Genomic DNA, 115,343 nt, shown 5'->3' on the forward strand with positions numbered 1-115,343 from the left:
AATTAAGTTATTAAGTTGCTCATCAATAGCTTCTTTACCCTTTAATTGCCCTTCAATTCGTCCTTGATTAAATCCTGCGGCATAGCCAGATTGTTGGCCTTCTTTGTGGCCTGAAACTAAGCCTGCTTCATGACCTTTTACGACGCCTTCATCATAACCTTTATCAAAAGCTTGTTGGTAATCTTGCCATGATGGCTCTTCATGATTTTGGGCAAGCTCGTCTGCATGTAATGGGCTAAATTGGTGACGGCGTACACGCTCGCCGCTGAGGCGGAAGCGTCTGTCAGAATGCGGTGACTTATTCATGGCTTTACTCTTTTGATCAGTCAAAAATGGGCTCATTACTCAACAACCTGTTCTTCAAACAGCTGTAATTCTATTTGGCCTTCGTCCATCATTTGCTTAGCCAGTTCCATAATGTCTTTGCGGGCTGCTGTGGCTTGACTCAATGGTACTGTGCCTATGGCTTCAATTTGGGTTTCTATCGCTGAAGACATACGCTTTGGTAATGCTTGCAATAAGGTTTTCTTAAGATCTGATTCAATACCTTTAAGCGCTAGCGCTAAGGTATCGGCAGGCACAAGCGCCATGATTTCTTGCAAGGTTTCCGCTTTTTGACGACCTAAAATAATAAAGTCGAACATGTTGTCTGCCACTTCACCCGCCAGTTTTTTATCGTGGAGCTTAATCATCTCCATCAATTGCTCTCGGTTACCTTCAAAGCGATTGAGAATGTCGGCAACTTGGCGAATACCAGATACTTGAGTATGACTCTTTTCCATTGCTATGAGCATGCATCGTTCTACGAGGTGGCGCAGTTCTTCAACGACACCGCGCTCAAGCTCTCCTAATTGAGCGATACGAACCAGTAATTCGTCTTGGCCTGCTTCTGGTAAACCTGATAATACTTGGGCTGCACTTTCAGGTGGCAATAAACCTAAAAGTACCGCTTGAAGTTGGCTATGTTCATTGGTGATTTCACGGGCAAGTAACTTAGGGTCGACCCACTCAAGACGTTTAACCAAGGTTTTGATTTCGTCACCATAGATGTTGTCTATCAAGCTTTTTGCTACACGATCCCCTAAGGCTAAATCGAGGGTTTTTTGCAGGTATGAGCGTGAGGCGCGGGCAATACCTGATTGCTCTTGGTAGCGCTTAAAAAAGCGTCCTATGACAAAGTCGGCTTCATTTTGAGTAATGCTCGATAGGCGAGCCATTTTATGGCTTAAATGCTGCACATCATTACGGTCTAAATGAGCCATCACTTGCGCTGCGCCTTTCTCGCCCATGCTCAATAGGATCATGGCAGCTTGGTCGAGATTATCTAAGTTAATATCAAGTTCATTCATCATTAGTCTTTTCCTATCTCGCTATGAGTGTTGTTTAGCATCTTTGTCGCTGATCCAGTGGGCAATGACTTCTGCTACACGAGCGGGCTCTTTTTCAGCGAGAACACTGAGGTGCTCCATTTTCACTTTTAGCGGAGAACTGGTTTCTGGTAGTCCAATATTCATTAGGTCATCATCAGCTTGAGGCTGACCGAGTCCCATTAGCTCATCTGCAAGAGACTGTGCATCACTATTGCTACTGTCTAATTTCGCAGGGCTAGGCTCTTGATATTGATAATTATCCTGCTCTTCAACTTCCTTCATCGCACTTAAGTCAACGGTTTTAGTTAAGTGGCGAACTAACGGACGTAAGACAAAGAAAATCAGTCCAATACCGAGTAGTAACCCAATAAAGTAACGCAGGTATGACTCGTAACCTTCTGTTTGCCACCATGGCATAGGCTGGAATTCAGCTACTTTCACTGGCGCAAAATCAAAACTATTGATACTAAATTGATCGCCACGCGCAGCGGTAAAACCAATGGCGTCTTGGACCATGTTGCTCATTGATTCAAGTTGCGCTTCAGTCCAACCGTTTTCGCCTGCCGCTTGATTATTTAACAACACAGAAATTGACAGGCTCTCTAATTGCATTTGTTGGTAGCGGGTATGTTTAACTGAACGTCCCACATCAAAATTACGTTGAGTTTGCTGAGTGACATTGCGGCGTTGATTGGTTTCAGCACCTTCTGCAGCTGGAGGCTGGTTACTGAGCGCACCGGGTATTCCCATGGCCAAGTCACCATTGACTTCATTTGAGCTTTGCTGTTCGTTGCGCATAACAGATTGAGGGTCGAGTGACTCATTCGTTTCTTCGACTTGATTAAAATTAACTTGCGCAGCGACCTGAACTTGGAAATTTTCTTGCCCAAGGATTGGCATTAACATACTTGAAGCACGGTTGATGAGGCTTTGCTCTAGCTCGTGGGTGTACTTGAGCTGGCGATCTCGTGCTTGGGTAATGTCATTATTGAGGGTTAACGCTGAGCTTAAGTGATTACCTTGTTGGTCGACAACTTGTACTTGCTCTGCAGTCATCCCTGTGACACTGCCTGCAACCAGATTGACAATCGATTCAACCTGTTCTGATTGAATGTTGCTACCTGCATAGAGATCAAGCATGACTGATGCCGAAGGCAATTCAGGTTGCTGCCTAATAAATAGGGTTTTTTAGGAATCGCTAAATGCACTCTGGCTGTACGAACGGCACGTAGCGCCATAATGGTACGAGAGAGTTCACCTTCAAGGCTGTAGCGATATTTAGCTTGCTCCATAAATTGGCTAGTACCAATGCCTGAACTATCTAGTGACTCCATTCCCATCGGCATTTGTGCTTTCACACCACGGGCTGCCAAAATCATTCGCGCTTTGCCGAGTCTGTCTTCAGGCACTAAAACTAATCCAGAATTAGTATCAAGACGATAGCTTATTCCTTCAGTTTCAAGAACTTCAATAATTTGCGCCGTTTCGACTTTTTCCTGGCTGCCGTATAAAGGTCGGTAGCCTTGGCTTGCGGTCCATAACATCAGCACGATGACGCAGGCCACGACGATGGCGAAAACCGCAAGCACGGCAACTTGTTTATCGCCTTGATTGAAACTGGTCCATTTCTCTTTTATCGTCGCAAAAGGCGATTTTTTCTCTCCAACCTCGGTAACGGGTTGGCTAGTTTGAGTAAGAGTTGTAGGCATTGTGTCTAATTTCCTTGCACTAAGGCGGTTTAGGCTATTGAAACTTATCGTTAATGAGCTGATTTATATCAATATTGATTAAATCGGCATTTTCATTACGTCATCGAACGCTTGTACCAAACGGTTTCGAATTTGAATCATAGTGGCGAATGACAAACTGGCTTTTTGTGAGGCCACCATGGCACCAACTAAATCATCACTTTCGCCACTATCGACAGCACGCATAAGTGCTGATGAGGTGTTTTGGTCGGTGTTAACTGCAGCAACCTTTTGCTCCATCAATTCAGTGAATGAAGGGTGTTGAGTGCCAAAGTCTCTCGGATTTGGACCGACTTTGATGGCGCCTTTGGCCATTTCTGAATGGACATTCATTTGGTCCATTAATGTTTGAACATTGGTCATTGGTGCACTGACCATGGTTGCATTAGCCATTGGTTTTCCTATCTATTTGCTAGAGGGTAATTACGCTACTTTGCCAAGAGCAAGGTCTATGTCTATCCCTTGTTCGCGCATTTGAGCAAGCTTGTAACGCAATGCACGTGTTGTCATGCCAAGAGATTCTGCGGTGAGGTTTCGTTGACCATTGAAGCGTTTCAGTGTGTCTATGATGTATTGAAACTCTGCTTGTCGTTTAGAGTCTTTCAGGCCACTTTGTTGAGGCGCTAACTGAGCAGTTTGTTCTGCTTCTATGCCTAAGTCAGCGGTCTGAATCGCTTGACCACGGCGCATGATTAATGCGCGCTGAATTGTATTTTCAAGCTCTCTTACATTGCCACTCCAGTCATGGCCGAGCAGTACACTACGGGCCTGATCACTGAAGTAACAGACTTGTTCAGAGTTATTGTTGTGGTACATGTCTAAAAAGTGCTCTGCAATAGGCATGATGTCTTCACGACGTTGTCTTAGTGGGGTAATTTTTAGCGGTAATACATCTAAGCGGTAGAATAGATCTTGCCTAAACTCACCATTCTCAACAGCTTTGCGTAAGTCTTTATTTGTTGATGCAATCACGCGAATATCGAGCGGTATCGCTTTATGGCTGCCAATTCTTTCAACTTCGCGCTCTTGTAAAACTCGCAGTAATTTAGCTTGTAAGACGAGCGGCATTTCGCCGATTTCATCTAACAGTAAAGTGCCACCATTGGCTTGTTCAAACTTACCTGATTGATCGCTGACAGCTCCAGTAAAGGCGCCTTTGACATGGCCAAATAGAATTGACTCTAAAATGCTTTCAGGAATGGCCGCACAGTTGATCGAAATTAATGGGGCTTGTGAACGATTGGAGTGACGATGAATATAACGGGCTAATGGCTCTTTACCTGTACCACTTTCACCAGTCAATAATACCGTAGCATTGGTGATTGCTGCACGTTGAGCAAGCATCAATAATTGACGACTGACAGCGGATGATGCAACGATGTCTGAATCAATTTTATCTAAAGTTTTTAGACGGGTTAACAGTGCAATAAGTTGTTGATTATCAATCGGCTGCAACAGATAATCTTGCACTCCTGACTGCATTGCAATACTAGCCAATTCGGTTTGTTCTGGATCAAGTAAGGCAATCTGATTCTTACTCGGGTACATGGCTAAACGCTGTGCTACTTGTTCAGGTTCACAATCTGATAAATTCACCAGATTCAGCCAAGGCGATGGCTGGTGATTGCTCCATAACTGAAAACCATTGCTTAGCAATAATGCGGCAGCGGTTTCACACAGTTGGCAATCGACCAACTGGATTGAGTATTGCTGACTCATCGACTGGCCTTCTGCGTTTTGAGAGCGGTAAGGTTATTCGTTTTAACTAATCTCACCATAACGCGACGGTTCAGCTCACGTCCTTGGGCACTATTATTACTGGCAATGGGGTTTCTTGTGCCATGATGGCGCACTTGAATCATTGTATTGGGCACGCCAAGCTCAATTAATCTTGCTTGAACTTCATAGGCGCGCTCCTTGCTTAATTGCAAGTTCACGAAGTGATCTCCTGATGCATCAGCATGCCCATCGATAAGGACTTCTGTGACATTGTCATCAGCCGCAATATAGCGAGCAATTGCGATTAAATCCTGCTCGTACTCAGGAGATAGATGTGTCGAGTTGCTATTAAACTGCATATCCACTCTGCGTACATAGGAAAAAGGCTTAGGCAGCAGGTTTTGCTTACATAATCTAAATTCTCTTACGATGGCACGAGTAGAAACGGGTGAAGAATTCACCTTATATTTGATATTTTTACCTGGATCAATATTGACTTGCCACGTCAGCCCTTGCTCTAAGGCCTCTAAAAAAGCTGCGCTGTTTCGGCTCGTTTTAGCGGTATGACCTTGCCAGTTTAGTTCTGATTGTGCAAAAGCGGCGTTGTTCTGCTGCTGCCATGAAGAAGATTCAATTATTATTTCGCTGGCATGATCACGCAGGCTCAGCCAGTCAGCAGTTAAACTAATGAATAACTCGTCACCAGGCGTGGCGGTGAGCATAAAGTCTCCGAACCCATCCACTTGGTGGCTTATTTCACAGTGAAATATATTTCCACTGAACTCCCAAGAAGATTTTTCCATCTTGGTTTGATATTTATTCTCTATTACTCCTGCATACGATTTAAGCGGAAAAATAAATGCGATAATTGTAATCAGTATTATTTTTTTCAATTACTAACATCCTATTTTTATTTGTTATGTCTGTAACGTAATAAAGTTTTGCAGTATTAAACACTAAAAGAAAAATGATTAAAATGAATTTTTATAAAAAGTTTTAAATAGTGCAAGCTTTATTGTTTGTTCATATATATGTCATTGTCTTTCGTTATTTAAATGATGTAGTATCTTGCCGAAATACTGATTCCTCTAAGTTATATAGAAACTAGACACAGTTATCTGGTTTTTAAGTATATGATTTTATTTATTTTAAAAATTAATTTTTGTTATTTTAAAATAAATTTAAAGTTTTTTACGATTATAGTCGCTTTGTAATAATATTTATTTTTTTGTTTTTATATTTGGGGTTTGTTTATTATTTAAGTGTTGTTGTTTATTTGTTTTGATTATCTGTTTCTGTGGTCGTTGTTATATGTACTACTAGCTGATTTATTATATTTGGTTGTCAAAATATATTTGTTTGCCAAAGAAATGTCGCCTGAATTGTTTGTATATTAATAAGGTGGTCGTTTTTAGTTCAGTTGCGTGTGGGTGATAATATAAATTTGATACATATTATTACGGTTATTAATTTATGGATATTTTATAGTTAAGTGAGTTTTAAATTAAAATGAAAACCACAGCTAAAGCAAGTTTGATTAAGAAGCAGCAGCTTCCAAAAGTGAGAACCGTTGCGTTAGTTCAAGAGAAACTTGCACGCAGCCGACTAGTATTGCAGCTAGAGCGTTGCCATAGAACACTGCTCGACAATATAAATGACTTATTAGGGCCGATTATTGGCCAAGGTCATCACGCATTGTCAAAAGTATCGCTTTCAACCGATCTGAATACAGTAACACCTGACTTAAACCACGCGTGGTTTTTGATGAGTTACCGCCGAACTCCACTGGCTTGGTGGCGAATTGATAAATGTACGTTAGATCAGTTAGCTAGCGGTTATTACGGTAGTTTCTCTAGCCCGTTACAGTCACCTTTACGGGCGCCTAGTTTGTCTGAGTTTCGTTTGGTGAAGCGTTTATTGCGTTCTGCGTTGGACGTTTTACCGATAACTGAACTCGATGACGACGGCTTAGATCTTGAATTGGTGGTGAATACCACGCCATTAGAGGTGCCTCTTGCTTGGACTCTGAGCTTTCCAGCAGAGCATGTTGGCCCGCCAATGATGTTATGCATGACAGAATTTGCTTTGGGATTGATGGCTGAACAGCCAAGTGAATATCAAGCTGCTGAAAACCTCAATAGCCAATTAAGTCAGCGTTTAAGACAAATTCCGATAAAAGCCACGTTAGAAATTGGTCATCAATTAATGCCTGTGACGTCATTAGAAGGCTTGAAAGTCGGTGATATTTTACCGATGAGTTTGCATTCTCGCTGCCCAGTGACTATCGGTCGCAGACCCCTATTTTATGCCACTGTTCATAATGATGATGGACAAATGGTCGCCAAACTTACCCAGGAAGCGTTTCACCCAGAGGACTCTACCCATGCCTGAAAATATACTTTTACAAGATGATGAATTCTTACTTGATGATGATCTGTTATTAGAAGATACCCTAGCAGAGCCACAACCTGCTCCAAAGGCTAAAACCTTAAAAGAGATGTCATTTTTTCACCAGTTACCAGTGCAAGTGACATTGGAATTAGCGAGTACAGAAATGTCTTTAGGTGAGCTAACCCAAATGGGAGAAGGCGACGTTGTTGCATTGGATCGCATGGTAGGCGAACCATTGGATATTCGTGTTAATGGTGCTTTGTTAGGTCGTGGTGAAGTGGTTGAAGTGAATGGCCGATATGGTGTGAGATTGCTTGAAGTGGAAGCGATAAGCTTAACTGGAGCAAACGACTAATATGGTTCGTGTCATCCTGCTTCTGTTATGCCTATTAGCACCCAGTGCTTATGCTAATGATGGATTAACCTTATTCACTTTAGCGGACGGCGACCAGTCGCAAACCGTGAACGTCAAATTAGAAATCTTAGCCATGATGACCTTGCTAAGTTTTTTACCTGCGATGTTGATGATGATGACAAGCTTTACTCGAATTATCATTGTGTTAGCAATTTTGAGACAGGCGTTGGGCTTACAACAAAGTCCACCTAATAAAGTGTTAATTGGCATTGCTTTAGTCATGTCTATTTTTATTATGCGCCCCGTTGGTGATGTGATTTATGAAGATGCATTTTTACCCTATGACAAGGGTGAAATTGAATTAACAGAATTGATTGTGAGGGCAGAAGTGCCTTTACGACAATTTATGTTGGCGCAAACTCGTGAAACAGATTTAGAGCAAATGCTAAAAATTGCTAATGAGCCAGTGACATTAACCGCAGACGAAATCCCCTTCTTTGTTTTGATGCCTGCATTTGTATTGAGCGAGCTGAAAACAGCATTTCAAATTGGCTTCCTACTTTATATTCCCTTTCTAGTGATTGATTTAGTGGTTGCGAGCGTCTTGATGTCGATGGGGATGATGATGCTGTCGCCATTGATTATATCTCTACCATTTAAACTCATGGTGTTCGTGTTAGTGGATGGTTGGGCAATGACTGTGGGTACGTTAACAGGCAGCTTTGGCTAGCTAGGGTAGACGATGATACATCTAGCATGGATTTTAATGACCAGTACAAATCAGATGATTGAACAGCTGAAGCGGCCACCTGCGGGAGCAATAAGATGGATGTAAACGAGCTAACGTCATTTTTTGCTGAAGCGATATTTTTAGTGGTGATGATGGTGGGCGTATTGGTCGTGCCAGGCTTGATTGTGGGACTGATTGTCGCTGTGTTCCAAGCGGCGACCCAAGTGAATGAGCAAACATTAAGCTTTTTACCTCGCTTAGTGTTAACGCTGTTGATGGTCTTATTTGCAGGTGAGTGGTTGTTGATGAAAATCAGTGACTTGTTTGAGCGGCTATTTTTCAGTATTCCCCATGTGATTGGTTAGGCGAGTAGATGAACGCATTTAGCATGGCTGAGCCGCTGAATTTTGACTGGGTAGATAGCAACTGATGTTGTCGTTAACATCGGTACAAATCAGTGCTTTTATTGGCTCATTTTGGTGGCCATTTTGTCGGTTTATGGGGGCATTTATTGTGATGCCTTTTTTAAGCAGTAACTATATTCCGGTCAAAATACGACTGCTATTTGCCATGCTGTTGAGTGCTCTAGTGGCGCCAATTTTACCCCCAGTGCCTGCCGTTGACGCTATCTCAATAGGGGCTGCGTTATTGGCCGTTGAGCAATTGCTTGTTGGCTTTATGTTGGCATTATTTTTACTGATCATGATCAGTGTAATGACCAAGATGGGCGCGATGATGTCAATGCAAATGGGCTTGGCAATGGCCATTATGAACGACCCTGCTAACGGCAACTCTAATCCTATTCTTGGTCAATGGTTTTTACTGTATGGCACGTTATTATTTTTAGCGTTAGACGGTCACTTAGTTGCTATTGGCGTTATCGTTGATAGCTTTTATTTGTGGCCAATTGGCATGGGCATATTTGAGTTGCCTTTAATGGGACTGGTTGAGCGAGTTGGCTGGTTATTTGCGGCCGCATTTATGCTGGCTTTACCTGCGATTGTCGCCATGTTGATGGTTAATTTAACTTTTGGTGTGTTGAGTAAATCTGCGCCTTCATTAAACGTGTTTGCCTTAGGTTTTCCTATGTCGATGTTAATGGGGCTGCTGTGCGTATTCTTTTCGTTTAGCGGCCTTGCTAGTCGCTATAGTGACATTTGCCTCGATGCTTTATCTAGCATGCATCAGTTTATCGGGGGCTAGTGATGAGCAATAAAGATACCGGCCAAAGTAAAACTGAACAGGCAACACCACAAAAACTCAAAAAAGCCCGCGAGCAAGGGCAAGTTCCACGCTCCAAAGACTTAGCCGCATCAGCGCTGATCATTGGTTGCGCTGTCATGCTAACGAGCAGCGCCGAGTGGATAGGCAGTGAAATGGCCGAAATTACTCGCTTCAATATGAATCTCACTAAAGAGCAGTTAAATGAGCCCAAAATGCTAGAAATGCATATGGGGGCTGCGATTGTCGGAATTCTACATCTTCTTGGGCCGTTATTTATCTTAGTGGCCGCTATCGGCATGATTGCAGGCGCATTACCTGGTGGGCCGCTATTTAGTATTAAAAATGCCTTCTTCAAATATAGCCGTATTGATCCCATTGCTGGCTTAGGGCGAATGGTGTCAATTAAATCATTGGTGGAGTTGGTTAAATCGGTCTTAAAAATCACTTTGCTAGTCAGCATCATGCTGTATTTTTTGCAGAGTAACTTGCAAGGCATTATGGCAAGTAGTCAGCTGCCAGTAGATGAAGCCGTTAAATACAGCATTGATACGATATCAACTGGGATGTTTTATTTAGGCGTCGGTCTGCTGATTATCACATTTATCGATGTGCCATATCAGTATTGGCATCATCATAACGAGCTAAAAATGTCTCATCAGGAAGTGAAAGATGAGCATAAACAGCAAGACGGTAAGCCAGAAATTAAAGCTAAAATTCGCCAAATGCAGCAAAAAATTAGCCGCTCTCGTGCTGATGTTGCTGTGCCACAAGCCGATGTATTACTGGTTAACCCTACTCATTATTCAGTTGCACTTCGTTATGACGCTGATAAAGCAGATGCGCCTTATGTTATTGCTAAAGGAGTGGACGAACTGGCGCTTTATATGCGTGATGTAGCAAAACGTAATGCGGTTGAAATTATTGAAATCCCAGCACTGGCTCGTGCGATTTATTATTCCACTAAGATTGAACAACAAATTCCAGCGGCATTGTTTGTCGCTATTGCGCATGTGCTGAGTTACGTGTTGCAAATCAAAGCAGCAAGAACAGGCAGCCAAGAGAAGCCTGAACCATTGCCGCATTTTTATATTCCTCCCCATTTACGACATGATTAAAGGAACCATTAAACCATGAATTGGTTTGCACAAGTCTTTACTGGCAATCGAAGCTACATCGGTATTCCGATAATGTTATTAGCCGTTCTGGCGATGGTCATCTTGCCATTGCCACCTTGGCTGTTGGATATTTTATTTACGTTTAACATCGTACTTGCAGTAATGGTGTTGCTAGTCAGTGTATCCATACGTCGGCCTTTAGAGTTTTCGGTATTCCCGACGATATTGCTACTCGCCACTTTAATGCGATTAACTTTGAACGTTGCCTCAACTCGTGTGGTGTTAATCGAAGGCCACAATGGTGGAGACTCGGCAGGTAAAGTCATTCAAGCATTTGGTGAGGTGGTGATTGGCGGTAACTATGTCGTAGGCGCCGTGATCTTCTTAATTCTGATGATTATCAACTTTGTGGTGATTACCAAAGGTGGTGAAAGGATATCAGAGGTTTCAGCACGTTTTACTCTGGATGCGTTGCCTGGTAAGCAAATGGCAATTGATGCTGATTTAAATGCTGGGATTTTAAGTCAAGAACAAGCCCGTGTTCGACGTCAAGAAGTTGCTCGAGAAGCAGATTTCTATGGTTCGATGGATGGTGCGTCTAAATTTGTGCGTGGTGACGCTATTGCTGGCATCTTGATCCTGCTGATTAACATTATTGGTGGTATTGCCATTGGTGTGTTTATGCATGGTATGGGCGCAGCTGATGCATTTAAGACGTTTGCCTTACTGACCATTGGTGACGGTCTTGTTGCTCAAATCCCATCATTACTATTAGCTACCGCAGCGGCGATTATTGTAACCCGTGTTTCGGATGCTGAAGAAATGCCTGAGCAGTTGCAAAAGCAACTGCTTGCAAACCCAAAAACCTTAGCAACAGCAGCATTGGTAATGCTGATTTTAGGTTTAGTGCCAGGTATGCCTGGAATGGTATTTATTTCTTTCGCTGCTTTATTGGCTTTTGCTTCTTGGAAGCAAAGTCAGCATAAACCCGCCATTGTTGAAACCAAGCTTGAAGAGCGACTGGAAAGCAATACTACAGAACCATCGCCACCAAGTTGGGATGCATTACCTTATACCGATTTGATTGAAGTACGTTTGGGGTATCAGCTAGTGCATTTAGTTGAGCGGACTAAAGGCGCTGAGTTACAAAAACGCCTAACAGGGATCCGCCGCACCTTGTCTGAACAAGCGGGCTTTTTACTCGCAGAAGTGCGGGTGAGGGATAACTTATCGTTAGCGCCAAATGCTTATCAAATTAATATGATGGGTAACCCGACAGCGACAGCGGAGTTGCAAGCTGAAAAACTGATGGCGATTCAAAGTGGGCCGGTATTTGGTGATATTGATGGAATCATTACTAAAGAGCCTGCCTATAACATGGACGCGATTTGGATTGACCAAGATGCTAAAGCGAGAGCATTAAACTTAGGTTATTCGGTGGTGGACAATGCCACTGTGATAGCGACACACGTTAGTAAGCTGATCCGTGAAAACTTGCCTGACATGTTGCAACACGATGATGTGTTGGCACTCAGTGATCGCTTGGCAAAGCAATCGCCCAAGTTAGCGGAAGCGTTTAACGGTGCGTTAAGTCCAATTGTGCAGTTAAAAGTGTATCGGTTATTACTGAAAGAGCAGGTGTCATTAAAAGATATCCGCACAATTGCAACCACACTACTTGATTGCAGTGAAAACAGTAAAGATCCAGTGCTGTTAGCTGCAGATGTGCGTTGTGCTTTAAGAAATAACATAGTGCATAGTATTGCTGGCGCTGAACCCAAATTGAATGTACTGACATTAGCGCCAGAGCTTGAGCAAACCTTAATGAACGCCTTAACCCAATCGCAGCAGCAAGGTCAGGTCGCGCTGGATAGCTTCCCTGTTGATCCAACGTTACTGGCTCAGTTGCAACAAGGCATGCCGCAAATCTTAGCTGATGCTAAAGAGCAAGGACATAGTCCACTGTTGTTGGTTGCACCACAGCTTAGGCCGATACTGGCCCGCTATGCTTTAGCATTTGCAAGAGGCTTACATGTATTGTCGTACAATGAAATACCTGAGAGCCGAGAGCTTATGGTGGCAGGTCAGCTTGGTTAATACCTTTGTCTGAAACTTGTGTAATAAAAAGGCCGAAGCGTTTTGCGCTTTGGCCTTTTTTGAATGTTAATCTTGTGACAAACACCAATAAAGCTAATCGCTACGCTGTGATGAATAAAAGCGGTGATGACGATAAAAGTGGTGCAGAGTATTAAAACCTGACTTGGTTACGACCTCTGTCTTTAGCTCGATACAGGGCTTTATCTGCCAGTTTCATGCTTTGCTCAAAGCTGTGTTCAGGTTTGTGCTCGGCACAGCCAATAGAGACGGTAACGTTGACGGTTTTCTTTTTTACAGGGGCTTTATTACGCTGTTTCTTTGAGCTGTTCTTTCTATTTTCATCTCTCAGCACAATGTCATAATCTTCAATACTTTGCCTCACATCATCAAGATGAGAGTAAACTTGTTCTATGTCTTTACGGGGAAATACAATCGTGAACTCTTCGCCGCCATAACGGAAGGTTTTGCCGCCACCAGTGACTTTGGATAACTTTACCGCCACTAATTTCAATACATCATCACCAACATCGTGCCCATAGGTGTCATTAAAGCTTTTGAAGTGATCGATATCGACCATAGCAACCGTGTACTTTCTGCCTAAAGCTAGGCTTAAATTAAACAAGGCTCGACGTGACGGTAGTCCCGTGAGTTCATCCCGATAAGCTAAAAAGTAAGAGTCGAACAGGACTGTGATTAAAAAGCTAATCGCAATACAGCTAAATAGTACAGATAACGGCAGGTTAGTCGGCACCAAAAAGTAGCCCAGCCATAGCAGTAAACAAATACCAAGGCTGGTTTGTGCTAAGTTGCTTTTCCAACTGAGCTTACACAGTAAGATGATTGCCAGTGGATAAATAGGGAGCAGATACAAGGGGGACTGCTCGATTGTTAACCCAATACTTTGCTGAAATTGACTAATCGTTGCCGAGTATTGGCCAGTGAGATACACCCAGCAATAGGCGATTAAACCACAAAGAACAATGCCACCGATACGATAAAAACTGTGCACACTGATGACGCCGCGATCTTTAATAAAACAAAATAGCGTGATCACCAAGGTGCCAAAAAGCGGTAAAAATTGATGAATGACAGGCGATAAAAACAGACGGTTACTTTGCAAAGCGTAAAAGGTGAGTAACATCAAACCTATATAAAACAGTCGACTACGATTAAATTGCAAACAAATTAATGAAGATGCCGCCAATAACCAATAAGGTGCAAAATGTAGGGTATCTTGCCAATCAATCCAATGAGTTTGAAAGTGTTCTAATAAGCCTAATGATAGAAAAGTGATAATAATCGGCAGTATAAAAAAGCGCATGGTATGCATTAGGCTGCTCATTGAATCCACCATAGTAAACTAATAAAAGTAAGCATTAAAAAGTTAGCAATTAATATAAGACGTTACGGGTTAAATGTATGTAGCGAGTAGACTTCCATATTGGTGCAGCTTGCGATGCTGTTGCCATTTATACCTGTTACCATTTTAGGCTTATTACCGTTTAGACATGGTGCGTTTATATAAAAACTGCTACTAACAGAGCGACCTTGAATGCGGCAAACTGAAATATAAATCAAATCGGTTTAAGTTAACATCTTCTTACCCGATAACTGTGGACTAGGCGAAAGGGCGAGCTAGGCTCAATAAAAATGGCGCCGAAGGTAGAGGTCTTCAAGCGCCATTTTATGCTTCATGATATCAATGGTGGCAGTTAGCCTTTTTCCATTGCCTCAATAAACTTATTTGATTCAGCAATTGATTTATTCATTTCTGAAATCAAGCTAGAAATGTCAGACTGTAAGCTATTAAACTCGCCTTTAATTGCGCCAATGGCTTGGGCATTAAGGTTATGCTTTAAGTACAGCATGTTGTCTTTCATCGCGGTTAAAATCGGAGGCATTTTGGCTTCTGCACGGCGCATGCCTTTGACTAATGAATTATACGAACGCTCAGTTTCGTTTAACTTATTAGTGCTATTACGACGAAGGCTTGCTTTACTGATTTCTTGAATTTCAGCTTCCCACTCTTCGAATAAGGCTTCGGCCACATCTTCAACTTTATCAATGCGGCTACCAACTTCATCGGCTGCTGATTGAGCTGATTCATATTCATCTTTAGCTTTGTTATAGGCGTCTTCTAAATCGCCGCCATCGAAAGCGAGTAGTGCTTGCATCTCTTCGAGAGCTGAACTGAATTGTTCTTGTGCTTCTTCTTGAGACTCTTTTGCTTCTTGAACGCGATCCACCATGATGTCACGCTTGTGATAGCCAACTTTTTCCATTGCACCGTAATAGGCGCTTTGGCAGCCACTTAGTAACAAGCTTGCGCTAAGGAAGGCAAGTGATATCCATTTCTTCATCTTATGCTCTCTTAAATGTTGTCGTTAAATTAATCTGCTTTAAACATGGCAGCATCAATGATGCTCCAAAGATGAAACACCGCTCCAATGATGGCGGGAATAATAAGTACCCAGAAGAAATAACACACTGCAGTGATCACGAAGAATAAAATTGCAGCAATGATACGGCCTTGAACGAGTTGCCCTAAGCCTGGGAAGAAAACACTGGCAATGGCGGCGATGACATTGCCAGCTGAACCTTGTTGAGACATTAAAAAACTCCCTTGGAGTGTAACTATCGTGTTATAACATTGTACGAAGTTAACTCGGTAATTGAAAATAAATAATCAGAGAAAATTGTGACAAATAAGATAGATGTAGCGTATTTAAAAAATATTAATCTCAGTATTTGGAAATTTATCGTCCATGTAAAGCGACGTGTGGTTGAAGATCAAATTAACGTTAAAGCAGGTCATTTAACTTATGTCACCTTACTGTCGTTAGTTCCAATGGTTGCTGTGACCATGTCGATGCTGTCTGCTTTTCCTGTATTTCAGGGGATCCGCGGCAAGATTGAAAGTTTTATTTATGACAATTTTTTACCTGCAGCGGGTGACACAGTACAAATCTATATCAATGAATTTGTTGAAAATGCTTCGAAAGGCACGTTTGTCGGTGTCATTGCGTTAGTGGTCGTAGCGTTAATGTTGATTTCTGCCATTGATAAAGCATTAAACAATATTTGGCGTACCACAGAGACCCGCTCTTATGTGGTGTCTTTTTCGATGTATTGGATGGTACTGACCTTAGGTCCAGTGTTAATTGGGGCAAGTTTAGTGGCAACCTCATATGTCGTGTCACTTAAAGTATTTGAAATGGCAGAAATTTCAGGGCTGATGACTTGGCTGGTTGAGCGTTTACCAATGTTGTTTTCTGTAGCATCAATCTTACTTTTATATATGGTTGTTCCTAATAGAAAAGTTCGATTTTTACATGCGCTACTTGGGGCTATCGTTGCGGCAATGCTGTTTGAAGCAGGTAAGAAAGGATTCGCGTTTTATGTGACTCAGTTTCCGAGTTATGAGGCCATTTATGGGGCTCTGGCGACGATTCCTATCTTATTCGTTTGGGTCTATGTGTCTTGGATGATCGTGTTACTTGGCGCTGAAATTACCGCTGCAATGCCAGAATATTTACAAAGAGACATGTTGGCTGACAGCACTTCGGAAAATAGTGAGGTGCAAGCCAGTGATGACAGCAATGGTATCGCTGCAAGTGAGCAAGAAAAGAGTAATCAAGCAGCGTCTACTTTTAACACTCAGGCATCTAATAAAACGTGATTGCTAAGGGTCTAATAAAGCGTATATCAGCAAAATATTAAGTAATTTTGTTGGGCTTCTGTCATTATCATGGGCAAGTGGCCTGACTTTTTCGCTCCCATTTGGGGTAATTATAAATGTCATTCAATAGCAGAAGTCACAATGAAAGCCTACTGCTATGGCAGTAGTGCAGTCTGTATTCTATAAGGAAAGCAAATGAAAAAATTGATTTTAGCGGCATGTGTATTAGGTTTATCGGCTTGTGCAACAACAGATAATAACACTTCAGAAAGTGTTGTATCTGCTGCCCCTGCCAGCATTGACATGACAGGAATGACGGACCAACAAGCTGCTGATGCGCTTTATAACGCATTGATTAAGTCTAGTTATTTAGCGACTAAACTCAGCCCTACCAGTGTGGCTGTGCAATTTGGCGATAATCAATTTGTATTGCAACCAAGTATGAGTGAAAAGGGAATAGACCGCATTTTAACGAACCGTTTATTTGCCGTTCACCCGCAATTACACGGCAGTAAAGAACTGTTGGTTTTGATTGGTTCATTAAACCAAAAGCTTAATTTTGCAAAGTTTGTTGTTCGTGAAAATGGCGGTGTGATTCAGGTTCAAGGTGCTGCGACATTTGTTGATTCTATTCAAGTTGAAGAATTACGTCGCTTTATGTTGTGGACCGATGAAGGTTTAAAGCAAGTGGGAAAATCTTTACCTAAAGGTTCTGAGCACTTGATCAAACCTATTCCTGTGATTAAGCCTGACACGGGCGCATAATCTTGTAGAATATCGGCTTTCTCGGGTCGATTAATAGGAAGTAACTTTGATTGGGTTAATTCAACGGGTGGCACATGCCAGTGTCACCGTTCATCGTGATGATGATAAGCATGTCACAGGTAGCATCAATAAAGGTTTATTAGTGCTACTTGGTGTTGAAAAAGATGATGACTTAGAAAAAATGCGTAAGTTGGCTAAAAAAGTGATGGCTTACCGTGTTTTTGGTGATGAAAATGGCAAGATGAACCTCAACCCGCAACAGGTAGGTGGCGAACTGTTAGTCGTGTCTCAATTCACCTTGGCAGCTGATACTGGCCGCGGGTTACGTCCTAGCTTTTCTTCTGCTGCAACCCCTGAACAAGCTAATGAGTTGTATGAAGCTTTTGTTGCCTATTGCCAAGAGCAAGGCGTGGTGACGCAAACGGGTGAGTTTGGTGCAGATATGAAAGTTGAATTGCTCAATGATGGTCCAGTTACCTTTAATCTTCAGGTATAACGGAAAGGCATCATGAATACTGGCTCATCCAGGATAGCGGTTTTACTTAATGAGTTAACGCAGACGTGGTATCAAACCATTCCTGTGAGTCAGTTTATGCAAGTTACTCCGCTCAGTTTTGACAATCAATGCTTTACTGTTACAGCGCCACTTTCTCCCAATATTAACCTTCATCAAACTATGTTTGCTGGCAGTATTTATACCTTAATGACCCTAACGGGGTGGGGAATGTTGTGGTTACAACAACGCTTGGCTGGAGTAGAAGGTAATATTGTTTTAGCCGATGCAAACATTCGATATTTGGCTCCTGTAACCGAAGCGCCAATAGTGACAGTGATTTGGCCAGAATCACTGACTGATAAATCAGCTTCTTCTGAGACGGGGTTACCCGATATGAGTGTCTTCGAAGCAATTAATAATGGTAAAAAAGCGAAGGTTAAGCTTGAGGTGCAATTACATTGCGCAGGTAAGCTCTGCGCTACGTTTAGTGGCTTATATTTTAGTTACTAATTCTTAGAGAATCGTTAGGTATTATTCAAGGACACAACCACGTCGTATAGGCCTAGCTGAGGGTATCCTTCACTAGATTACTGACTTAAAGATTCGCAGCACAGTAAGTCCTTCATTGCTCCACCATTTACTGCACAATTGAACCCTTTAGACTCGAATATATCGCAACCCTTTTGCGCTCTTATCCCGGCGCCACAATATACGACAAATTGCTGCTCTACATGATGGGCATCAAGCCAAACCGGTAATTCAGTTAACGGCACGTTTATGGCTTGTGGTAAATGGCCACTCGCAAATTCATCAGGGTTTCGTACATCAATTAGCATTGCACCATGCTTAATTAACTCCCAACAGATTGCAGTGGCTTGTGCCCCTGTCAGCTTGGTATTTACCGAAATCGAAGTTGTGCTTGCCGTGACCATTAGAACCTCACTTTGATTTGCATTAGATTTTGTTCAATAAGATTATTCTAATGCATTATAAAGATCAAGGTTGTTAATAACAAGAGCATGAAGTGGTCATGCTCTATAACTAATGTTGATGACAAATTGTTTATGACTTACCGCTTATTGCTTAGGGATTAACGCCCATGCATAACTAATCAATGGGCTTAATAAAACTTCGCTAAATATTTAGTGGCGTATTTGCGTAGTTTTTTCTGTTTTGCATTTTGTGCGACGGCTTCCACATCAGCTTTAAAGTCTTCATTACCTGAGGTCGCTAGCGCGCGTGTTATCCAAGCGTAAGTATCTATGGCTAGCTTATTGTCGTCGATTAAACGCATAGGGCTAAGTTGTGCAGCCAGTTGTTGCAGCATGTAATTATCAAATAATCGCTCATTTGCGATACGTTTTGCCGTCGTTCTCATCAGCTCAAGGTTGTCACTACGTAGTGCTGCGGCATATACATTAGTTCGATGTGATTGCTCGGGGTTGTATTGACTTTTGTCTTGTAAAATCGGGTTCCACTGCTCGAATTTTGATAAGTCAGCTAGTGCACGTTTGGCGTATTTACGGATTTTCTTATGAGTATCACCTTGTGCCAGTTGGTTTAGGTATTCACGAAATTGAGGATCGCCAGAATAGCCAAGCCCCTTTATTAACCAGGCAATATTATCAATGACATGCTTATCTTTGGCCGATGGTAATAAGGTATCTATCTTGGTTTTAATCGATTGGTAGGTACTGGGATCATTCAAACCAACGAAGAAAATAGACTCAATGGCTTGCTCTTGTTTATAGGTATCATCACCTGCAAATATCTGTTGGTATTCTTCCTTTGTATAAGTATCAGCCTGAGCGATTGGACTGAGTAAACTGAAGCTGGCAATTAGGGCTATTGGCAATAAGCACATTGGTTTCATGACATATCCTTATGACTGGAAGTTAATGGTGAACGCATTGATTTATTTAGTAAGGTTCTAATTTCTTCTAATTTTATTTGTCTGCAAAGTTGTACTTAATCGTTTTTTCATTAAGCTGTATTGATTGTTCAGTTTAACATCATTAAGAAGTTTATGTCCTTAAGCGAAGATTCAAGAAAAGCATTAAAAACGATAAACGCTTTGATTCTAGATAAGCGTTTTTCAAAGGCAGATGAGTTGCTTCAACCTTTGGTTGATTTAGCTATCGAAGAAGCGTTATTGATGAAGGCTGACTTGTTGTTAAAGCAATCTCCACAAATAGGTTTAAAGTACCTTTTTGAACTGTGCAAAGGGAAGGTTGCTGGTGCTAATTTTAAAGCCGCTTTTATATTGTATTTTCACCCTGAGGTGGGAGTGGACTTCCGACCATATCTGTTTAGTGCCTTTAAACAAGGCGATCACGCGGCAATTATTGCTGCTGCAAATTTGTATTTACAACAGGGCGTTGTTGCTAAAGCTAGTCAGATTTTAACGAAGAATCGTCATATTTCAGAGGTGAATCAGTTAACTGAGTCACTTGGTTTAATTTCTGACAATGAAGAAGCGTTATTAGACTTTAATGATATCCGTAGGGCTGACCTTTCTAAGTTAACGTATGAATCGGTAGCGCCTGAGATTAACTTATTTTATGTTGATGACTTCTTAACTGACTTTGAGTGTTTGTGGCTAAAAAACTGCGCACTTTGCGAGCTTAAGCGCTCTATGGTTGTTGATGGCGAGAGTGGCTCAAATATTGTGAGTAATGTTAGAACGGGCTCTGTGGCTCAACTAGCGCCTACTGCGAATGATTGGGTGCTACTTAACATTGAGATGAAAATCGCTGCTTACTTCAACATCCCTATCGAAAACGGTGAGTTAAGTAATGTTCTTAAATATGAGGTTGGGGAAGAATATAAGCCACATTATGATTTTTTTCACCCAAACGATAAAGGCAGCGAACAAGCTTTAAAAGATGGCGGTCAACGATTCAAAACCGTTTTAATTTACCTTAATGATGTTGAGCAAGGGGGAGACACGCACTTTCCAAGGTTATCGAAATCGGTGCGATCAAAACAAAAACGGTTGGTTGTGTTTAATAATACCGACAATAGTTATGGGCCTTTACCCTTATCTTTACATCAAGGAATGCCTGTCATAAAAGGTGAGAAATGGCTTTACTCAAAATGGTTAAGAGTAAAGCCGACGTCCTACCTACAATGTTTACAACAATTACATGTACGTTAGGTAAGCGTCTTATCCCTGCCAACGTTTAAAAATAAGCGAAGTATTAATCCCGCCAAAGGCGAAGTTGTTACTCATGACATAGTCAGTGCTGATAGAGCGAATTTCGCCTTGAATGTAATCTAATGGTGCACACTCAGGGTCAACTTCATCAAGGTTTAAGCTGGGTGCAAACCAATTTGCATTCATCATTTCTATACTGACCCAAGCTTCGAGTGCGCCGCATGCACCTAAGGTGTGCCCTGTATAGCTTTTCAATGATGATATCGGGGTGTGTGAACCAAATACTGCGTAAGTTGCTTGTGATTCTGCAATATCGCCTCGATCAGTTGCAGTGCCATGGGCATTGATATAACCCACTTGCTCAGGTGCGATTGCTGCATCCTTTATAGCCAATCGAATCGCCACTTCCATTGTTTCTGCATTGGGTTGAGTGATATGCAACCCGTCTGAATTAGTGCCAAACCCAACGAGCTCCGCGTAAATTTTAGCGCCACGGGCTTCAGCGTGTTCAAGCTGCTCAAGCACTAAGGTGCAAGCGCCTTCTCCAATAACTAAACCGTCGCGCTGACGATCAAATGGTCTTGGTGTCGTTGTTGGTGAGTCATTTTTCGTGCTGGTGGCAAATAAAGTATCAAATACTACAGCTTCTGTTGGGCAAAGTTCTTCACCGCCACCTGCAAGCATCAGTTTTTGCAGTCCAAACTTAATGGCTTCATAGGCGTAGCCAATTGCTTGGCTTCCTGAAGTGCAAGCGCTACTTGTGGTATGCACTCGGCCTTTTAGGCCGAAAAATACGCCGACATTGACTGCGGTAGTATGGGCCATCATACGAATATAACTAGTGGCATTGATGCCGGACATATCGCCATGTTTCAGCATGTCGCCAAAACCAATAATGGGGTCTGTACTGCCAGTTGATGAGCCGTAAGCGATGCCCATATCTCCTGATGACACAATCGGATCGTCGAGTAAGCCTGCATCTTCTAATGCAATTTCACTGGCACGCGTTGCCATGATTGAGACACGTCCCATGGAACGGGTTTTTTTCCGAGAGTAATGCTTGGGTTGCTCGAAATCGGTTATTGGCGCGGCAAGACGAGTATTGAGATTAGGGTATTTATCCCACTCAGTCATCGTGACCACACAGTTGTATTTATCTTGTAGCCGTTTAGCGATAGTTGGCCAGTCTTGGCCCAATGCTGAAATACCGCCAATACCTGTGATAACAACTCTATGGCTCATATCATGCCTCCATTGACCGAAATCACTTGGCGAGTAATGTAGGCTGCATCTTCAGACATTAAGAAATTGGCGAGCCCGGCGATTTCATTCACTTTACCCATACGGCGCATCGGTACGATTTGATTAACCATGTCCTTAGGGAAGTCGCTAACCATGTCGGTTTCAATTAACCCTGGTGCGATACAGTTGACGGTAATTTTGCGTTTGGCAAGCTCCAAAGACAGTGCTTTTGTCGCTCCGATAAGTCCAGCTTTTGATGCGCTGTAATTCACTTGACCTCGATTACCAGCGATGCCAGAAACTGATGCCATAGTGATGATTCTACCGCCTTTACGAGCTTGGATCATTGGCATAATGGTTGGCTGAATGACATTATAAAATCCATCCAAGTTGGTGTGAATAACACTGTCCCATTCATCTTCTGTCATTGCCGGGAAAGCAGTATCTTTGGTGATACCTGCATTTAAAATCACGCCGTAATAAGCGCCATGTTGTTCAATATCAGCTTCAATTTGCAGCTTCGCAGCCTGTCGGTCTGCTACATCAAATTGAATTAAACTGGCTTCGACACCCAAGGCTTGGATTTCTGATTGAGTTTGCTGTGCCGCTGCAGTGTTACTGTGAAAATGGATGGCAATATTAAAGTCTTGCGCTGCAAGTTTGAGCGCGATGGCTTTACCTATACCACGACTTGAACCTGTCACTAGGACTCTATTTGTTGTTGTCATTGTTTCTCCGTAGGGACTGCAGGTTTACATTAATCGTTGTGTTCATAGTACGCTCGTCACTGATATCGAGCCTAAGTCGATAAGGTTTCATTGATATAAGCTTGGGTATCTTGAGGCTGAAATACATTAACATTGGCTGAGGCAATGATTTCATTATCAAGAGTAATTTGACAATCGAACACCGCAAGTCCTGATGCTTCTTGATATAAACGAGTCACATCAACTTGATATGTGTTATTGAGCAGATACGTTGGCTGCATCATGCTCAGTTTACGGGTGCCCAATAAAAAGCCGACTCGAATTTTATCTTCAATAAGGTGCGCTTCCACGCCTGCTAATGCGGCAATACTTTGCGCCATGTATTCGATACCAACATAGTTAGGGACGCCATTCAATTGTTGACTGAAATAAGCGCTTTGCTCAGTGATCTCAACTTCAGTGGTGAGGCTATCAGGTTGATGTTTAATAATGCGTGTCACTAATATCATCGGTGCTTTATGAGGCACAAAGGCTGATATATCTTGCGATAGCAATGTTTCAGGAGCGATTTGCTTGGTCTGTTGCTCAGTCATTTTAATGCTCCGCTTTTGCAAAAATAACACTGGCATTACTGCCGCCAAAGGCAAACGAGTTACTCATGATGAATGTGAGCTCGGCTGATTGTCCTGGAGTAACGAATGGCAATATCGGGTTATTCATGTCTTGTTGCTGATCCCATACGTGCGGCGGTAATTGTTGCTGCTGATTAGCGTCACTGAGCAATAAGTAACAAAAAGCCGCCTCAATGGCGCCAGCAGCGCCCAAACAATGGCCAACTAAGGGTTTTGTCGAGCTACATAAAGGGATGCTTGCCGCTTCGTTGTTATTGCTTGAATTAAAAACTTGCTGCATGGCTAAGGATTCCATCGCATCATTTTTAGGCGTTGCTGTACCATGCAAGTTAACGTAAGAAATTTGTGCAGAAGTGATACTGGCATCGGCAAGTGCTGCCTGCATTGCGCTAATTGCACCTAAGCCTTGAGGGTGGGGCGCTGAAATATGGTGAGCGTCTGATGACTCGCCAATGCCCGCTAAATAGACCTGAGATTTCGAGCGTGATTGCGCATCCTCCTGAGCTTTTTTCAGCACAAATAAGGCGGCACCTTCACCTATATTAATTCCATCACGGTGTTGGCTAAAGGGATTACATAAGCCTTTAGACACTGACTCTAAGGCATTGAAGCCGTTTAACGTTAATTGACATAAACTATCCACACCGCCAACAATAACAACGTCACATAAGTCAGCTAAAAGTAATCTCTTAGCACTAGCGAATACTTTGGCACTCGATGAACATGCCGTAGAAACTGTGTAACAAGGGCCGCTTAATTGATATAGCTGACGCAAAAAGTCGCTCGTGCTGCCAAGCTCTTGTTGGGCATAATGATAGCTAGGTGGAAATTCACCATGTTGTTGATGATAGGCTAGGGCTGCCTCGCCTTTCGAGATGCCTGATGTGCTGGTGCCTAGCACCACTGCCACTCTATCTGCACCGTATTGCTTTTTAGCGTGCTCGATATCGGCTGTTATTGAGGCTGCGGCTGTGTAAAGCAATTGATTATTACGACAATCAAATTGCGTCAATTCAGCAGGAATGTCCAAAAGGTTAGCATTATTAATGGCGCCGACTCGTGTGCTTGCATTAAACAGCAAGTCATCACGCAGCACCATGGCGTCAGTGCTTGCTGATAGCAAGTTTTGCAGCACGTCTTCACTGCTATTGCCTAGTGGCGTACAAAGCCCGATTTGTGTAATTGCTATGGCACAGCTCATAGTTAATGTTTCATCTCAAATTCAGTGATGTTAGAAAAGCCAGATAGCACTTTGCTGGCTCAACATTTTTGCATTATAGCAATGGCGTAATCACTAGGGTGATATTCGCGGCTGGAAAATGTAAGCTCACATTGGATTTCCAAGGGTTATCATCGGAGTAATCAATTGTAATCGCGTGTTTTTCATTCACCATTAACGCACTGCATCGTGGTTGTTGGCAATCAAAGTCAATCATTTCACCTTGATTAAAATAGCCATTGACCTGCTCATGAGGCCAATATATCAGCTGCATAATTGCCATTAAATACTCAGCTTTAAAATCTTCACCCATTAACACGTTCTGTTGGCTTAACACTTCACCGCCGTTATAGGTGACCGTAAATAATGGCTGTCCAATTGGAGCAAGGCCGACTAAGGTCATATCTGAGGTGTCTAATGCAAGTTCTGTGAGTAGTTCGTGATGCTTTTCACCATGGGTAAAGCTAATCTTCTGACTTAACGCTTGCTCGCTATTGGAGCTGCTTTGTAACAAAGGTGCCAAGCAATAATTCACTTCTGGCGTCAGCTTTACGCAAGTTTGTCGCTGTAGCTGGTGGCTACAGCCTGTGGTTAACATGACGAGTAGTATTCCTATGGCTGGCATTAATTGACGCATGATTAACTCGCTATAGTTTGTTCACGGCACAAATCAACAATCATATTGAGTCGGCGCTCAGAATCTTTAACAAAAGGGTTGTTCGTATCCCAAGCGTAACCTGCGAGGATGGAACAAATCATTTGTTTAATGGTTTGATTAGGATCGTCGTAAAAAATCACATCTTGGAAGCGTCCGTCATACCAAGCTTGAACATAAGTTCTAAAGGTATTTACGCCAAGCATTAAGGGCTTGGCATAATCTTGCTCCCAATCAACTTGTTCGCCATCGAGCTGCTTCACTAATGTCGTTGCAGCCATTTGTGCTGACTGCATGGCAATGGTGACACCGGATGAAAATACCGGATCTAAAAACTCACCAGCATTACCTAATAGTGCAAATTGAGGCGTGGCTAACGTTGACACATTGGCTGAATAACCTTTTAACGTCGCACATTCTTGCACGACCTTAGCTTGGCTTAATAACGCTTTTAAACCAGGCTCTTCGTTAATCAGTTGCCATAATTGCTGCTCTAAATCACCTTGGTGATGTTCAATTAAGTGAGGCTCTGCGACCACCCCAATTGAGCAGCGGCCATTACTGAACGGAATAAGCCAATACCAAATATCTTTTTGTGTCGGATGGACGCTGATGAGAATTTTTTCTCTGTCAAAATTTGCATCAGTAATATTATCGTCAATATGAGTGAATATTGCACTGCGTGAAGGCAGGCTAGATGCTTGCTCAAGATCTAATAACCTTGGAAGCACTCGACCAAAACCGCTGGCATCAAGTACATATTGTGCCGTAATTTGATAACTGTTTGCTTGCTCATCAGTCACCGTTAGCACTGGTGAGGCATGTTGGTTTTCGCCTAAGTCGATAGCATTAACACTATGGCCATAGCGAATCTCTACCCCTTGCGATACCGCTGTATCTGCCAATATCTTATCAAACTGGCCTCGTTGTACCTGAAAGGTGGTGCCAGGACCAGGAGTAAATTTTTCAGTAAAATTAAAAGTCGTGTACTGATTATTTCGGCGAAATGCTGCGCCATTTTTAAATTGAAATCCCGCCGCTTCAACCGCTGGCAACATGCCGGCTTGTTCAATAAATTGCATGCAGCAAGGTAATAAACTTTCTCCAATAGAGAATCGAGGGAAGTGCTGCTTTTCTACAACCAATACGCATTTGCCTTGCTGGTGTAATAAGCTAGCCGCTACTGCGCCAGAAGGGCCTGCGCCTATAATCACTACATCGACGTGCAGATGTTGAGGTAAGTTTGCACTGTTTTCATCCATGCTAGTGCCGAATGGGTTACTTTCCATATTGGGTAACTTCTCTTGTTATGAAACTGATAAGTGGTGCGAGTAAAAAGGTAAACCCGATCCCAAACAACAATGTTAAGCCAAAATAATGTATCGCATTGGTTTGACTGAGTGCTAACAATCCAAAAGCGAGCAATGTTGAGCAAGCCGACATAAAGACTGCCATCATCACTCCATTAGCCCCTGCCTTCTTATGCTGTTTTACCGAAGCAAAAAATAAACTGTAATCAATTCCAATACCGAGCACTAAAATTAATGCCAACGCGTGGAACAAACTTAATGGCGAACCGACAATTCCCAAACTGGCTAAGGTCAGTAGAATGGAACTGACTGGAACCAGCACAATCGCTGCCGCCAATTTAAGACCAAATCTTACACTAAAGATAACAATAGCGATGGCGCAAACCAGGGCCAACAATTGCAATGTAATGAACCGAAACTGGCTCATTAATTGAGAAATTTCACCGACTTTATCTACTACAGTAATAGATAATTGGCTGTCATTAACTCGTTGTGTTAACGCTGTTAAATCATTAATCCCGCCGAGTAAGATAATACTGCCATATTGCTGGCTTTGAGAGTGTTCTGATGGTGCTAACCATAATGCCGCTAAATCATCACCTGCAATGTTAAGCACTGCGTTTGGTTCGATGAATTGGCTGCTTGCTTGCTCAAGTTGCTTGAGCAGCGCTGGTTTAATGGATTCATCGATTCCAAGTCCTGCAGTAATGTCATCTAAGTGCTGCAGGTAGAGTGCCTGATATGCTTGATAGTTTTGCTGCTGTTGCAACTTGCTAGGTAAATAGGAGCTTAGGCTAACAAAGCTTTGTATCTCGTTTGCCTCTACTGCTTGGGATAATAGTGATTGAGTCTGTTCAAGCTGAGATAATAAACCTTGTTCGCTATCAGCGCTGGCGAGAATAAACTGATTGTCAGTGCCACCACTCAGTATTTGCCTCAGCTGGTTTTCGGCTTGGACAATGCGATCAGGGCTTTGCTGTAAGTTACGAATATCATCATCGCTACTGAGTTGGGTAAAACCTAAGCCGATAAATAGAGGTATGCCAACCATCATCACAATCGCTGTTTTGGATAGCTTGCGATCAGTGGGGCTGATGATGATTGTATTTAACCAATTTAGGTAACGACTTGCCCATGATAATGCCTTAGTCGCGCTAGGTAAGCGATGATTGGCTAATAAAGGATAGGCAAACACTAGGGTTAAATAAGCACCAAACAGGCCTGCGGCGCAAAAGATTGCGACTTGCTGCATGCCGGGAAAAGGGGTTAAACCAATCGCGATAAATGCGATGCTGCTGGTCACTAATGCCAGTGTTAATGCTGGCAATATTCGTTGAATGACTTGAGTGGCCGATTGGTTTTTTAACGCCATTTTTTCACAGTAAAAATGGAAGCTATAGTCGATTGCCACACCAATTAAGCTAGTACCGAATACCAGCGTCAGTAAGTGCATTTCACCAAATAGGGCGAGTGTGGCCACTGTGGCAAATAAAAAGCCGCTAGAAAGTGTCACAGCGGCTAGTGACAGTGGCATAACACTTCTAAAAGCGAACCATACTAACAGCATCACGCCAATTAGGGAGATGCTGCCAATGGTCGAAATCTCAAATTTGGCAGTATCAGTTGCTGCTTGGGCATGAAATAAGGTGCCAGCCTGGATCGTGTCTATCTGAGGATATTGACGGCTTATCTCCGCTAAGCTGTCGGTTAGCACTCGGCTTTGATCTGCTTGCCCTTGAGGACTAAAAGCGCTTTGTACTCCTTTGGCAATCACAATAGCAACGGGTTGAGATTGGCTAGAACCAAGCAGTATTCCTTGTTCAGTGGAAAGCGAGTTGATTGGCGCGAGTGCTAGTAAATTATCAGGAAAAAGCAGTAGTGGATCTTGCGTTAACAATGCGCTACTGGCAAAACCAAAACTGCTATATAGCTGTTGCTGCGCGGCAGTGAGCAATCCTTGCCATTGAGGAGGCAAGGGCTTGGGTGTGCTCGACGTTAATAAGGGCGAGCCTTGTGCTGTGATGCCAAGTGTCGAACGTTGTTTTTCTGTCAGTAACATAAACCGCTTTGAGAAGTAGTATTTGCTCAAGGCTTGCATGGTATGACTGTCGCCACTACGAACATCAGTAAAGACGCTTGGCTCTTGTTTTAGCTGGTTAATCAGCAGGGTTGCCGCATTAACCGCTTCAGCTTTGTTATCGGCAATCAGGCCGATATAAACTTGATCGGCTAAGCGTTTTTCGACACGGTTTAATGCCGTTTGGGTCAGTGGCGCTTCTGATATTTTAGGCAGCATCGCCAAAATATTACTTTGAATCGTCGCACCGGCTTGCCATAAATTTATCCCATATCCACTGACGACTATGATGAGTAAACACCAAACGATAAATCGTGATAATGCGTGTTGCGGTGAGTTAAACCAGCTGGAAAGGCGTGACATTATTGACCCTCTGTCACTGATGGTGTGGGTTTAAGGTCAAATTGTTGTAAATCCATTTTGCTAAGGGTTGGGCTGACATGCGCAAACTCGATAACGGTTTTATCTCCGCTCAATTGGTCTTTTTCGGCGATGGTTGGCTTTTCAGATAGCATGGTAAGACGATGTATTTGCTGCTGTCCTTCGAGCACCATAGCCCCGATGGCTTTAGCAATTAGCGGGTCTTTGGCCACTAACCCCAGCTGCCAATATGGGTTGTGTTGGTCAATATTGGGAGCCATGTATAGATGAAAATCTTTAGCTAACGCATCAACATCCCCCGTGAGAAGACCTTGCATTAATTGCGGTAGTTGCTCTGCCATGGCTGAACTGGTTTGGTTTGCTGTTGTTTGTTGAATATTGCCAAAGCTGTCTTGTTGAAACAGGGTATTTTGCTTCAATAACAAGGTGCTTTTAAAAGGGGTTTGCTGTTGCCATAGTAAGCCAATGTCTTGGCTAAACATAAACTGACCAGCACTTTTTAGTGGACGTTTTAACACCGCTAAATGGCGAGTTTGTTGAAACAGCCCCTTGGCTTGCGTCCCGAGTTGTAGTTGGCTCGCAAGATGGGTTAACTGCTCGTTGGAGGCGGTCGTATTAAAGAGAGTGACAACTTGCGCTGCGCTGAGTGCTGTTGGCTGTATTTTTTTAGGTACTGTATTAGCGGGTAGGGTTGTCTGAGTGGTGTTGCCGACACTTTGCTCACTTGTTTGAGCTTGCTTAAGCTCAAAGCCATTCGTCTTGTCTGCGCCATTGCCATATGCGTAAGTTTGACCTACTAGCAGGAAAAATACGAGTACACAGTAAAAACGGCCTAGGGACTTCATGACGCACTCACCTTCAGTGATGATAATCGCTCACGTTCCTGAATGAGCTCATCAGTGAGGCTTGATTCGTCCAGTAATGGCAGGATTCTCGCGCGAAATATATCCGGAGTAACGAAGCACAACTCTTCAGTGTTAATCTCAACGGCAGCCTGAATGGTATAGCCTTTGGTGATGCGTTGCTGGGTGTCAGCATCTTTAATTTGATAATTAATCCGTAATCGATTTTCCCATTCAACAATTGCGGCATGGACAATGAGCTTTTGATCAAAGGTGCTACTTTTTACATATTTAAGCTGGGTATCAACAATCGGCCAAGCATAGCCTGAATTCATCATTTGACGATAGTTATAGCCAAGTTCGTCAAGTAACTTACAACGGGCAACCTCGAAATAGCGTAAGTAGTTACCATGCCAAGTGATGCCCATAGAGTCGACATCATGAAAAGGCACTATCATTTCTAATTCAGTGCTAAAAATGGCTTTCATTGTTAACAGACCTCCCACTCACCAAGCTGAATCTTGCTAACAGTTTGACGTAAAACGGCTTCAAGTGGGCGATCTTCGGTTAATAACTCAAAGTCTGCACTGACTTGCTGAACGGTTTTCGCCAAAGAAGGGGTTAATGATTCTTCTGCCAACTCTTGTTGAGCAATTCGCAGGTGAATACCTTGAGTCATCGCGAGCAGTGCAGCAGCTGCGACTTGTTCAGTCAACTGTAATACTCGCATACAGTCTCGAGCTGCAATGGTGCCCATACTGACTTTGTCTTGGTTGTGGCATTCTGTTGAGCGTGAAAAAACACTGGCTGGCATTGTATTTTTAAGTGCCTCTGCAGTCCAAGCGGATACGCCAATTTGTACCGCTTTAAAGCCATGGTTAATGGATTGTCGTGCGCCAGTTGCTGCAGATAAATTAGCAGGTAACCCATTGTTGAATTTAGGATCCATGACTAAGGCCATTTGACGGTCAATTAGATCAGCTAAGTTAGCCACAGTGTTTTTCATTGAATCCATGACAAAGGCGATGTGGCCACCATAGAAATGACCACCGTGAAGAATATGCTCACCTTCACCATCGACAATCGGGTTGTCATTAGCACTGTTTAATTCAGTTTCAATAAACTGACGCATAAAAGGTAATGCATCTTGCAGTACGCCAATAATATGTGGAGCGCAGCGAATCGAGTAGCGATCTTGCAGTCTGTCAGAGTTTCTTGGATGGGTATGGTGATTTAAATCTTCACGAATCCAGGTGGCAATTTGGTTTTGGCCTGGGTGAGGCTTAGCATCAAATAAAATATCATCAAAGTGGTTCGAGTTTCCTTTGAGCGTTAATGATGCCATGGCAGTGATACGACTTGATAATCGTGCCAAGTACTGAGCTCGGTCATACGCTAAACAAGCTAAAGCCGTCATAACCGCAGTGCCATTCATTAAGGCTAAGCCTTCTTTTGGTCGAAGGGTTAATGGCACAATATTTAGCTCAGCGTATACGTCTTTTGTAGCGCGACGTTGACCTTGATATGTCACTTCTCGCTCACCGACTAAAACGGCTGCTAAATAAGATAACGGGGTTAAATCACCACTTGCACCTACCGATCCTTCTTCTGGTATTACAGGGCAAATGTCTAAATTCAGTAGTAGCTCAATACGCTGTAATAACTCGTAAGTGACACCTGATTTACCAACAGCCAAGGAATTGAGACGACAAGCCATAATGGCACGCGACTGCATTGGCGAGAATATATCTCCTAAACCACAGCCGTGAAAACGTGATAAATGCAGCGGTAGCTCGTGGACTAAATCTAATCCGACTGTCACGGTACATGAGTCGCCATAACCGGTTGTTACCCCGTAAACCACACCTTCTTCATGTAAGAGACTATCAATAAAGCGTGCGCCTTTTTGAATGTTCTCTTGGTATTGCTGGCTATCATTTAGCTTTACTGGTGCGCCTTTTGCGACACTGACAACTTGCTCTAAGCTAATAGATTGCTGACCGAAAGTGACCGTTGCCAAAGTTGCAGCTGAAGAAGTGGTTGATTGGCTCATGGTATTACTGTTCCTGCTTGAAATTGGGATTGCTTGAATGTGAGGGCGACGACAGCTCAGTCGAAGGTGTCACTTCTGTGGGGCCTGAATCTCTTTGGGAGTCTTCATCACGGCGCCAAAAATCGTAAAAATTAAACCATTGCAATGGTTGTTGTGTCGCAAAGTGCTCAAGTCGGCGGCTATATTCTGTCGCCGCGTCAGCTAATCGCTCTGTTCGTCCTTTACGAGGCCCTTTTAAACTGTCTGACAAGTGTTCGACATGGACACGATAACGACCATGCTCTTGTAAACAAAACATAGTGTAAACCGGACAATCAAGTAGCCCAGCTAGAATAAAGGGGCCTTGTGGGAATGCGGCTTGTTGATCAATAAAGTCGTTATAAAAAACGCGACCTGCAGTATCAGATGAGGTGCGGTCTGCTGCGATAACGACTAATTCTCCAGCGGCAATTTTATCTTGTAATAGCATCGCCGTGCTTGGTCCCAATTCATTGACTTGAATCAGATTTAAACCACTATTTGGGTTTAATTGTTTTAGCACGTTATTAAAGTTTTCTGCATGACTGGTCAGCACCATCACATTGACTTTGACTTGTTGCTGGTGGATAGAGATCGCACGGCAAAGTTCAAGGTTACCTAAGTGAGACACCAATAATACAGCACCTTGGCCAGATGCCACTTGGTCAGCTAAAACGTGTCTGTCAGGAAAGTCTACCTGTGCCAGTTTAATACGATCGCACCATGCATCGATTCTATCCAGCGCCGCATTTCCAAAAGCAAAAAAGTGCTTCAGGCTGTCTCGCCAAGTAACAGGATCAGATAATTGTTCATGCTGCGGATGTTTACGCTTAACTCGACGTAAAAAGTCCATGGAGGCGTTTCTTGCGGTTACGCCAGTAAGGAAGAAGTAGCAAATCACAGGGTACATGATTGCCCTACAAAGCCAATGACCGCCTAAACGATAGCTGTCAGCAATGAGCTTAATTCCCCAATAACTGCCACGCTCACCCATAGCTGACCAGTGCTTATTAGCGTTTTTTTTTGACAGAATTTGCGGCAAACGTTTTAGCATCCCGAAAAATAAGCCGGTATGCATTGCTGAAATGCGAACATTATCTTTAATACCTTGAAAGTGACTAATGCCATCTTCAGGGTAAATCACCTTGGTAGAAATATGCTTGATTGGTACACCTTGCCAGTGCAGCTTGACCATGATTTCAATATCAAAGTCCATGCGTTCGCCTAACGCTTGCTGTTTAAATAGCTGCTCTGTAGCAGCAAGAGGGTAAACCCTAAAACCGCACATTGAGTCTTGAATATCAAAACTCAGGGTTTCAACCCATACCCAAAAATGGGTGATATAACGGCCATATAAACGCCCTTTAGGAACTGACTCATCATATTCGGGTTTGCCTGAAATCAACGCAAGAGGCTGTTCTGATGCGGCTTCAATCATGGCTGGAATATCATCTAGACAGTGCTGACCGTCGGCATCAATTTGCAAAGCATGGCTATAGCCATCTGCATAAGCTGCCCGCAGACCTGTGGTAACTGCTGCGCCTTTACCTCGATTAAAGGGATGCGTTAGTAAGGTTACCCAATCATACTTATCTGCTAATGATTGCAATAAATAACGCGTTTCATCATTACTACCATCGTTAACTAAATAACAAGGTAAGCCTAAAGGTGCTAAAGCGATTAATGTGTCAGCAATGGCTTGTTGGTGATTATAATTGGGAATAATCAGAGCCAGTTTCATGATTGGCTATCCTTATTGCATGTTGCAGAGGCCAAAGCTAATGCGATGCGGCCTGAAGCAAACCGTTTGTCACCATCACGATAACTAAAGGTTAATTTTGACTTGGCGGCATTATGGCTAATGAATAGCTCAACTTCAGTATCAGGTAACATTAATTGTTGAAACTTAAGCACTTCTAGCGTGGCAACGGTAGGCTCGTAACCAAATGCTTGGCAGCCAAGCTGAATTGCCCAATCAAGTTGGGTGACGCCAGGTAATACGGCTTGTTCTTCAAAGTGGCCTTTAAAATAATCTAACTCGGCAGACACAAAGATCCGCCAACAGCTCTCATCTTCATTGCTGTGTTGCGCTAATATTTCGGGTAACGCTGATTTAATCATCATTGAATACTGCTAATAGATCGGTTTGTACACGCTTACCCTGTGCGTTAAGCGGTAATGTATCAGGATAGCGCCAGCGGCGTGGTAACGTGACTCGTTCGAACTGACTTAATAGATGCTTTTTAAGGTGATTATTGACACTTAGTTTACCGGCATCATCAAGCTGCTCTAATCCTTCTTCAGATAAGCAAATTGCCGCACCTAGCATGATTCTTGGCTCGGTTAGCTGAATCACTGCAGCTTCTTTCACAAACGGATGAGTGCAGAGCAAGCCTTCCATTTGCGCTAGAGATAAACGTTTTTCTTCCACCTTTACGATGCGGTCGAGTCGGTGTAACAAGGTAAAACGGCCATCTTCAGCTAATTCAATCTTGTCATCACACTTCATCCATTCATTACTGGCAGGTAAATAAGGTGACTTGAGCATCAATGCGCCATCTTCATCATTCTCACATATCTCAACGCAGCTGAAAGGAAGCCAAGTTCTGTTTGGCTCCATTTGACGTCGATAGGCAATACCGCCAGTTTCTGTGCTGCCAAAGACCTCTATAGGGAACTGACCATAGCAGGTATGAATGTGCTGAGAGGCATCGTATAACAAAGGGCCACCTGAACTGAAAATCAGACTTGGTGCTAACTGTTGTTGTTCAAACTCTAAAGCTTCTGGCAAGCGTGATAATTGGGCAGGGCTACTTATCAAGCATAAGTTCGGCATTAAGGCGATGTAGTAACTTAAGGTTTCAGGGTATTCAACGAGATCACTTAAAAACGGACGACTTGCAGCTAAAGGCCACAATATTTTGAATAACAAACCATAAATATGTTGATGTGAAACGGTAGAAATAACGCTGCACTGTGGCAGTCGAGATGCAAAGGTTTGTTCTAAAATGCTGACTTCAGCATCCAGTTGCTCAATCGACTTTGCAATGGCTTTAGGTTCGCCGCTACTCCCTGATGTGAATAAAACTAACTCGCCGATTTGGCTGGTTTCAGGCCAAGATTTATTGGCAAGGCCGAGCTCTTTTTTAAGCAAGATAAATTGCTTAACTTCACTAAGAGGCTGATCTGAAATTACCCCATCAAAGGCATGGTTTAGCTCAGTTAGCGTGCCACCTTGGATATTAGCGGGCAAAACCACTTGCTTACCTGCAAGCAAGGCTGCACACATGCCAGCAGCAAATAAATCACTGGTTTCAGCTGCGAGTAACCAACGTTTGATTGGGCTGGCATTAAGTTGTTCAAATAGATGGGCAACATGGGCTGTAAACAGTGAACCCGTCACAATGTCATGATGATTGAAACTAATTAATTGTTGCGTTTTAGGGTCATTATGTAGCCAGTTTATCAGCAAGTTATTCATGTTTTTTCAACCAAAATTTGCGATATAACCATTCTCCACCGAGTAATAAACCCATGAGGATATAGGCAATGAATCCATTATAAAGCGTCCACCATTCAAGCGAGGCAAACTGTGCAGTGTAGAGCGCGAAACTGCCATTGATGATAAATAATCCACACCATAAACGGGTGACATTATTTAAATAACCAATGGCCGAATCAGGTAAATCTGGTTCTTTTAATCTGGCCAAACGTTCAATCATACTTGGGCCTTGTTTTAGTGAGTAACTAAATAGCCCTAGCATCGTGAGGTTTATCACCACTGGGTAGAACAGTAACCAATCATTGCGTTTAGCAATAAAGCTCGCCGCTGTGAGTCCAATGCCCACCAGTAGCGGCAGTGCCATAGACTTAAGTTGTTGCTTACTCAGCGCAAGTCGCGCAATTAATACAGCACAAAGCAGTAATGCTATTGTGCCTGGTGGTAAGAACTGCAAACCTAAATACACCGCTATCGGGTAGCAAATAAGTGCGATGGCGGTGATAATTTGCAGTACTAGCACCATTAATCTTTCATTAAACCTTCAATCGCATTAACGACATCTTCAACTGTACGCACTGTTTTAAATTGCTCTGGTTGAATCTTCTTTCCGGTCATTTGTTGAAGCTTTATCACTAAATCCACAGCATCAATACTGTCTAAATCAAGTGCTTCATAAAGTGAAGCATCTAAGGTGATATCTTCTGCTTCAATTTCAAAATCATCGACTAAAATTTGCGTCAACATGTCTAGGATTTGATCACGATTTTCCATGATGACTCCTAAGAACGCTGTGATTCAATAAAGCTAGCTAAGCTTGCTACGCTGTAAAAGTGTGCTTTAGTTGCTTCAGAGTTAGCTTCTATTTTGATATCGAATTGCTTTTTAATTGCTAAACCTAGCTCAAGCGCATCGATTGAGTCTAATCCTAAGCCTTCACCAAATAGTGGTGCGTCAGTTTCAATATCGTCGATACTGACATCTTCTAAGTCGAGGCAGTCAATAATGAGCTGCTTAATTTCGTTGTGTAAATTCATATTAATATTCTAATTGTGATTGGTGTAATTAATGTTTGCTCATGTTGCGTAATGGCGGTAATGCTGTGAGTTGCTCAGCGTAATACTGCTGCAACTCTCTTGTCAGAACTCTGGCCATTTTAGCTTCATTGTTTTGACTAGCATCATACCTTAGGTACTCAAAAGGTGCGCCCATTTCTACAGACATATTGATTGTTTGCCTTGGTAGTTCGTACCAAGGTTGCTGCTTTGTCAGTCCGGCCACATCAATACGAAGTATGACAGGCATGATATCAGTTTGTGTACGTAATGCGATATTTGCAGCGCCACGTGCAAATGGATTTGTTTTAGCCCCCACAAGGGTACGAGTGCCTTCTGGGAAAATAATTAAGTTTGTATCTGTTGCTAACACTTGCTGACAGTCTTTTAGTAACAAGTCTGCACCACGATTAGGAATATACCCTGCTGATGCTAATACACCGCGTATAAAGGGGTTGCGCCATAATCCTTGCTTAACAATACAACCGGCATTGGGCATTAAACTGATTAACACCACCACATCAACCAAGGTTGGGTGATTAGCCACCACTATCACTCCTTTTGCCTCGCTTAAGCTAGGGAGCGTTTTGGTACTGACTTTAATGACTCCGGTTGCACTGAGCATCCACACAAAACCTTTAAACATAATGTGGACCGCTTTTTGTACTCTGGCAATTCGTTGCTGTTTTGTACCCGGCCACAAACGTAATACAGGTAAAACAGTGAGCGAGCTTAATAGTCCACCTAAACCAAAAACAACATAACATAAGGTGCCACCTATCCAACGAGGTACATATGCTAGCCCCGTTAAGTAAGGGGCGGGTTCAGGGAACTCTACTGAGCTGTTTTTATTCGTCATACTCTGCAACTTATAATATCAGCGACTTTCATGTCGCTGGGTCGTGTGGTCATGACCTAATTGCGGGGTCAATTGCCACTGCCAATGAGCCAATTGACCTGTTAGCGAAGTTTGCGAAGCAATAGCATGAATAAATTGCGCATAACTGATTGGCTGGGACTCGTTTGTATTGCCGTTTGATAGCGTCAATTGACCTAGAACAGTGTGCTGATGCTCAGTACTGTTGGCTGGGGCAAGATATAAGCCCATTGCCAAAGGTAATTCATATTCTTGGGTGTATTGATTGTAAATAGGCGGGACAGGATCGTCACCAAAGACAAGCAGAACCGGTTCAGGGTTTTCAGCTAGCTGCGCAAATGCTTCAATCATGGCTTGGGATAGGCTTTCTTCACCTGCTGCAACAGAAGTTGAAGCTGCAGTATTGCCACTCACTATGCCGTAAATGCCACTGGCTGTGTTGTGTACTGACTGGCTGAAAGCTAATGGAGAAAGCGCTTCTTTATCAACAATATCTTGTAATAAACCCAGTGTGCGAGTGAGTTCGCCATGACGAGAAGCAAACACGCTGCGGCAATGTTTTGCGGGTTGGCAGTCATGGGCTGCAGTCAGCATCATTTTAGTTAAGCGGCTAAAACGGCGACGTTGCATGGCTGGCACGTGAGCTAAAGCGGGAGAGGTTTTATTTTCTGTAGTCGGGGTGACAGCATTATCCCATTGGCGCCAGCTTTCTTTATCTTGAAAGTCTAGAGACCATGCGCCCCATGAAAGAATATCAAATACTAATTGCACTACATTGCCTCTGGTACGACTCAGGTATCCCTTGCTGAGATGGCCACATCGATAGGGTTTGGACGCTATGAATATGGCAGCTTGTTGTTAATTTAATAACGTCAGCAATTGTACCGTAATATTTAGCATCACAAAAACAAAAAATAGCGACATAAGGTCGCTATTTTGTGGGTCCTTGAACTGCAAACCTAATCGAGTAACTTGCTCTTATTCGATTAGGGTTTGGCAGCGATAGGTTGGCTAGTACTAAAAATACCTACAAAAGCTAGTTGTTTAGCTGTTGTTTAAGCTTTCTTACAGCACCTTTGATTTTCTTAGTATTTTCAGGCCCCATGCGCACCATTAATTTTTGAATGTTAGGTAGCGACTCAAGTTTAGGGTCAACAAATAAATAGTTAACACTGATTGATGACAGCTCAATTGGATCTTCGATAATGGGGGCTGCCAAAATCACATCAAATGCTTCTACCATGCGTTCATTGAAGCTCATGTCACTATAACCAAGTTCTTCAAATGCTTCGTCAAATAAAGGCGATAATTCTTCAAAAGTACTGACTAGCTGTTCATCATTCATGCCCGCTATCATGTCTGCATAGAGATCATAACGGTGGTAGCTGTCTGGGTTTAAGTAGATTTTGTCGGTAATTTCACTGACGCTAAAGCTGTCTTTAGGACCTTTTAAAGGGCTGGCTTTGTGAATGACTTCACCTTGTGCCATGTTGTCGACAAATACCACAAACTGGCGAGCAATGTCTTTTTTAAGGATGATGGATTCGATTTTCATTCCATCAGCCATTTCAATGGTTTTTTGCTCTACAAAATCATCACTTTCGGTCAGTGCTGGTAGTGGTTCAACGACCACTTCAGGTTCTGTTGGAATGATTTCGGTCGGCTCTACCACTTCTGGTTCAACAATCACTTCTTCAATTGGCTCTTGCTCGATGGGCTGTTCAGGCACCGGCTCTGGCAATTGTACTGGTGTTGGGGCTATTACCTCAGGTTCAGACGGCTCTGACGTGAAATAGAAATAACCTGCACCAGCCAAAATAACGGCAATGGTTACGCCGATAACACCTGCATTGCTGCCACCTGCGCGGCTCGATTGTGGTGTTGCTCTGTCTTCTTGATTGACTTGCATTTCTATTCCTTAGCTTTAAACATCAAAAGTGGAACTGAACACGAGATAAATATTGTTTAGCCTCAAGCTCATCACTCATTCTGCAATATTATTAACGCTTGTCTAGTGATAATAGACCTAAGTTAACAATAATTTATGCTTGTACGTATTGCTGGCGATCACCTAACCAACGGTGAATGATGCCATCAACATTTTCAGGTACTTGTCGCATGACATGTGCGGCAAGTTTTTGGGTGTTTTCAATTAAATACTGGTCTCTGACCAAATCTGCTATTTTCATTTCTGCCAGCCCAGTTTGACGAGTGCCGAGCACTTCACCTGGGCCGCGGATCTCTAAATCTTTTTGGGCAATAACAAAACCGTCATTACTCGACCTTAATACACCAAGTCGTTTTGTTGCTGTTTGCGACAATGGCGCTTTGTAAAGCAGTAGGCAATGACTCACGACTGAGCCTCGACCGACACGACCACGTAATTGGTGTAATTGCGCTAAGCCCAGCCTTTCGGGGTTTTCAATAATCATCAAACTGGCATTGGGTACATCAACACCAACTTCAATCACAGTGGTTGCCACTAGTAAATGTAGCTCACCCGCTTTAAATTGAGCCATTATTTGCTGTTTTTCTGCGCTTTTCATTCGTCCATGCACCAGACCAATGTTGAGTTCTGGTAATAAACGACTGAGTTCTTCTGCTGTATCTTCAGCAGCTTGGCATTCCAGCACTTCAGATTCTTCAATTAAGGTGCAGACCCAATAAATTTGTCGATTGTCGTTTAAGGCTGCTTGCTTGACCCGCTCAATGACTTCATCACGGCGATTATCACTCACAGCAACTGTACTGACAGGCGTTCTGCCAGGTGGTAGCTCATCAATGATAGAGGTTTCTAAGTCGGCATAAGCTGTCATTGCTAACGTGCGAGGTATCGGAGTGGCTGTCATGATCAATTGATGAGGATGAAAACCTTGGCTAATGCCTTTTTCACGTAGGCCCAACCGTTGATGCACTCCAAAGCGATGCTGCTCATCGATAATTATCAGTGCTAATTTGTCAAAACTGACTTGTTCTTGGAAGATGGCGTGGGTGCCAATGACCATATTGGCGCTACCATCAGCGATATCCGCTAGTGATTGAGCCCTTGCTTTGCCTTTTAGTTTACCTGCAAGCCAGCCGACTTTTAGTCCGAGCGGCTCAAACCACGCAGCAAAATTAATGGCATGTTGTTCAGCCAGCAATTCGGTGGGTGCCATCATCGCCACTTGGTAGCCATTTTCAATGGCTTGTAGCGCTGCCAGTGCAGCAACTAAGGTTTTTCCTGAACCGACATCACCTTGCACTAAACGCATCATTGGTGTTGGTTTCTCAATATCTCGGCTTATGTCTGCGACCACTCGCTGTTGAGCCCCTGTGGGTTTGAAGGGCAGGGCTTTTAAAAACGGGTTTAGTAGTTGGCCTGTTGCCGAAAGTGTGACAGCTTTATCAAGGTTGTTACGTTGACGCAGCTTTAGCATACTTAAATTGTGCGCCAATAACTCTTCTTGCACTAACCGCTGCTGAGCAGGATGCATCCCCACCTCCAAGTCAGCTTGTTCGATGTCATTGGGAGGCCTATGTATTAACTGTAAAGCATGGCTAATACTCATATTATTGGGCTGCAACTCGGCGGGGAGCAACTCGGTTAACCCGCCGTGAGTTAGGTGAGTCAGTGCTTGTTCGGTTAGTTTAATCCAACTGGCTTGTTTAAGACCTTCTGTTGAAGGGTAAATGGGGGTCAGTGAATCACTTAATGCTGGATTCTCGCCTTCTTTGATTATCTTGTATTCGGGATGAATAATCTCAAAGTGTCTTTTACCGCGCTTAATTTCACCATAAGCGCGAATAATCGCGCCGTTTTGCATGCCATTACGTTGGGCGACTGAAAAGTTAAAGAAACGTAGGGTTAGCATTCCTGTGTCGTCTGTAATAGTACAGGTCAGCATGCGTTTACGGCCAGGGACAATTTGGGTAGAAATGATTTCTGCTTCGACAGTGCCATACATGGCAGGATATAAACTCGCAATGGGATAGATTTGGGTGCGATCTTCGTAGCGCATAGGCAGATGAAACAGCACATCTTGTACTGTTTTAATACCCAGCTTATCGAGTTTTTCAGCGACTTTTTTGGCTACGCCTTTTAAGTCGGTAATAGGAACCTGATCCAATGGTTGCAAATCCACAATGCCTTCATATTGTCGAGTGTTGGCGCTATCATGCTAGCAAGGGTTAACAGAGTTATCCAATAAGTTATACAGTTCACTATCGAGTGAGAATGCTTGCTAGAGACAATAGTACTGTAAATATATACAGATATTTATGCCTATCTTAGCAGAGTTTGAATACAAGGCAATAATATTCCCCTTTTTGGCAGCTAAGCAACGCTATAACCAGCCTTTTTGTTTAGCGATACGGGCAGCATCAATACGATTACTGGCATTAAGCTTACTGATCGCTTCAGACAAGTAATTCCTGACTGTCCCTTCGGCAATGAACAGCTTCGCGGCAATATCACTGGTAGATAATCCTTCGCTGGCAAATCGTAACGCTTTTCGTTCCTTATCATTTAGCGGATCAATATCCCCGATGGCACTGATTGCAAGCTCAGGATCGATCACCTTTTTGCCAGCCATGACCTGCTTGATTGCCGATAATAAACTTTCTGTGGGGGCATCTTTTAATAAAAAGCCATCGACGCCACAGGCAAGCGCTCGCTTGATATAACCGGCTCGACCAAAGGTGGTTAAGATAATGACTTTGGTTTGCAGTGCTGCACCTTGCTGTTCTTTAAGCCATTGTGCTAATTCAAGGCCTGTACGCCCTGGCATTTCGATGTCACTGAGCAGTAAATCAAACGAGTGTTGTTTGAGTAACGCAATAGCCTGAGTGCCGTCTTCGGCTTCTGTGACTTCAACTGGGCCAATGGTTTCATCATTGCTAAGAGTGAGCAGTGCTGAAAGCGCTCCTCTCACCATAGCTTGATCCTCTGCCAGTAAAATTTTCATGAATCAGCTGTCCTTATCGGTAGAAAGAGGCAATGAAATCGTGAACTGATAACCATCGGTAATTTGATAGTTAAATGCGCCTTTGAGCAATTGAGCCCGTTCTGCGATGCCTTTTAGTCCGTTTCCTTCCACTATCGCTTGTGTTGATGAATTATCAGATAAACGTACGTTTAGGGTGTTGTTTTGATGGCTAAACTGCCACCAACATTCAGTTGCGGTGCCGTGCTTGAGCATGTTATTGACTAGTTCAGTAAACATTAACCCTAGTTGTGATTCATATAATTCGGGCATCTCGGGCAGTTGGCCGTTGACGTTCACTTCTATGCTTTGTTCTCGAAGGGATGCGGTTAATTGCTGTAAGGTGTCAGCCAAGCCTTTATGTTTATAATCCGATACTGTTTGTCTGATTTGACTAAGGCTGTCTCTGGCTATTTCTGCTAATTGACTCAAATGTTCTTTTGCTAAAGGCAGGTTTCCTGCTTCAACGAGTTTTTCCGCTAACTGCGCTTTAAGGGCGATAGACGATAAGTTGTGACCCATAATATCGTGAAGATCTCGAGCAATTCTTTCTCGTTCTAGGGCTGTCGCTAAACTGGCAATTTCATCATTTGATTGACGTTGCTGACGTCTAATTCGCTCATTGTTATGTTCTACTACACCAAATAATCCCACCACAAACACGATTAACATGCCGTATAGCGGGAAATAAAATGCGGGATACCCTACAAGGTAGTTTAGTGTCCATAACCCAATACTGATGGCGATAAAACTGATAATGCTGGTGCGTAATGAGTAAAAAAAACCAATAAAAAAGCCCGCAAAACTAAAAAATGAAATTCCGCCGCTGGTAAATAAACTGGCGATAACCGCAGTCGAAATCATTAACGATATAGGGTATATGGCTTTTGCTTGGCTACTTTTATAAGCCCAAAAATAACCGTATAAGAATGGAATTAATAGCAATAGACTAATGCTTACACGCATAACATCATCACGCATAAACCAAATAGGTATGAAATAAAAAATGAGGTTTAACAAATAGACCCAAGCCGTTTTTTGCTTGTAGGCTTTTTCTGGGTGGTTGTTTTCGTTAGTGGTCATATCCGTGTGAACCATTCCTTGAGCAGACTGATTGGCAGTATCTTGAGTATTCATAACCTTTCCTTAGCAAGTTAGCATACTGCAACCCATCGGCAATGGGTAGCAGTAGCTAACAGGTCCCGTGGCATTATTGACTAGCATTCACTGTAGAGGTTGGGTTTAGCAGGAAGTTAGCCCAACCATAGTCTGGATTAATAGTTAACGCCTGTTGCCAGTCCTGCTTTGCGGCATCTTGTTGACCGAGCTCTTGTTTGGCAAGACCTCGCCAAGTGTAAGCTTCAGCATGTCCCCAACAGATCTCATCACAAGGGTTTTGATAGCGTGCAATGGCTAATGAGGCCAACTCACTGGCTTTGTCGTAACCTCCACCATATTGCGCAGGCGTGTAAAATGCACTCATAGCTTTAACTAATGCAATTCGAGGGTTGTCGGGACTTAATTGTTCAGCCTGCTGTAATAAAGCGCTTGCTTTAGATGATAATTGTTGGGCTTTAGCGCCGTCATAAGCGATTTGCATGCCATAGATTTGCGCGAGTAATGTCATCGATTCAGCATGATCTTCACGACTGATAACTGCTTCAAGTGTGGCTTGTGCATCAGTAAGCGCACGTTTTGCGACACCACGTTGTCCTAAAATATTGGCAGTAATTGCAATACGGTATTGGGCATAGGCATGTTCATAATCAACACTTTGCTGGCTGATTTGATTGAGCGCTTCAAGGTTCATGGTATTGGCTGCAGCATCAATACTATTGATATCTGCGACACTGGTTTGACTGACTAAAGATAAGGTAGCGGCAATAAATAATGTTTTCATGATTAACTCCGTTTATTCAAGTGTGTGTTGAGTGCAGAGTTAGTATTCAATATTGGCGTGAATGTGTGCAGGCACAAACGTCATCAGTTTATGATGACAAATGTCATTAATAAAAAAGCCAGCATACTGAATTAGCATGCTGGCTTATGGTTTAGTCCTGATGTTATCGTCTTAGGCTTTTTGTTTGACCCTATCGCATAGACTGAACCGTTTTTATACTTACGCTTGGATCACTAAGTAACTGATATAGCCTAAATAGCTGGCGACTAAAACAGCAGCTTCTCGGCGACCAATCCGCAGGCCTGTGTAAGCAAAGGGCAGTAATACTGCTGCTAATGCGATCATGACCACCCAGTCAATTTGGCTTATCTCATTACTGATAATAGGGTGGATAAGGGCCGTTACCCCTAAAATCCCTAAAATGTTAAATAGGTTTGAACCAACGACATTACCAATCGCTATATCACTTTCGCCTTTCAGTGCTGCCACAATAGAGGTGACAAGCTCCGGCATACTGGTGCCTATCGCGACGATGGTGAGGCCAATAACCACCTCACTAATACCTATCGACTTTGCCATGGCAACTGCGCCATCGACAAACAAAATGCCGCCACCGACAAGCATAGAAATACCGACAATAATCATTAGTACTGAAAGGAGGTTGCTTTGATTTGTTGCACTTTCAGAGTCGTCATTTTGTTGTTTGTCTGCTGTGAAATAGCTAAATAGTAAGTAACTGATAAGCAACGTAGTGAGAATGACGCCATCAAAAAAGCTTAAACCACCATCCAGTAATAACCCCCAAAACAATAATGAGGCCGCAATCATAATAGGGATATCTCGGCGCACCATCTGTGATTCGATTTTTATTGGACGGATAAGCGCTGTTATTCCTAAGATTAAACCGATATTGGCAATGTTTGAGCCGATAACGTTGCCCAACGCAATTCCGCTATTACCTGCAATAGCTGACTTAACACTCACTGCAAGCTCAGGGGCGCTGGTGCCAAAGGCCACGATTGTTAAACCGATAATAAGCGGCGTAAGTCCCAACTTGAGCGCTATTTGACTTGCTCCTCGCACGAGCGCTTCTGCACCTAGGGTTAAAATCAAAAAACCGCCGATAATCGACAACATAATTAGCATGATTCACTCTCAAAAATGGCTGAAACCGAAATGGACGGCAAGCATAGTGATTTTTTAGTTTTGCGCAATTTAAATTATCGAGCCGGAGGTTAAATTTTGTTCATATAGCTTAGGTATAGCATAGGGTTATTTTGCAAATACCAGGGACAAAAAAGCACACCAATAAGGTGTGCTTTAATCAGTCTAACCAAACAGCGGGTTAAATTTCATCTTCCCAGCAAATTTTCGCACCACGAATACCATCAACTTTGGCACTAAACTGCTTTTCTAGCACGTGGCGTTTAATTTTAAGCGTTGGTGTCATTGCATCATTTTCAATGGTCCAAGGCTCTGTTACCACAACCATAGCGTCAACATGCTCGTGTGATTCTAAGTTAGGGTTAATGCTGTCTAAGGTCGCCTTGAGTGATGAGCGTACTTCTTCACGAGGTTGCAACGCAGCACCTTCTGATAATTGAACCAATGCCACAGGGTGCGGTAAACCCGAACCAATGACACACAATAATTCAATATGTGAATCTTGAGCTAACTTACGCTCAATTGGGACTGGCGCAACATACTTACCTTTTGAGGTTTTGAAGTTGTCTTTAACGCGACCCGTAATTGAGATAAAGCCTTCATCATCAATTTCACATAAATCGCCAGTATGGAAAAACCCATCTTCATCAAAACAAGCTTTGGTGACTTCTTCTTGTTTGCAATAGCCTTGCATTAAGCCAGGGCTTTTAACCATCAGCTCACCTTCGTCACTACGGCGCACTTGGCAACCTTCGACTGGGCGTCCCACTGTACCAATTTTAGTGGCATCGAATGGGAAGTTAATTATCGAGTAAGCACAGTTTTCAGTCATGCCCCAAGCTTCAGAAATGTTCATGCCGATTTTGTGGTACCACTCAAGCTGGCTTGGTGGAATAGGCGCTGAACCTGAACCCAGCAAACGACAATGTTCCAGCCCTAGGCCTTTTTGGATCTTACGTTTAACTAAGCTACTAATGATGGGGACTTTAAGCAGGAAGTCCAATTTAGCTTCACCGGCTTTTTCAATAATATTGAGCTGGAATAGTGTCCATAAACGTGGCACCGAGAAAAACACCGTAGGACGACAGCGCTGCACATCTGCAACAAACGAGTCTAGGCTTTCAACAAAGGCGACCGAAGAACCTGAGTAGAATGATGATCCTTGAATTGCGACACGCTCAGTAATGTGGGCTAATGGCAGGTAAGATAATAATCTGTCAGTGGTATTGGTTTTTAAATCACGCACGACGGCTTCACAAGTCCAACCGTAGCTACCAAATGTTTGAATTGCGCCTTTAGGTTTACCGGTAGAGCCAGAGGTATAAATCAGCGTCATGACTTGCTCTGCGGTTGGCGTCGGCGCATCAACTAATGGCGTGCCAAGTTCAAGAATTTTGTCCCAGTGATACTGAGAAGGCATGGTGTCATATGGCATTGCAAGACGTAAGATTTCACCACCTACCCCCGCTTCTTGATCTGCCCAGAAATCTAATTTACCTGTAAAAATGGCTTTAGCTTCACTGTGCTCAAGGACATAGCGAATAGTCTCAGCATTTGCTGTTGGGTAAATCGGCACACTGATATAACCGCCATGCATTAATGCTAAATCAGTGATAAACCATTCAGCACAGTTTTTAGAAAGTACTGCGACTTTATCGCCTGGTACTAAGCCTAAATGACGCAGTGCACCGGCAACTTGCTGAACTTTTTGTTGTACTTCACGCCAAGTAAAGTCAACGTACTGACCATTGATAGGTTGGCGTAAATAGACTTCATTACCCTGGGTTTCTACCCAGTGCGACAACATTTCTACTGGCGTTTTCATTAGATTTTCCATTGACGATTCCATGTTCTTTTTTGTTTTAATGTAGGTCGTGTTTATTTCAATGTCTTTAACGTAATAATCTATTGTAATCGCATTGAATATTTAATCAGTTCAGACCAGTTATGTAGGCCTAAAACGTTATATATATGCATAAAGTACGACTAGTACTTACATATGTAACATCTTCAGGTATTACACTAACTGGCTCCCATTGAACGAGTAAATAATGAACACGATGATTATCAGTATGGCGATTTAACGCATTCTTCGCAAACGTTAAGCTGTTAATTTTTAATAAATACAACTAATAAACTAGCATATTCAGCTGAGATGTGAACCGTTATCGAGTAATAGCTCTAATAAAAAGGGCGCCTATTGGCGCCCTGTAGAGGAAAAGTCGGTTTGTGACCTAGATCTCCATTATTCCATCCATTTCAACTAAAGAGCCCTTTGGAAGCTGTTTTACACCAATTGCAGCACGTGCAGGGTAAGGTTGGCTGAGGTATTTAGCCATGATGTCATTTACAGTTGCAAAGTGAGAAAGATCAGTTAAGAAGATATTGAGCTTCACAATATCTGACATGTTGCCGCCAGCGGCTTCACATACTGCAGTTAAGTTTTCGAATACTTGCACAACTTGCGCAGAAAAGTCATCGCTGACCATTTCCATTGTGCTTGGGACTAACGGAATTTGGCCTGATAGGTAAACAGTGCTACCCACTTTTACAGCTTGAGAATATGTGCCAATTGCTTGTGGAGCTTTATCGGTTGCGATAATGATTTTTTCTGCCATGACGCCCTCTGCGAAAGTAAAAACTTCAAAATTGAAAATAAAATGCAAGCAAACCTAAGCTGCCTCATAGAGTTAGAGTCATTCAGCTTAGGAAAGTTAGATTAGCAATCTTACTAGCGATTACGTGAGGTGCGCAAGACTTCTGGCAATACGCGAATACGGCGCATGACATTGGCGAGGTGAACACGATCATCAACCGAGATACGCAGGTTAATGAGGTAAACACGGCCATCGCGTTCTTCAGTGCTCAAGTTATGAATGTTTGAGCCTGCCGCAGCGATAATATTGGTGATCTTAGCTAGAGCGCCTTGATGGTTAACAATTTCAACCCGCAAGTTAGCTTGGTAAGTTTCGCCTTCAACGTTATCCCAATGTACTGGAATATATTTATCAGGCTCACCTTGATAACCTCGAATATTGGCGCAGTTTTCCATGTGAACCACTAAGCCTTTACCAGGACTCACGTGGGCAACGACGGCATCACCAGGAATAGGGCGACAACAGTTTGCGAAGGTAACAAGCATACCTTCAGCACCACGAATCGGCATTAGATGCTCTTCGTGATCGTCGTCATCTTCGTTCTTAGTCGTGAGGTTCTTACCCAGTAATCGCTGAGCAATCACAATGCTCATGGCATTACCTAAGCCGATATCCGCCAAGAGTGACTCTAAATCGTCATGTTTGGTTTCAGAGATGACCTTATCCAGTTGCTCAGCATCAATGCTATCAAGCTTGGTTTCACCCAAGGCATGATTTAATAGGCGTTTACCTAATGCAACAGCATCGTCACTGGTCAAGCTCTTCAGTACTTGACGGATTTTACCGCGCGCTTTACCTGTTACCACAAAGTTTAACCAAGCGGCATTTGGACGTGCGCCCTTAGCGGTAATAATTTCAACAGTTTGACCGGAAATCAGTGGCTGACTGAGTGGGTATGCTTGACGGTTTACACGTGCGCCAACACAGGTATTACCCACATCAGTATGCACTTCGTAAGCAAAATCGACAGCAGTCGAGTTAACCGGAAGTTCTAAAATACGACCTTCAGGCGTGAAGGCGTAAATTTCTTCTGGGAAGAGTTCGGTTTTAACGTTTTCCACAAACTCAAATGAACTACTGGCGCTTTGTTGCAGCTCCAGCAGACTTTGCATCCATTTATGGGCACGAATTTGAGTGGTACTTTGTTGCGAACTACTGGTGCCGCTTTTATACATCCAATGAGCAGCAACCCCTTTATCTGCCATTAAGTCCATTTCTTCAGTACGAATTTGAACTTCAACAGGAACCGCATGAGGGCCAAATAATGAGGTATGCAATGATTGGTAACCATTGGCTTTTGGAATCGCAATATAATCTTTAAAACGCCCAGGGTGTGGCTTATAAAGACCATGCATGGCACCTAATACGCGGTAACAGGTATCAATGGAATCGACCATGACTCTGAACGCATAGATATCCATGACTTCTTGAAACTGCAGTTCTTTATTGCTCATCTTACGATAGATGGAATAAAGGTTTTTCTCACGACCTTTGACAGTGCCTTTAATGCCGGCATCTTCAAGACGAGTCGTAATCGCACCTTCAATACTGTTAATCAGTTCTTTTCTATTACCACGGGCTGCTTTAACGACTTCTTTAAGCACACGGTAGCGCATTGGATAATAGGCTTGGAAACCTAAATCCTCTAACTCGCTTTTGATATTATGAATACCAAGACGGTTGGCGATCGGTGCGTAAATTTCTAAGGTTTCGCGAGCAATACGACGACGCTTGTCAGGACGTAATGCACCCAAAGTACGCATATTATGCGTTCTGTCAGCAAGCTTGATCAAAATAACGCGGATATCCTGCGTCATTGCCATCATCATCTTGCGGAAGTTTTCGGCTTGGGCTTCTTTTTTATCGCGAAACTTAATTTTATCGAGTTTTGACACACCCTCAACGAGTTCAGCCACGGTTACGCCAAATAACTCAGTGAGTTCTTCTTTGGTAACAGGGGTATCTTCGATGGTGTCATGAAGCAGGGCTGCCATTAATGTCTCGTGATCAAGACGCATGTCAGCCACAATGCGGGCTACCGCAACGGGATGGGTAATATAGGGTTCGCCACTTGTGCGCATTTGCCCTTCATGGGCATCACGCGCAACAATGTACGCCTGCTTGAGTAACTCTACTTGCGCGGGTTCTAGATAACCTGACGCAGACTCCTTAAGACCTTCAAACAGATACAAGTGGCGCTACTCCTTAAAGCGTACGGCCTTCAGCAATTGCTGCAACAGCAGCAATTTCAGCGGCTTCACGCTCACGAACAGTTTGACGTTCGTCAGCATCTAAAGTGTTAGAGGTGACTAAGCCTAATTCGATTTCGCGTAGAGCGATAACCGTTGGCTTATCATTCATCTCTTCAACCATAGGGTCTTTACCTTGCACAGCGATTTGGCGTGCACGACGCGCTGCAACCAGGATCATGTCAAAACGGTTGCCGATTTGTTCTACGGCGTCTTCTACAGTTACGCGAGCCATGTGGTGAAACTCCAGTGTTATCTATGGGAAAAAAATGACGCAAAATTGTACACTATGACAATTAATCTGCCAACAGATCGTTAATCATACCACTGTGAGTATGGATCTGACTAGCGCAGGTTGATCTTTGACTGCGAATGATCGCGCAAAGATCGCCTAAAGCTACGTCAAAATCATCATTTACAATAATATAATCTGCATCTTTATAGTGTGACATTTCTGATACAGCCTCAGCCATACGTCCGTCAATGACGTCTTGGCTGTCTTGACCACGGCCAGTTAAACGGCGTTCAAGTTCAGCCCTTGAAGGAGGTAAAATAAATACCCCAATGGCTTCTGGCATGAGTTTTTTGACTTGTTCAGCGCCTTGCCAATCAATATCTAAAAATACATCAATACCATTTGCTAATGTTTGTTCAATAACCGTGCGGGATGTGCCGTAATAGTTACCAAACACTTCAGCCCATTCAAAGAAGGATTCTTCAGCAATAAGCGCTTTGAACTCTTCAACCGAGACAAAGTGATAATGTTGACCATTCACTTCACCTGGACGTGGCTGACGGGTGGTATGAGACACAGACACTTGCATGTCGCTTGGCTTATCTTTCAGTAAAGCAGAGATAAGTGAAGATTTACCGGCGCCACTTGGGGCAGACACAATAAATAGATTTCCTCGAGCGCTCATAGTGCAATTTCCAACCAGATTATTTATCAGGCCGAGTATTATACTCAAAGCCATACAATTTGCGAGATTTGTGATAGAGAAAAATGCAAAAATCTGCACTAAAAATAGCAAAGAATTCTGCGTTGAATTTAGCACTCAATCCCCGACTGCTATAGATGCAGCACCTATCTAGCCTGAATTTAACCTTAATCGAAAAAGACAATGGATAAGTTTCCCCTTCGATTTAGTACCAAATAGTGCTTTTTAGCATTTTTTTGTGCCATTTTACGTGGGTTTCACTGACTTTAGCGTTGAAATTGTTTAGTCTGCCAACAGTTCATTTATTTAGATATTGGGATTGCTTGTGTCATTCGCCTCCTTATTTTGTCGCCAAGGTCGAGATAACGGCCTAAGAGCCTTAGCCATTCAATTAAGCTGCTTAGTCTTTGTGTTATTGATTGCGCTACTTTTTTCAAACTCGATTGTGACATTAATTGCAGCTGTCTTAGCGTTACCTATTTGCGCGTTAAGCACTTTACGTCGCTTAAAAGATGCGGCTAAACCCAATACGTTGCTTGCGATCCCTGTACTGTTGTTGCTGCTGTTTAGTATGTCGCTCAGTTTTAGCTTCCCTGTGGCTGTGTCTAGTATTGTTTTTATTCTTGCTGCGCTGACAGCGGGTGGCTTTGCTTGGCTTGCTGCGCCTAAAACAAATCAGCGTAAACCTGCTTATGTTATGGGCTACTTTGGGCCTCATGCTAAAGCATCGGTAAAGCTTGGCGATGTACGCCGAAGACAAGAGCCAGTTATGGGCGGCGAGCATGCGTTTTCATCAATGACTGAAGATAATGAGCAATCTGTTTATGATGCCGATGATGTCAGTTATGAGCCAGGTTATCAGCATGAAACCGTTTATAAAGATGATATTAAAGCCCAACAACATAATATTGATGAGCAAGCCGCTTATGAAAGCGATGATAAACCGACCTACCGAGTTGACCGTGGTGCATTAGAGTCTGGCTCGTTATCTGAACTGCTAAAGTCATGGCTTGTTTGGGGACAAAACAATCAAAAAACGCTAATGATGCTAGCTAAAGGGCTGGGTGTTGTTAGTGTCATTACGGTAATTATTTACCTCATAAGCTTACTATTTACTAACAGCGATGTTGAACAAGAGCCAGTAGAAATAGCGCCTATCGAGCAGCCTGCAATCATTAGCGAGACAGCCAGAGTTAAGCTACCAGATGGGTTTTGGCTGATTTTACAACAAGACATTTTAATCATTCGCTGGTTAGGTGATGAAGGCGATGCGCAATCTATTTGGCGTTTAGATAACGCAGAAGGTGATAAACGCTGTGCTGAATTAGTGTTTAACGACGGCAGCAAATTCCGCCCTATGCAGGTAGATTTAATGGCAGACAGCGGTACTGAAGCTCGTTTTTCTCCTCTAGATAACGCTAAGATCATCAACAATATAGCCATGCGAGGTAGTTTTAAAATGTGCGGATTTAATTTTAGTTTGAAGGGCAGCCAAGCAACATTGTCTAGTCAACCTGATTTTGCGCACTACTTAAAAAGCCTTTAACCTCGTGAGATAGTGGGAATAGTGTCGTTTTTGTTGAGTTTTAAGGCATTACTGGTGCATAGCTAGTCTTGTGCTCAGGGATGGATTAGACTATCGGGCTCGCGATAAAAAATATGGAGTGTTGGGTGGTGGAGTTTATTAGGCAAACAATTTTGCCTTTGTATGGAATTACTGATGAAAATGCCAGTATTGCCCCGTTAGGCAATGGCCATATTAACCAAACCTTTTTGGTGAGATGGTCTACAGGGCAACTTGTGCTACAGCAAATTAATACTACTGTGTTTACCGAGCCAGACGTATTAATCGATAATGCGGCAAAAGTCAGTCATCACCTAATACAAAAGTCCACTCTTGGTGAGTATCAACTTGATGTCATTTCGCCTGTTGTATTAAAAGATGGTCGCTTATCTGTCGACCTTGGTGATAGAGGTTACTGGCGCGCCATTAGCTACTTAGCTAACAGCCATACGATTGAAGTCGTCACCAATACTGAGCAAGCTGAAATGGCGGCCAGTGCTTTTGGTCACTTCGCTTTTGCATTAAGTGACTTAGATGCCAACAGCCTAGTCGATGTTATTCCCAACTTTTTAAACTTACCGCAACGTATCGAGCAGCTTAAACAAGCCATTGCCGAAGATAACGTTGGCAGGCTTGAGCATTGTAAGCCTTGGGCTGACTTTGTGCTTTCTCAGCAGGCACTTTTCGCAGAGCTTGAACAAATAGAAAGCCAATTACCGCTGCGTGTTTGCCATAACGATACCAAAATCAACAACATGCTATTCGATAAACGTGACATGTCGAGCATGGCAGTTATTGATATCGACACCTGCATGAAAGGCTACTTAATGTATGACTTTGGTGATATGGTGCGCGCGTTTTGCTCGCCAGAGGAAGAAGACTCAACAGCACTTGATAAGGTCGTTGCTCGTCCTGAAATCATTGCTGCAGCCACCCAAGCGTATACCGACCAATTAGCTGCAATTTTAACCCCGCTAGAAAAACGTAGTTTGTGGTTAGGCATAAAGGTAATGGCGTTAATGCTAGGGTCGCGCTTTTTAACCGATCACTTAAATGGCGATGTGTATTTTGGTATTCATCGCGAAGGCCATAACCTCGACAGAGCTGCCAACCAGTTAACCGTATACAAAAGCTTAGTTGCACAAGAAGCGCAACTGATGACGCTATTTGAATAATTCAGTCACTGTATATATCAGTAAGGGTAAATCATGAAGTACCAATGGATTTTGTTTGATGCCGACGAAACCCTATTTGATTTTGATATTTTTGCTGGTTTACAGCTGATGTTCTCTCGCTTTGATATCGAATTTAATGCCAGTGATTTCGCTTTTTATCAAACCGTAAATAAGCAGTTATGGGTTGATTATCAGCAAGGATTAATCGATGCCGCGGAGCTGCAACACACACGCTTTTTACACTGGGCGACCAAATTAGGCTTAACGACCAAGCAGCTTAATAGCGACTTTTTAGCTGCTATGGCTGATATTTGTCAGCCGTTACCGGGCGCTAAAAAACTCATTAACAGTTTAGAAGGTAAAGCCAGTTTAGGGATCATCACTAACGGCTTAACAGAATTACAAAATGTGCGATTAGAACGCACTGGATTTAAACCCTCTTTTGAACACGTAGTGATTTCTGAACAGTTTGGCAAAGCTAAGCCCGATGTGAGTATTTTTGAGCACACGTTTGAGTTAATGGGTCATCCAGACAAAAACACTGTATTGATGGTGGGTGATAACCTGCATTCGGATATTCTTGGTGGCGTTAATGCAGGTATTGATACCTGTTGGCTTAATCACCATGGAAAGGATGTAGTCGATGGGATTACCCCCACCTTTGAAGTCAAAGACTTGCATCAACTGCACGATAAATTGCACTCAGGTCGCCGCTAAACCTCTTTTTTAGATAGCTTAACGTCAGTGCCATCATTAATAAAAAGCCACTCAATTGAGTGGCTTTTTCGTTCAGTTTGTAAGAGTTATTCGCTTGCCGCAGACTTTGGAAATGCCTTATGAAAAGCAATCATAAAGTCTTCTCTAATATGTTGCTCTAAATGAGTTGCACGTTCAGTCGGGCAAAAAATCATGATATTCACTAGTTGCTCGCCAGCAGGCCCACTATGGATATGAATATGAGGCTCTGGCCCTGGCAAATCGACCCCTGCATGCTTTTCTATCACATTGTTGTAGCGGGTGGCGACTTCTAAAAAGTCTTCGCAGTGAGCTTCAATTTTTTCAACTAAATCAGGGAACAGCGGATACAAGTTTACAAACTCAACCACTGTAATCGTAAAGCTGTGGTACACATAGCGTTTCATAAAGTTAAGGTTTTTCACCGCATAACTAAAGAACATACTATTAGGGAAGGTGACTGTTTTCCCCGTGTAATGGTACTGACCATGGTGTAAATCAATCTCTTGGATCACCGTCGCCATTAGATTGTGCTCGATGACCTCACCACACAGCTTGCCCACTTCAATCCAGTCGCCAATTACAAATGAGCGTGAGCTTGCACGTTGTATCGAGCCGGTAAAACACAAAATGATTTCTTTTGACGCCACCACAAAGGCAATCGCAATAGCCGTGACTGATAGTGCAAATTTATTAATCTCGGTTTGCCACAGTAAAAACAACACCATGACGATTAAAATAAAGGTGCCGTTTTTGGTGCGAGACATCCATTTACGTTGGCCTTCACTCACAAAAGCCACATCACCCCGGATCTTAGACACCACAAAGCGTTTAAGCATCGACAGCAGTAGGATAATTAGTACAGTAACAAACAACTTATAAGTTGCTAAAAAATCAATGACGATAGTAACTTGTTCCACAAAACCTTCTTTAAATTTGGCGGGTTAGGGTGATCAATATGAAAAGTGACTTTAGCATAGTAGAAATAAAAGTCAGCGATAACTTTTGTAATTGATGAAGGATATTTAAAAGCCGTTTAAATGCTCAGCTAACGACTATAAACTTATTGCCTAGAAGTCTAAGCCTGGTATGATTGCCTAGCATTTTTCTTTATAAAGCAAAGTAGTCAATGGAAACAGGTGAAGTTTTAGTTATAGATTTGTTCGCAGGGCCAGGAGGCTTAGGCGAAGGAGTCTCTTCTTGTGTTCACGAAAATGGTAATAAACCATTTCAAATTGGTGTTTCTGTTGAAAAAGAACCATCTGCACATAAGACACTCACGACTAGAGCTTTCTATAGAAAAATTATAGAAACCGAAGATGGATTATCAAGCTATCAATCGTATCTTTATAATGAGCTAACTCGCTCAGAGCTATTCGACCGTTTCCCTATACAAGCAGCTGAAGCGCAGCAAGAAACCTTGTTTAAACCGCATGCATTAGGAGCAGACAATAAAGACATCCATGAACGTATCAGAGAGTTAGTGAACGCTCATGGTGAGAAGCCAAAAGTTGTTATCGGAGGCCCTCCATGCCAAGCATATTCAATGGCAGGCCGGTCACGCAACGCCGGTATAAAAGATTATGTCGCCAAAAAGGACCTTAGACACTTTTTATACAAAGAGTATCTAAAGGTGCTTTCTATTGCCCAGCCTGATGTTTTTATTATGGAAAACGTTCGTGGAATTCTATCTGCAAAGGTAGATGGTGAAATTATGTTTCCGCGAATTTTGAAAGATTTACGTAGCCCCGGTCGAATAACAAAAATAGCGACACCTAGGTATAAAGTTTTTTCCTTAGTGGTAGGCACTGAAAACGTAAATAACCCTTCATACGATGACCCTACGGATTTTCTGATTAAGGCTGAGAACTATGGTGTACCTCAAGCTCGCCACCGTGTGATTTTATTAGGTGTTCGTGCTGACGTTGAAGGAGTTCCTAGGACGCTGGCGCGAAGAAAAAGGCAAACGACAGTAGATCAAGTTTTATCTGATTTGCCTAAGCTGAGAAGTGGTTTTTCTAAGCGTAAAGATGAAGTGAAAGAATGGGAAAGAGCTGTTTCAAAGAATGGAACTCAAGTTAAGAAGTTGCTGAGAAAGCAATTTAAGAATGCTCAAGATTTAGACCTTAAGCCTTTTAAAAGGCTTAACAGAAGTGAGATTCAGCCTGTAACTCACCCTGAAAAAATGCCAATTCACCTGATTCAGTGGTATCGCAATAATGCTCCAACTAGTGTGCTTAATCATGAGACTCGTGGCCATATGGAAAGTGATTTGTTGCGCTATGCATTCAGCGCTGCGTATACCAAGTTGAGTGGTGGAACGTCACCAAAGGCTAGGGACTTTCCTGACGCTCTTGCTCCTGAACACGAAAACTGGAAGTCGGGCGCTCATGCAGACCGCTTTAGAACACAAGCTGCGAACAAGTGCTCAACGACTGTTACTAGTCACATTTCAAAAGACGGCCACTATTTTATTCATTATGACCCTAAACAATGCCGCAGCCTAACGGTACGCGAAGCTGCTCGTTTACAGACGTTTCCTGATAACTATAAGTTTGAAGGGAATAGAACACAACAATACGTACAAGTAGGAAATGCTGTGCCACCATATTTAGCACAGCAGATTGGTAAGGTTGTATTAGAGTTACTTAGTTAGTGTCACTGAAGATGAGAATAGTCGGGAGTACTTATTTGGCTAGAATAAGCGCCTAGACGATCAATAACTGACTTATGCGTATTTCGCTGATTCCGGACACCCATTCTCCCTTGTGTCCGGATTATGCCGGAATAGGTGTCCGGTTTGCTCCGGCGTATGCACTTATGTGTGGGCCGGAAACCATTGGAGTTATCTTGCCGGTGTAATCGAACTCTTTGCACGTAAACCGAACGGTTGGGCGAGTCATTTTCGCCCGATAGCCAATGGACAGGTAAGGTGCTTAAGATGGCCTATGAGTCACGCAGTAGGCTCACTAATCTCTTATTCCAAAGTATCAAGGCAGTCATTCACTTTTGATGGTTATAGTTAAAAAGAAACTATACCTGGGCGTGTAGCCATTCGACCATACCAAGCCTGAATATCTTTGAGCAACTCATCTCGTATGCGTCCAATTGGAATTAACTTGTCTGAGTCAGGTGTGTAACTTATTTCGCCTTGAACTCCTTCTCCTCTTGAAGAGTAATACTCGTTTTTTTCCACTAGAGATACGACTAACTTAGAGTTGAATATAAACCTGAATTTTTTTCCATCAACTTCAAATACGGGAGTGTCTTTCAAGTTATCTGTAGGTAGTTTTTGTTTGGCATAGAAGTGAGTTTGATGTTCTTCAACAACCCTTATTCCTACTAGATACCTTCTCCAAAAAGCTTTCTTTTGAGCATGATCACAGGATGGAGTTATATCCATGAGAACTAGCTCTACATTGTCGAGGATGTCTCTGGCGCCCTCAAAACCTTTTTGCTTGTTTATATCGTCCTTGACGAATGCATCTTTAATGAATTCTTTAGTGTTATCTTCAGCTATCGCTAGAACCCCGAGATCGACACTCCCATTCGCCGGCCACTTAAATACGCCACCTGGAGCCTTGGGACTACAGACATTGTCCCAATGAAGCATGCCATTCAGCCTTTCTTTGGGAGGATTCTGACCTATTGGATTTTCGATTGCCATTTTGGAAGGAACTAGTTGGCTGGCCTGATCAAAGAGGAGCTTTGAAAGAAGTTGATAAAGTGGTCCAGCAACATCTGTATGTTCAACAACAGTGCCTCCTTCTGCCTTTGCAAGAGCTAATAGAATTCCTCCAAGCTGTTGGTTTTTCTCTCCGGTTTCATCATTTTCAACAGCATTCCACAAGTCATGAACCGTCTTAGATGCAGCTTGGTGTATATGCTGCTCCCATTGATTTAGTAGGGCCAAGTTACTATGAGTTGAAAGCTGTTCATTTATCTTATTTAGTAGGTCTCCTTTATCTAGGGAAGTTAGATTATCTTCAGTTTTGAGCTCGCTATGTGGTCCATTTGCGCAGAATGGTGTTTTATCCAATACAACAAAGTCGTATGGCTTTTTTCCTTCAGGAAGTCGTTCCTTAAGATACCTAAAAAGCTCCTCAGCATATTGGGTTCCCTTCTCGGGGTCCTCAGCCCACGTAGACCATGCTATTAATAGCCAAGGACCATTCTCATTATCTAATAAGGTATCGATGCTAAGCTGAGCAGCTGCATAGTCTTTGTTATCAGGCATTGAGGTTGTTATAAGAGCAATATCTTGAAAAATCGCCCTGATTCCAGTGTACGCTTTTTGGGAATCTAAACCGAATAGGTTTTCTTCTGAATACTTTAAAAAGAAACAAGGTATTTGGAGCTCCCAAAGCCTGCGAACAATAGCTTCACCATCTTCTCTTTTGTCGTCAACAATAAGTACTCTACTTTTATGAGGCATTTTTACTTCCTTTAAAAACCATTGCCACTTTAGCGCCTACACATGCTCTCGGTGTATCAATAGCATGTTGCTCAGGGAAGCTTAACCTTCCTCCATGGGACTTCATTATCATGTCACTGTAGTAGAGGCCAATTCCCATACCGTCTACTTTCCTTGAGAAAAATGGTTCGGTAATATCTTCTGCTGGGTCTATAAAACCAGGCCCGTTATCTGCTACGACAATAGACGGGGCTTCAAGATCGTGACTTGGGCCAACCCAGATGATGGGCTCTTTTTGGTCAGTTTGGCATGACCAATAAATAGCATTATCTATTAAGTTAACTAAAGTAGCCGTCAACATGCGTCTTACACCTTTGACTTCAAAATCTTGTTCATGTAGCTTTTCAAAGCCATTGATGAATTTAATCTTGTGATGTGAAAAACGAAGCTTTTGGGTTAGACAAGCAAAAGAAACTAATCGTGAAGCAGTTAGCTTCTCCATCTTCCCTTTGCTAACCATATACATTGCACCTTGTAGAAGGGAAATTAGTTCTTTTGATTGGTCCTGTAGTCTCTCTATCTCCACTCCTCCAGAAATAGCTCCATGCAGGTTTCTTACCCCCCTTTCTAATTCGTGAAAGACAGTGATTAAACCTAGCCCTACTCCTGCAGACGACAGCAAAATATCTTTAGTTTCTTTGTACGATTTAGTCACTTGCTCAACTAAAGATCCAATGACAGGTTGTAGTTTCTTCTCAATTACAACAGATTTGAGGTCTTGAAGAAGTTCATCTGTACTTTTCTTCTTCGGTGCAGGTGTATCCTGTCCGGGAGGAAGAGTAAGAACATCTCTAAGATGTTTTTTGTCCTTATTGCGCTCTGCTTCAAATTCTGTCAGTACGCAAAGCATCGCGTACTGCAGTTCATCGAAAGCTTCATTTTCGATGAAACCTTCCCTATTAGTTTTCTCTAGAAGACTAGCACTATGCTCAAGATCCAAATGAACTTCTCCAAGCATTAGCTGATTGCTAAGTTTTGCTGTTGGTCTTTGAATACGCCTATGGTCTAGTCCTAACCAGTCATCGCCGGGCTCCCCGTAGTTGTAGACTCTAAGAGAATCTCTATATACTCGGACGCCTCCTTGGCTTTTTAAAAACTCAGACAAACCAGACATCTCGTCTTTCAAGTAACGTTCTTTAACATTGCGATCGAGGTCAAATGCAATGATTGACCCTTTTAGCGGACCGATCCCCAAGCCCTGAGTTTTTCCTACTGGCTTTCCCATTAGAGGGCGAGACTCCCTTTTTTTTCTATTTTTCCACCCTTCTTCTCCAGGAGGGGTCTTAATAAAAAACTCTGGGTGAATCTTAGTCTCACTAATAGTTCGTGGTTCAATTAGGGTGGGGTAGTCTTCTTGAATAGCTTGAAGTGGGGTGAAAGCATAATTGTAGCTGAGGCCAGAATCATCAATACAGAACGTAAATTTGAACATCGCTTGGTCTCGAGCAGTTTCTGGATCGAAAAAACCATTGAGCCAATGTTGGTTCGGCTCCAAAGAGAAGTTAACCGAAAATCTGGACTGATCATTTTGGCTTTTTTCTTGGGAGTCATTTTCAGGTTTTTGTCCAAATTCAAGGTTTCCACTTGTCATACCTAGTACAGCTCTGTAGAGCTTACGGACATCCCCACGTCGCCAGTTATGTTTTAAGCCTGAAATTATGATTCTTGTACCGTGGGAATCACCATCGAATACTTTTGGAGAGAGTTCTTCTATCAGTACAGGGGCTTCATCAAGATATTCATGTTTCTCAAATTTTAGCCAGTCAATACTTACATGTACCTCTGGTTTTCCTATAGATCTTGTCACTAACTCGATTTTGGTGCCCAATCGGTGTACCGCAAACCGCCCAACGCCCTTTTCTCCTACAGGAAGCCTCCCTTTAGGTGTGCGAATATCTTTTTTACGAGCCTCTCCTTTATGCGCATGGGCTGGTTCCATCCAGATGTTAGCCACAGTCTCGTAGTCCATTCCAAAGCCGTCATCGATGATCTCTATTTCACCATTATCCTTATCGATGTTCAAAAGAGTTAATGAAACGTCATTTGCATCGGCATCATAAGAGTTTTTAATTAGTTCAAATAAGGCCAGAGTATGGTTTTTTATGAGCTGCTCACCCAATAATTCCATAAGCCTTGCTCTTGGTCGGAAGTTTTTTTCTTCAGCTTTTAATCGGCTTTTATCATTCATGATTGTGTGCCTTAGAGATCCCTAGTTATGGAGGACCTTAATAATATATATGGATAACCTACTGTATATCAAAATATTTGCTTTGGTACTTAAAGTTGATCAGAGAAATCTGACTACCTTCTGTGATAAAAGAAACAAGGCTTGTTTTCTTTCTTCAAAGTAGTCGTGTTGATCATAGATCCCCTCAAAACCCTTTAACTTGTGATTTAAGCATCTCTCGGCCACATGGCCGGGGGTGCCTTGTTTTGCCAGTAGCGTACGACAAGTGCGGCGCATGTCATGTACCGTAAAGTGTGGCATGTCGCCCATCAAGTTAGGCGGTTGTTTCTTCTTACCTGCTTCATGACCAAATAGCTTAGTAATCGCTCTGTTAAGCGTGTCGGGGCCCATGTGAGGGCTCTTGCTGGCTCTTCGGCTAGGAAAGACATACTCAGAGCCAAATCCTCTTATCTTCAACTCCTCAAGCCATTTCAATACTTCTGGTGCTAAAGGAGTAGTAAAGCCAACATTGGTCTTACTACGCTCCTTTGGTAAGTGCCATAAGCCATTCTCTAGTTCAAACTCTTCCCATCTCGCTTCACACAATTCAGATTTACGTACCCCTAAACAAACCAATAATGCACAGGCCAGATAGTTGTCACGGCTGAAGCTAGTGCTGTTCTCTCTCGCAATACGGAAAAACGATGTTAACTCTTCTTCGCTTAATGCGCGGTCTTTGCTTTGCTCTATGCCGCCAGCGTCTCTAACAGTAAAAGCAGAAGCAGGATTGCCTTGCAGAAGGTCCAACTTAATACCGTGATTAAAAAGCTGCTTACAATGGCCTAGAGCGTCATTGGCGATTGTCGGGCGACCTGAATCATTAATCGCTGTGATTGCTGTGCGAATATCACGGGCGGTAATTCTATCGAGTGGGATGTCGCCGATGTGTGGGGCGATATCTTTGGTGTAAACACGTTTAGGGATATTCGGGTGTTTAAGGCGCGTAACTAAAGTTGGGTACCAATCTTCAAATAAGTCGTTAACGGTTTTAATGCTTTCTTGTTCGGCACGTTTACGCTGCAAGAGGGGATCAAAGCCTTCACGGACTTGCTTCATTTTGGTAGCGGCTTCTAGGCGGGCATCTGATAATGGGAGATCTTTAACCTTACCAAGCGTCATTTCACGGCGCTTTTTATTGGAGGTAAAGCGTAGCATCCAGCTTGCGGTACCTGATGCTGGAACTACTAGGTATAAGCCCTCACCATCAGCATGGCGCTGTGTTTTCTCGCCACCAGCCTTAATGAGCGTTTCTACTTTCTTAACCGTTAACTTACCCATAACCCACCTCTAATCCTGCATGATCTCGGTGAGAACTATTTACCCACCACTTACCTTTGTGGTAAGTCTATCATACCCACCACATTAACCACCAGTTGGTGGTGGTTAATGGTGTATTAAAGAATACGGTGGTGGAAAGTTGTCTGAGGTAAGTCTTTGTATTTTATAGCTTTGAATGCAATAAAATACAGTCCTAACTATTATTCGATATTTTGGATTTGCTCACGCATTTGCTCAATCAATACTTTAAGCTCTACCGCTGCTGCAGTGACTTCTGCGCTGATTGATTTAGACGCTAGGGTGTTAGATTCACGGTTGAATTCTTGCATCATGAAGTCTAGACGGCGGCCTTGTGCGCCACCTTTTTTGAGGATTAAGCGCGTTTCAGCAACGTGTGCGTCAAGGCGGTCCATCTCTTCTGCGACATCCATCTTTTGTGCAAGTAGTACCATTTCTTGTTCCATACGGGCTGGATCAAGTTCGCCAGTGATTTCGGCTAAGCGGTTGGTGAGCTTGTCACGTTGCCATTGCATAACGGCTGGCATGTGTTCACGCACGATTGCTACTTGCTCGACAATTTGGTCTAGGCGAGTTTGCAACATAGTGTTGATGGCTTCACCTTCACGGCCACGGGCTTCAATAAATTGTGCAACAGCGCCGTCAAATGCACTAAGTAAATCTTTATTAATTTCACCCATGTCTTGTTCTGCACCGGCCATCACACCAGGCCAGCGTAGTATGTCTGCTAAGTTAAGTTCACCGTGGCTAGATTCTTTCTTTAACCAATCAGCAGCGTTCAGCAGTTGTTTGGCTAAGTCTTGGTTTAGGCGCATTTCACTGCTGCCAGACTCTGATAATTCGTAACGTAAGTTTACTTCTACTTTGCCGCGGTTTAAGCGCTTACGCAGGCGATCACGTAATACAGGCTCAAGGCTACGCATTTGCTCTGGTAAACGCAGGTAGGTTTCCAAGTAGCGTTGATTGACTGAGCGGATTTCCCAAGAGGCAGTGCCCCATTCGGCTTTATGCTCAATGCGAGCGTAGGCGGTCATACTTTGGATCATGTTTGAACCCTGATTAAGTTAGCGGCAATTGTATGGTGTCGATTATAGTCTGCTAGCAGTGAAGGTCAAAGTATACAAAAGCTTATGGACTAGGTTTTACATTAATATGCAACTTACGCCGACTTTTTAGGTCATATTGGCTACATATGTGCGGGCGAATGGATTTATCAAGGCTGCTTGTTACTGGTAATTAACGTGTTGTTGGCAATGAGCATCGAATTACACGATTGAATTGTTTATAGTAAGCCTACATCTGCTGCTTGTGCCTGATAGGTTTAGCTGTTTTATTATTTTGGAGTAGTCAATTGGACCATTTTGTGTGGAATCTCGACCCTGTGTTAATTTCGTTTATGGGTCTTAAAGTACATTGGTATGGTGCCTTGTTTGCCTTGGCCATTGCGAGTGGGTTTCAGGTAATGAAGCGCATGTATAAAAAAGAAGGCTTGGATGTTGAATCGCTCGATAATCTACTGATGTACTGTGTGATAGGGATTATTGTTGGCGCACGTTTAGCACACTGCTTTTTTTACGATCCAAGTTACTATTTTGCCAACCCGATGAAAATTTTAGCTATTTGGGAAGGCGGTTTAGCCAGCCATGGCGGCGGGTTAGGGGCGATATTAGCGCTGTATTATTACAAGCGTAAAACCGATATGCCGTTTTTGTTTTTGCTCGACAGATTAGCCATTGCGACCGCGATATTTGGCTTTTTTGTGCGTATGGCCAACTTCGCCAATTCAGAAATTTTAGGTCTGCCGACCACTAAGCCTTGGGGCATTATTTTTGAGCGTGTGGATTTATTGCCGCGCCATCCTGCGCAGTTGTACGAAGCGATAAGCTATTTAATTATCTTTATTTCGCTTTATGCTGTGTACAAGTTTACTAACCTAAAAGAAAAGCACGGCGTGATTTTTGGCTTGTTCTTGTGCAGTGTGTTCAGTGCTCGCTGGGCCATCGAAATGGTCAAGGTTAAGCAAGCTGCATACGCTACAGAATGGACCATGAGTGCAGGACAGTTATTGAGTATTCCATTTTTAGTGGTAGGCGTAGCCTTACTGATATTACCGTTTGTGAGAAAGCAAAAGTAAACGCGAGATTGGTTTAATATGAATCGATAACAGGCCGTGACTTGATAAAGTCGCGGCCTTTTTTTGTTCTAATTAAGACTGCTTAAAATAATGTGTCAATATCGACAGTTTGGCCTTGTTCAAGTTGTTTGATGCCTGCGGTAATAGCGGCGTTGACAGGGGTACTGACATTGACTTGTCGACCTAGATTGACCACAGCGCCATTGAGATAGTCGATTTCAGTTTGGCGTTTGGCTTGAATATCTTCCCACATCGATGAGCGGGCTTTAGGGTCAATGTCCAGCATTTGCTTAGCTATGAGGTTAAACAGCCAATCTGGCATTGAGAGTATTAATGGCAACCATGTGGGTTTTACTTTGGTAAATTGCGTTAGTGGCAGCTTGGCTTGCTTGCACACGCTTAGCCACTCTTTCATTGCAAGGCTAAGTAGTTTGCGGGTGCGGCGCTGACTGAGCTGTTCTTTAATGGGCACATCAGTAATGGCGTTTAGTGCATTATTAAGGTTAAGTAGCAATTTCCCGTGGATCACAGGCGCCATATCATCAACAAGGATGCATTCGCTTTGTTGGGCTTTACGCATTGCCTGTTGTATGGCTTTAGTGTGTTGAGTGCTGGCAAAGGTAAATTGGCCTTCTGTGCCTTTATGAAACGTCGCATTAGGCTGTTGCAGCACGTTAAATGGGGTAATCCCTTGGCTGACATGACGATGTGTTAAAAGCGGTAATATTTCATCTAAGCTGCCTAAGCCATTTTGCATAAAAATAATGCTGCTTTGTGAGTGCGTTATTTGCAGTAATTGCTCGGTAATGGCTGCTAGCTGGTGGCATTTTACGGTGACAAAGATAACGTCAAATAGTGGAGCTGGGTTTACTTTGTTTTGTAAATTGCTGTTAGAGTCAATATTTTGATTTGTTGCTAGTTCGGTAATTAACGCCTTGGGCATCACTTTTTGATGTAAACCTTGGTAACTGGTGAGAGTGATACCTTGGTTTTCAATAATGCTGCGCTTAATTCGCTCGCGGCAGATGAGGCTCACATTCAGTTTTGCCATCAGTAGTTCGCCTGCGAGGTAGCAGCCGGTAGAGCCAGCTCCAAATATGGCAATATTCATTATTTTCCTTAACCTTTGCACCGAATCCTAACCCAGTGTGCCTTTTTGTTAATAAAAATCCAATAAGGGTTTTGTTTAGCGTGGCATCCGCGCAAACAAGTCACTATAATGTGCAGCCAAATATGCACGAAATTAAACTGCATAAGCTTAGATTCAAATATTAGATGCTGAGTCTAGATTCAAATATTAGATACAGAATTTGTCATCGATTCCACAAATAGGAAATTCATATGCGCCCAAGCGACAGAACACCTGCACAATCTCGTCCAGTTACGATTACTCGTCAATTTACAGCTCACGCTGAAGGTTCGGTGTTGGTTGAATTTGGTGACACTAAAGTTTTGTGTACCGCAAGTTTTGAAGAAGGCGTACCGCGTTTTCTTAAAGGCCAAGGCCAAGGCTGGGTAACTGCTGAGTACGGTATGCTTCCTCGTTCGACTCATAGCCGTATGCAACGTGAAGCTGCCCGTGGCAAACAATCTGGTCGTACTCAAGAAATCCAACGTTTAATCGGTCGTTCTTTACGTGCTGCAGTAGACATGAAAGCGTTAGGTGAGAACACTATCGTTATCGATTGTGACGTGATTCAAGCTGATGGTGGTACTCGTACTGCTGCAATTACTGGTGCATGTGTTGCACTAGTAGATGCATTAAACTGGGCGCGCGGTAAAGGCATTTTAAAAACTAACCCACTTAAGTTCTTAATTGCAGCAGTGAGCGTTGGTATTTATAAAGGTGAGCCAATCTGCGATTTAGAATACATCGAAGACAGCGCGGCTGAAACCGACATGAACGTAGTTATGACTGAAACTGGCAAGATGATTGAAATCCAAGGCACTGCCGAAGGTGAGCCGTTCAGCCACGAAGAGTTATTAAGCTTACTTGAGCTTGCTAAGCATGGTATTCGCGAAATCGTGGATACGCAAAAAGCAGCATTAAGCTAAAACGTATTTGATTAAGGGGCTCTGTTAATAAGAGCCCCTTTTTTTAAGCTTTATTTAGGCTTAGTCGTCATTAAATAAAAACAGATAACAGTGTTAAGGAGATAATGTGAAAGCATATCAACGTGAGTTTATTGAATTCGCTCTTGAGCGTCAGGTATTACGCTTTGGTGAGTTCACCTTAAAATCAGGCCGTACTAGCCCTTACTTTTTTAATGCGGGTTTGTTTAATACGGGTCGTGATTTAGCACGTTTAGGTCGTTTTTATGCTGCTGCATTGGTTGATTCTGGTATTGACTACGATTTAGTGTTTGGTCCGGCTTACAAAGGTATCCCTATTGCGACAACGACGGTTGTAGCGCTTTGCGATCACCATGATAAAGATGTGCCTTATTGCTTTAACCGTAAAGAGAAAAAAGATCATGGTGAAGGTGGCTCGTTAGTGGGTAGCGAGCTTGCAGGTAAAGTGATGCTAGTGGATGATGTGATCACCGCCGGTACTGCTATTCGTGAGTCGATGGAAATCATCGCAGCCCACGATGCAAGCTTAGCAGGTGTGTTAATCGCACTTGATAGACAAGAAAAAGGCAAGGGCGAGTTATCAGCGATTCAAGAAGTTGAACGTGACTTTGGCTGTGCTATCGTATCTATCATTAAGCTAGGTGATTTAATCAATTACTTATCTGAAAAACCAGGAATGGAAAAAGAGTTAGCGTCAGTGAGCGCTTACCGTGAGCAATACGGTATTTAATCCATCTTCGTTAAAAGTAAAAGCCAGACTTAATGTCTGGCTTTTTTGTGTTTGTTTTGCAGCTAGCAGGGTTAATGATTGCTAACTAACACTTAGACTGGTGTAAAAACTCAGCACGGGTTGCAGGGTTTGATTTAAAAATCCCGCCTAATGCCGTGGTGGTGGTTGAGCTGGTGGAGTCCATCACGCCACGAGATTTAACGCAGTAATGCACCGCATCCATCTTAACGGCAACATCTTTAGTTTCAAGCAAGGTTTGCAGTGCAACTAAGACTTGCTGGGTCAGCCTTTCTTGTACTTGTGGGCGCTGGGCAAAAAAGCGCACGATGCGGTTTATTTTTGATAAACCGATAATTTTAGTGCGAGGCAAATAGGCCACAGTCGCATAGCCATCAATGGTGACTAAGTGATGCTCACAGGTGCTGGTTAGGCTTATGTCTTGCACACGCACCATTTCATCAACGCCCATCTTATTGTCGATGACAGTGATTTTAGGGAAGTTCTCATAATCAAGCCCTGAGAAAATCTCATCAACATACATTTTAGCAATGCGGCGAGGCGTATCCATTAAGCTGTCATCTGATAAGTCTAACGCCATTAGCGTTAACACTTCTTTCATGTGATGCTCAATTTTTTCTTTACGCGCTTCTGGAGTATGAGTTTGCGGCAGCATCGGGGTTTCTAACCCTTGCTCAGTCAGTGCTGTTTTGACCTTTATTGCAGCTTCACTTAATGCCATCTTATCCTCCAACCACAGGGGTAATGCGTACTACTGAGTGTATGTTATGAACCGTGATACTGCTGCAAATGCTGTATCACGAGGGAGGGGGATAATAACGTGATTTGAAGCAAATTAATATTACTGACATAAAAAAAGCCGACCTTTTTAGTCAAGTATCGGCTTTAGTGGTGAGGTGACGAATTAGAGTTTGAGGTTACTTTTTAAAAAACTCAGCATTTTATCGTAATATTTTGCCCTATGGTCATCGTTATAAAAACCATGGCCTTCATCATCCATAATGAGTTTTTCATAGGGATGTTTGTTTTGGTTCAGCCCTTTTTCTAATGACTCTAATTGCTCAATCGGTGCTCGTTCATCATTGCCACCATGCACTAGTAGTATGTTTGCTTTCAGTTTATCAGTATTAAAAGCAGGTGACATGTTTTCTAGCTGCTGGATGTTTTCTCCAAGGACTTGTTTTAAATAGCTATTGCCGCTACTTGTTTGTTGTATATCACCTTCCTCAAACATCATTTTTAAATCGTAGACACCAGCAAATCCAATTGCACATTTGAATAATTCAGGTTCAATGATTGCGCTTTGAAGTGCACTGTAGTCACCAAAACTAGCACCTACGATACAAATTCTGTCTTTATCTACGAAGCCTTGATCAATTACATACTTGGTACCATCGATGATGTCGTATTGAATATCAGCTCCCCATTTTTGATAACCGTCTTGTTGGAACTGTTTACCATAACCACCAGAACCTCGAAAGTTAACTTGTAAAACGGCCATTCCTTGGCTGGCAAGCAATTGACTTTGGGGATCAAAAGACCACCAGTCTCGCACGTAATGTGGACCACCATGTGGATTAACAATTAGCGGTAAGTTCTTGGCCTCTTTGCCTTCAGGTAAAGTTAAATAACCAGAAATAATTTTTCCATCACGACTCGTGAAGCTTATCGGCTTTACTTCTGCCATTGCATCAGGATCTAACCAGCTTTTTTCAGATGCGAGATAGTCTAATGTGACTTTTTCTGTATCAAATAGGTAGTAGTCACCGGGATTTTTATCGTTAAAAGCTTTAATCACGAATAGTTTTGCATCTGTTGTTTCACTGATAATTTGCACTTGATGACCGGGGAGTGATGCAATGAGTTGCTTCAGTAATTTTGTATGATCATCTTTTTGATCAACGAAAGCATATGTTGGATAGCCATCTTCATATTCAACTGCATAGAGCTGTTTAGACTGTTTGTTGATCCAAAAGTTACTTGGATCAACATTTTCATCATTAATGATCTTTTCTTTTTGGCCACTGACTAAGTCAATTTTATAAATACTTACAGTTTGATTATTTTCTCTAGCCGCTGCATAAATGGTGCTTGCTTTTCCTGCAAATGAAATAGGGTGAAAATCAGTTAACCCTACATTGAGATCATTGGCATTTATCCAATCACCATCTTGTCGATAAAACGTGTGTAATTCGTTGTTTTTATTAACCCCAGAGACGAATTTAACTTCGCCTTCATTGTCAGTTAAAAAGCTTGGGTTACCGATGGGGGATGTGGCTACTTTTCTCCTAACACCAGTTTTAACATTGACTCTGTAAACATGTTGTAAGCTATCGTTGCCCAATGAAGTGACGCTTCCCCAAGGAATTGCATTAACTAGCATATACTTATCATTTTCAGGTAATGGGTCTAAAATATATGCAGTGGCTCTAATTGATGTATTTCTCTTAATATTTGAACCAGTTTGCTGCTCGCTGCTATTGTAGCCAAATAAATATTTTCCTTTCGAGCCGTCAGCATTAACAGCCATAAGTTCACCATAATACTGGGGAACATCTGTCCAGCCTTTAAGATAGACTTTTTGCAATACGATTCTATCTTGGTTGACCCACTCATAATTTCCGACTTCAGCATTCCCTGGAAAATTTATCGCACTAATCATTTTTTTAGTTTCAGTTTCTAAAATAATTAAGGTTTTTTTACCATCATGGGTGGTCAATGCGCTGAGAAAATCACCATTGGGTGATATTTTTACATGGCTATACTCAGCGCCTTTACTATATAAAGCTGCCTGAGATAAAGAAGTTGCACTTAATATTGAGGGAAAAACAGCGAGCAGAAAACTTGCAATAATAGCAGTGTATTTCATAAACATCCTTGTATTTTTATCGGAAAAACCTATCGACTTCTATCGATTAATTCTATTTTTGTCATCTTAAAGTACGACTTTTAAGTCATTAATACAATTGTTTACATAAAAAAACGCACCGAAGTGCGTTTACATTATTGTACTTTGAAGGCTGATTTAGCTGCGTAACAACTGCTGCTGAACAAATTGCCATTGCTCGTCAAAGTGCTCGGTAGGTTTTTGTTTAAATTCACTACGAACAAATTGGGCGATTCTGCCTTCGGCGATAGCTAATAATAAGTTAGCTAAAATGGCTTCATCTAAATTAAAACCATGGCCTTCACGTAAGGTTTTTTCACGCAGTATTTGCTTAATTTGGGTTTCAATTTTGGCAAATAAACCACTGATGCGGCTGCGTAGACGCTCGTTCTCGCCCAGTAGTGCGTCGCCATTGAGTACCCGTGAAATACCTGGGTTACGCTCAGAGAAGACCAGTAATAGCTGTAAGACGAGTTCACAGCGTTTCATGGTGTCTTTCTCTTCATCCATAATCAGGTTTAAACGAGACAAAATCGCGTCTTCAATAAACTCAATTAAGCCTTCAAACATTCTTGCTTTACTTGGGAAGTGGCGATAAAGCGCCGCTTCAGAAACACCAACTTCAGCTGCCAATTTAGCAGTGGTAATACGTTGGCCAGGGCTGGTTTCCAGCATGTGCGCGAGACACTGTAAAATGTGCTCACGACGATTTATTTTTGGGCTAGCCGCCATTTGTTATTCCTAGGCTTGTGACTACTTGTAAAGGTTATTTGGTACCTGAGTGACCAAATCCGCCTTCACCACGATCTGAGGTATCAAACTCATCGACTAAGGTAAATTGTGCTTGAACAACAGGAACAAACACCAGTTGCGCTAAACGATCACCTATTTCTAATGTAAAAGGCTCATCGCTACGATTCCAGCAAGACACCATTAATGGTCCTTGGTAATCAGAGTCAATTAAGCCGACTAAGTTACCTAACACAATGCCGTGTTTATGCCCCAAACCTGAGCGAGGCAAAATCACTGCCGCAAGACTTGGATCGGCAACGTGTACTGCAATCCCTGTGGGGATTAACACTGTTTTACCTGGCTCAATGACCATGGTGGTATCGATCATGGCGCGCAAGTCCATACCAGCACTGCCTGGTGTGGCATAGTTTGGTAGTGGAAACTCGCTGCCTATGCGGGAGTCGAGTAACTTTAATTCTACAGGTGTCTTCATGATGTTTTTATTTTTGTTGCTATTAAAGTAAGTAATTGTTTTGCTAGGGTCAGTTTATCGGTTGCTGGCAGCTGTTGACTACCGTCCTGCCAAAAAACATGTAATGCATTGGCGTCAGCATTAAAACCAAGCCCAGCGATTGATACGTCGTTTGCGGCAATTAAGTCCAACTTTTTTCGCTCAAGCTTGCCACGGGCGTATTCTTCTACGTTATCGGTCTCAGCAGCAAAACCTACAGTGAAAGGACGATTTTTTAATGCGGCTACATTGGCAAGAATGTCTGGATTACGGATCATCTCAAGCCGCATATTCTCAGCTGATTTTTTGATTTTTGATTCTGCTACTTCAGCAATGCGGTAATCTGCGACAGCAGCACAGCCTATAAAGATATCCTGACCATCAACATGCTCCATAACAGCATCAAGCATGTTTTGGGCTGATTCAACATCAATACGGTTGACATGACTTGGGGTCGCTAAATTGACTGGCCCTGATACTAAGGTGACTTCAGCGCCCATTTGTGTCGCCGCTGTGGCCAATGCGAAGCCCATTTTGCCTGAACTATGGTTAGAAATATAACGCACTGGGTCAATCGCTTCTCGAGTTGGGCCTGCTGTGAGGAGTAGTTTGACTCCTGCTAACGGTTTAGGGCCAAAGAAATTGATGAGCTGCTCAGCAATGGCTAACGGCTCCATCATCCGACCAGGACCCACTTCGCCACAGGCTTGGTCGCCACTCGCTGGCCCCCATACTGTGATGCCTTTGCGAGCAATATTGGCAAGGTTTTCTTGAGTGGCTTGATTACGATACATTTGCTGGTTCATGGCTGGACACACTATTACTGGCGCTTCTGTGGCTAAGCAGGTGGTCGTTAGCAATTCATCTGCCATGCCAGCATTAATGCGGGCAATAAGGTTTGCTGTTGCTGGCGCTACGATGACTACATCAGCCCAGCGAGCTAATTCAATGTGCCCCATTGCAGCTTCAGCTGCGGGATCCAGTAAGTCAGAAGCAACAGGGTGACCTGATAAAGCTTGAATGGTTAACGGGGTGATAAATTCCATGGCGCTTTGGCTCATGACCACACGAACATCTGCGCCACGTTCTTTGAGGCGACGAATTAAGTCAGCACTTTTATACGCGGCTATGCCACCACCGATACCCAAAAGGACTTTTTTATTTGTCAGCATGTTTACTCAATCCTGCTATCCAGTTCATTGGCGCTACAATATCACAATCAACCTAAATGGTGACGATCCGAAATTAAAATTTTCGTCCATACTCTATGGTTATGTTGGCAGTGATGAGTTAGCTAACAGGAATATTGACTGAATTTGATTTAAGCAATAAACAAGGGAGTGTTTATGGCAATAAAAGATTGGCCAGAAGGAGAAGGTCCACGAGATAAGTTACTTCATCATGGGGCTGGGCACTTATCAGATGCAGAATTATTGGCTGTATTATTGCGAAATGGGTTAGCAGGCCATAATGCGGTGGATTTGGCTCGAGAAATGATCACAGAATTTGGCGGATTACGGGCTTTATTTTCAGCATCACAGTCTCAAGTGTGTCAATTAGCGGGTGTTGGGCCGGTAAAATTTGCTCAAATGCAGGCTGCATCGGAGATTTCGAAGCGAATTTTTCAAGAAAATATGCATCGAGGACAAATTTTAATAAATCCTGATTTAACTCGGGACTATTTAATGAGACAATTAGCAGACCGATCCTATGAAGTGTTCGCATTATTATTGTTGGATAGCCAACATAGAGTGATTCAGTTTGTAGAATTATTCCGCGGAACGATTAATTCGGCATCAGTATATCCACGTGAAGTGGTGGCGTTGGTGCTGGAGAAAAAGGCTGCGGCAGTCATAGTGTGTCATAATCACCCGTCTGGCATTGCAGAGCCAAGTCAGGCAGATCGGCAAATTACTGACAGATTAAAAAAAGCCCTCTCTACTATCGATGTTTCTCTATTAGATCATATGGTTGTAGGTGATCAGCAGATAATATCCTTTGCTGAACGTGGGTGGATATTTTAAACAACACTTGATCTTAGTTTTGTTATCGTGTATAAAATGCGCCCTCTTTGTGCCTCGGGCGACGGCCACACGAGGCACATAAATGCTCGAGCGTTTTAAAATTGTTTTTGGAGAAGATTGACATGTCAAGAGTATGCCAAGTAACTGGCAAGAAGCCGATGGTTGGTAACAACCGTTCGCACGCTAAAAATTCGACTCGTCGTCGTTTTTTACCTAACCTACAAAACCACCGTTTTTGGTTAGAAGAAGAAAAACGCTTCGTGCAACTACGTGTATCTACTAAAGGTATCCGTATCATCGATAAAAAAGGTATTGAAGTTGTAGTTAAAGAACTTCGTGCCCGCGGCGAGAAGGTATAATAGAAAATGGCTAAATCTAAAGGTAATCGTGAGAAGATCAAATTAGTATCTAGTGCTAAAACTGGTCACTTCTACACTACTGAAAAAAATAAGCGTAACATGCCTGAAAAAATGGAAATCAAAAAATTTGATCCAGTTATTCGTCAGCACGTTATCTACAAAGAAGCTAAAATCAAGTAATTGATTTTTCCTCCTTTTAAAAGCCCCTTTTTAGGGGCTTTTTTTTGGCCTTTTTTCAGCCCCACCTATGTCATCCCAACTCTCTTATCCATTTTTAAGTAGCAATATATCTTTACAGTGCTTTGTGCTGATTATTTAGTGTGAGTATTAAACTTGTCATCTTGGCTGATTAGGCTGCGTATGACTGAGTGCTTACCTGTATATTGGCCAACTATTTAACAAACCATGGCAAAAGGGTCGCTTTAATTAAGTGATTGGCTAGCTGATATTTTATCGAATACTAACGTGACACCGCTTTTGAGACTTTTTTTGAATAGTTAAATACTAAAAAGCGCTAAATATCCCAATAAAAGTCTTTTAAAGTGAATTTAAATGCAATAATATTGATTAATTATATTGGTGTCGTATTTTGAAATAGACACTGAATACCGTTAAGTTTATTTGTTAGGGGTTAATGTGCCTTTAAGAACCACAGAACTTGTTGATGGATTCCGTCACTCAGCGCCATATGTCAATGTGCATCGCGGCAAAACCTTCGTTGTGATGCTTGGTGGCGAAGCACTGCTACATAATCAATTTAGAGGCATTCTCAATGATGTCGCCTTGTTGCACTCTTTAGGGATTAAAGTCGTGCTAGTTTATGGTGCCCGCCCTCAAATTGACGCGGCATTGCATGATGCGAACATCGAGCCTACGTATCACAATGGTGTGCGTATAACCGACGAAGACTCGCTTAAAGTCATTAAGCAAGTTGCCGGTGCTGTGCAATTTGATATAACCGCGCGCTTATCGATGAGCTTGGGTAATACACCGATGCAAAATGCGCAAATCAACTTAGTGAGCGGCAATTTTGTTATTGCACAGCCATTAGGTATTGATGATGGCGTCGATTTTTGCCTGACTGGCAAAGTGCGCCGTATTGATACCCAAGGGTTAGAGCGTCAATTAAATAATAACTGTATTGTGTTAATGGGTCCTATGGCGGTCTCAGTGACTGGTGAGTGTTTTAATTTAACGGCTGAAGAGGTTGCCACCCAAGTGGCGATAAAGTTAAAGGCAGATAAGATCATTGGCTTTAGTAATACTCACGGCATTTTAGATGACTCAGGCGAGGTGATTGCCGAGTTAATGCCTAATGGCGCACAAGCTATTTGGGATGACATGAATCAAGCTGGCGAAGCCTGTGTTGGTACTATGGCCTTCTTAAAAGCCAGTATTGATGCGTGTCGTAATGGCGTGCCACGTTGTCATTTAGTGAGTTACCTTGAAGATGGCACCTTGTTGCAAGAGTTATTCTCTCGTGAAGGTATTGGTACCCAGATTGTGACCGAAAGTGCCGAACGATTACGTCGGGCAAACATTGGCGATATCGGTGGTATCTTAGATTTAATTAGACCACTAGAAGAGCAAGGGATACTGGTTAGACGCTCTCGTGAGCAACTGGAAATGGAAATCGAACAGTTTATGCTGATTGAGCGTGACAGTTTGGTGATTGGTTGTGCAGCACTGTATCCATTTGAAGAAGATAATGCCGGTGAGTTTGCTTGTTTAGTCGTGCATCCCGATTACCGTGATGCCGACAGAGGTAGCGTGCTATTGAATAACATTATTGGTCAAGCCAGAGTCAGAGGCTATTCACGGCTATTTGCCTTAACGACTCGCAGTATTCATTGGTTTTTAGAGCATGGCTTTAATATTGTTGAGGTTGATGCGCTGCCGAATGTCAAAAAGCAGCTATATAATTTTCAACGTAAATCAAAAATATTGGCCCTAGATTTATAAGGTTTATTTATAACACTAGATTGAACATTAATGTTGAATACGTGATTGTTTGATACTTACTGAAATGCCACAACATGTTAAGCCATGGGGTGGCATTTTTGTTATGCTCGCAAAATATTGCATTATTCCAATCACATGCTCTATTAAGTCGGGCGCTTAATAAAAGCGAATTTTAGGTATAGAAAATCAATGAATATAGAACTGGCAGGGCTAACAGCGAATGGTTTAGCTAATTTCATCGGCGTTATGATGGGCTTATTGCTGCTCACGTTACTTTTAAAACTGAAAAAGATGCCAAGCATGGCCGTTTACGCAAGCTTAGGGATAATTATTGCGGTGTTTGGTTTGTTTTCTATTACCTTGTATCAAACGCAACACGCGGAGTTATCGGCCGAGGAAAATCTTCAGGTGACACTGACTATTCCACTCTACGGACAAGTATTTCAGCAAGATGAATTAGTTTGGCAGCAAGCCAGAGTGATTAATCTTATTGAGGCGCCGCAATATATGCCTACAAGACGAACTAATGGTCTTGGCTTGTCAGGTTACTCATTAGGATGGTTTACGCTGCAAAACGGCGATAAGGCGTTAGTATCAGTGACTACAAACGAGAATGTCTTGTTGTTACCCACTGAAAAGGGGTATTCGTTGTTGTTATCGTTAGAAAACCCGCAAGCAGCAATGGCAAAAATGACTGCTTGGCAGGATTAAGTCAATTGGCTGTTAGCTTTGCTTTAAACGACGGCGTCGTTGTAGTGCCATATCGGTAGTAAAGACCACTAAAGCACTCCAAATAAACCCAAAGGTGATGCCCTTTTCAATATCGAATGGTTCCTTGTATAAAAATATTGCCAAAATAAACATGATACTGGGACCGATATACTGAAAGAATCCCAGCATCGATAGCGGAATGCGCATGGCTGCACCAGCAAAGCACAATAATGGCACTGTAGTGACAATACCTGCTGCAATCAGTGTGAGGTTCATTGTCATATCATTAGTCAGCATATTCGCGCTGGCTGTGTCTAATGTGAGCGCTAAATAGCCGAGTGCGATAGGGAGCAAAATAGCGGTTTCAACTAATAAGCCTGTTTTAGCGTCGATATTGACCTTTTTACGCAGTAAACCATAAAAGCCAAAAGAAGCTGCTAATGCCAGAGATACTAAAGGTATTGAGCCGAATGAAATGAGCTGAATCAAAACGCCAATACTGGCTAGCGCCACTGCAGCCCACTGCAATTTGCGTAATCGCTCAGATAAAAAGACCATTCCCAATAGCACATTAAATAATGGATTAATGAAGTAGCCTAAGCTGGCATCAAGCATTTGATCGTTATTAATGGCCCAAATAAATATCAACCAATTAGCAGCAATGAGCACCGAGGTGAGTGCTAACACCAATAGCTGTTTGGGCTTTTTCAGCAAGGTCGTTAAGCGAGAGAAACCGCCCAAAAACTGCATTAAAATGATAATAAAAATAAATGACCACACGACACGGTGCGCTAAGGTTTCCAGCGCAGAAACGTCACTCAGTAACTTGAAATAAAGCGGTGCAATTCCCCATAGACAGTAGGCACAAATGGCAAGGGCTATGCCTTTACGATGTTCAAGATCTTGCATGGGAATCCAGTATGAAGCGATAAAGAAGGCGATTGTAGGTGGCTTACGGTAATCTCTCAAGTAATTCGCGAAATCATTTTACGTATATTGAATATACAAAAACTTTACAGTTGCCAAATAGACATTGATGTTCAATTGAATTATTCGCATCCGGCCACTCAACCCATCATATCAGCCAACCATATAAGTTCCCGTGCCAAATGCGATATGAGTACCTTGTTCATTATGCAGCTCCATTCGGCACACTGAAACACGATTACCTGAACGGATCACACATCCTGTAGCGGTAAATATTTCCCCTCGGCCAGGGCGAAGGTAATCGACTCGCATATCAATTGTACCGAGCGTAGTGAGCCGTTGCTCTAACGCTTCAATGGTCCAATCTTCTCGGCTTGAAACTAAGCCTGCAAAACAGGTTAACCCACCGACCACATCGAGCAGTGTGGCTGTCACTCCACCATGTAATATGTGTTGATGAATATTGCCAATGAGTTCGGGTTTCATTTTAATCACCACTTCAACACCGTCGATATCGTAACGCTTGATTTCTAATCCGAGTAGATTATGAAAAGGGACATGCTTATCAAAAATATCAGCCACTTGTTGTAATACTTTACGTTGAACGTCCGTGGTCATAGTTGGCCTTTAGTTAGCAAGTCATGCTGAAATACATGAACGTGATGAGATAGAGTATTTAATCTAACTTAATTAGCTTTATAAAATCAATGGTGCATATTTGAGCAGTTGAGGTCAGCTATTGCGCATTGATTCGAGACATATGCACAGCAGTGCTTTAAAATGGCGCTTCTTATCTTCAGCTCAAAAGATGGACAATCATATCTCAGGTTCAGTAGAAGCACAGCCGCAGCAGATTTCAGTTCCCACTCCAGCATTGGAGCAGGACGCACTCGGCTATCATTTACAACAGATATTTGGTTATCGTGACTTCAGAGAAGGTCAGCGTGAGATTATTGAGCAAACGTTAAACGGCCAAGACACATTAGTTATCATGCCCACAGGTGGCGGTAAAAGTATGTGTTATCAGCTGCCAGCTTTATTACTGCCAGGGTTGACAGTAGTGGTGTCACCTTTGATTTCTTTGATGAAAGATCAAGTGGACAGCTTAACTCAATCTGGGGTTGCGGCAGCTTATTTGAACTCATCCTTACCTCGTGAAGAAACGGTGGCAATACTACGTCGTTTGCATCAAGGTGAAATTAAGCTGCTATATGTATCGCCAGAGCGCTTACTTCGTCCTGACTTTATTGAGCGTTTACATGAATTACAGGTATCTCTGTTTGCCATTGACGAAGCGCATTGCATCAGTCAATGGGGCCATGATTTTAGACCTGAATATGCCGCCCTTGGTCAGCTAAAACAGATATTTCCATACATTCCACTGATGGCATTAACAGCTACAGCTGATCAAGCAACTCGTGAGAGTATTTGCCAGCGGCTTCATATCACGCCATTTTGCTTATTATCTAGCTTTGACAGACCTAATATCCGTTACACTGTGGTCGAAAAGCTCAATGCTGCTAACCAGCTAAAGCAGTTTTTACAACTGCAAAAAGGCAGTAATGGCATTATCTACTGCAGTAGTCGACGCCGTGTTGATGAAGTTGCTGATCGCCTCAAGCTGCAGGGCTTCAGCGCTGCTGCGTACCATGCGGGTATGACACAAGAAGAACGTGTTGATATTCAAGATAAATTTTTAAAAGATAAAATCGATATTGTAGTGGCAACTGTTGCCTTTGGCATGGGGATTAATAAATCCAATGTCCGCTTTGTAGTGCATTACGATATTCCGAAAAGCGTGGAGTCTTACTACCAAGAAACAGGCCGAGCAGGACGAGATGGCTTAGATGCTGAAGCTTACATGTTATTTGACCCTGCTGATATTGGGCGCGTGAAGCATTTAATTGAGCAATCTGAGCCAGGTCCGCAACAAGATGTGGAGTTCCATAAAATGAATACCATGGCGGCGTTTGCTGAAGCGCAAACATGCCGCCGTCAGGTATTACTGCATTACTTTGATGAAAGTGCTGATAAGCCTTGTGGTAACTGCGATGTCTGTATTGACCCGCCTAAAAAGTATGATGGCAGTGAAGATGCTAAAAAAGTTTTGTCTTGTATCTTTAGACTAAACCAGCATTTTGGGGTGAATCAGGTCATTGACGTGTTACGTGGCTCAAAAGCGGCCAATGTGATGGATCGTGGCCATAATAAGTTATCCACTTGGGGAATTGGCAAGGAGCAAAGCCATGAGTATTGGTTGTCGGTTACACGTCAACTCATTCACCTTGGACTGGCTTCACAAGATATTACCCGTGGTTCATCTGTTAAGCTAAACGAATCAGCAAGAGCCGTGTTAAAAGGCGAGGTGACATTGCAACTTGCAGAGCCTCGTATTCAATTAGTGACCACTAAACGTCGCAGTAGCGCCTCTCGTGCGCCGCAGCAATACGACAGAAAGCTTTTTGCACGCCTGAAATTACTACGAAGAGAGCTGGCCGAAGAGCATGACGTTCCGCCATATTTAGTATTCAATGACGCAACATTAGCAGAAATGGCGGCAATGGTACCCACGAGCGCCGGAGAAATGTTAGCGGTGAATGGTGTTGGTGAGCGTAAGTTAAGCCGATTTGGTAATGCCTTTTTGGATGAAATTAGCCAATACTTAATCGAAAGCTAGTTAATCTTTGGTACAAGGCTTATTGCGTTATCATCAAGGATGTTAGCGAGCCGTTTTAATGCTAGGTAATGAAAGCGTGATGGTTCTTCACCTCCTCAGTTCTTCACTTCTTCAATTCTCGTTTGTCGTCAATTTTAGCTCTCTTATATTTCACTAGCTTGATTTCATCATTCTCGTTATGGCCTTCCTTTGTGTGCAACCGCTTTGATTAGGTTATCGCGCAAACATGATTAACAGGTGTTTTTAATCACGAACGATCTATTTCATTCAGTTACTATGCTAGTCCCATATTCAATGTTTGCTGGCTGCGTATTGATTCGCATGGCTGATATAACAAAAATGGCTTAATCACTTCAAAAAATTTATGCACTTTTTTATTGGTGATGATATTTAGTCGTTTGATGCAAATTATTTTTGAAAATAAATCCTAGAATCAGCGTATATCAAGGTTTACGTTGGGTTTTTCTTTATCGCTACACTGTTTTAGGGAAGATTGACTGTCGAGTCTGATTTAGCTTTAAGGGATAATTGAACAAAAGATGAATAAAATAGGGTTGACACAGCAGGCTTGTCACGTTAAAAAGTCAGTATAGAACATTTTAATTTAAGAATAATTAGTTAACTTTAATGAATATTTATAGTGGTAACATTCTCCTAGGTCTCTTTCTTCTCTTACGCAAAATTTGCGCGGAGTCCTTTGTGTTACTTGCTAAATAAGTTTACTTGCATTCACAAACCCCGCGCTAACAGCCGCGGGGTTTTTTGTTTCTGAACCAATTGATTTTTAGAACAAACAAATAGACGAATGACTTGCTAAACACTTTTAATGGCGTCGCAGTTATTTGTTAGAAAACCGAACAAACTTTTACCTGAACAACAAAGTTCGATGGAGAAAACTGATGTCCAATAGAGTCATAATATTTGATACCACATTGAGAGATGGTGAGCAGGCGTTAGCAGCAAGTTTAACTGTTAAAGAAAAGCTGCAAATTGCTCTGGCGCTGGAGCGCTTGGGTGTTGATGTTATGGAAGTGGGTTTTCCTGTGTCATCGCCAGGTGATTTTGAATCAGTGCAGACCATTGCTAGAACAATTAAAAACAGCCGTGTTTGTGCATTATCTCGTGCTCTTGAAAAAGACATTGATGCGGCAGCTCAAGCGTTATCTGTTGCTGAACAGTTCCGTATTCATACTTTTATTTCTACATCGACTATTCACGTTGAAAGCAAATTAAAACGTTCATTTGATGACGTGCTTGATATGGCTGTTGGGGCTGTTAAATATGCCCGCCGTTTTACTGATGATGTTGAGTTTTCGTGTGAAGATGCGGGTCGAACACCTATTGATAACCTATGCCGTATGGTTGAACAAGCCATTAAAGCGGGTGCTCGCACCATTAATATTCCTGATACCGTGGGCTATACCGTGCCAAGTGAGTTCGGTGGCATCATTCAAACGCTATTTAATCGTGTACCTAATATCGATCAAGCGGTGATATCAGTGCATTGTCATGACGATTTAGGTTTGTCTGTGGCTAACTCTATTACTGCTGTTGAGCATGGCGCTCGTCAAATTGAATGTACCGTAAACGGTATTGGCGAACGAGCGGGTAATTGTTCATTAGAAGAAATCGCCATGATCCTATCGACGCGTAAAGGTTTATTAGGGCTTGAAAGCAATATTAATGCAAAAGAGATCCATCGCACCTCTTCATTGGTGAGCCAGCTATGTAATATGCCTATTCAAGCGAACAAAGCTGTCGTGGGCACCAATGCATTTTCTCATTCATCAGGCATTCACCAAGATGGCATGTTAAAAGCGAAAAACACTTACGAAATCATGACACCAGAAAGCATTGGTTTGAATCGTAATAATTTAAATATGACATCTCGCTCAGGCCGCCATGTCATTAAGCACCGTATGGAAGAAATGGGTTACCAAGCATCCGATTACGATATGGATAGCCTTTACGAGCAATTTTTGAATTTAGCGGATAAGAAAGGTCAAGTATTTGATTATGACCTAGAAGCCTTAGTGTTTATGGAAGCTCAATCTCAAGATGATGATCATTACGCATTACAACATTTGATGGTTCATTCAGATTCTACAGAAGGCGTGGCAACTGCCACGGTGCGTATTACGGTGGATGGTAAAGAGATGACAGAAGCGGCGACCGGTAATGGCCCTGTTGATGCTGCGTACAATGCCATTGCAAGAGCAACAGACCGCACCATCAATATTACCAACTACAAATTAGGTGCGAAAGGTGAAGGTCAAAATGCCTTAGGCCAAGTTGATATTACCGCAGAATATAATCAGCAAACTTTCCACGGTCTAGGGTTAGCAACAGACGTGGTTGAATCCTCAGCACAGGCGCTCGTTCATGTGATGAACTTAATTTATCGTGCAGATAAAGTAGCTGATTTTAAACAACAGATTCATAAAGATAGGGAGTTAGGTGGAGTATGAGTTATCAAGTAGCAGTATTAGCAGGGGATGGTATTGGTCCTGAAGTAATGGCTGAAGCACGCAAAGTGCTAAAAGAAGTTGAAGCCAGATTTGCACTAAATATTGAATATGCTGAGTACGATGTTGGTGGTATTGCCATTGATAACCATGGTTGCCCGTTACCAGAATCAACTTTAAAAGGTTGTGAAGCTGCAGATGCCGTATTGTTTGGTAGTGTTGGTGGCCCTAAATGGGAACATCTAGCCCCTAATGATCAACCTGAACGTGGCGCGTTGTTACCGCTTCGTGGTCATTTTGATTTGTTCTGTAATTTACGTCCTGCCAAGTTGCATACAGGACTTGAACATATGTCACCGCTGCGCAGTGATATCTCATCACGTGGTTTTGATGTGTTATGCGTCCGCGAGTTAACGGGTGGTATTTACTTTGGTAAGCCAAAAGGGCGCCAAGGTGAAGGAGCTGATGAAGAAGCGTTTGATACGATGCGCTATAGCCGCCGCGAGATTGAACGCATAGCTCGCATTGCTTTTGAAGCTGCTCAAGGCAGAAGCAAAAAAGTGACATCAGTTGATAAGGCTAACGTTCTGGCTTGTTCAGTATTATGGCGAGAAGTTGTTGAAGGTGTCGCTAAAGATTTCCCAGATGTAGAGCTTGAGCATATCTATATTGATAACGCGACAATGCAATTGTTACGTCGTCCGAATGAATTTGACGTCATGTTATGTTCAAACTTATTTGGCGATATTATTTCTGACGAAATTGCCATGTTGACGGGCTCGATGGGGCTATTGTCATCTGCGAGTTTAAATAGCAGTGGTTTTGGTATGTATGAACCTGCTGGTGGCAGTGCACCAGATATCGCCGGCCAAGGTATTGCCAATCCAGTGGCACAAATTTTATCAGCTGCCTTATTGCTGCGTCATAGTTTAAAGCTTGAAGAAGCCGCGAGTGCGATAGAGCGTGCGGTAAGTAAAGCCTTGTCTGAAGGTTATTTAACGGGCGAGTTATTAAGTGCTGATGAACGCCAAAATGCTAAAACAACGTCAGAAATGGGCGATTTTATCGCTAATGCTGTTAAGGAAGGTGTGTAATGGCAACTCAAGCAAGTGGTGCTCAGACTCTGTATGAAAAAGTGTGGGATGCCCATGTACTGGCATCGCCAGAAGCTGAGGCGCCGATTATCTATGTGGATCGCCATTTGGTTCACGAGGTGACATCACCGCAGGCCTTCAGTGGTTTAAAAACCGCAGGGCGTAAACTCCGCGCACCTGAAAAAACCTTTGCAACCATGGATCATAATATCTCGACATTGAGCGCGAGCTTAGATGCGATGAGTCCAATGGCACGTATTCAAGTGGAGACATTAGCGCAAAACTGTAAAGAATTTGGCGTTAAGCTTTATGATATTCACCATCCTAACCAAGGTATTGTTCATGTAATGGGGCCAGAATTAGGCATTACACTTCCTGGTACTGTCATTGTTTGTGGCGACTCGCATACGGCGACACATGGGGCATTTGGTGCGTTGGCATTTGGTATTGGTACCTCAGAAGTTGAGCATGTGTTAGCAACCCAAACTATGCGTCAGCTGAAAGCGAAAACCATGAAAGTGGAAGTACGTGGTCATGTCGCTGAAGGCATTACAGCAAAAGATATTGTGTTAGCCATCATTGGTCGTTTAGGCATGGATGGCGGTACTGGTTATGTCGTTGAGTTCTGTGGTGACGCTATCGAAGCGCTATCAATGGAAGGTCGCATGACATTATGTAACATGGCCATTGAAATGGGCGCTAAAGCAGGCATGGTTGCGCCTGATCAAACCACATTCGACTATCTTGAAGGGCGCGAGTTTTCTCCTAAAGGCGATGACTGGCAGCAAGCCGTTGCGGATTGGACTGCGTTAAAAACCGATACAGATGCAAGCTTTGATGCAGAAGTGATTTTAGACGCTGCCGATATTGCACCACAATTAACTTGGGGAACAAATCCAGGTCAAGTGGTTCCGATTGATGCAGAAGTGCCAAATCCAGCGAGCGAGCCAAATGCGACAGTGCGTAGTAGCATGGAAAAAGCCCTTGAATATATTGGCCTAACTTCTGGTACCAAAATGGTTGATATTCCGATTAATAAAGTCTTTATTGGTTCGTGTACTAACTCTCGTATCGAAGACTTACGTGCAGCTGCGCACCATGCTAAAAACCGTAAAGTCGCTGATGGCGTCACTGCGATTGTGGTTCCAGGTTCTGGACAAGTTAAATTACAGGCAGAAGCAGAAGGGTTAGATAAAGTCTTCCTTGATGCTGGTTTTGAGTGGCGCTTACCGGGTTGCTCTATGTGTTTAGCAATGAATGATGATCGATTAGAAGCTGGCGATCGCTGCGCATCGACCAGTAATCGTAATTTTGAAGGTCGCCAAGGCCGTGGCAGTCGAACACATTTGGTGAGCCCTGCAATGGCAGCTGCAGCTGCTATCGCTGGTCATTTTGTTGATATCCGTAAGCCTTATTAATCCATTACCACTAGAAGAGAGAAACAGATGCAAGCTTTTACTCAACATACTGGTCTAGCGGTTGCGATTGATAGTACGAATATCGACACTGACCAAATAATTCCTAAGCAATTCTTATCAAAAGTGACAAGGGATGGCTTTGGGGTACATTTATTCCATGATTGGCGTTATTTAGATGAAGCGGGTGAGCAAGATAATCCAGATTTTTCATTAAATTTACCTCGTTATAAAGGTGCGTCGATTTTATTAGCTCAAGAAAATTTTGGCTGTGGTTCAAGTCGTGAACACGCACCATGGGCGTTAGCCGATTTTGGTTTGCGTGTGGTCATAGCCCCCACTTTTGCTGACATTTTTTATGGCAACTCGATCAATAATGGTTTATTGCCAGTTAAGTTAACTCACGAGCAAGTCAATCAATTGATGGCAGAGGTTGAGGACAGTGAAGGTGCGAATATAACCGTTGATTTAGTGTCGTTAACGGTGACCTCACCAACTGGGAGTGTTTTCGATTTTTCGATTGCTGAATCAGCGAGACATAAGCTATTAAACGGCTTGGATGCAATTGGCTTAACCTTAGAATATGCACAGGCAATTACGGACTACGAGGCGAATATACCTGCTTGGCGTCGTTAATCGCCATGACAATATGTCTGCGATTAGCGACGTAATTTTAAACAGGTTTAATCAAATTGTTGCTATTGGGCTTAAAATTAACATTTAGGCTTACACTTGTACCAAGTTTATATTAGCTAAAGCCCTTACTATGATAAGTAAGGGCTTTTTTATTGATTGATATAAATTATATTGGCTTAATAGTTTGATTTTTAAGGTTTTGTCTTTTTATCTTTCATTGTTTTACACAAAGGTAGTGAAACTCACTGCTTTTTTGGGAACACTTGCGTCCAGTAATATATTCTTGTTATATGATTGATATTTAAGTTTTTATTATTATGTTTGATATTTTTCTATTGGCTCTTAGCGAGTATTTTTTAAAAAACGTCTCTGAGAGGGCGTTTTTGGTGTGAGCTGTGTCACCAAAGATGTTTTCTGTTACTGGTTTTGTAGTTATTTACTCTGTTTTAAGGCTTTGGCTTGTAAATTTATTCTGCATCAGTAAACTTGCCGCGATTTCAAATTGAGCAATTGCTCTAATGATGTAAGAGATTAAGCAAACATTAGATTTGCTACAAACAGAGACTAATAATGAAAAAGACACTATTGACTGTGGCAGTAAGTGCCATGCTTTTCGGGGCAACGACTCAAGTGAATGCAGCTGGTTTTCAGTTAGCGGAATACTCATCAACGGGTTTAGGCCGTGCTTTTGCTGGTGAAGCGGCAATGGCAGATAATGCTTCGGCTCAAGCAAGAAACCCTGCAATGTTAACTTACCTTGAAGGTCGTCAACTTTCAGCAGGTGCGATTTACATCATGCCAAATGTTGATGTTGTAGGTGACGTCAGTATTTCTTCTCCAATATTAGGTCCTGATCCTGTCATTATTGCAGCGGATGCTACTGATTTTGCTGATAGTGCGGTTGTGCCTAACTTTTATTACTCTAATCAGTTGAATGACAACTGGACTTGGGGTTTAGCGGTTAACTCAAATTACGGTTTAGCGACAGAGCTTGATGCAACCCATCCAGCGTCTTTATTCGGTAATGAAACTGGGATTACAACTGTCGAGTTTAACCCGAATATTGCTTATAAAGTTAATGAAGCATTCAGTGTCGGTGCCGGGTTACGTGTGGTGTATGGTGAAGGCCATGTTGGCGCATCTATGCCGGGTTGGATTGATGGCGTGAAACAAGCCGTTCCTGCTCTTGCCCCTCAACTTCCTGATGCAGGTGCGAGCCTTAAGTATATGGAAGGTGATGATATTGCCTTAGGTTGGCAATTAGGCACAAGCTGGCAGATCAATGAAGCGCATCGTTTAGGCTTTGCTTATCACAGTGGCGTTGAACTTGAGTTAGATGGCTTTGCATCTGGCTTATTGTACGATGGCGGTCAAGATGTGCACATTGAAGGCTACTTACCGATTGAGTTACCTGCATTTGCTGAGTTAGCTTCACATCACCAATTAACTGAAAACTGGGCAATGCATGCAAGTGTAAACTGGACTCAGTGGAGTGTTTTTGATGAGTTAGTAGCATACTTCCCTGGCGAAACTAAACCAATTGACTCAACAACGGGTTTACCATTGGAGTCTGATTTAGTTAAAGAAGAGAACTTCAAAGATAACTGGCGTTTTGCTGTCGGTACAACATACCAACTTAACGACAAGTGGTTAGTTCGTGGCGGTATGGCATTAGATCAAGGTGCTGCGCAAGACGAATACCGTTCAACAACAATTCCAGATTCAGATCGTTTATGGTTCAGTGCTGGTGCAGGATATCAAGCAACGAAAAACCTAACGGTTGATTTTGCTTTGACCTACATTAAAGGTGTGGGGGACGCGCCAATTGACGAAACTCAAGACCTACTGGGTTTAGCATCAGTTAATTATAGCGGTGGTGTTGAAGCTGATGTTTGGTTAGCTGGTATTCAATTAAGCTATAAAATGTAATTTGAAACTGTAGATTACATTGAAAAAGCCTCGCACTCGCGGGGCTTTTTTGTAGGCTAAATATAGCTTACAGCACAATTATTCTCATTGTGAGTGTAACGGACTTGAGATCGGTGATTATCCGTCTTAACTTAGTAAAGATAATTTTTACAGTGTTATACCGCGCAAGCGTGCAGAACACTTTTTAAAATAACACTGCTGACAATCTATAGGTAGATAATGACTTCTAAGAAATATGTTATTGCGCTCGATCAAGGTACGACAAGTTCTAGGGCGATTGTATTCGATCACAATGCCAATATGGTTGCAGTGGCGCAAAGAGAGTTTTCTCAGATATATCCTCAAGCTGGGTGGGTAGAACACGATCCGATGGAGATTTGGTCGTCGCAAAGTTCGTCATTAATCGAAGTCTTAGCAAGGGCGAGTATTAGCGCTGATGAAGTGGCATCAATTGGCATCACAAATCAACGTGAAACAACAGTGGTGTGGGATAAACGCACTGGTAAGCCAATATACAATGCCATTGTTTGGCAATGCCGTCGTAGTCAAGCCATATGTCAGCAGTTTAAAGCGGATGGGTTAGAGGAGAATATTAAGTCTGCCACAGGTTTAGTACTCGACCCTTATTTTTCTGCCAGTAAAATTAAGTGGATTTTGGATAATGTTGAAGGTGCGCGTGAAGAAGCCCAAGCGGGCAATTTGTTGTTTGGCACAATAGATACTTGGCTAGTGTGGAAGTTGACTCAAGGTAAAGTGCATGTAACCGAGCCGACTAATGCGTCACGGACGATGTTGTTTAATATCCATCAGCAGCAATGGGACGAAAAACTGTTAAAAGCGTTTGATATTCCAAGGGCAATGCTGCCAGAAGTGAAACCTTCTTGTGCTGTTTATGGCACAACCACGATTGCTGGTGGTGAGATTGCTGTTGCTGGTATGGCGGGAGATCAACAATCTGCGTTATTTGGTCAGCTTTGTTTTGAGCCAGGAATGGCAAAAAATACTTATGGCACAGGTTGTTTCTTATTAATGAATACAGGCCAGAAAGCCGTATCATCAACTCATGGCTTATTAACCACTGTAGCAATTGGTGGAGACTTATCGGTAAATTATGCATTAGAAGGCTCAGTGTTTATGGGCGGTGCTGTGATCCAATGGCTTCGTGATGAAATGGGCTTGATTCAGGATGCACAAGACACGGAATATTTTGCTAATAAAGTGGAAGATACCAATGGAGTGTATTTGGTACCTGCATTTGTTGGTTTAGGAGCACCTTATTGGGAACCTGATGCTCGTGGCGCGATTGTCGGTCTGACTCGTGGCGTTAACCGCAGTCATATTATCCGTGCAGCATTAGAAGCGATAGCCTATCAAAGCCAAGATTTACTTGCAGCGATGAGCCAAGATTCGGGAGTCCCGTTGACTCAAGTTCGCGTCGATGGCGGTGCAGTTGCAAACGATTTCTTAATGCAGTTTCAAGCTGATATTAGTGATGTGGATGTGATTCGACCTCAGGTTGCAGAAACTACGGCGATGGGGGCTGCATTTTTGGCTGGGCTTGCTGTTGGTTTTTGGCAATCAACTGCTGAACTTAATAATATCGCAGCGGCCGATAAAACGTTCTTTGCATCGATGGAAGCCAATGTACGCAATCGTTTATATTCAAGCTGGAAAAAAGCTGTCCAACAAACAGTTTAATGGTGAAGTTTACACTTCTATATCGATATGTCTTGCAGATGATTTAGTATCTGCGGGTTGAGCTTGGTTTGTATTAGGACGTGATATAGCTGCATTTGGGGTTGATGTGTTTGGTGGCAATTGCGATTGCGGCGCTTCATGGCTATCAGCATCTAAGGCATTACTGTTGCTTACCTTTTTGACATCTCGTTTAAAACTACCCACTTGCTTTGGTGGTGTTGCTGTTATGGCATATATGGTGTCTAAGCTCATGATGGCCTCCTCATGGTTGTCGATAAATGATGGATCTAAGTCGATTCATATACTATATCGGCAATCTTTGGTTAGTATTTAGACAATTTAAGTATAACTTTGTTTCATCTTTCTTGGTATTTTCCCTTTTGCGTATATGGAATGGTCATTTTTGACTCACATGTGCTGCTCTGTTTTATATATCATTCAATACAACAAAATGCGCTGGTTAACGGCAATCATTATTGCCAGTCAGTTATCGACATCATGTTTTCGGTGGATTTTTATTTTTATTTTGCCTGTAAGATCGACCCTATTTGTTATTTTTATATGAAAATGGTCACAATTTGGATCAAATTCCCCACATTCTTTACTGAGATGAACGCTGTTATGTCTATGGTTTCGTTCATTTACCCATCTAAAAACCACTTTTATCCACTCGCTTATCATTAATTAAAATTTGCTGCGAACCCGCTTCAGAACTGGATTTAATTAATGTTGTCATCCCTTGACAATACTTGTGTTGTGTCCCTAAACTTAAGGGTTGTGGGGAATTGTGGATATTTGTGGGAAATTTAATAACAAATTATAGGATTTGATGACCGTGTTTCGGGGTGCCAGTGCAATAAATATGGATGCAAAAGGACGGATCGCTATTCCAATGCGATACCGAGAATCCTTGCGCGCCGAGCACGAAGGCATTGTGGTTATCACCGTTGATATTCAATCACACTGTTTACTGATCTATCCGATCCATGAATGGGAATTGATTGAAGCCAAGTTATTACAATTGTCTGACACAGATAAAGTCGAACGTTCTATGAAACGTAGATTACTCGGTCACGCTCACGAATGTGAGTTGGATGGCAATGGACGTGCGCTTGTTCCACCTGCATTAAGACAATATGCCAGCTTGCAAAAGAAAACGATGTTGGTGGGTCTACTCAATAAATTTGAATTATGGGATGAAGCTGCTTGGCAACAACAGATGGATGAAAGCCATGAGTTGATTCAAGCAGAAGATCTCGCAAACCATGAAAGATTAGCTAATTTTTCATTATAAATAACCCAATTAAGAAGAGTCTAATGAGCCAAGAATTTGCCCATTTATCTGTACTACTAAAAGAAACCGTTGATGGTTTAAATATCCATGAAGATGGCATCTATATCGATGGCACTTTTGGGCGTGGTGGTCATTCTAGGCATGTATTAAGTCAACTTGGTGACAATGGACGTCTAATTGCGATCGATCGTGATCCCCAAGCTATTGAAGCGGCAAAGCAATTTGCTGACGATCCTCGCTTTCAGATTGTTCACGGAGGTTTTGGCCAATTGGCTGACTACGTTACTGAGCTCGGGCTTAAAGGCAAAATTGACGGTGTGTTATTGGACTTAGGCGTGTCATCGCCTCAGTTAGATGATGCTGAACGTGGTTTTAGTTTTTTACGCGATGGTCCACTAGATATGCGAATGGATAACAGCCAAGGTCAAACGGCTGCTGAGTGGATCGCTAAAGCAGAAATTGAAGATATGGCTTGGGTTTTTAAAACCTACGGCGAAGAGAAAAATGCGCGTCATATTGCCCGATGTATTGCTGCTGACCGTGAAGAAACTCCTTTTTTACGCACAAAAGATTTAGCCGATCTAATTGCTCGAATTACTAAAAATAAAGAGCGTAATAAGCATCCAGCGACACGTGTTTTCCAAGCTATTCGTATTTATATCAACAGTGAGCTTGAGCAAATTGAGCAAGCGTTAGAAGGCGCAGTTTCAGTATTGGCGCCAGAAGGCCGCTTATCGGTGATCAGTTTCCATTCTTTAGAAGACAGAATGGTAAAACGTTTTATTCGTAAAAATAGCCAAGGTGAAAGCGTGCCACACGGGCTACCGATAACAGAAGCGGAAATAAATAAATCGAGAAAGCTAAAAGCGATTGGCAAAGCAATGAAGCCGTCGGATGTTGAAATTGAGCAGAATCCACGAGCACGAAGCTCGGTGTTACGCGTTGCTCAACGTCTTGATTATTAATTATTGAGCACAGCGACATCATAAAGAGGTTAATTTGGGACAATCATCAATAAAATTATCACGCATTGTGATTGCCGATATCTGGCGACATAAGTGGATTTTATTATTGTCGATGGTGGTGTTAGCCAATGCGGTAGGGGTGGTTTATACCAGCCATGCCACGCGTAAGTTGACCTCGCAGTTAGATCAGCTTTTACAAGAGCGGGATCGTTTAGATATCGAGTGGCGCAATTTGTTACTCGAAGAGCAATCTAAGTCTGAGCATAGCCGTGTTACTCGTATTGCTACTAAAGATTTAAAAATGGTTCGACCCTTACCTAAAGAAGAAGTGGTTATCAGGCTGCAATAACAGAAAAGGAATGATTGAGTCAGTAAAATGAGCAGACAAGCAAAACGTAAGTTAAATCCAGAGTTAATTCCATGGCGATTATTCGTAGTGGTAGGCTTTGTTTTGCTTTTATTTACGGCCTTGATTGCTCGAGCGGCTTACATTCAGATTATTGAACCAGATAAATTGCGTCATGAAAGTGATATGCGAACCCTTCGTACCAGCAGTAACCAAGTGCAACGTGGCTTAATCACTGACCGTAACGGCGAAATGCTTGCGGTGAGTGTGCCTGTGCGTGCAGTGTGGGCAGACCCTAAAGTGTCGCACGACAAAGAAGCATTTAAAGATATACGCCGCTGGCAAGCCCTTGCAGATGTATTGCATTTACCTGTTGAAAGCATTGTAGGCAAAGTGCAGCGAGATCCTAAACGCCGCTTTATCTATTTAAAACGTCAAGTGACTCCTGCAGTTGCTGAATATATTAAGCAGCTAAAAATTGCTGGTATTTATTTAAAATCCGAATCTCGTCGTTACTATCCTGCTGGTGAAACTGCAGCGCAATTAGTTGGTTTGACGAATATTGATGATGTCGGTATTGAAGGTATTGAAAATGCTTACGATAGCTGGCTTACAGGCACGCCTTCTAAGCAAAAAGTACGTAAATCTCGAGATGGTAAAGTCGTCCAACGTCTAGATATTGTTGAAGAGGGTGAAAGCTCAAATGATTTAGTGTTGAGTATTGACCAGCGAATTCAGCAGCTTGCTTACCGTGAGTTAAAACGCACAACAGAAATTAACCAAGCAACGTCAGGTTCAGTGGTGGTGCTTGATGTTCATACTGGTGAAGTGTTAGCGATGGTGAATACACCATCTTACAATCCTAATTCTCGAGAAAACCTACAATCGTATCGAATGCGTAACCGTGCATTAACCGATACGTTTGAGCCTGGTTCAACAGTAAAACCGTTTGTGGTTGCTGCAGCATTAGAGGCTGGCACAATTGAACGTAATGATTTAATTAAAACCTCACCGGGCTGGATGCGAGTGGGTGGTCGTCAGGTACGTGACCCGATTAATTATGGCGACATGACTTTAGATAAAATCTTAGTGAAATCCAGTAACGTAGGTATCAGTAAGGTATCGCTATCGATGCCAGTGCAAGAGTTATTGGGTACATACCAGTCAATGGGGTTAGGTAATTATTCTGGCATTAATCTCGCGGGTGAAAGTGCCGGATTGATTCATGATCGTCGCCGCTGGTCTGATTTTGAAAGAGCAACTCTTTCATACGGTTACGGCTTAACTGCTACACCACTGCAGTTAGCTCGAATGTATGCCGCCCTAGGAAGCGGTGGTGTGCTTTATCCTGTTTCGGTGTTAAAACTCAAGCAAGCCCCTCGTGGTGAGCAGGTTATTTCTGAGCAAACAGCCAAAGATGTCATGGAAATGATACTGGGTGTGACTGAAAAGGGTGGCACTGCGACCCAGGCGCATATTGATGACTATCCAATTGCAGGTAAAACAGGAACCAGTCGTAAATCAATTGCTGGTGGTTATGGTGATGATTATGTGTCGCTATTTGCCGGTGTCGCGCCAGTTCATAACCCTCGCTTAGCGATATCTATCGTGGTTAACGAGCCAAAAGGCGATCGTTACCATGGTGGTGATGTTGCAGGCCCAGCATTTGCAAAAATCATGTCTGGAGCATTACAGATGCTCAACGTAGAGCCATTGAATGAGAAAGAAAAAGTGGAATTAGCTGCCATTGCTAGGAGGGCTGAATAATGCTTCTTAGTGATTTGCTTGCTCCTTGGTTTCATTATGCCGGTCGTGAGATCGTGGCCTCGATGACATTAGATAGTCGTCAAATTAAACCAGGCAGTTTGTTTGTTGCATTACCAGGCCATCAAGTTGATGGCCGTCAATTTATTGATAAATCCATAGACTCTGGTGCGATAGGTGCGCTTATTCATACCGATAATCCGGATGAGCATGGCAAAGTTGAACATCATGATACTGGCGCAGTATTAGTCTACTTTTTTCAGTTAAGTCGTCAGTTATCGGCAGTCGCAGCACAGCTTTACCCGGTTCAAGGGCAAGCAATGTCAATTATTGGCGTAACTGGAACAAATGGTAAAACATCAGTTAGCCAGCTAATTGCACAGCTCGTTACCCTCAAACAGCAAAAAGCTGCGGTGATGGGGACACTAGGCAACGGTGTGTGGGGACAGTTAGTTGATAGCGGTAATACCACGGCTGATGCGATAACGATAATTGAGCAAATTAGTGCTTTTCAGCAGCAAAATGTGTCAGCGTGTGCCATTGAAGTATCTAGTCATGGCCTGGTACAAGGCCGAGTGGAGGCCGTTCCTTTTGATACGGCAGTGTTTACTAATCTTAGCCGTGACCATTTAGATTATCATGGTGACATGGATGCGTACGGCGCAGCCAAAAAGCGTTTATTCACATTTCCATGTGTTAAGCATGGCTTACTCAACTTAGACGATGCCGTTGGCTCGCAATGGTATGCTGAATTCGATTCCCAAACTATGTTTGGCTTTAGTACAAAAGTACCTGTGACTTCACAAGATATTGAAACGCAGCAATTAGCGCGGTTTTATACGGATAATATGCAGTTTAATGATGCAGGTGTTAGTTGCGACTTTTATTACCCTTCAAATGTCAATGATCAGCAATCAGAATTAATTAAAGCCAAGTTAACATCGCCATTGCTTGGTGATTTTAACTTATCAAATCTTGTTGCAGCGATAAGCGCACTTTTCTTACAGCAATCTAGCCCTAATCGTGACTCAATGAATGAGTTATTGGGGCTTGTGCCATTGCTCACCCCAGTAGCGGGTCGTATGGAGCGCTTTAATCAGCAAGATGGCCCAACTTTGGTCGTTGATTACGCTCATACACCAGATGCTATTGAGCAAGCGTTAAAAGCATTAAGAATCCATTGTCATGGTACTTTGTGGTGTGTTTTTGGTTGCGGTGGTGATAGAGATACAGGTAAGCGACCATTAATGGCTCAAGCGGCTGAGCATTACGCAGATAAGGTCATGGTGACAAGTGATAATGCGCGTAGTGAAGACCCTATGACCATTATCAATGATGTTGTCGCTGGTCTAAATAAGCCCGAGCTTGCTTTGACAGAAATTGACAGAATCACAGCCATTAAGAAAGTCGCTACATTTGCGAAAGCAGGTGACATTGTTTTGCTAGCAGGTAAGGGGCATGAGACCTATCAAGAAGTGTCGGGTAAAAGAATTGATTATGATGAGCGTGCGCTAGCTATGCAATTAACGGGCTGTGACACTATGACCAGTGTTAGCGAACAAAAGGGGTGCCTATGATCCCTATTCAATTATCCGACTTAGCACGTGAGTTAAATGCCACGTTAGTCGGCGCTGACATAGAAATTAATGATGTCACAAGCGACAGCCGTAAGATGGCTGAAAGCAGTTTATTTGTTGCATTAAAAGGCCTGCGTTTTGATGGGCATCAATTTGCGTCAACCGCGATTGAAAATGGTGCGCAAGCGTTATTAGTCGAGCATGAACTTGCTGTTAATGTACCTCAATTAATTGTGAGTAACACGCAAAAGGCAATGGGCGCTATCGGTGCGTATGTTCGTCAACAAGTGTCGCCAATTGCGGTAGCATTAACTGGGTCAAATGGTAAAACGACTGTGAAAGAAATGGTTGCGACGATTTTATCGCAGCACCATAACGTGCTTTACACAGCGGGAAATTTTAATAATGAAATTGGTGTGCCGTTAACCTTACTCAGATTAGAGCATCAACATGAATTTGGTGTGTTTGAGTTAGGGGCAAATCATCTGGGTGAAATTAATTATACTTCATCTTTAGTGACGCCTCAGGTGGCGTTAGTCAATAATGTTGGCCGTGCTCATCTTGAAGGTTTTGGCTCGATTGAAGGTGTTGCTAAGGCCAAGTCTGAAATCTTCAATCATTTACAAAAAGATGGCGTAGCAATCATAAATGCTGACGATCAATTCTCACCATTTATGATGGATAAAACTGCCGAATTTACGCAACTTAAGTTTTCGATATCAGCAGAGAATGAAGCTGATATTAAGGCGTTAGATATCGTCGCTGATAACAGCGGATGTTATCAATTTAGCTTAGAGTACCTTGGAAAATCACACCTTGTACATCTTCCATTAGCAGGCTTGCACCAAGTCAGTAATGCTTTAGCTGCTACCGCTATTTGTATTGCGCTTAACATCCCCGTTTCTGACATTGTGACAGGGCTCAGCCAGTTGTCACCAGTGAAAGGGAGAATGGTGCCGCATAACTTAGGCAGAGTATTATTAGTTGATGATAGTTATAACGCTAACCCAACTTCTGTCGATGCCGCAATGAATTGGCTTAAACAAACTCGAGGTTTTCAGTGTTTAGTGCTGGGAGATTTAGGTGAATTAGGTGACAATAGCGCCCTTTTGCATGCGGAAGTTGGTAAACAGGCCAAAAAAGCTGACATCGATGCCTTGTTTTGTTGTGGTCAACTGACTGAATCAACAAGTAAAGCGTTTGGAAGCGAGCATTATGAGGATACTCAATCCTTAGCAAGAGCGTTAATTGAAAAAATAAATCAGTTACCTGGTGAGGTAACCATTTTAGTAAAAGGTTCTCGAAGTGCAGCGATGGAAACTGTAGTCGAAGAGTTGTTAGAAGCCAATAGGCGTGGGGAGTTTGTTTAGATGCTGGCTTATTTAGCTGAGTATTTAACCCAGTTTTACAGTGGGTTTAATGTTTTTTCATATGTGACTTTTAGAGCCATTCTTGGCCTGATGACAGGTCTTATCTTTAGTTTATGGTTTGGTCCGAAACTGATTGAGCGATTGCAGTTGATGCAAATTGGTCAAGTTGTCAGAAATGATGGCCCTGAATCACATTTTAGTAAGCGTGGAACACCTACAATGGGTGGTTTACTGATACTTGCTGGTATTTTTGTCAGTGTTTTATTGTGGGGTGACCTATCGAATCGATACGTCATTGTCATGTTATTTGTACTTGGAACATTTGGCGGTATTGGCTTTCTTGATGACTATCTAAAAGTGGTTAAAAAGGATTCCAAAGGTCTTATTGCACGTTGGAAATATGCTTCGCAATCTATCGCAGCCTTGGTCGTTGCGTTTTATTTGTATAGCTCGGCATCAATTCCTGGTGAAACGCAATTAGTTGTCCCGTTTTTTAAAGATGTAATGCCGCAACTTGGTCTGCTTTATATCGTGTTGGTTTACTTCACGATTGTTGGGGCGAGTAATGCCGTTAACTTAACAGATGGACTTGATGGTTTAGCGATCATGCCAACAGTGATGGTAGCAGGCGCTTTTGCACTGATTGCTTACTTATCTGGCCACGCGCAATTTGCTAATTATTTACATATTCCACATTTACCCGATGCGGGTGAGCTGGTGATTGTATGTACGGCAATTGTTGGAGCTGGTTTAGGTTTTTTATGGTTTAACACATACCCTGCACAAGTTTTTATGGGCGACGTTGGCTCGTTAGCGCTAGGCGCAGGCTTAGGTGCTATTGCGGTATTAGTGCGACAAGAAGTGTTATTGGTGATCATGGGCGGTGTTTTCGTGATGGAAACTGTGTCGGTGATTTTACAAGTTGGTTCATACAAATTGCGCGGACAACGTATATTCAGAATGGCGCCAATTCACCATCATTACGAATTAAAAGGTTGGCCAGAGCCAAGAGTGATCGTTCGCTTTTGGATTATTTCATTGTTCCTAGTCATGCTAGGACTGGCAACCCTTAAGTTAAGGTAGTTAGCAATGCAATCAAGCTATTCACATATTGTTTTGGGACTTGGGGCGACAGGGTTATCTGTGGTTCGTTATTTGATGTCTCAAGGAATTACACCATTGGTGATGGATAGTAGGCGTACACCACCAGGTCAAGATACGTTAGCGCAGGAGTTTCCTGATGTTGAGTTATTAACCGGTGGCTTTGTTTGTCGATACTTAGTGCAAGCTAAGCAAATTATTGTGAGTCCGGGTATTCCTATCGACACGCCTGAAATCCGTGCTGCTATGGATATGGGAATTGAGGTTATAGGTGATGTTGAGCTATTCGCTCAAGCAATAGCAGATAGACCGCCTTGTGTTGTCGCTATTACTGGTTCAAACGGTAAAACAACAGTGACTACCTTAGTGTATGACATGCTCAATGCTGCAGGTAAAAAAGTCGCAGTTGGTGGCAATATTGGTATTCCTGTTTTGGACTTACTGGCTACAGATGCTGAATTCTTTGTACTAGAGCTATCAAGCTTTCAGCTAGAAACAACCCATAGCTTGCAATGCATTGCAGCGACTTGTTTGAATATCAGTGAAGATCATATGGACAGATATCACGATATTCATTCGTATCGCGCCGCTAAGCTGCGCTTATATCAGCAAAGCCGCTTCGTGATGTTTAATCGTGATGATGCGTTAACTTATCCTGATGAGCCAACAAACCAAAATACGTTTGGTTTAAGTGTACCTGAAGGTGACGAATGGGGCTTAGCTGACGGCAAAATCTTGCATGGTGAAAGTGAGATTATGAATTTGCATGAGGTGAGCTTAATTGGTAGCCACAATCAGGCAAACTTACTGGCGGCGATGGCATTGGCTGATGCCTGCGGTATTGATAAGAATATGATGATCGAGATTGCCTCACATTTCAGTGGGCTTGCGCACCGTTGTGAATTAGTCGGGTTGAAACAAGGTGTCACGTACATTAATGACTCAAAAGCCACCAATGTTGGAGCTACGGTTGCAGCCTTAAACGGACTAAGCGATCACTTGGGCGACCTCATTTTAATTGCTGGCGGTGAAGGCAAAGGTGCAGATTTTAAAGAGCTTGAAAAATCACTGACCAATGTTACTCAAGTGATTACCTTTGGCAAAGACGGAAGCAAAATTGCGCAGTTAAAAGCTGACAGTATTGAAGTGAATAATTTGGAAGAGGCCGTCGCGAAAGCTGTTGAGATCACTTTTTCTGGCGATATCGTGCTACTTTCGCCAGCTTGTGCAAGTACTGATATGTACAAGAACTTCATGGATAGAGGTGATCACTTTAAACAATTAGTGGAGCAGATTGAAGATGGCGAGGGGTGAGCAACAACTTAGCTTATTCCAACAAGTCCTAAAAAGGCCTTGGGCAAACATTCTGTCTGAAACTACACCCAGTGATCAGCTTTATGACCGTAGTTTATTTTTGGCTGTTGCAGGGTTAATTACATTTGGCTTTGTGATGGTGATGTCAGCGTCTATGCCTGAAGCGCAGAAACTGACAGAGAACCCGTTTCATTTTATATATCGCCACGTAGCGTATTTAATGGGATGTGGTGTGATCGCTTATGCCGTACTCAATATTGAGCTGAAGTTTTGGGAGCGTTACAGCGCATATTTAGTGTTGTTGGTGTTGCTATTACTGGTAGCGGTATTAGTGGTGGGAACCACTGTAAATGGGGCTACCCGCTGGTTAGCGATTGGGCCTGTGAGAATACAGGTCGCTGAGATAGCCAAGTTTGTTTTTATTATTTACATGGCGGGGTATTTAGTTCGCCGTCATGGTGAGTTAAGAGAAAACAGTAAGGGGTTCTATAAACCTATTTTTGTCTTTTTACTGTTTGCTTTTTTGATTCTTGCTCAACCAGATTTAGGTACTGTCGTCGTACTTTTCGTTTGTACTGTCAGCCTGTTATTTTTGGCAGGAGCACGAATCATGGACTTTTTGGTACTGATATTTCTCGGTATCGCCATGTTTGTTTTTTTAGTGGTGTTTGAGCCTTATCGAATGCGACGGGTGACGTCCTTTTTAGACCCATGGGAAGATCCCTTTGGGAGTGGTTACCAGCTAACTCAGTCACTGATGGCTTATGGTCGTGGTGATATTTTTGGACAAGGTTTGGGTAACAGTATTCAAAAACTGTCGTATTTACCTGAGGCACATACAGATTTTATCTTTGCTGTTATTGGTGAAGAACTTGGTTTTGTTGGTATTGTTTGCGTATTAACTGTGCTGTTTTTTGTATCGTTTAGAGCGATTCGATTGGGTAATTTGTGTTTGAGTATTCAGCGCCCATTCGAGAGTTATTTAGCATATGGCATTGGTATATGGATTTGTTTTCAGACAGTAGTCAATGTGGGGGCCAGTATTGGTATGTTGCCCACTAAAGGTCTGACGCTGCCCTTTATTAGTTATGGCGGTAGTAGTTTATGGGTCATGACGGCAGCGGTAATGTTACTGATACGAATTGATCATGAACGGCGGTTAAGTTTAACGCAAGCGGTGCAAGGGAGAGTAAAAAAGTGAGCCCTAATATGACTGATGCACCTAAATTATTGGTGATGGCTGGCGGCACGGGCGGACATGTATTCCCGGCGTTAGCAGTTGCAAAAGAATTAGCCAAAAAAGGTTGGCAAGTACGCTGGTTAGGTACGGCTGACAGAATGGAAGCAAGGCTGGTTCCTCAACATGGATTCGATATTGAGTTTATTGATATCAAAGGTGTGCGAGGAAATGGAATAGTAAGAAAATTGGCTGCACCATTTAAAATTATACGTTCAATATTACAGGCTAAAGCGTTCATTAATGAATATCAGCCAGACGTGATTTTAGGCATGGGTGGTTTTGCCAGTGGCCCAGGTGGTGTGGCGGCAAAATTGGCAGGCGTGCCTTTAGTATTACATGAGCAAAATGCAATTCCGGGCATGACTAATAAGTTGTTATCTCGCATTGCTAACAAGGTACTTTGTGCATTTCCGAATACCTTTTTGCCGGCAACCAATGCAGAAGTCGTTGGTAATCCAATTAGACAAGAGTTAATAGAGCTCGGTCAAAAAGAGAAAGTATGTGATGACGAAGCCTTAAAGGTGTTAGTTGTTGGTGGCAGTTTAGGCGCAAAAATATTTAACGATGTCATGCCGGATGTGGTTGGGCAATTAAGTCAACAGCATTCAATTACCGTGTGGCATCAAGTAGGTAAAGGAAACCAACCTACTGTCAATAGTCACTATCAGGACAAAGGCCAAGCAGCCAATGTCAATGTGGCAGAATTTATCGATGACATGGAAGCCGCATATCGCTGGGCAGATGTTGTTGTTTGTCGTTCAGGTGCATTAACAGTATCTGAATTAGCCGCTGTAGGACGGGCAAGTATTTTAGTGCCTTATCCCCATGCTGTAGACGATCATCAAACTATCAATGCTTCAGTATTAGTAGAGGCTGGTGCGGCAATTTTATTGCCGCAAACCATAGTAAATGCAGATAATTTAGCTGAGAAGTTAACCCTTTTCGCTGAAAAAAGACATGTTGTATTAGAGATGGCTCAGCAAGCAAGAAGCGTTGCTGTTTTAGATGCCACCCAACGTGTTGCAGGTATTTGTGCTGAATTAGCACGAAAGGATTGAAATGACAAAAACAGAAAAGTACGCCCAATTACGTAGCATGATCCCTGAGATGAGACGGATTAAGAAAATCCACTTTGTCGGAATAGGTGGTGCAGGCATGGGTGGGATAGCTGAAGTATTAGTAAATGAAGGCTATCAGATCAGCGGCTCAGATATTGCTGTTAATAGTGTGACTGAAAGGCTACAAAGTTTAGGGGCAAAAATCATCATTGGCCATCAGGCTGCAAGCGTTACAGATGTTGATGTTGTGGTCGTTTCAACGGCAATTGATAAGCAAAACCCTGAAATCATAGCGGCTAAAGAACGCCGTATTCCGATTGTCCGTCGTGCTGAGATGTTGGCTGAATTAATGCGTTACCGTCATGGCGTTGCGATTGCTGGCACCCATGGTAAAACAACGACGACAAGCTTGATTGCCAGTGTTTACGGTCAAGCTGAACGTGATCCAACATTTGTTATTGGTGGATTGCTCAATAGTGCCGGAACCAATGCACGTTTAGGGACAAGTCGTTATTTGATAGCAGAAGCCGATGAAAGTGATGCAAGCTTTTTGCATTTACAGCCTATGGTCAGTGTTATTACTAACATTGAAGCTGATCATATGGACACTTATGGTGGTGATTTTGAGAAGCTAAAGACGACCTTTGTCGACTTTTTACATAACTTGCCATTTTATGGTGTAGCCGTGATGTGTATTGATGATGAAGTCATTCAAGAAATCATGCCAAGAGTTGGTAGACAAGTCGTTACTTATGGCTTTAGTGATATTGCTGATGTACAAGCATTGGATTTCAAGCAAGTTGGCCATCAGTCGCAATTTAACGTACGCCGAACAGGCCGTGAAGATTTAGCCATAGTGTTAAACCTTCCTGGCGAGCACAATGTGTTGAATGCACTGGCAGCGATTGCAGTCGCTACTGAAGATGATATTGATGACGAAGCTATTGTTGCAGCACTTGCAGAATTTGAAGGGATCGGAAGACGTTTTCAGCATTTAGGTGAGTTTGATACAGCAAACGGTAAGGTGATGTTGGTTGATGATTATGGTCATCACCCAAGTGAGGTACTTGCAACGATCAAGGCGGCTAGAGCTGGTTGGCCTGATAAGCGCTTAGTGATGGCATATCAGCCACATCGATATAGTCGTACCCGTGATTTGTATGAAGATTTCGTTGAAGTATTATCTCAAGTCGATGGCTTACTGTTACTTGATGTATACGCAGCGGGTGAAAGTGCCATCCCTGGAGCAGACGGCAGAGCATTATGTCGCTCAATAAGATTGCGTGGGCAAGTTGATCCAATATTTGTCGCATCGCCTGAGTTACTTGCTGATGTGTTGCCTGACGTTTTACAAGAGGGCGACTTATTGCTGACTCAAGGCGCTGGTAATATTGGTGCACTATCCAAAATGCTTGCATCATCTAATTTAGGTTTTGATGAGTCGAACAAAGAAAGTGTTGATTGATTATTAAACGATAACTGTTTGTAAATAGAAGCTTTAATACAGTCAGCATGCTAGATATAATGGTGAATTGCCAAATGAAAGTGACCAGATACAGTTGGGAGTTACAGTAACCGTGGCGTGGAGTGATAAAGCTCGCCAATTAAAAGGCCATTTGAGTCAAGTCAATTGGTACTTATATACCGGATTACTGTTTTTACTGACAGTGCTGCTGACTATCGTATGGGCTGGCTTAAAGCTGAATGTATTATTGAACGATGCAGATGCATTGCCTATTGATGCTGTAGCGATTAAAGGTGAGCGAATTTATACCACAGATGCAGAGATTCAAGCTGCATTACAAGCATTAATGCAGCGCAGTTTTTTTAGTGCAGATGTGGTTGAAGTGCAGTTAGCGCTAGAAGCATTACCTTGGGTACATCATGCGTCAGTGAGACGTGAATGGCCGGCTAAATTGAAGGTGACATTACAAGAACAACAGGCTGTAGCACACTGGAATGGTGACGATTGGCTTAATGTTCATGGTGATGTGTTTATTGCTCAATCACATGAAAGTATCGCAGCATTACCAATGCTTTCTGGCCCAGAAGATATGTCTTCTGAAGTGTTAACGAGTTATCAGCAATTGGCTGATTTATTGAGTATTAATGGTTTTAAGCTTGCGAGTTTAAGTTTAAGCCCACGGCATGCATGGCATGCGACATTGGATAACGGCATCCTTCTTGAATTAGGTCGAGAAGATAAGATGTCGAGAATACAAAGATTTATAAATGTTTATCCTGAAATAACAAAAAATGACAAGCCAATAGCAACCATTGATTTACGCTATGACACGGGTGTTGCCGTTGGCTGGGACGATACTAACACAGAGAGTCGACACTAAATGACCAAGAATCAGGAAAGAAATCTTATCGTAGGCTTAGACATTGGCACGTCCAAAGTCGCAGTGATCATTGGTGAAGTGCTACCCGATGGTGAGATAAGTGTGGTCGGTTTAGGTAACCATCCTTCACGTGGCATGGATAAAGGTGGTGTGAATGATTTGGACTCTATTGTAAAAAGTGTTCAACGTGCACTTGACCAAGCTGAACTAATGGCTGACTGCCAAGTATCATCAGTCTATTTAAGCATTTCAGGTAAGCACATCGCCTGCCAAAATGAAAATGGCATGGTGTCAATTAATGATGAAGAAGTAACGCAAGAAGATGTGGACAATGTGATTCACACCGCTCGCTCAGTTAAGATCCCAACAGAGAGAAGGATCTTACATGTGTTACCGCAAGAATATTCTATCGATGTGCAAGATGGTATTAAGAGCCCAATTGGCATGTCAGGTATGCGTATGGAAGCAAAAGCCCATATTGTCACTTGTGCAAACGATATGGCAAAGAACATCACCAAGAGTGTTGAGCGTTGTGGCTTAACAGTAGATGACTTAGTTTTTTCAGGTATTGCTTCCGCTGATTCTGTTTTAACTAATGATGAAAAAGATTTGGGTGTATGTATTGTCGATATTGGTGGCGGAACGACTGATATAGCGGTTTATACCAATGGTGCATTACGACATTGCGCAGTGATTTCTGTAGCCGGTAACCAAGTAACGAGCGATATTGCGAAGATTTTTAGAACGCCATTAACTCATGCCGAGCAAATTAAAGTGCAATTTGCTAGTGCACGAAGTTCAATGGTGAGCCGTGAAGACAGTATTGAAGTTCCATCAGTGGGTGGTCGTCCTTCACGCAGTATGTCTCGTCATACGTTGGCAGAAGTCGTAGAACCAAGATACCAAGAATTATTTGAATTGGTATTAAAAGAATTAACTGACAGTGGTTTAGAAGATCAAATTGCTGCAGGGATTGTATTAACGGGCGGAACAGCTTCTATTACAGGTGCTGTTGATATTGCTGAAGCAACTTTCGGCATGCCAGTTAGGGTAGCGTCACCGCTACCAGTGAAAGGCTTAAATGAATATGTTGATCAACCTATTTACTCAACAGGAATAGGTTTGCTTCATTATGGCGCCAGACGCGTTATCGAACGTCAGTTCGAACGTCCTGAGCGTCAAGGGGTTACCAGTCTTTTGAATCGGGTCAAAAGCTGGTTTAAGGGTGAATTTTAATAACGCAGGCAAACGGAGATCAGACAATGTTTGAGATCATGGACACTCATAATGACGAGGCGGTGATTAAGGTCATCGGCGTCGGTGGTGGCGGCGGAAACGCTGTCGAACATATGGTTAAACACAGCATCGAAGGTGTTGAGTTTATTGTAACGAATACGGATGCTCAGGCATTACGCAAATCAGGCGCTGGCTCAACAATTCAATTAGGACGTGATGTCACTAAAGGATTAGGTGCTGGAGCGAACCCTGATGTGGGTCGCCAAGCTGCAGTTGAAGATAAAGAAAACATCCGCGCTGCGATTAAAGGCTCTGACATGGTCTTCATTGCTGCAGGTATGGGCGGTGGTACCGGAACGGGTGCTGCGCCTGTTGTTGCTGAAATTGCTCGCGAAGAAGGTATTTTAACTGTTGCAGTTGTGACAAAACCTTTCCCTTTTGAAGGCAAAAAACGCATGACTTTTGCTGATCAAGGTATTGCTGAGCTAGCAAAACATGTTGATTCACTGATCACTATACCTAATGAAAAGTTATTAAAAGTATTAGGCCGAGGTACTTCATTACTTGACGCTTTCGCTGCGGCAAATAATGTTTTATTAGGCGCAGTGCAAGGTATTGCTGAACTAATTACGCGTCCTGGTCTAATTAACGTGGATTTCGCCGATGTGAAAACCGTGATGTCAGAAATGGGTAATGCCATGATGGGCACAGGTGTTGCAACTGGTGATGATCGTGCAGAAGAAGCTGCGGAAGCTGCAGTTGCAAGTCCTTTACTAGAAGATATTGATCTAGCTGGCGCGCGTGGCGTATTGGTCAACATTACAGCCGGTATGGATATCAGTATTGAAGAGCTTGAGACTGTGGGTAACCACGTAAAAGCATACGCTTCTGATAATGCGACAGTGGTTGTTGGTGCAGTTATTGATCCAGAAATGAGCGAAGAGTTACGTGTAACTGTTGTTGCTACAGGAATCGGCGCTGAGAAAAAGCCTGATATTCAATTAGTGACTAAGCCTGTTGCTCGTCCAGAGCCTGCACCGGTTATTGAGCCTAAAGTTGAACCTGCAGAAGAGCCAGTACCAGCCGCTAGCTATGTAGCGCCTACTGGAAATGCGGTTCCAGCACAGCAACCTGCGGCGCAACCTGCAACGCGTGCTGACGGTGATTACTTAGATATTCCAGCATTTTTACGTAAGCAAGCTGATTAATTGTTGAAAGTAAAAATGAAAATCTAAAAACGCTAAGATGTTGATAAAATGTTACTTGTGTAAGTAGAGGCGTAGAAAAACACAGTAAAGGAGTCTTTTTTGTGAAAAGGCAATTTTATGGTAGTATATCGCCTCAGCTTACTGGGTAAACTCAGTAAAAGCAGTGCAATAATGTTTATTAATAAGTGATTAAAACGGGTAACTGAATGATTTTTCAAAGAACTGTTCAAAAAATGGTGAAGAGTACTGGTGTCGGATTGCATTCCGGCAACAAGGTAACTCTGTGCATTATGCCCGCACCTGTTAACACTGGTATCGTACTAAGACGTACAGATTTAACGCCTGCAGTGGAAATTCCTGCTAAGGCAAATCTTGTTCGTGAAACAACAATGTGTACGGCATTGGTTAATGACGAAGGTGTTCGCATTTCGACTATTGAACATTTATTCGCAGCGCTTGCAGGCCTTGGCATAGATAACGCTGTTATCGAAGTTGATGCTCCTGAAATCCCGATTATGGATGGCAGTGCAAGCCCGTTTGTTTTTTTACTGCAAAGTGCAGGTATTAAAGAACAAGCAGCCGCTAAAAAATACATTAAGATCAATCAAACCATTCGTGTTGAAGATGGAGATAAATGGGCTGAATTAAAACCATTTAAAGGTTTTAGGGTTGATTTCAAAATTGACTTCAATCACCCAGAAATTTCGCGTAGTCAGCAACACATGGTGATGGATTTTTCAACATCTGCGTTTGTTAAAGATATTAGCCGAGCAAGAACGTTTGGCTTTATGCAAGATATTGAATACCTAAGAGCTAACAATTTAGCGTTAGGTGGCAGCATGGAAAATGCTGTAGTGCTTGATGAGTATCGTGTTCTTAACCCTGATGGTCTGCGATATGAAGACGAATTTGTTAAGCATAAGATTCTTGATGCGTTCGGTGATTTATATGTAGCAGGACATGCCATTGTTGGTGAGTTCTGTGCGTATAAAACTGGTCATGCTCTAAACAACCAATTGGTAAGAGCATTACTGGCACAACAAGAAGCTTGGGAGTTAGTCAGCTTTGAAAATGAAGTTGATGTACCACTTAGCTTTATGGTGCCGGGCGCTGTATCTTTAGCGTAAAGAGTTAAGATTGCCTATTACGGCTGGCTAATGCAGCCAGCCGTTTTAGTTTTTCACCAAGAGACCCTTCAACGTGATCAGCCAATGTTTGCAGATGCTCTGCAGCGACAGGGCTGATTTTTGCGTAATTAGTTGGTGCTTTACTTGGTGTTATTGCTAACCCTGGGTTGACTTTAACCTCTATTGCGGTAAGCATTGGAAGCGTCTCTTCCTGAAGTTGTTGCAGTAGTTTGGTCTTTTGGAAATTTATTCTAGCAGCCCATGCAGCCGAAGTAGTTTCAATAACAAGAACACCCTGACGAAGATTAGCGACTTTTAGCTGCTCACTAACAGGACCATTTAAACTCTGCTTTACGTAAGTATTCAGCTGGTTTAATAGCTCTGCTTTTTCAGCTAGTTCCGGTAATGTTCCCGATTGATGTAGTAATCTACTGAGATCTTGAGGGGGCTTTTTCATATGATAATAAGATGGCTGAGTTAGGCTATGAGTGTAACAGTTTTTATTCAAGGTCGAAATGGAGTAACACGTTGGCATCCTAGCAAACGTTGGTTGCTTCTACCTATCCTATTAGTGGCAGCAGGAACTGGTCTTTACCAGCAAAATGCTGATCGCTTTGCTGCACAGCAGACGAAAGTTGATGAAAATCAAAAGTTGCGTGAACAGCAAAAACAACAAGTTCTAGACCTCAAAAAAGCGACTGAAACTCAACTAAGTACATTAGTTGCTCACGTCGCACGCATGCAAGCTAATGTGACTCGTTTAGAGGCATTAGGCCAGCAAGTCGCCGAAAATAATTTACTTGAAGATCAATTTGATTTTACTGCTGACGTTGGTGTTGGTGGGTTAAGTGAAATCGGTGCAGGTGTTGAATTAAACCAACTGCTAGACGATATGTCGCAGCTGGCATCCAGAATTGATAATAATAATGTTCAGTTAGCACTACTTGAAACTGTGTCAACTAATCTCCATATAGATAAAGAACGTTATATATCAGGGCGACCAATTGTCAAAGGTTGGTTATCTTCGCCCTACGGTTTACGAAATGACCCTTTTAATGGTCGTAGAACAATGCATAAAGGCATTGATTTTGCGGGTAAAGAAGGAGGCGATGTTATCGCGACTGCTGCAGGCGTGGTGACATGGTCAGGAAATATGCTTGGTTATGGTGGGCTTGTCGAAATTGATCATGGAAATGGTCTTCGAACCCGCTATGGACACAATAAATCTATGTCAGTAAACGTAGGTGACGTCGTTGCCAAAGGCGATAAAATTGCCAGTATGGGTAGCACAGGCCGTTCAACCGGTCCCCACGTGCATTACGAAGTATTGCGAAACGGACAACAAATCGATCCTAGAAAGTTCGTTTATCGCAAGGCTAGTTAATAACATTTTCGGTTAAGTCGCTCAATTGAGCTCAACCTACAAGAGATAAGTGATTAAGATGTTAGGCAAATTACTGACAAAAGTATTCGGCAGTCGTAACGACCGTACCTTGAAAGGCCTTGGTAAAGTTGTAACTAAAATTAATGCATTAGAAGCTGAATATGAAAAGCTGACTGATGAAGAATTAAAAGCAAAAACGGACGAGTTCCGTCAGCGTATTGAAAATGGCGAAACGTTAGACGCAATTATGGCTGAAGCATTCGCAACAGTGCGTGAAGCCTCTAAACGTGTATTCGAAATGCGTCACTTCGATGTGCAGTTATTAGGTGGTATGGTGCTAGATAGTAACCGTATTGCTGAAATGAGAACAGGTGAAGGTAAAACATTAACCGCTACCTTGCCTGCTTATTTAAATGGTATTACAGGTAAAGGTGTTCACGTTATTACCGTGAATGATTACCTAGCAGCACGTGATGCAGAAAATAACCGACCTTTATTTGAATTCTTAGGCTTAACTGTTGGCATTAACGTGGCAGGTTTAGGTCAAGTCGAGAAAAAAGAAGCGTATAACTCAGATATTACTTACGGTACTAACAACGAGTTTGGTTTTGATTACCTTCGTGACAACATGGCATTTTCGCCTCAAGAACGTGTTCAGCGTCCATTACATTACGCCCTAATTGATGAAGTCGACTCAATCTTAATTGATGAAGCACGTACGCCGTTAATTATTTCTGGCGCAGCTGAAAATAGCTCTGAGTTGTACATAAAAGTTAATACACTTATTCCTAATCTTATCGTTCAAGAAAAAGAAGATACTGAAGATGAAATTGGTGAAGGTGATTTCAGTATTGATGAAAAGGCTAAGCAAGTTCACTTTACAGAACGTGGTCAAGAAAAAGTAGAAACTTTGCTTATCGAGCTGGGTGTATTGGCTGAAGGTGATTCACTTTATTCAGCAGCTAACATCTCGTTGCTGCATCATGTTAACGCAGCGCTTCGTGCACACACTTTGTTCGAGCGTGATGTCGATTACATTGTTAAAGACGGCGAAGTTGTTATTGTTGATGAACATACTGGTCGTACAATGCCAGGACGTCGTTGGTCTGAAGGTTTACACCAAGCTGTAGAAGCTAAAGAAGGTGTTAATATTCAGAATGAAAACCAGACATTAGCATCTATCACATTCCAAAATTACTTCCGTCAATACGAGAAGTTAGCCGGTATGACAGGTACAGCTGATACTGAAGCATTTGAATTCCAACATATCTACGGGCTAGATACGGTTGTCGTTCCGACGAACAAGCCAATGATTCGTAATGATATGGCCGACTTGGTGTACTTAACAGCTGCTGAAAAGTACAACGCAATTATTGATGATATTAAAGGTTGTCGTGAGCGTGGTCAGCCAGTGCTAGTTGGTACAGTATCAATTGAGCAATCTGAATTATTAGCAACACTATTAAAGCAAGCTAAGATCCCGCACTCAGTATTGAATGCGAAGTTTCATGAAAAAGAAGCACAGATTGTTGCAGATGCGGGTAGTTCAGGCACGGTAACTATTGCTACTAATATGGCAGGTCGTGGTACCGATATCGTCTTAGGTGGTAACTGGAAGGTTCAAGTTGATGCATTAAAGAACCCAACAGATGATCAAATTGCTAAAATTAAAGCTGAATGGCAAGTTCGTCATGATGCAGTAATCGCAGCTGGCGGTTTACACATCTTAGGTACAGAACGTCACGAATCTCGTCGTATTGATAACCAATTACGTGGTCGTGCTGGTCGTCAAGGTGATGCAGGTTCTTCACGCTTCTACTTATCAATGGAAGATAGCTTAATGCGTATCTTTGCATCAGATAAAGTAACGGGCATGATGAAAAAACTAGGTATGGAAGAAGGCGAAGCCATCGAACATCCTTGGGTATCACGTGCTATTGAAAATGCACAACGCAAAGTAGAAGCACGTAACTTCGATATTCGTAAGCAATTACTTGAATATGACGATGTTGCTAATGACCAACGTCAAGTCGTTTACTCACAACGTAATGAGTTAATGGATGCAGAAAGTATCGAAGATACGATTTCAAATATCGAACAAGATGTCGTAAGCAGTGTGATTGATCAATATATTCCACAACAATCTGTTGAAGAGCTTTGGGATGTTCCAGGCTTAGAGCAACGATTAGAACAAGAATATGGTTTAAAACTGACAATCCAACACTGGTTAGATACTGAAGATGATCTTCATGAAGAAACTTTACGTGAGCGTATCGTCAACAGTTGGAGCGATGCATACAAAGCCAAAGAAGAAATGGTTGGCTCACAAGTGCTTCGTCAATTTGAAAAAGCGGTAATGCTGCAAACTCTTGATGGTTTGTGGAAAGAGCATTTAGCGGCAATGGATCATTTACGTCAAGGTATCCACTTACGTGGTTATGCTCAAAAGAACCCTAAGCAAGAATATAAACGTGAATCGTTTGAATTGTTCCAGCAAATGCTTGAGTCACTCAAACAAGATGTGATTAGTGTTCTTTCAAAAGTTCAGGTACAAGCACAGTCTGATGTTGATGAAATGGAACAGCGTCGCCGTGAAGAAGAAGCTAAGATCCAACGTGATTATCAACACGCTGCTTCAGAAGCGTTAACTGACAACAGTGAAGCAGAAGCGGCGATGCCAAGAACGGTAATCCGTGATGGTGAGAAAGTTGGTCGCAATGATCCTTGCCCTTGTGGTTCAGGTAAGAAGTACAAACAATGTCACGGTAAATTAAGCTAAAAACGCTTTCTTTATATAGAACCAAAAAGCAGCTATTGATAGCTGCTTTTTTTATATCCTGATTTTAGGCTGAAAAAACGCCATTCTTCTTATGTTTGTGGATAACTATGGGGGTAAATAGTGTGTAGCTTGTGGCTAATGAAAAACATGCAAAAAAATCATATTTTTTTGCAAAAAGCCCTTGCACGGTTTCATAATCTCCCTATAATGCGCATCCACTGACACGGCAAACCACGCAATAGCATGGTGTACACGCCAAATCAGTTCACTGAAAAGTGACGCTGAAAAGAGTTTTTAAATTAGTTTAAAAATCACTTGACGCGATACGGGAATTGCGTAAAATACGCATCCCTAGCCACTCGGGCTTACCGAGATGCGCTAACGCTCTTTAACAATTTATCAAGTAATCTGTGTGGACACTCACAGGTGTTGAGTTAATCGAAATTGCTGACTTCTTTCTTGTAAAGAGTGCAGCAATCAAAATTATTATCAATGTAACGATGAGTGTTCATAGCAATATGTAACAAACAGGATGTAGATTCTTCCGAGTCTGCATAATGTAATCAGAATTCATTGAGCCGAGACCTAGTCTCAAAAAACTTTAATTGAAGAGTTTGATCATGGCTCAGATTGAACGCTGGCGGCAGGCCTAACACATGCAAGTCGAGCGGTAACAGAAAGTAGCTTGCTACTTTGCTGACGAGCGGCGGACGGGTGAGTAATGCCTAGGGATCTGCCCAGTCGAGGGGGATAACAGTTGGAAACGACTGCTAATACCGCATACGCCCTACGGGGGAAAGGAGGGGACCTTCGGGCCTTTCGCGATTGGATGAACCTAGGTGGGATTAGCTAGTTGGTAAGGTAATGGCTTACCAAGGCGACGATCCCTAGCTGTTCTGAGAGGATGATCAGCCACACTGGGACTGAGACACGGCCCAGACTCCTACGGGAGGCAGCAGTGGGGAATATTGCACAATGGGGGAAACCCTGATGCAGCCATGCCGCGTGTGTGAAGAAGGCCTTCGGGTTGTAAAGCACTTTCAGTAGGGAGGAAAGGTAGCAGCTTAATACGTTGTTGCTGTGACGTTACCTACAGAAGAAGGACCGGCTAACTTCGTGCCAGCAGCCGCGGTAATACGAGGGGTCCAAGCGTTAATCGGAATTACTGGGCGTAAAGCGTACGCAGGCGGTTCATTAAGCCAGATGTGAAATCCCCGGGCTCAACCTGGGAATTGCATTTGGAACTGGTGAACTAGAGTCTTGTAGAGGGGGGTAGAATTTCAGGTGTAGCGGTGAAATGCGTAGAGATCTGAAGGAATACCGGTGGCGAAGGCGGCCCCCTGGACAAAGACTGACGCTCATGTACGAAAGCGTGGGGAGCAAACAGGATTAGATACCCTGGTAGTCCACGCCGTAAACGATGTCTACTCGGAGTTTGGTGCCTTGAGCACTGGGCTCCCAAGCTAACGCATTAAGTAGACCGCCTGGGGAGTACGGCCGCAAGGTTAAAACTCAAATGAATTGACGGGGGCCCGCACAAGCGGTGGAGCATGTGGTTTAATTCGATGCAACGCGAAGAACCTTACCTACTCTTGACATCCAGAGAACTTTCCAGAGATGGATTGGTGCCTTCGGGAACTCTGAGACAGGTGCTGCATGGCTGTCGTCAGCTCGTGTTGTGAAATGTTGGGTTAAGTCCCGCAACGAGCGCAACCCCTATCCTTATTTGCCAGCGCGTAATGGCGGGAACTCTAGGGAGACTGCCGGTGATAAACCGGAGGAAGGTGGGGACGACGTCAAGTCATCATGGCCCTTACGAGTAGGGCTACACACGTGCTACAATGGCGAGTACAGAGGGTTGCAAAGCCGCAAGGTCTAGCTAATCTCATAAAGCTCGTCGTAGTCCGGATTGGAGTCTGCAACTCGACTCCATGAAGTCGGAATCGCTAGTAATCGTAGATCAGAATGCTACGGTGAATACGTTCCCGGGCCTTGTACACACCGCCCGTCACACCATGGGAGTGGGCTGCACCAGAAGTAGATAGTCTAACCTTCGGGAGGACGTTTACCACGGTGTGGTTCATGACTGGGGTGAAGTCGTAACAAGGTAGCCCTAGGGGAACCTGGGGCTGGATCACCTCCTTACCTATACGACTAACTTAATGTTTGTTGAGTGTTCACACAGATTACTTGATAGAAAGTAAGAGCAAATTACGTTGGGTCTGTAGCTCAGCTGGTTAGAGCGCACCCCTGATAAGGGTGAGGTCGGTGGTTCAAGTCCACTCTGACCCACCAAAATCTTTGTTTTCTCCTAAACAAGATTTTGTATTAACGAAAGTTTGTTTGACTGCATGTAAATGGGGCTATAGCTCAGCTGGGAGAGCGCCTGCCTTGCACGCAGGAGGTCTGCGGTTCGATCCCGCATAGCTCCACCATTTACTTGCTCATGGATAGAGACGCCAAAGATAAAACGACAGTTTTATCTTTGGCTTTTTTAAGCCCGCTCTTTAACAATTTGGAAAGCTGATAGTATTTAATACGATGATGTCTGTCGTTGTATTAATTACAAATCGTATTACTGGGAAGTTAATCCCTTTTTAGTAATACATTGAGTTCTCAAAACACTTTATTAAGTGTCTTGAATATTCTAAAACTAAGGCGAATTTGTGTAGTGTTAATTCACATGCAAATTATGTAATAAACCAGCTAGTTACGGTACAACTTGGGTTTCTTTGAAACTTATTTGGGTTGTATGGTTAAGTGACTAAGCGTATACGGTGGATGCCTTGGCAGTCAGAGGCGATGAAGGACGTAGTAACTTGCGAAAAGCGTTGGCGAGCTAGTAACAAGCATTTGAGCTAACGATGTCCGAATGGGGAAACCCGGCCACATAAGTGGTCATCATACAGTGAATACATAGCTGTATGAGGCGAACTTGGGGAACTGAAACATCTAAGTACCCGAAGGAAAAGAAATCAACCGAGATTCCCCTAGTAGCGGCGAGCGAACGGGGATTAGCCCTTAAGTCTATGGGGTGTTAGTGGAATGTGTTGGAAAGCACAGCGGCACAGGGTGATAGCCCCGTACACGAAAACTAACCATAGATGAAATCGAGTAAGGCGGGACACGTGACATCCTGTTTGAATATGGGGGGACCATCCTCCAAGGCTAAATACTCCTGACTGACCGATAGTGAACCAGTACCGTGAGGGAAAGGCGAAAAGAACCCCTGTGAGGGGAGTGAAATAGAACCTGAAACCGTATACGTACAAGCAGTGGGAGCGGTTCTTGAGACCGTGACTGCGTACCTTTTGTATAATGGGTCAGCGACTTACGTTTTGTAGCGAGGTTAAGCGAATAGCGGAGCCGTAGGGAAACCGAGTGTTAACTGCGCGTTTAGTTGCAAGGCGTAGACCCGAAACCGAGTGATCTAGCCATGGGCAGGTTGAAGGTTGAGTAACATCAACTGGAGGACCGAACCGACTAATGTTGAAAAA

At 42.8% G+C, this 115,343-nt stretch carries 102 protein-coding genes, 2 tRNA genes, 2 rRNA genes and 1 pseudogene (2 of these 107 cut by a window edge); 52 read left to right on the forward strand and 55 right to left on the reverse strand.

Going from position 1 to position 115,343, the window contains the following annotated elements; all coding sequences use genetic code 11:
* The 6 genes and pseudogenes from fliH to SJ2017_RS01500 all read right to left on the reverse strand — a co-directional run.
* Nucleotides 1–342, reverse strand: partial view of a flagellar assembly protein FliH gene (gene fliH / locus SJ2017_RS01475; RefSeq protein WP_244899751.1) — the 5' portion only. The gene continues 489 nt to the left of window position 1, outside the view; 342 of the gene's 831 nt are visible here — the first part of the coding sequence; the start codon lies at nucleotides 340–342; its stop codon lies beyond the left edge, outside the window.
* A complete protein-coding gene (locus SJ2017_RS01480) occupies nucleotides 342–1,352 on the reverse strand; it encodes a flagellar motor switch protein FliG (protein ID WP_055025292.1) in 1,011 nt (336 codons plus the stop codon). Before SJ2017_RS01480 ends, fliH begins: the two co-directional genes overlap by 1 nt.
* Before the next feature lie 18 nt (nucleotides 1,353–1,370).
* Nucleotides 1,371–3,079, reverse strand: a pseudogene (fliF, locus tag SJ2017_RS01485) (flagellar basal-body MS-ring/collar protein FliF).
* A 78-nt stretch (nucleotides 3,080–3,157) separates the two neighbouring features.
* On the reverse strand, nucleotides 3,158–3,496 hold the full coding sequence (gene fliE / locus SJ2017_RS01490; protein ID WP_065110318.1) for a flagellar hook-basal body complex protein FliE: 339 nt from the start codon (nucleotides 3,494–3,496) through the stop codon (nucleotides 3,158–3,160).
* Between the two features lie 45 nt (nucleotides 3,497–3,541).
* Nucleotides 3,542–4,837, reverse strand: a complete 1,296-nt coding sequence (locus SJ2017_RS01495) for a sigma-54 interaction domain-containing protein (RefSeq protein ID WP_080914663.1) — start codon at nucleotides 4,835–4,837, stop codon at nucleotides 3,542–3,544.
* On the reverse strand, nucleotides 4,834–5,640 hold the full coding sequence (locus tag SJ2017_RS01500) for a MotY family protein (RefSeq protein WP_080914664.1): 807 nt from the start codon (nucleotides 5,638–5,640) through the stop codon (nucleotides 4,834–4,836). Before SJ2017_RS01500 ends, SJ2017_RS01495 begins: the two co-directional genes overlap by 4 nt.
* 706 nt (nucleotides 5,641–6,346) lie before the next feature.
* Here SJ2017_RS01500 and SJ2017_RS01505 point away from each other — a divergent pair.
* The 7 genes from SJ2017_RS01505 to flhA all read left to right on the forward strand — a co-directional run bounded on the left by SJ2017_RS01505 (nucleotide 6,347) and on the right by flhA (nucleotide 12,749).
* The gene (locus SJ2017_RS01505; protein WP_065110133.1) at nucleotides 6,347–7,228 is read left to right on the forward strand and encodes a flagellar motor switch protein FliM; all 882 of its coding nucleotides are present in this window, start codon (nucleotides 6,347–6,349) and stop codon (nucleotides 7,226–7,228) included.
* Complete coding sequence (fliN, locus tag SJ2017_RS01510) at nucleotides 7,221–7,583, forward strand: flagellar motor switch protein FliN (RefSeq protein WP_055025287.1); 363 nt, start codon at nucleotides 7,221–7,223, stop codon at nucleotides 7,581–7,583. The genes SJ2017_RS01505 and fliN overlap by 8 nt, the downstream gene beginning before the upstream one ends.
* A 1-nt stretch (nucleotide 7,584) precedes the next feature.
* A complete protein-coding gene (fliP, locus tag SJ2017_RS01515; protein ID WP_055025286.1) occupies nucleotides 7,585–8,313 on the forward strand; it encodes a flagellar type III secretion system pore protein FliP in 729 nt (242 codons plus the stop codon).
* Nucleotides 8,314–8,408: 95 nt separating this feature from the next.
* On the forward strand, nucleotides 8,409–8,678 hold the full coding sequence (locus SJ2017_RS01520; RefSeq protein WP_055025285.1) for a flagellar biosynthetic protein FliQ: 270 nt from the start codon (nucleotides 8,409–8,411) through the stop codon (nucleotides 8,676–8,678).
* 64 nt (nucleotides 8,679–8,742) lie between these two features.
* Nucleotides 8,743–9,516 carry a flagellar biosynthetic protein FliR gene (gene fliR, locus SJ2017_RS01525; protein WP_080914665.1) on the forward strand — a complete coding sequence of 258 codons (774 nt, stop codon included), beginning with the start codon at nucleotides 8,743–8,745 and terminating at the stop codon, nucleotides 9,514–9,516.
* Nucleotides 9,517–9,518: 2 nt separating this feature from the next.
* The gene (gene flhB, locus SJ2017_RS01530) at nucleotides 9,519–10,652 is read left to right on the forward strand and encodes a flagellar biosynthesis protein FlhB (protein WP_055025283.1); all 1,134 of its coding nucleotides are present in this window, start codon (nucleotides 9,519–9,521) and stop codon (nucleotides 10,650–10,652) included.
* A 15-nt stretch (nucleotides 10,653–10,667) separates the two neighbouring features.
* Nucleotides 10,668–12,749, forward strand: coding sequence for a flagellar biosynthesis protein FlhA (gene flhA, locus SJ2017_RS01535; protein WP_080914666.1), 2,082 nt, complete (start codon nucleotides 10,668–10,670; stop codon nucleotides 12,747–12,749).
* A 151-nt stretch (nucleotides 12,750–12,900) separates the two neighbouring features.
* Here flhA and SJ2017_RS01540 read toward each other — a convergent pair whose 3' ends face one another.
* The 3 genes from SJ2017_RS01540 to SJ2017_RS01550 all read right to left on the reverse strand — a co-directional run bounded on the left by SJ2017_RS01540 (nucleotide 12,901) and on the right by SJ2017_RS01550 (nucleotide 15,360).
* Nucleotides 12,901–14,091, reverse strand: a complete 1,191-nt coding sequence (locus tag SJ2017_RS01540) for a GGDEF domain-containing protein (RefSeq protein WP_080914667.1) — start codon at nucleotides 14,089–14,091, stop codon at nucleotides 12,901–12,903.
* A gap of 370 nt (nucleotides 14,092–14,461) precedes the next feature.
* On the reverse strand, nucleotides 14,462–15,109 hold the full coding sequence (locus tag SJ2017_RS01545) for a DUF2959 domain-containing protein (RefSeq protein ID WP_055025280.1): 648 nt from the start codon (nucleotides 15,107–15,109) through the stop codon (nucleotides 14,462–14,464).
* Nucleotides 15,110–15,138: 29 nt separating this feature from the next.
* Nucleotides 15,139–15,360 (reverse strand): hypothetical protein, encoded by a 222-nt coding sequence (locus SJ2017_RS01550; RefSeq protein ID WP_055025279.1) that lies wholly within the window; start codon nucleotides 15,358–15,360, stop codon nucleotides 15,139–15,141.
* Nucleotides 15,361–15,447: 87 nt separating this feature from the next.
* Between SJ2017_RS01550 and SJ2017_RS01555 the strand changes: the two genes are divergently transcribed.
* From SJ2017_RS01555 to SJ2017_RS01570, 4 genes are all read left to right on the forward strand, one after another.
* Nucleotides 15,448–16,428: a virulence factor BrkB family protein gene (locus SJ2017_RS01555; protein WP_055025278.1), complete on the forward strand. Its 981-nt coding sequence runs from the start codon at nucleotides 15,448–15,450 to the stop codon at nucleotides 16,426–16,428.
* A 195-nt stretch (nucleotides 16,429–16,623) separates the two neighbouring features.
* The gene (locus SJ2017_RS01560) at nucleotides 16,624–17,193 is read left to right on the forward strand and encodes a hypothetical protein (RefSeq protein ID WP_055025277.1); all 570 of its coding nucleotides are present in this window, start codon (nucleotides 16,624–16,626) and stop codon (nucleotides 17,191–17,193) included.
* A gap of 46 nt (nucleotides 17,194–17,239) precedes the next feature.
* Nucleotides 17,240–17,689 carry a D-aminoacyl-tRNA deacylase gene (gene dtd, locus SJ2017_RS01565; RefSeq protein WP_080914668.1) on the forward strand — a complete coding sequence of 150 codons (450 nt, stop codon included), beginning with the start codon at nucleotides 17,240–17,242 and terminating at the stop codon, nucleotides 17,687–17,689.
* A gap of 12 nt (nucleotides 17,690–17,701) precedes the next feature.
* Nucleotides 17,702–18,199 (forward strand): thioesterase domain-containing protein, encoded by a 498-nt coding sequence (locus SJ2017_RS01570; protein WP_080914669.1) that lies wholly within the window; start codon nucleotides 17,702–17,704, stop codon nucleotides 18,197–18,199.
* Between the two features lie 77 nt (nucleotides 18,200–18,276).
* Here SJ2017_RS01570 and SJ2017_RS01575 read toward each other — a convergent pair whose 3' ends face one another.
* Nucleotides 18,277–18,621: a rhodanese-like domain-containing protein gene (locus SJ2017_RS01575; protein WP_065110129.1), complete on the reverse strand. Its 345-nt coding sequence runs from the start codon at nucleotides 18,619–18,621 to the stop codon at nucleotides 18,277–18,279.
* A 188-nt stretch (nucleotides 18,622–18,809) separates the two neighbouring features.
* The gene (locus SJ2017_RS01580) at nucleotides 18,810–19,562 is read right to left on the reverse strand and encodes a hypothetical protein (protein ID WP_244899754.1); all 753 of its coding nucleotides are present in this window, start codon (nucleotides 19,560–19,562) and stop codon (nucleotides 18,810–18,812) included.
* A 153-nt stretch (nucleotides 19,563–19,715) separates the two neighbouring features.
* Between SJ2017_RS01580 and SJ2017_RS01585 the strand changes: the two genes are divergently transcribed.
* The gene (locus SJ2017_RS01585) at nucleotides 19,716–20,846 is read left to right on the forward strand and encodes a 2OG-Fe(II) oxygenase (RefSeq protein ID WP_080914670.1); all 1,131 of its coding nucleotides are present in this window, start codon (nucleotides 19,716–19,718) and stop codon (nucleotides 20,844–20,846) included.
* A 9-nt stretch (nucleotides 20,847–20,855) separates the two neighbouring features.
* On the opposite strand, the gene SJ2017_RS01590 is transcribed toward SJ2017_RS01585, so the two are convergent.
* The 29 genes from SJ2017_RS01590 to gmk form a co-directional block, all read right to left on the reverse strand.
* Nucleotides 20,856–22,088, reverse strand: coding sequence for a beta-ketoacyl-ACP synthase (locus SJ2017_RS01590; RefSeq protein ID WP_080914671.1), 1,233 nt, complete (start codon nucleotides 22,086–22,088; stop codon nucleotides 20,856–20,858).
* Complete coding sequence (locus SJ2017_RS01595; protein WP_080914672.1) at nucleotides 22,085–22,816, reverse strand: 3-ketoacyl-ACP reductase FabG2; 732 nt, start codon at nucleotides 22,814–22,816, stop codon at nucleotides 22,085–22,087. The genes SJ2017_RS01590 and SJ2017_RS01595 overlap by 4 nt, the downstream gene beginning before the upstream one ends.
* 71 nt (nucleotides 22,817–22,887) lie before the next feature.
* Nucleotides 22,888–23,388 carry a hotdog family protein gene (locus SJ2017_RS01600; RefSeq protein ID WP_080914673.1) on the reverse strand — a complete coding sequence of 167 codons (501 nt, stop codon included), beginning with the start codon at nucleotides 23,386–23,388 and terminating at the stop codon, nucleotides 22,888–22,890.
* A gap of 1 nt (nucleotide 23,389) precedes the next feature.
* Nucleotides 23,390–24,628, reverse strand: a complete 1,239-nt coding sequence (locus SJ2017_RS01605; RefSeq protein WP_080914674.1) for a beta-ketoacyl-[acyl-carrier-protein] synthase family protein — start codon at nucleotides 24,626–24,628, stop codon at nucleotides 23,390–23,392.
* Between the two features lie 73 nt (nucleotides 24,629–24,701).
* Nucleotides 24,702–25,283, reverse strand: coding sequence for a DUF3261 domain-containing protein (locus tag SJ2017_RS01610; protein WP_080914675.1), 582 nt, complete (start codon nucleotides 25,281–25,283; stop codon nucleotides 24,702–24,704).
* Between the two features lie 2 nt (nucleotides 25,284–25,285).
* On the reverse strand, nucleotides 25,286–26,563 hold the full coding sequence (locus tag SJ2017_RS01615; RefSeq protein WP_080917345.1) for an NAD(P)/FAD-dependent oxidoreductase: 1,278 nt from the start codon (nucleotides 26,561–26,563) through the stop codon (nucleotides 25,286–25,288).
* Between the two features lie 16 nt (nucleotides 26,564–26,579).
* The gene (locus tag SJ2017_RS01620; protein ID WP_156003106.1) at nucleotides 26,580–29,051 is read right to left on the reverse strand and encodes an MMPL family transporter; all 2,472 of its coding nucleotides are present in this window, start codon (nucleotides 29,049–29,051) and stop codon (nucleotides 26,580–26,582) included.
* The gene (locus SJ2017_RS01625; protein WP_080914677.1) at nucleotides 29,051–29,914 is read right to left on the reverse strand and encodes a LolA family protein; all 864 of its coding nucleotides are present in this window, start codon (nucleotides 29,912–29,914) and stop codon (nucleotides 29,051–29,053) included. Before SJ2017_RS01625 ends, SJ2017_RS01620 begins: the two co-directional genes overlap by 1 nt.
* A complete protein-coding gene (locus SJ2017_RS01630; protein ID WP_055025264.1) occupies nucleotides 29,911–30,399 on the reverse strand; it encodes an acyl-CoA thioesterase in 489 nt (162 codons plus the stop codon). Before SJ2017_RS01630 ends, SJ2017_RS01625 begins: the two co-directional genes overlap by 4 nt.
* 2 nt (nucleotides 30,400–30,401) lie before the next feature.
* Entirely contained in the window at nucleotides 30,402–31,964 is a 1,563-nt protein-coding gene (locus tag SJ2017_RS01635; protein WP_080914678.1) for an HAL/PAL/TAL family ammonia-lyase, read from the reverse strand.
* A gap of 4 nt (nucleotides 31,965–31,968) precedes the next feature.
* On the reverse strand, nucleotides 31,969–33,723 hold the full coding sequence (locus tag SJ2017_RS01640; protein ID WP_080914679.1) for a glycosyltransferase family 2 protein: 1,755 nt from the start codon (nucleotides 33,721–33,723) through the stop codon (nucleotides 31,969–31,971).
* On the reverse strand, nucleotides 33,720–34,103 hold the full coding sequence (locus tag SJ2017_RS01645) for an ApeI family dehydratase (RefSeq protein WP_080917347.1): 384 nt from the start codon (nucleotides 34,101–34,103) through the stop codon (nucleotides 33,720–33,722). Before SJ2017_RS01645 ends, SJ2017_RS01640 begins: the two co-directional genes overlap by 4 nt.
* Nucleotides 34,096–35,463 carry an AMP-binding protein gene (locus tag SJ2017_RS01650; RefSeq protein ID WP_080914680.1) on the reverse strand — a complete coding sequence of 456 codons (1,368 nt, stop codon included), beginning with the start codon at nucleotides 35,461–35,463 and terminating at the stop codon, nucleotides 34,096–34,098. Before SJ2017_RS01650 ends, SJ2017_RS01645 begins: the two co-directional genes overlap by 8 nt.
* Nucleotides 35,456–36,007, reverse strand: coding sequence for a COG4648 family protein (locus tag SJ2017_RS01655; protein WP_065110115.1), 552 nt, complete (start codon nucleotides 36,005–36,007; stop codon nucleotides 35,456–35,458). The genes SJ2017_RS01650 and SJ2017_RS01655 overlap by 8 nt, the downstream gene beginning before the upstream one ends.
* Nucleotides 36,007–36,255 (reverse strand): acyl carrier protein, encoded by a 249-nt coding sequence (locus SJ2017_RS01660; RefSeq protein WP_065110114.1) that lies wholly within the window; start codon nucleotides 36,253–36,255, stop codon nucleotides 36,007–36,009. The genes SJ2017_RS01655 and SJ2017_RS01660 overlap by 1 nt, the downstream gene beginning before the upstream one ends.
* Nucleotides 36,256–36,263: 8 nt before the next feature.
* Nucleotides 36,264–36,518, reverse strand: coding sequence for a phosphopantetheine-binding protein (locus tag SJ2017_RS01665; RefSeq protein ID WP_055025258.1), 255 nt, complete (start codon nucleotides 36,516–36,518; stop codon nucleotides 36,264–36,266).
* A 28-nt stretch (nucleotides 36,519–36,546) separates the two neighbouring features.
* On the reverse strand, nucleotides 36,547–37,395 hold the full coding sequence (locus SJ2017_RS01670; protein ID WP_080914681.1) for a lysophospholipid acyltransferase family protein: 849 nt from the start codon (nucleotides 37,393–37,395) through the stop codon (nucleotides 36,547–36,549).
* A gap of 18 nt (nucleotides 37,396–37,413) precedes the next feature.
* Nucleotides 37,414–38,184 (reverse strand): beta-ketoacyl synthase chain length factor, encoded by a 771-nt coding sequence (locus SJ2017_RS01675; protein ID WP_080914682.1) that lies wholly within the window; start codon nucleotides 38,182–38,184, stop codon nucleotides 37,414–37,416.
* Between the two features lie 265 nt (nucleotides 38,185–38,449).
* Entirely contained in the window at nucleotides 38,450–39,322 is an 873-nt protein-coding gene (locus SJ2017_RS01680; protein ID WP_080914683.1) for a DUF3014 domain-containing protein, read from the reverse strand.
* A 133-nt stretch (nucleotides 39,323–39,455) separates the two neighbouring features.
* On the reverse strand, nucleotides 39,456–41,531 hold the full coding sequence (recG, locus tag SJ2017_RS01685; RefSeq protein WP_080917348.1) for an ATP-dependent DNA helicase RecG: 2,076 nt from the start codon (nucleotides 41,529–41,531) through the stop codon (nucleotides 39,456–39,458).
* A gap of 207 nt (nucleotides 41,532–41,738) precedes the next feature.
* Nucleotides 41,739–42,359: a response regulator transcription factor gene (locus SJ2017_RS01690; RefSeq protein WP_080914684.1), complete on the reverse strand. Its 621-nt coding sequence runs from the start codon at nucleotides 42,357–42,359 to the stop codon at nucleotides 41,739–41,741.
* A gap of 3 nt (nucleotides 42,360–42,362) precedes the next feature.
* Complete coding sequence (locus SJ2017_RS01695; RefSeq protein ID WP_225442152.1) at nucleotides 42,363–43,514, reverse strand: sensor histidine kinase; 1,152 nt, start codon at nucleotides 43,512–43,514, stop codon at nucleotides 42,363–42,365.
* A 73-nt stretch (nucleotides 43,515–43,587) separates the two neighbouring features.
* Nucleotides 43,588–44,277, reverse strand: coding sequence for a tetratricopeptide repeat protein (locus tag SJ2017_RS01700; RefSeq protein ID WP_080914685.1), 690 nt, complete (start codon nucleotides 44,275–44,277; stop codon nucleotides 43,588–43,590).
* A 219-nt stretch (nucleotides 44,278–44,496) separates the two neighbouring features.
* Nucleotides 44,497–45,423: a calcium/sodium antiporter gene (locus SJ2017_RS01705; RefSeq protein ID WP_065110108.1), complete on the reverse strand. Its 927-nt coding sequence runs from the start codon at nucleotides 45,421–45,423 to the stop codon at nucleotides 44,497–44,499.
* Between the two features lie 199 nt (nucleotides 45,424–45,622).
* On the reverse strand, nucleotides 45,623–47,278 hold the full coding sequence (locus tag SJ2017_RS01710) for an AMP-binding protein (protein ID WP_080914686.1): 1,656 nt from the start codon (nucleotides 47,276–47,278) through the stop codon (nucleotides 45,623–45,625).
* A gap of 397 nt (nucleotides 47,279–47,675) precedes the next feature.
* On the reverse strand, nucleotides 47,676–48,059 hold the full coding sequence (locus tag SJ2017_RS01715) for a RidA family protein (RefSeq protein WP_080914687.1): 384 nt from the start codon (nucleotides 48,057–48,059) through the stop codon (nucleotides 47,676–47,678).
* Nucleotides 48,060–48,172: 113 nt separating this feature from the next.
* Nucleotides 48,173–50,290: a bifunctional GTP diphosphokinase/guanosine-3',5'-bis pyrophosphate 3'-pyrophosphohydrolase gene (gene spoT, locus SJ2017_RS01720; protein ID WP_080914688.1), complete on the reverse strand. Its 2,118-nt coding sequence runs from the start codon at nucleotides 50,288–50,290 to the stop codon at nucleotides 48,173–48,175.
* A gap of 13 nt (nucleotides 50,291–50,303) precedes the next feature.
* Entirely contained in the window at nucleotides 50,304–50,582 is a 279-nt protein-coding gene (gene rpoZ, locus SJ2017_RS01725; RefSeq protein ID WP_055025248.1) for a DNA-directed RNA polymerase subunit omega, read from the reverse strand.
* 61 nt (nucleotides 50,583–50,643) lie between these two features.
* Nucleotides 50,644–51,267 carry a guanylate kinase gene (gene gmk / locus SJ2017_RS01730; RefSeq protein ID WP_055025247.1) on the reverse strand — a complete coding sequence of 208 codons (624 nt, stop codon included), beginning with the start codon at nucleotides 51,265–51,267 and terminating at the stop codon, nucleotides 50,644–50,646.
* A 343-nt stretch (nucleotides 51,268–51,610) separates the two neighbouring features.
* Between gmk and SJ2017_RS01735 the strand changes: the two genes are divergently transcribed.
* The 3 genes from SJ2017_RS01735 (at nucleotide 51,611) to yjjG (ending at nucleotide 54,741) form a co-directional block, all read left to right on the forward strand.
* Entirely contained in the window at nucleotides 51,611–52,831 is a 1,221-nt protein-coding gene (locus SJ2017_RS01735) for a hypothetical protein (protein ID WP_080914689.1), read from the forward strand.
* Between the two features lie 125 nt (nucleotides 52,832–52,956).
* On the forward strand, nucleotides 52,957–54,024 hold the full coding sequence (locus tag SJ2017_RS01740) for a phosphotransferase enzyme family protein (RefSeq protein WP_080914690.1): 1,068 nt from the start codon (nucleotides 52,957–52,959) through the stop codon (nucleotides 54,022–54,024).
* A 33-nt stretch (nucleotides 54,025–54,057) separates the two neighbouring features.
* Nucleotides 54,058–54,741, forward strand: coding sequence for a pyrimidine 5'-nucleotidase (gene yjjG / locus SJ2017_RS01745; protein WP_080914691.1), 684 nt, complete (start codon nucleotides 54,058–54,060; stop codon nucleotides 54,739–54,741).
* Nucleotides 54,742–54,827: 86 nt separating this feature from the next.
* On the opposite strand, the gene SJ2017_RS01750 is transcribed toward yjjG, so the two are convergent.
* Complete coding sequence (locus tag SJ2017_RS01750) at nucleotides 54,828–55,679, reverse strand: mechanosensitive ion channel family protein (RefSeq protein WP_080914692.1); 852 nt, start codon at nucleotides 55,677–55,679, stop codon at nucleotides 54,828–54,830.
* A 209-nt stretch (nucleotides 55,680–55,888) separates the two neighbouring features.
* Here SJ2017_RS01750 and SJ2017_RS01755 point away from each other — a divergent pair, with 209 nt between their 5' ends.
* Nucleotides 55,889–57,415: a DNA cytosine methyltransferase gene (locus SJ2017_RS01755; protein ID WP_080914693.1), complete on the forward strand. Its 1,527-nt coding sequence runs from the start codon at nucleotides 55,889–55,891 to the stop codon at nucleotides 57,413–57,415.
* Between the two features lie 366 nt (nucleotides 57,416–57,781).
* Here SJ2017_RS01755 and SJ2017_RS01760 read toward each other — a convergent pair whose 3' ends face one another.
* The 4 genes from SJ2017_RS01760 to SJ2017_RS01775 form a co-directional block, all read right to left on the reverse strand.
* On the reverse strand, nucleotides 57,782–59,194 hold the full coding sequence (locus SJ2017_RS01760) for a hypothetical protein (protein ID WP_080914694.1): 1,413 nt from the start codon (nucleotides 59,192–59,194) through the stop codon (nucleotides 57,782–57,784).
* Entirely contained in the window at nucleotides 59,184–61,421 is a 2,238-nt protein-coding gene (locus tag SJ2017_RS01765; protein ID WP_080914695.1) for an ATP-binding protein, read from the reverse strand. The genes SJ2017_RS01760 and SJ2017_RS01765 overlap by 11 nt, the downstream gene beginning before the upstream one ends.
* A gap of 99 nt (nucleotides 61,422–61,520) precedes the next feature.
* The gene (locus SJ2017_RS01770; RefSeq protein WP_080914696.1) at nucleotides 61,521–62,738 is read right to left on the reverse strand and encodes a tyrosine-type recombinase/integrase; all 1,218 of its coding nucleotides are present in this window, start codon (nucleotides 62,736–62,738) and stop codon (nucleotides 61,521–61,523) included.
* Between the two features lie 200 nt (nucleotides 62,739–62,938).
* Nucleotides 62,939–63,802: a YicC/YloC family endoribonuclease gene (locus SJ2017_RS01775; RefSeq protein ID WP_080914697.1), complete on the reverse strand. Its 864-nt coding sequence runs from the start codon at nucleotides 63,800–63,802 to the stop codon at nucleotides 62,939–62,941.
* A gap of 305 nt (nucleotides 63,803–64,107) precedes the next feature.
* Here SJ2017_RS01775 and lgt point away from each other — a divergent pair, with 305 nt between their 5' ends.
* Nucleotides 64,108–64,890, forward strand: coding sequence for a prolipoprotein diacylglyceryl transferase (lgt, locus tag SJ2017_RS01780; protein WP_080914698.1), 783 nt, complete (start codon nucleotides 64,108–64,110; stop codon nucleotides 64,888–64,890).
* Nucleotides 64,891–64,972: 82 nt separating this feature from the next.
* Here the strand turns inward: lgt and SJ2017_RS01785 are convergent, their stop codons facing one another.
* Nucleotides 64,973–66,001, reverse strand: a complete 1,029-nt coding sequence (locus SJ2017_RS01785; RefSeq protein WP_080914699.1) for a 2-dehydropantoate 2-reductase — start codon at nucleotides 65,999–66,001, stop codon at nucleotides 64,973–64,975.
* A 230-nt stretch (nucleotides 66,002–66,231) separates the two neighbouring features.
* On the opposite strand from SJ2017_RS01785, the gene rph reads away from it, so the two are divergent.
* Complete coding sequence (gene rph / locus SJ2017_RS01790; protein WP_055025233.1) at nucleotides 66,232–66,945, forward strand: ribonuclease PH; 714 nt, start codon at nucleotides 66,232–66,234, stop codon at nucleotides 66,943–66,945.
* 106 nt (nucleotides 66,946–67,051) lie between these two features.
* The gene (gene pyrE / locus SJ2017_RS01795; RefSeq protein ID WP_065110096.1) at nucleotides 67,052–67,693 is read left to right on the forward strand and encodes an orotate phosphoribosyltransferase; all 642 of its coding nucleotides are present in this window, start codon (nucleotides 67,052–67,054) and stop codon (nucleotides 67,691–67,693) included.
* An 85-nt stretch (nucleotides 67,694–67,778) separates the two neighbouring features.
* Here pyrE and folE read toward each other — a convergent pair whose 3' ends face one another.
* The 5 genes from folE to coaBC form a co-directional block, all read right to left on the reverse strand.
* The gene (gene folE / locus SJ2017_RS01800; protein WP_055025231.1) at nucleotides 67,779–68,432 is read right to left on the reverse strand and encodes a GTP cyclohydrolase I FolE; all 654 of its coding nucleotides are present in this window, start codon (nucleotides 68,430–68,432) and stop codon (nucleotides 67,779–67,781) included.
* A 183-nt stretch (nucleotides 68,433–68,615) separates the two neighbouring features.
* The gene (locus tag SJ2017_RS01805; RefSeq protein WP_080914700.1) at nucleotides 68,616–70,580 is read right to left on the reverse strand and encodes an alpha/beta hydrolase family protein; all 1,965 of its coding nucleotides are present in this window, start codon (nucleotides 70,578–70,580) and stop codon (nucleotides 68,616–68,618) included.
* A gap of 156 nt (nucleotides 70,581–70,736) precedes the next feature.
* Nucleotides 70,737–71,330 (reverse strand): nucleoid occlusion factor SlmA, encoded by a 594-nt coding sequence (gene slmA / locus SJ2017_RS01810; RefSeq protein WP_055025229.1) that lies wholly within the window; start codon nucleotides 71,328–71,330, stop codon nucleotides 70,737–70,739.
* A gap of 34 nt (nucleotides 71,331–71,364) precedes the next feature.
* Nucleotides 71,365–71,823 (reverse strand): dUTP diphosphatase, encoded by a 459-nt coding sequence (gene dut / locus SJ2017_RS01815; RefSeq protein ID WP_055025228.1) that lies wholly within the window; start codon nucleotides 71,821–71,823, stop codon nucleotides 71,365–71,367.
* The gene (gene coaBC, locus SJ2017_RS01820) at nucleotides 71,820–73,013 is read right to left on the reverse strand and encodes a bifunctional phosphopantothenoylcysteine decarboxylase/phosphopantothenate--cysteine ligase CoaBC (RefSeq protein ID WP_080914701.1); all 1,194 of its coding nucleotides are present in this window, start codon (nucleotides 73,011–73,013) and stop codon (nucleotides 71,820–71,822) included. Before coaBC ends, dut begins: the two co-directional genes overlap by 4 nt.
* A gap of 174 nt (nucleotides 73,014–73,187) precedes the next feature.
* On the opposite strand from coaBC, the gene radC reads away from it, so the two are divergent.
* The 5 genes from radC (at nucleotide 73,188) to SJ2017_RS01845 (ending at nucleotide 76,897) form a co-directional block, all read left to right on the forward strand.
* A complete protein-coding gene (gene radC, locus SJ2017_RS01825; protein WP_080914702.1) occupies nucleotides 73,188–73,865 on the forward strand; it encodes a RadC family protein in 678 nt (225 codons plus the stop codon).
* A gap of 122 nt (nucleotides 73,866–73,987) precedes the next feature.
* Complete coding sequence (gene rpmB / locus SJ2017_RS01830) at nucleotides 73,988–74,224, forward strand: 50S ribosomal protein L28 (RefSeq protein WP_055025225.1); 237 nt, start codon at nucleotides 73,988–73,990, stop codon at nucleotides 74,222–74,224.
* A 6-nt stretch (nucleotides 74,225–74,230) separates the two neighbouring features.
* Entirely contained in the window at nucleotides 74,231–74,404 is a 174-nt protein-coding gene (gene rpmG, locus SJ2017_RS01835; RefSeq protein WP_055025224.1) for a 50S ribosomal protein L33, read from the forward strand.
* A gap of 456 nt (nucleotides 74,405–74,860) precedes the next feature.
* Nucleotides 74,861–76,186, forward strand: a complete 1,326-nt coding sequence (argA, locus tag SJ2017_RS01840) for an amino-acid N-acetyltransferase (RefSeq protein WP_055025223.1) — start codon at nucleotides 74,861–74,863, stop codon at nucleotides 76,184–76,186.
* Nucleotides 76,187–76,375: 189 nt separating this feature from the next.
* A complete protein-coding gene (locus SJ2017_RS01845; RefSeq protein ID WP_080914703.1) occupies nucleotides 76,376–76,897 on the forward strand; it encodes a PH domain-containing protein in 522 nt (173 codons plus the stop codon).
* Between the two features lie 12 nt (nucleotides 76,898–76,909).
* Here SJ2017_RS01845 and rarD read toward each other — a convergent pair whose 3' ends face one another.
* Together rarD and SJ2017_RS01855 are read right to left on the reverse strand one after the other, a co-directional pair.
* Nucleotides 76,910–77,806 (reverse strand): EamA family transporter RarD, encoded by an 897-nt coding sequence (gene rarD, locus SJ2017_RS01850; protein WP_080914704.1) that lies wholly within the window; start codon nucleotides 77,804–77,806, stop codon nucleotides 76,910–76,912.
* 171 nt (nucleotides 77,807–77,977) lie between these two features.
* Complete coding sequence (locus tag SJ2017_RS01855) at nucleotides 77,978–78,442, reverse strand: thioesterase family protein (RefSeq protein WP_055025220.1); 465 nt, start codon at nucleotides 78,440–78,442, stop codon at nucleotides 77,978–77,980.
* A gap of 190 nt (nucleotides 78,443–78,632) precedes the next feature.
* Here SJ2017_RS01855 and recQ point away from each other — a divergent pair, with 190 nt between their 5' ends.
* The 7 genes from recQ to glpK all read left to right on the forward strand — a co-directional run bounded on the left by recQ (nucleotide 78,633) and on the right by glpK (nucleotide 89,738).
* A complete protein-coding gene (recQ, locus tag SJ2017_RS01860) occupies nucleotides 78,633–80,501 on the forward strand; it encodes a DNA helicase RecQ (RefSeq protein ID WP_080917350.1) in 1,869 nt (622 codons plus the stop codon).
* A gap of 899 nt (nucleotides 80,502–81,400) precedes the next feature.
* Nucleotides 81,401–82,969: a 2-isopropylmalate synthase gene (gene leuA, locus SJ2017_RS01865; protein ID WP_055025219.1), complete on the forward strand. Its 1,569-nt coding sequence runs from the start codon at nucleotides 81,401–81,403 to the stop codon at nucleotides 82,967–82,969.
* The gene (gene leuB / locus SJ2017_RS01870; RefSeq protein WP_055025218.1) at nucleotides 82,966–84,060 is read left to right on the forward strand and encodes a 3-isopropylmalate dehydrogenase; all 1,095 of its coding nucleotides are present in this window, start codon (nucleotides 82,966–82,968) and stop codon (nucleotides 84,058–84,060) included. The genes leuA and leuB overlap by 4 nt, the downstream gene beginning before the upstream one ends.
* Nucleotides 84,060–85,478 carry a 3-isopropylmalate dehydratase large subunit gene (gene leuC / locus SJ2017_RS01875; RefSeq protein WP_080914705.1) on the forward strand — a complete coding sequence of 473 codons (1,419 nt, stop codon included), beginning with the start codon at nucleotides 84,060–84,062 and terminating at the stop codon, nucleotides 85,476–85,478. Before leuB ends, leuC begins: the two co-directional genes overlap by 1 nt.
* A gap of 27 nt (nucleotides 85,479–85,505) precedes the next feature.
* Nucleotides 85,506–86,111 carry a 3-isopropylmalate dehydratase small subunit gene (gene leuD, locus SJ2017_RS01880; RefSeq protein WP_080914706.1) on the forward strand — a complete coding sequence of 202 codons (606 nt, stop codon included), beginning with the start codon at nucleotides 85,506–85,508 and terminating at the stop codon, nucleotides 86,109–86,111.
* A 570-nt stretch (nucleotides 86,112–86,681) separates the two neighbouring features.
* Nucleotides 86,682–88,040 (forward strand): outer membrane protein transport protein, encoded by a 1,359-nt coding sequence (locus tag SJ2017_RS01885; protein ID WP_080914707.1) that lies wholly within the window; start codon nucleotides 86,682–86,684, stop codon nucleotides 88,038–88,040.
* A gap of 219 nt (nucleotides 88,041–88,259) precedes the next feature.
* The gene (gene glpK, locus SJ2017_RS01890) at nucleotides 88,260–89,738 is read left to right on the forward strand and encodes a glycerol kinase GlpK (RefSeq protein WP_080914708.1); all 1,479 of its coding nucleotides are present in this window, start codon (nucleotides 88,260–88,262) and stop codon (nucleotides 89,736–89,738) included.
* A gap of 9 nt (nucleotides 89,739–89,747) precedes the next feature.
* Here glpK and SJ2017_RS01895 read toward each other — a convergent pair whose 3' ends face one another.
* Entirely contained in the window at nucleotides 89,748–89,990 is a 243-nt protein-coding gene (locus SJ2017_RS01895; RefSeq protein ID WP_080914709.1) for a hypothetical protein, read from the reverse strand.
* 583 nt (nucleotides 89,991–90,573) lie between these two features.
* Between SJ2017_RS01895 and mraZ the strand changes: the two genes are divergently transcribed.
* The 15 genes from mraZ to lpxC all read left to right on the forward strand — a co-directional run bounded on the left by mraZ (nucleotide 90,574) and on the right by lpxC (nucleotide 107,683).
* Entirely contained in the window at nucleotides 90,574–91,032 is a 459-nt protein-coding gene (mraZ, locus tag SJ2017_RS01900) for a division/cell wall cluster transcriptional repressor MraZ (protein WP_055025297.1), read from the forward strand.
* 23 nt (nucleotides 91,033–91,055) lie between these two features.
* A complete protein-coding gene (rsmH, locus tag SJ2017_RS01905; RefSeq protein ID WP_055025212.1) occupies nucleotides 91,056–91,997 on the forward strand; it encodes a 16S rRNA (cytosine(1402)-N(4))-methyltransferase RsmH in 942 nt (313 codons plus the stop codon).
* A 34-nt stretch (nucleotides 91,998–92,031) separates the two neighbouring features.
* Nucleotides 92,032–92,346 carry a cell division protein FtsL gene (ftsL, locus tag SJ2017_RS01910; protein WP_055025211.1) on the forward strand — a complete coding sequence of 105 codons (315 nt, stop codon included), beginning with the start codon at nucleotides 92,032–92,034 and terminating at the stop codon, nucleotides 92,344–92,346.
* Nucleotides 92,347–92,373: 27 nt separating this feature from the next.
* Entirely contained in the window at nucleotides 92,374–94,110 is a 1,737-nt protein-coding gene (locus SJ2017_RS01915) for a peptidoglycan D,D-transpeptidase FtsI family protein (protein WP_080914710.1), read from the forward strand.
* Nucleotides 94,107–95,684 carry a UDP-N-acetylmuramoyl-L-alanyl-D-glutamate--2,6-diaminopimelate ligase gene (gene murE, locus SJ2017_RS01920; RefSeq protein ID WP_080914711.1) on the forward strand — a complete coding sequence of 526 codons (1,578 nt, stop codon included), beginning with the start codon at nucleotides 94,107–94,109 and terminating at the stop codon, nucleotides 95,682–95,684. Before SJ2017_RS01915 ends, murE begins: the two co-directional genes overlap by 4 nt.
* Entirely contained in the window at nucleotides 95,681–97,054 is a 1,374-nt protein-coding gene (locus tag SJ2017_RS01925; RefSeq protein WP_080914712.1) for a UDP-N-acetylmuramoyl-tripeptide--D-alanyl-D-alanine ligase, read from the forward strand. Before murE ends, SJ2017_RS01925 begins: the two co-directional genes overlap by 4 nt.
* On the forward strand, nucleotides 97,055–98,137 hold the full coding sequence (gene mraY / locus SJ2017_RS01930; protein ID WP_055025207.1) for a phospho-N-acetylmuramoyl-pentapeptide-transferase: 1,083 nt from the start codon (nucleotides 97,055–97,057) through the stop codon (nucleotides 98,135–98,137).
* Between the two features lie 6 nt (nucleotides 98,138–98,143).
* Nucleotides 98,144–99,469: a UDP-N-acetylmuramoyl-L-alanine--D-glutamate ligase gene (gene murD, locus SJ2017_RS01935; protein WP_080914713.1), complete on the forward strand. Its 1,326-nt coding sequence runs from the start codon at nucleotides 98,144–98,146 to the stop codon at nucleotides 99,467–99,469.
* Complete coding sequence (gene ftsW / locus SJ2017_RS01940; RefSeq protein ID WP_055025205.1) at nucleotides 99,456–100,670, forward strand: cell division protein FtsW; 1,215 nt, start codon at nucleotides 99,456–99,458, stop codon at nucleotides 100,668–100,670. Before murD ends, ftsW begins: the two co-directional genes overlap by 14 nt.
* Before the next feature lie 8 nt (nucleotides 100,671–100,678).
* Nucleotides 100,679–101,767 (forward strand): undecaprenyldiphospho-muramoylpentapeptide beta-N-acetylglucosaminyltransferase, encoded by a 1,089-nt coding sequence (gene murG, locus SJ2017_RS01945; protein ID WP_055025296.1) that lies wholly within the window; start codon nucleotides 100,679–100,681, stop codon nucleotides 101,765–101,767.
* 1 nt (nucleotide 101,768) lies between these two features.
* Nucleotides 101,769–103,232 (forward strand): UDP-N-acetylmuramate--L-alanine ligase, encoded by a 1,464-nt coding sequence (murC, locus tag SJ2017_RS01950; protein ID WP_080914714.1) that lies wholly within the window; start codon nucleotides 101,769–101,771, stop codon nucleotides 103,230–103,232.
* 112 nt (nucleotides 103,233–103,344) lie between these two features.
* Entirely contained in the window at nucleotides 103,345–104,112 is a 768-nt protein-coding gene (locus SJ2017_RS01955; protein WP_144430197.1) for a cell division protein FtsQ/DivIB, read from the forward strand.
* Nucleotides 104,113–105,348, forward strand: a complete 1,236-nt coding sequence (gene ftsA, locus SJ2017_RS01960) for a cell division protein FtsA (protein ID WP_055025203.1) — start codon at nucleotides 104,113–104,115, stop codon at nucleotides 105,346–105,348.
* 26 nt (nucleotides 105,349–105,374) lie between these two features.
* A complete protein-coding gene (gene ftsZ / locus SJ2017_RS01965; RefSeq protein ID WP_055025202.1) occupies nucleotides 105,375–106,556 on the forward strand; it encodes a cell division protein FtsZ in 1,182 nt (393 codons plus the stop codon).
* A gap of 206 nt (nucleotides 106,557–106,762) precedes the next feature.
* The gene (lpxC, locus tag SJ2017_RS01970) at nucleotides 106,763–107,683 is read left to right on the forward strand and encodes a UDP-3-O-acyl-N-acetylglucosamine deacetylase (protein ID WP_055025201.1); all 921 of its coding nucleotides are present in this window, start codon (nucleotides 106,763–106,765) and stop codon (nucleotides 107,681–107,683) included.
* A gap of 4 nt (nucleotides 107,684–107,687) precedes the next feature.
* Here the strand turns inward: lpxC and SJ2017_RS01975 are convergent, their stop codons facing one another.
* Entirely contained in the window at nucleotides 107,688–108,140 is a 453-nt protein-coding gene (locus SJ2017_RS01975; RefSeq protein WP_055025294.1) for a DUF721 domain-containing protein, read from the reverse strand.
* A 27-nt stretch (nucleotides 108,141–108,167) separates the two neighbouring features.
* On the opposite strand from SJ2017_RS01975, the gene SJ2017_RS01980 reads away from it, so the two are divergent.
* The 6 genes from SJ2017_RS01980 to SJ2017_RS02005 form a co-directional block, all read left to right on the forward strand.
* Entirely contained in the window at nucleotides 108,168–109,067 is a 900-nt protein-coding gene (locus SJ2017_RS01980) for a M23 family metallopeptidase (protein ID WP_055025200.1), read from the forward strand.
* A gap of 58 nt (nucleotides 109,068–109,125) precedes the next feature.
* Nucleotides 109,126–111,846 carry a preprotein translocase subunit SecA gene (gene secA / locus SJ2017_RS01985; RefSeq protein WP_065110082.1) on the forward strand — a complete coding sequence of 907 codons (2,721 nt, stop codon included), beginning with the start codon at nucleotides 109,126–109,128 and terminating at the stop codon, nucleotides 111,844–111,846.
* 602 nt (nucleotides 111,847–112,448) lie between these two features.
* Nucleotides 112,449–113,991: ribosomal RNA gene (locus tag SJ2017_RS01990) — 16S ribosomal RNA — on the forward strand.
* Nucleotides 113,992–114,064: 73 nt separating this feature from the next.
* Nucleotides 114,065–114,141, forward strand: a tRNA-Ile gene (locus SJ2017_RS01995).
* Nucleotides 114,142–114,205: 64 nt separating this feature from the next.
* Nucleotides 114,206–114,281 (forward strand) — tRNA-Ala (locus SJ2017_RS02000).
* A gap of 319 nt (nucleotides 114,282–114,600) precedes the next feature.
* Nucleotides 114,601–115,343, forward strand: a 23S ribosomal RNA gene (locus SJ2017_RS02005); it runs 2,149 nt beyond the window's last position.
* The 16S and 23S rRNA genes sit together here with 2 tRNA genes alongside, the layout of an rRNA operon.

The sequence above is a fragment of the Shewanella japonica genome, from assembly GCF_002075795.1.
Taxonomy (GTDB): domain Bacteria; phylum Pseudomonadota; class Gammaproteobacteria; order Enterobacterales; family Shewanellaceae; genus Shewanella; species Shewanella japonica.

Bases quoted from the DNA above. Each gene is read 5' to 3' on its own strand.
- SJ2017_RS01670 (WP_080914681.1), bottom strand. From the start codon at position 37,395: ATGACGAATAAAAACAGCTCAGTAGAGTTCCCTGAACCCGCCCCTTAC.
- murD (WP_080914713.1), top strand. From the start codon at position 98,144: ATGCAATCAAGCTATTCACATATTGTTTTGGGACTTGGGGCGACAGGG.
- SJ2017_RS01760 (WP_080914694.1), bottom strand. From the start codon at position 59,194: ATGCCTCATAAAAGTAGAGTACTTATTGTTGACGACAAAAGAGAAGAT.
- murG (WP_055025296.1), top strand. From the start codon at position 100,679: ATGACTGATGCACCTAAATTATTGGTGATGGCTGGCGGCACGGGCGGA.
- SJ2017_RS01630 (WP_055025264.1), bottom strand. From the start codon at position 30,399: ATGAAAGCCATTTTTAGCACTGAATTAGAAATGATAGTGCCTTTTCAT.
- SJ2017_RS01785 (WP_080914699.1), bottom strand. From the start codon at position 66,001: ATGAATATTGCCATATTTGGAGCTGGCTCTACCGGCTGCTACCTCGCA.
- secA (WP_065110082.1), top strand. From the start codon at position 109,126: ATGTTAGGCAAATTACTGACAAAAGTATTCGGCAGTCGTAACGACCGT.
- SJ2017_RS01690 (WP_080914684.1), bottom strand. From the start codon at position 42,359: ATGAAAATTTTACTGGCAGAGGATCAAGCTATGGTGAGAGGAGCGCTT.
- SJ2017_RS01595 (WP_080914672.1), bottom strand. From the start codon at position 22,816: ATGACAACAACAAATAGAGTCCTAGTGACAGGTTCAAGTCGTGGTATA.
- SJ2017_RS01645 (WP_080917347.1), bottom strand. From the start codon at position 34,103: ATGATTAAATCAGCGTTACCCGAAATATTAGCGCAACACAGCAATGAA.
- SJ2017_RS01845 (WP_080914703.1), top strand. From the start codon at position 76,376: ATGAATATAGAACTGGCAGGGCTAACAGCGAATGGTTTAGCTAATTTC.
- SJ2017_RS01570 (WP_080914669.1), top strand. From the start codon at position 17,702: ATGAATACTGGCTCATCCAGGATAGCGGTTTTACTTAATGAGTTAACG.
- SJ2017_RS01625 (WP_080914677.1), bottom strand. From the start codon at position 29,914: ATGAAGTCCCTAGGCCGTTTTTACTGTGTACTCGTATTTTTCCTGCTA.
- SJ2017_RS01710 (WP_080914686.1), bottom strand. From the start codon at position 47,278: ATGGAAAATCTAATGAAAACGCCAGTAGAAATGTTGTCGCACTGGGTA.
- SJ2017_RS01600 (WP_080914673.1), bottom strand. From the start codon at position 23,388: ATGACTGAGCAACAGACCAAGCAAATCGCTCCTGAAACATTGCTATCG.
- mraY (WP_055025207.1), top strand. From the start codon at position 97,055: ATGCTGGCTTATTTAGCTGAGTATTTAACCCAGTTTTACAGTGGGTTT.
- SJ2017_RS01765 (WP_080914695.1), bottom strand. From the start codon at position 61,421: ATGAATGATAAAAGCCGATTAAAAGCTGAAGAAAAAAACTTCCGACCA.
- SJ2017_RS01540 (WP_080914667.1), bottom strand. From the start codon at position 14,091: ATGAGCAGCCTAATGCATACCATGCGCTTTTTTATACTGCCGATTATT.
- SJ2017_RS01500 (WP_080914664.1), bottom strand. From the start codon at position 5,640: ATGGAAAAATCTTCTTGGGAGTTCAGTGGAAATATATTTCACTGTGAA.
- gmk (WP_055025247.1), bottom strand. From the start codon at position 51,267: ATGAGCGCTCGAGGAAATCTATTTATTGTGTCTGCCCCAAGTGGCGCC.
- SJ2017_RS01505 (WP_065110133.1), top strand. From the start codon at position 6,347: ATGAAAACCACAGCTAAAGCAAGTTTGATTAAGAAGCAGCAGCTTCCA.
- murC (WP_080914714.1), top strand. From the start codon at position 101,769: ATGACAAAAACAGAAAAGTACGCCCAATTACGTAGCATGATCCCTGAG.
- SJ2017_RS01605 (WP_080914674.1), bottom strand. From the start codon at position 24,628: ATGAGCTGTGCCATAGCAATTACACAAATCGGGCTTTGTACGCCACTA.
- fliP (WP_055025286.1), top strand. From the start codon at position 7,585: ATGGTTCGTGTCATCCTGCTTCTGTTATGCCTATTAGCACCCAGTGCT.
- flhA (WP_080914666.1), top strand. From the start codon at position 10,668: ATGAATTGGTTTGCACAAGTCTTTACTGGCAATCGAAGCTACATCGGT.
- leuD (WP_080914706.1), top strand. From the start codon at position 85,506: ATGCAAGCTTTTACTCAACATACTGGTCTAGCGGTTGCGATTGATAGT.
- SJ2017_RS01770 (WP_080914696.1), bottom strand. From the start codon at position 62,738: ATGGGTAAGTTAACGGTTAAGAAAGTAGAAACGCTCATTAAGGCTGGT.
- SJ2017_RS01755 (WP_080914693.1), top strand. From the start codon at position 55,889: ATGGAAACAGGTGAAGTTTTAGTTATAGATTTGTTCGCAGGGCCAGGA.
- SJ2017_RS01610 (WP_080914675.1), bottom strand. From the start codon at position 25,283: ATGCGTCAATTAATGCCAGCCATAGGAATACTACTCGTCATGTTAACC.
- SJ2017_RS01560 (WP_055025277.1), top strand. From the start codon at position 16,624: ATGAAAAAATTGATTTTAGCGGCATGTGTATTAGGTTTATCGGCTTGT.
- ftsA (WP_055025203.1), top strand. From the start codon at position 104,113: ATGACCAAGAATCAGGAAAGAAATCTTATCGTAGGCTTAGACATTGGC.
- SJ2017_RS01805 (WP_080914700.1), bottom strand. From the start codon at position 70,580: ATGAAATACACTGCTATTATTGCAAGTTTTCTGCTCGCTGTTTTTCCC.
- SJ2017_RS01520 (WP_055025285.1), top strand. From the start codon at position 8,409: ATGGATGTAAACGAGCTAACGTCATTTTTTGCTGAAGCGATATTTTTA.
- SJ2017_RS01715 (WP_080914687.1), bottom strand. From the start codon at position 48,059: ATGGCAGAAAAAATCATTATCGCAACCGATAAAGCTCCACAAGCAATT.
- SJ2017_RS01700 (WP_080914685.1), bottom strand. From the start codon at position 44,277: ATGAAAACATTATTTATTGCCGCTACCTTATCTTTAGTCAGTCAAACC.
- SJ2017_RS01915 (WP_080914710.1), top strand. From the start codon at position 92,374: ATGAGCAGACAAGCAAAACGTAAGTTAAATCCAGAGTTAATTCCATGG.
- rarD (WP_080914704.1), bottom strand. From the start codon at position 77,806: ATGCAAGATCTTGAACATCGTAAAGGCATAGCCCTTGCCATTTGTGCC.
- SJ2017_RS01925 (WP_080914712.1), top strand. From the start codon at position 95,681: ATGATCCCTATTCAATTATCCGACTTAGCACGTGAGTTAAATGCCACG.
- rsmH (WP_055025212.1), top strand. From the start codon at position 91,056: ATGAGCCAAGAATTTGCCCATTTATCTGTACTACTAAAAGAAACCGTT.
- SJ2017_RS01665 (WP_055025258.1), bottom strand. From the start codon at position 36,518: ATGAATTTACACAACGAAATTAAGCAGCTCATTATTGACTGCCTCGAC.
- rpmG (WP_055025224.1), top strand. From the start codon at position 74,231: ATGGCTAAATCTAAAGGTAATCGTGAGAAGATCAAATTAGTATCTAGT.
- SJ2017_RS01705 (WP_065110108.1), bottom strand. From the start codon at position 45,423: ATGCTAATTATGTTGTCGATTATCGGCGGTTTTTTGATTTTAACCCTA.
- rpmB (WP_055025225.1), top strand. From the start codon at position 73,988: ATGTCAAGAGTATGCCAAGTAACTGGCAAGAAGCCGATGGTTGGTAAC.
- SJ2017_RS01980 (WP_055025200.1), top strand. From the start codon at position 108,168: ATGAGTGTAACAGTTTTTATTCAAGGTCGAAATGGAGTAACACGTTGG.
- folE (WP_055025231.1), bottom strand. From the start codon at position 68,432: ATGGCATTAAGTGAAGCTGCAATAAAGGTCAAAACAGCACTGACTGAG.
- fliE (WP_065110318.1), bottom strand. From the start codon at position 3,496: ATGGTCAGTGCACCAATGACCAATGTTCAAACATTAATGGACCAAATG.
- fliR (WP_080914665.1), top strand. From the start codon at position 8,743: ATGTTGTCGTTAACATCGGTACAAATCAGTGCTTTTATTGGCTCATTT.
- rph (WP_055025233.1), top strand. From the start codon at position 66,232: ATGCGCCCAAGCGACAGAACACCTGCACAATCTCGTCCAGTTACGATT.
- slmA (WP_055025229.1), bottom strand. From the start codon at position 71,330: ATGGCGGCTAGCCCAAAAATAAATCGTCGTGAGCACATTTTACAGTGT.
- SJ2017_RS01885 (WP_080914707.1), top strand. From the start codon at position 86,682: ATGAAAAAGACACTATTGACTGTGGCAGTAAGTGCCATGCTTTTCGGG.
- SJ2017_RS01580 (WP_244899754.1), bottom strand. From the start codon at position 19,562: ATGAAACCAATGTGCTTATTGCCAATAGCCCTAATTGCCAGCTTCAGT.
- leuA (WP_055025219.1), top strand. From the start codon at position 81,401: ATGTCCAATAGAGTCATAATATTTGATACCACATTGAGAGATGGTGAG.
- flhB (WP_055025283.1), top strand. From the start codon at position 9,519: ATGAGCAATAAAGATACCGGCCAAAGTAAAACTGAACAGGCAACACCA.
- SJ2017_RS01655 (WP_065110115.1), bottom strand. From the start codon at position 36,007: ATGGTGCTAGTACTGCAAATTATCACCGCCATCGCACTTATTTGCTAC.
- SJ2017_RS01495 (WP_080914663.1), bottom strand. From the start codon at position 4,837: ATGAGTCAGCAATACTCAATCCAGTTGGTCGATTGCCAACTGTGTGAA.
- SJ2017_RS01575 (WP_065110129.1), bottom strand. From the start codon at position 18,621: ATGGTCACGGCAAGCACAACTTCGATTTCGGTAAATACCAAGCTGACA.
- lpxC (WP_055025201.1), top strand. From the start codon at position 106,763: ATGATTTTTCAAAGAACTGTTCAAAAAATGGTGAAGAGTACTGGTGTC.
- SJ2017_RS01620 (WP_156003106.1), bottom strand. From the start codon at position 29,051: ATGTCACGCCTTTCCAGCTGGTTTAACTCACCGCAACACGCATTATCA.
- dut (WP_055025228.1), bottom strand. From the start codon at position 71,823: ATGAAGACACCTGTAGAATTAAAGTTACTCGACTCCCGCATAGGCAGC.
- SJ2017_RS01660 (WP_065110114.1), bottom strand. From the start codon at position 36,255: ATGGAAAATCGTGATCAAATCCTAGACATGTTGACGCAAATTTTAGTC.
- SJ2017_RS01545 (WP_055025280.1), bottom strand. From the start codon at position 15,109: ATGAAGAAATGGATATCACTTGCCTTCCTTAGCGCAAGCTTGTTACTA.
- leuC (WP_080914705.1), top strand. From the start codon at position 84,060: ATGGCAACTCAAGCAAGTGGTGCTCAGACTCTGTATGAAAAAGTGTGG.
- SJ2017_RS01480 (WP_055025292.1), bottom strand. From the start codon at position 1,352: ATGATGAATGAACTTGATATTAACTTAGATAATCTCGACCAAGCTGCC.
- SJ2017_RS01695 (WP_225442152.1), bottom strand. From the start codon at position 43,514: ATGAATACTCAAGATACTGCCAATCAGTCTGCTCAAGGAATGGTTCAC.
- yjjG (WP_080914691.1), top strand. From the start codon at position 54,058: ATGAAGTACCAATGGATTTTGTTTGATGCCGACGAAACCCTATTTGAT.
- ftsW (WP_055025205.1), top strand. From the start codon at position 99,456: ATGGCGAGGGGTGAGCAACAACTTAGCTTATTCCAACAAGTCCTAAAA.
- SJ2017_RS01550 (WP_055025279.1), bottom strand. From the start codon at position 15,360: ATGTCTCAACAAGGTTCAGCTGGCAATGTCATCGCCGCCATTGCCAGT.
- glpK (WP_080914708.1), top strand. From the start codon at position 88,260: ATGACTTCTAAGAAATATGTTATTGCGCTCGATCAAGGTACGACAAGT.
- coaBC (WP_080914701.1), bottom strand. From the start codon at position 73,013: ATGCTGACAAATAAAAAAGTCCTTTTGGGTATCGGTGGTGGCATAGCC.
- SJ2017_RS01615 (WP_080917345.1), bottom strand. From the start codon at position 26,563: ATGGATGAAAACAGTGCAAACTTACCTCAACATCTGCACGTCGATGTA.
- SJ2017_RS01640 (WP_080914679.1), bottom strand. From the start codon at position 33,723: ATGAAACTGGCTCTGATTATTCCCAATTATAATCACCAACAAGCCATT.
- ftsZ (WP_055025202.1), top strand. From the start codon at position 105,375: ATGTTTGAGATCATGGACACTCATAATGACGAGGCGGTGATTAAGGTC.
- fliN (WP_055025287.1), top strand. From the start codon at position 7,221: ATGCCTGAAAATATACTTTTACAAGATGATGAATTCTTACTTGATGAT.
- SJ2017_RS01855 (WP_055025220.1), bottom strand. From the start codon at position 78,442: ATGACCACGGACGTTCAACGTAAAGTATTACAACAAGTGGCTGATATT.
- SJ2017_RS01590 (WP_080914671.1), bottom strand. From the start codon at position 22,088: ATGAGCCATAGAGTTGTTATCACAGGTATTGGCGGTATTTCAGCATTG.
- SJ2017_RS01585 (WP_080914670.1), top strand. From the start codon at position 19,716: ATGTCCTTAAGCGAAGATTCAAGAAAAGCATTAAAAACGATAAACGCT.
- leuB (WP_055025218.1), top strand. From the start codon at position 82,966: ATGAGTTATCAAGTAGCAGTATTAGCAGGGGATGGTATTGGTCCTGAA.
- SJ2017_RS01895 (WP_080914709.1), bottom strand. From the start codon at position 89,990: ATGAGCTTAGACACCATATATGCCATAACAGCAACACCACCAAAGCAA.
- SJ2017_RS01680 (WP_080914683.1), bottom strand. From the start codon at position 39,322: ATGCAAGTCAATCAAGAAGACAGAGCAACACCACAATCGAGCCGCGCA.
- SJ2017_RS01635 (WP_080914678.1), bottom strand. From the start codon at position 31,964: ATGAGCCAATCAACCACTTCTTCAGCTGCAACTTTGGCAACGGTCACT.
- SJ2017_RS01775 (WP_080914697.1), bottom strand. From the start codon at position 63,802: ATGATCCAAAGTATGACCGCCTACGCTCGCATTGAGCATAAAGCCGAA.
- SJ2017_RS01975 (WP_055025294.1), bottom strand. From the start codon at position 108,140: ATGAAAAAGCCCCCTCAAGATCTCAGTAGATTACTACATCAATCGGGA.
- radC (WP_080914702.1), top strand. From the start codon at position 73,188: ATGGCAATAAAAGATTGGCCAGAAGGAGAAGGTCCACGAGATAAGTTA.
- rpoZ (WP_055025248.1), bottom strand. From the start codon at position 50,582: ATGGCTCGCGTAACTGTAGAAGACGCCGTAGAACAAATCGGCAACCGT.
- recQ (WP_080917350.1), top strand. From the start codon at position 78,633: ATGGACAATCATATCTCAGGTTCAGTAGAAGCACAGCCGCAGCAGATT.
- SJ2017_RS01650 (WP_080914680.1), bottom strand. From the start codon at position 35,463: ATGAATAACTTGCTGATAAACTGGCTACATAATGACCCTAAAACGCAA.